Annotated in this window: 96 protein-coding genes, 2 tRNA genes and 6 pseudogenes (2 of these 104 cut by a window edge); 69 read left to right on the top strand and 35 right to left on the bottom strand. The window is 50.3% G+C overall.

Annotation, left to right across the window (positions count from 1 at the left end):
* The 4 genes from EL645_RS04850 to EL645_RS04835 form a co-directional block, all read right to left on the bottom strand.
* Positions 1–483: the start of a D-alanyl-D-alanine carboxypeptidase family protein gene (locus tag EL645_RS04850; protein WP_126548975.1), read on the bottom strand. Its footprint begins 492 nt before the window's first position; the window shows 483 of its 975 coding nt (coding positions 1–483); the start codon lies at positions 481–483; the stop codon falls past the left edge of the window.
* 102 nt (positions 484–585) lie between these two features.
* A complete protein-coding gene (gene gatA, locus EL645_RS04845) occupies positions 586–2,043 on the bottom strand; it encodes an Asp-tRNA(Asn)/Glu-tRNA(Gln) amidotransferase subunit GatA (protein ID WP_126548974.1) in 1,458 nt (485 codons plus the stop codon).
* A 5-nt stretch (positions 2,044–2,048) separates the two neighbouring features.
* A complete protein-coding gene (gene gatC, locus EL645_RS04840) occupies positions 2,049–2,339 on the bottom strand; it encodes an Asp-tRNA(Asn)/Glu-tRNA(Gln) amidotransferase subunit GatC (protein WP_126548973.1) in 291 nt (96 codons plus the stop codon).
* A 30-nt stretch (positions 2,340–2,369) separates the two neighbouring features.
* Positions 2,370–2,678 (bottom strand): acylphosphatase, encoded by a 309-nt coding sequence (locus EL645_RS04835; protein ID WP_246035280.1) that lies wholly within the window; start codon positions 2,676–2,678, stop codon positions 2,370–2,372.
* Between the two features lie 306 nt (positions 2,679–2,984).
* On the opposite strand from EL645_RS04835, the gene EL645_RS04830 reads away from it, so the two are divergent.
* From EL645_RS04830 to EL645_RS04780, 11 genes are all read left to right on the top strand, one after another.
* Complete coding sequence (locus EL645_RS04830; protein ID WP_126548972.1) at positions 2,985–3,956, top strand: AAA family ATPase; 972 nt, start codon at positions 2,985–2,987, stop codon at positions 3,954–3,956.
* Positions 3,957–3,958: 2 nt separating this feature from the next.
* On the top strand, positions 3,959–5,170 hold the full coding sequence (locus EL645_RS04825) for a DUF58 domain-containing protein (RefSeq protein ID WP_126548971.1): 1,212 nt from the start codon (positions 3,959–3,961) through the stop codon (positions 5,168–5,170).
* A gap of 5 nt (positions 5,171–5,175) precedes the next feature.
* On the top strand, positions 5,176–5,697 hold the full coding sequence (locus tag EL645_RS04820; protein ID WP_126548970.1) for a hypothetical protein: 522 nt from the start codon (positions 5,176–5,178) through the stop codon (positions 5,695–5,697).
* A complete protein-coding gene (locus EL645_RS04815) occupies positions 5,697–7,655 on the top strand; it encodes a DUF4129 domain-containing transglutaminase family protein (RefSeq protein WP_161977116.1) in 1,959 nt (652 codons plus the stop codon). Before EL645_RS04820 ends, EL645_RS04815 begins: the two co-directional genes overlap by 1 nt.
* A gap of 131 nt (positions 7,656–7,786) precedes the next feature.
* Positions 7,787–8,149, top strand: a complete 363-nt coding sequence (locus EL645_RS04810) for a hypothetical protein (protein ID WP_126548968.1) — start codon at positions 7,787–7,789, stop codon at positions 8,147–8,149.
* Between the two features lie 174 nt (positions 8,150–8,323).
* A complete protein-coding gene (locus EL645_RS04805; protein ID WP_126548967.1) occupies positions 8,324–8,518 on the top strand; it encodes a hypothetical protein in 195 nt (64 codons plus the stop codon).
* Positions 8,519–8,838: 320 nt separating this feature from the next.
* Entirely contained in the window at positions 8,839–9,774 is a 936-nt protein-coding gene (locus tag EL645_RS04800) for an ABC transporter ATP-binding protein (RefSeq protein ID WP_126554029.1), read from the top strand.
* A 14-nt stretch (positions 9,775–9,788) separates the two neighbouring features.
* Positions 9,789–10,553: an ABC transporter permease gene (locus EL645_RS04795; protein WP_218031737.1), complete on the top strand. Its 765-nt coding sequence runs from the start codon at positions 9,789–9,791 to the stop codon at positions 10,551–10,553.
* Between the two features lie 169 nt (positions 10,554–10,722).
* The gene (locus EL645_RS04790) at positions 10,723–11,709 is read left to right on the top strand and encodes a GNAT family N-acetyltransferase (protein ID WP_126548966.1); all 987 of its coding nucleotides are present in this window, start codon (positions 10,723–10,725) and stop codon (positions 11,707–11,709) included.
* Position 11,710: 1 nt separating this feature from the next.
* Positions 11,711–12,478 carry a GNAT family N-acetyltransferase gene (locus EL645_RS04785; RefSeq protein ID WP_126548965.1) on the top strand — a complete coding sequence of 256 codons (768 nt, stop codon included), beginning with the start codon at positions 11,711–11,713 and terminating at the stop codon, positions 12,476–12,478.
* A gap of 400 nt (positions 12,479–12,878) precedes the next feature.
* Entirely contained in the window at positions 12,879–14,159 is a 1,281-nt protein-coding gene (locus EL645_RS04780) for an MFS transporter (protein ID WP_126548964.1), read from the top strand.
* Between the two features lies 1 nt (position 14,160).
* Here EL645_RS04780 and EL645_RS04775 read toward each other — a convergent pair whose 3' ends face one another.
* Together EL645_RS04775 and smpB are read right to left on the bottom strand one after the other, a co-directional pair.
* Entirely contained in the window at positions 14,161–14,529 is a 369-nt protein-coding gene (locus EL645_RS04775) for a VOC family protein (RefSeq protein WP_126548963.1), read from the bottom strand.
* 7 nt (positions 14,530–14,536) lie between these two features.
* On the bottom strand, positions 14,537–15,034 hold the full coding sequence (gene smpB / locus EL645_RS04770; RefSeq protein ID WP_126548962.1) for an SsrA-binding protein SmpB: 498 nt from the start codon (positions 15,032–15,034) through the stop codon (positions 14,537–14,539).
* Between the two features lie 622 nt (positions 15,035–15,656).
* Here smpB and EL645_RS04765 point away from each other — a divergent pair.
* Positions 15,657–17,975, top strand: coding sequence for an MMPL family transporter (locus tag EL645_RS04765; RefSeq protein ID WP_161977115.1), 2,319 nt, complete (start codon positions 15,657–15,659; stop codon positions 17,973–17,975).
* On the top strand, positions 17,972–19,087 hold the full coding sequence (locus tag EL645_RS04760) for a lipocalin-like domain-containing protein (RefSeq protein WP_126548960.1): 1,116 nt from the start codon (positions 17,972–17,974) through the stop codon (positions 19,085–19,087). Before EL645_RS04765 ends, EL645_RS04760 begins: the two co-directional genes overlap by 4 nt.
* Positions 19,088–19,195: 108 nt before the next feature.
* Here the strand turns inward: EL645_RS04760 and EL645_RS04755 are convergent, their stop codons facing one another.
* Positions 19,196–20,884, bottom strand: a complete 1,689-nt coding sequence (locus EL645_RS04755; RefSeq protein ID WP_161977114.1) for an alkaline phosphatase D family protein — start codon at positions 20,882–20,884, stop codon at positions 19,196–19,198.
* A gap of 493 nt (positions 20,885–21,377) precedes the next feature.
* On the opposite strand from EL645_RS04755, the gene EL645_RS04750 reads away from it, so the two are divergent.
* The 11 genes from EL645_RS04750 (at position 21,378) to EL645_RS04700 (ending at position 36,101) form a co-directional block, all read left to right on the top strand.
* Positions 21,378–24,104, top strand: coding sequence for a sensor histidine kinase (locus EL645_RS04750; RefSeq protein ID WP_126548958.1), 2,727 nt, complete (start codon positions 21,378–21,380; stop codon positions 24,102–24,104).
* A gap of 65 nt (positions 24,105–24,169) precedes the next feature.
* Positions 24,170–24,901, top strand: coding sequence for a response regulator transcription factor (locus tag EL645_RS04745; RefSeq protein WP_126548957.1), 732 nt, complete (start codon positions 24,170–24,172; stop codon positions 24,899–24,901).
* Positions 24,902–25,864: 963 nt separating this feature from the next.
* Positions 25,865–26,875, top strand: coding sequence for a DUF4388 domain-containing protein (locus EL645_RS04740; protein ID WP_126548956.1), 1,011 nt, complete (start codon positions 25,865–25,867; stop codon positions 26,873–26,875).
* On the top strand, positions 26,830–27,267 hold the full coding sequence (locus EL645_RS04735) for a hypothetical protein (RefSeq protein ID WP_126548955.1): 438 nt from the start codon (positions 26,830–26,832) through the stop codon (positions 27,265–27,267). Before EL645_RS04740 ends, EL645_RS04735 begins: the two co-directional genes overlap by 46 nt.
* Entirely contained in the window at positions 27,267–27,698 is a 432-nt protein-coding gene (locus EL645_RS04730) for a response regulator (protein ID WP_126548954.1), read from the top strand. Before EL645_RS04735 ends, EL645_RS04730 begins: the two co-directional genes overlap by 1 nt.
* Before the next feature lie 106 nt (positions 27,699–27,804).
* Positions 27,805–28,143: a response regulator transcription factor gene (locus tag EL645_RS04725; RefSeq protein ID WP_218031736.1), complete on the top strand. Its 339-nt coding sequence runs from the start codon at positions 27,805–27,807 to the stop codon at positions 28,141–28,143.
* A 138-nt stretch (positions 28,144–28,281) separates the two neighbouring features.
* A complete protein-coding gene (locus EL645_RS04720) occupies positions 28,282–28,533 on the top strand; it encodes a hypothetical protein (RefSeq protein WP_126548953.1) in 252 nt (83 codons plus the stop codon).
* A 38-nt stretch (positions 28,534–28,571) separates the two neighbouring features.
* A complete protein-coding gene (locus tag EL645_RS04715) occupies positions 28,572–28,889 on the top strand; it encodes a chemotaxis protein CheW (RefSeq protein ID WP_126548952.1) in 318 nt (105 codons plus the stop codon).
* Between the two features lie 76 nt (positions 28,890–28,965).
* A complete protein-coding gene (locus EL645_RS04710) occupies positions 28,966–31,032 on the top strand; it encodes a methyl-accepting chemotaxis protein (protein WP_161977112.1) in 2,067 nt (688 codons plus the stop codon).
* Positions 31,033–31,187: 155 nt separating this feature from the next.
* The gene (locus EL645_RS04705) at positions 31,188–35,834 is read left to right on the top strand and encodes a hybrid sensor histidine kinase/response regulator (protein WP_126548950.1); all 4,647 of its coding nucleotides are present in this window, start codon (positions 31,188–31,190) and stop codon (positions 35,832–35,834) included.
* A 21-nt stretch (positions 35,835–35,855) separates the two neighbouring features.
* Positions 35,856–36,101, top strand: coding sequence for a hypothetical protein (locus EL645_RS04700; RefSeq protein ID WP_126548949.1), 246 nt, complete (start codon positions 35,856–35,858; stop codon positions 36,099–36,101).
* 31 nt (positions 36,102–36,132) lie between these two features.
* Here EL645_RS04700 and leuB read toward each other — a convergent pair whose 3' ends face one another.
* Positions 36,133–37,251 carry a 3-isopropylmalate dehydrogenase gene (leuB, locus tag EL645_RS04695; RefSeq protein ID WP_126548948.1) on the bottom strand — a complete coding sequence of 373 codons (1,119 nt, stop codon included), beginning with the start codon at positions 37,249–37,251 and terminating at the stop codon, positions 36,133–36,135.
* Positions 37,252–37,359: 108 nt separating this feature from the next.
* Complete coding sequence (locus tag EL645_RS04690) at positions 37,360–38,433, bottom strand: Gfo/Idh/MocA family protein (RefSeq protein WP_126548947.1); 1,074 nt, start codon at positions 38,431–38,433, stop codon at positions 37,360–37,362.
* Between the two features lie 481 nt (positions 38,434–38,914).
* Between EL645_RS04690 and EL645_RS04685 the strand changes: the two genes are divergently transcribed.
* From EL645_RS04685 to EL645_RS04640, 9 genes and pseudogenes are all read left to right on the top strand, one after another.
* Entirely contained in the window at positions 38,915–39,391 is a 477-nt protein-coding gene (locus EL645_RS04685; protein WP_161977722.1) for an NADH-quinone oxidoreductase subunit B, read from the top strand.
* A 58-nt stretch (positions 39,392–39,449) separates the two neighbouring features.
* Positions 39,450–40,190 (top strand): hypothetical protein, encoded by a 741-nt coding sequence (locus EL645_RS04680; protein WP_126548945.1) that lies wholly within the window; start codon positions 39,450–39,452, stop codon positions 40,188–40,190.
* 152 nt (positions 40,191–40,342) lie between these two features.
* Positions 40,343–41,508 (top strand): annotated as a pseudogene (locus EL645_RS04675) (NADH-ubiquinone oxidoreductase-F iron-sulfur binding region domain-containing protein).
* Between the two features lie 35 nt (positions 41,509–41,543).
* Complete coding sequence (locus EL645_RS04665; RefSeq protein ID WP_126548942.1) at positions 41,544–43,952, top strand: FAD-dependent oxidoreductase; 2,409 nt, start codon at positions 41,544–41,546, stop codon at positions 43,950–43,952.
* 177 nt (positions 43,953–44,129) lie between these two features.
* Positions 44,130–45,194, top strand: a complete 1,065-nt coding sequence (locus EL645_RS04660; RefSeq protein WP_126548941.1) for a DUF7452 domain-containing protein — start codon at positions 44,130–44,132, stop codon at positions 45,192–45,194.
* A 238-nt stretch (positions 45,195–45,432) separates the two neighbouring features.
* Positions 45,433–47,841 (top strand): FAD-dependent oxidoreductase, encoded by a 2,409-nt coding sequence (locus EL645_RS04655; protein WP_126548940.1) that lies wholly within the window; start codon positions 45,433–45,435, stop codon positions 47,839–47,841.
* A gap of 170 nt (positions 47,842–48,011) precedes the next feature.
* The gene (locus EL645_RS04650; protein ID WP_126548939.1) at positions 48,012–49,394 is read left to right on the top strand and encodes a glycoside hydrolase family 1 protein; all 1,383 of its coding nucleotides are present in this window, start codon (positions 48,012–48,014) and stop codon (positions 49,392–49,394) included.
* A 99-nt stretch (positions 49,395–49,493) separates the two neighbouring features.
* Positions 49,494–50,123 (top strand): DUF4126 domain-containing protein, encoded by a 630-nt coding sequence (locus tag EL645_RS04645; protein WP_126548938.1) that lies wholly within the window; start codon positions 49,494–49,496, stop codon positions 50,121–50,123.
* Between the two features lie 289 nt (positions 50,124–50,412).
* Entirely contained in the window at positions 50,413–51,411 is a 999-nt protein-coding gene (locus EL645_RS04640) for a BON domain-containing protein (protein WP_126548937.1), read from the top strand.
* A gap of 170 nt (positions 51,412–51,581) precedes the next feature.
* Here the strand turns inward: EL645_RS04640 and EL645_RS42385 are convergent.
* Together EL645_RS42385 and EL645_RS04630 are read right to left on the bottom strand one after the other, a co-directional pair.
* Positions 51,582–52,816 (bottom strand): annotated as a pseudogene (locus EL645_RS42385) (trans-sulfuration enzyme family protein).
* 131 nt (positions 52,817–52,947) lie between these two features.
* Positions 52,948–53,448, bottom strand: coding sequence for a redoxin domain-containing protein (locus EL645_RS04630; RefSeq protein ID WP_126548936.1), 501 nt, complete (start codon positions 53,446–53,448; stop codon positions 52,948–52,950).
* 301 nt (positions 53,449–53,749) lie between these two features.
* On the opposite strand from EL645_RS04630, the pseudogene EL645_RS04625 reads away from it, so the two are divergent.
* From EL645_RS04625 to EL645_RS04610, 3 genes and pseudogenes are all read left to right on the top strand, one after another.
* A pseudogene (locus EL645_RS04625) lies at positions 53,750–54,651 on the top strand (Mrp/NBP35 family ATP-binding protein).
* Positions 54,635–55,099, top strand: coding sequence for an NUDIX domain-containing protein (locus EL645_RS04615; protein WP_161977109.1), 465 nt, complete (start codon positions 54,635–54,637; stop codon positions 55,097–55,099). Before EL645_RS04625 ends, EL645_RS04615 begins: the two are co-directional and overlap by 17 nt.
* 108 nt (positions 55,100–55,207) lie before the next feature.
* On the top strand, positions 55,208–55,657 hold the full coding sequence (locus tag EL645_RS04610; protein WP_126548932.1) for a hypothetical protein: 450 nt from the start codon (positions 55,208–55,210) through the stop codon (positions 55,655–55,657).
* Between the two features lie 36 nt (positions 55,658–55,693).
* Here the strand turns inward: EL645_RS04610 and EL645_RS04605 are convergent, their stop codons facing one another.
* From EL645_RS04605 to EL645_RS04585, 5 genes are all read right to left on the bottom strand, one after another.
* On the bottom strand, positions 55,694–56,440 hold the full coding sequence (locus EL645_RS04605) for a ubiquinone/menaquinone biosynthesis methyltransferase (RefSeq protein ID WP_126548931.1): 747 nt from the start codon (positions 56,438–56,440) through the stop codon (positions 55,694–55,696).
* A gap of 16 nt (positions 56,441–56,456) precedes the next feature.
* Positions 56,457–57,446 carry a polyprenyl synthetase family protein gene (locus EL645_RS04600; protein WP_126548930.1) on the bottom strand — a complete coding sequence of 330 codons (990 nt, stop codon included), beginning with the start codon at positions 57,444–57,446 and terminating at the stop codon, positions 56,457–56,459.
* Between the two features lie 223 nt (positions 57,447–57,669).
* On the bottom strand, positions 57,670–58,614 hold the full coding sequence (locus EL645_RS04595; RefSeq protein ID WP_126554027.1) for a radical SAM protein: 945 nt from the start codon (positions 58,612–58,614) through the stop codon (positions 57,670–57,672).
* Between the two features lie 123 nt (positions 58,615–58,737).
* Entirely contained in the window at positions 58,738–59,172 is a 435-nt protein-coding gene (locus tag EL645_RS04590) for a hypothetical protein (RefSeq protein ID WP_126548929.1), read from the bottom strand.
* A gap of 50 nt (positions 59,173–59,222) precedes the next feature.
* Complete coding sequence (locus tag EL645_RS04585; protein WP_126548928.1) at positions 59,223–60,032, bottom strand: hypothetical protein; 810 nt, start codon at positions 60,030–60,032, stop codon at positions 59,223–59,225.
* A gap of 75 nt (positions 60,033–60,107) precedes the next feature.
* On the opposite strand from EL645_RS04585, the gene EL645_RS04580 reads away from it, so the two are divergent.
* Complete coding sequence (locus EL645_RS04580; RefSeq protein ID WP_126548927.1) at positions 60,108–60,533, top strand: hypothetical protein; 426 nt, start codon at positions 60,108–60,110, stop codon at positions 60,531–60,533.
* Positions 60,534–60,727: 194 nt separating this feature from the next.
* Here EL645_RS04580 and EL645_RS04575 read toward each other — a convergent pair whose 3' ends face one another.
* From EL645_RS04575 to uvrB, 7 genes and pseudogenes are all read right to left on the bottom strand, one after another.
* Positions 60,728–61,399: a hypothetical protein gene (locus EL645_RS04575; protein WP_126548926.1), complete on the bottom strand. Its 672-nt coding sequence runs from the start codon at positions 61,397–61,399 to the stop codon at positions 60,728–60,730.
* Positions 61,400–61,927: 528 nt separating this feature from the next.
* Positions 61,928–62,673: pseudogene (gene speB, locus EL645_RS04565) on the bottom strand (agmatinase).
* 458 nt (positions 62,674–63,131) lie between these two features.
* Positions 63,132–63,566, bottom strand: a complete 435-nt coding sequence (locus tag EL645_RS04560) for an S-adenosylmethionine decarboxylase family protein (RefSeq protein WP_126548923.1) — start codon at positions 63,564–63,566, stop codon at positions 63,132–63,134.
* 287 nt (positions 63,567–63,853) lie between these two features.
* Positions 63,854–64,963, bottom strand: coding sequence for a homospermidine biosynthesis protein (locus tag EL645_RS04555; protein ID WP_126548922.1), 1,110 nt, complete (start codon positions 64,961–64,963; stop codon positions 63,854–63,856).
* Between the two features lie 513 nt (positions 64,964–65,476).
* On the bottom strand, positions 65,477–65,758 hold the full coding sequence (locus tag EL645_RS40675) for an alpha/beta fold hydrolase (RefSeq protein WP_218031733.1): 282 nt from the start codon (positions 65,756–65,758) through the stop codon (positions 65,477–65,479).
* Positions 65,759–65,814: 56 nt separating this feature from the next.
* Positions 65,815–66,294: an alpha/beta fold hydrolase gene (locus EL645_RS40670; RefSeq protein ID WP_218031732.1), complete on the bottom strand. Its 480-nt coding sequence runs from the start codon at positions 66,292–66,294 to the stop codon at positions 65,815–65,817.
* 141 nt (positions 66,295–66,435) lie between these two features.
* Entirely contained in the window at positions 66,436–68,427 is a 1,992-nt protein-coding gene (uvrB, locus tag EL645_RS04545) for an excinuclease ABC subunit UvrB (RefSeq protein WP_126548921.1), read from the bottom strand.
* A 237-nt stretch (positions 68,428–68,664) separates the two neighbouring features.
* On the opposite strand from uvrB, the gene EL645_RS04540 reads away from it, so the two are divergent.
* The 4 genes from EL645_RS04540 to EL645_RS04525 all read left to right on the top strand — a co-directional run bounded on the left by EL645_RS04540 (position 68,665) and on the right by EL645_RS04525 (position 71,737).
* Entirely contained in the window at positions 68,665–69,639 is a 975-nt protein-coding gene (locus EL645_RS04540) for a protease pro-enzyme activation domain-containing protein (protein ID WP_161977107.1), read from the top strand.
* 3 nt (positions 69,640–69,642) lie between these two features.
* Positions 69,643–70,209, top strand: a complete 567-nt coding sequence (locus tag EL645_RS04535) for a S8/S53 family peptidase (protein ID WP_136625165.1) — start codon at positions 69,643–69,645, stop codon at positions 70,207–70,209.
* Positions 70,200–70,412, top strand: a complete 213-nt coding sequence (locus tag EL645_RS04530; protein WP_126548918.1) for a hypothetical protein — start codon at positions 70,200–70,202, stop codon at positions 70,410–70,412. The genes EL645_RS04535 and EL645_RS04530 overlap by 10 nt, the downstream gene beginning before the upstream one ends.
* Positions 70,413–70,549: 137 nt before the next feature.
* Positions 70,550–71,737 (top strand): zinc ribbon domain-containing protein, encoded by a 1,188-nt coding sequence (locus EL645_RS04525; RefSeq protein ID WP_126548917.1) that lies wholly within the window; start codon positions 70,550–70,552, stop codon positions 71,735–71,737.
* Positions 71,738–71,849: 112 nt separating this feature from the next.
* On the opposite strand, the gene EL645_RS04520 is transcribed toward EL645_RS04525, so the two are convergent.
* Both EL645_RS04520 and EL645_RS04515 read right to left on the bottom strand, forming a co-directional pair.
* The gene (locus tag EL645_RS04520) at positions 71,850–73,100 is read right to left on the bottom strand and encodes a PD40 domain-containing protein (RefSeq protein ID WP_126548916.1); all 1,251 of its coding nucleotides are present in this window, start codon (positions 73,098–73,100) and stop codon (positions 71,850–71,852) included.
* Positions 73,097–73,807, bottom strand: coding sequence for an RNA polymerase sigma factor (locus EL645_RS04515; RefSeq protein ID WP_126548915.1), 711 nt, complete (start codon positions 73,805–73,807; stop codon positions 73,097–73,099). The genes EL645_RS04520 and EL645_RS04515 overlap by 4 nt, the downstream gene beginning before the upstream one ends.
* Before the next feature lie 681 nt (positions 73,808–74,488).
* Here EL645_RS04515 and EL645_RS04510 point away from each other — a divergent pair.
* On the top strand, positions 74,489–75,193 hold the full coding sequence (locus tag EL645_RS04510; protein WP_126548914.1) for a DUF4397 domain-containing protein: 705 nt from the start codon (positions 74,489–74,491) through the stop codon (positions 75,191–75,193).
* A gap of 202 nt (positions 75,194–75,395) precedes the next feature.
* Here EL645_RS04510 and EL645_RS04505 read toward each other — a convergent pair whose 3' ends face one another.
* The gene (locus EL645_RS04505; RefSeq protein WP_126548913.1) at positions 75,396–75,914 is read right to left on the bottom strand and encodes a hypothetical protein; all 519 of its coding nucleotides are present in this window, start codon (positions 75,912–75,914) and stop codon (positions 75,396–75,398) included.
* Between the two features lie 405 nt (positions 75,915–76,319).
* On the opposite strand from EL645_RS04505, the gene EL645_RS04500 reads away from it, so the two are divergent.
* Positions 76,320–77,243, top strand: a complete 924-nt coding sequence (locus EL645_RS04500) for a class I fructose-bisphosphate aldolase (RefSeq protein WP_126548912.1) — start codon at positions 76,320–76,322, stop codon at positions 77,241–77,243.
* Positions 77,244–77,355: 112 nt separating this feature from the next.
* On the opposite strand, the gene trxB is transcribed toward EL645_RS04500, so the two are convergent.
* Positions 77,356–78,306: a thioredoxin-disulfide reductase gene (gene trxB, locus EL645_RS04495; RefSeq protein WP_126548911.1), complete on the bottom strand. Its 951-nt coding sequence runs from the start codon at positions 78,304–78,306 to the stop codon at positions 77,356–77,358.
* 679 nt (positions 78,307–78,985) lie between these two features.
* Here trxB and EL645_RS04490 point away from each other — a divergent pair.
* Positions 78,986–79,441, top strand: coding sequence for a hypothetical protein (locus EL645_RS04490; RefSeq protein WP_126548910.1), 456 nt, complete (start codon positions 78,986–78,988; stop codon positions 79,439–79,441).
* 57 nt (positions 79,442–79,498) lie between these two features.
* Here EL645_RS04490 and EL645_RS04485 read toward each other — a convergent pair whose 3' ends face one another.
* Positions 79,499–80,620, bottom strand: a complete 1,122-nt coding sequence (locus EL645_RS04485; protein WP_161977106.1) for a M20/M25/M40 family metallo-hydrolase — start codon at positions 80,618–80,620, stop codon at positions 79,499–79,501.
* Positions 80,621–80,886: 266 nt separating this feature from the next.
* Between EL645_RS04485 and EL645_RS04480 the strand changes: the two genes are divergently transcribed.
* The 4 genes from EL645_RS04480 (at position 80,887) to erpA (ending at position 83,225) form a co-directional block, all read left to right on the top strand.
* Positions 80,887–81,444 (top strand): hypothetical protein, encoded by a 558-nt coding sequence (locus tag EL645_RS04480; protein WP_126548908.1) that lies wholly within the window; start codon positions 80,887–80,889, stop codon positions 81,442–81,444.
* Positions 81,369–82,349 (top strand): S8 family serine peptidase, encoded by a 981-nt coding sequence (locus tag EL645_RS04475; RefSeq protein WP_126548907.1) that lies wholly within the window; start codon positions 81,369–81,371, stop codon positions 82,347–82,349. Before EL645_RS04480 ends, EL645_RS04475 begins: the two co-directional genes overlap by 76 nt.
* Before the next feature lie 23 nt (positions 82,350–82,372).
* On the top strand, positions 82,373–82,519 hold the full coding sequence (locus EL645_RS39070; protein WP_161977105.1) for a DUF2921 family protein: 147 nt from the start codon (positions 82,373–82,375) through the stop codon (positions 82,517–82,519).
* Between the two features lie 304 nt (positions 82,520–82,823).
* The gene (gene erpA / locus EL645_RS04470; RefSeq protein WP_126548906.1) at positions 82,824–83,225 is read left to right on the top strand and encodes an iron-sulfur cluster insertion protein ErpA; all 402 of its coding nucleotides are present in this window, start codon (positions 82,824–82,826) and stop codon (positions 83,223–83,225) included.
* 111 nt (positions 83,226–83,336) lie between these two features.
* Here the strand turns inward: erpA and EL645_RS04465 are convergent, their stop codons facing one another.
* Together EL645_RS04465 and EL645_RS04460 are read right to left on the bottom strand one after the other, a co-directional pair.
* Positions 83,337–83,753, bottom strand: a complete 417-nt coding sequence (locus EL645_RS04465) for a hypothetical protein (protein ID WP_126548905.1) — start codon at positions 83,751–83,753, stop codon at positions 83,337–83,339.
* 11 nt (positions 83,754–83,764) lie between these two features.
* The gene (locus tag EL645_RS04460) at positions 83,765–84,286 is read right to left on the bottom strand and encodes a hypothetical protein (RefSeq protein ID WP_126548904.1); all 522 of its coding nucleotides are present in this window, start codon (positions 84,284–84,286) and stop codon (positions 83,765–83,767) included.
* A gap of 396 nt (positions 84,287–84,682) precedes the next feature.
* Between EL645_RS04460 and EL645_RS04455 the strand changes: the two genes are divergently transcribed.
* Positions 84,683–85,648 carry an ROK family protein gene (locus EL645_RS04455; RefSeq protein ID WP_126548903.1) on the top strand — a complete coding sequence of 322 codons (966 nt, stop codon included), beginning with the start codon at positions 84,683–84,685 and terminating at the stop codon, positions 85,646–85,648.
* A 45-nt stretch (positions 85,649–85,693) separates the two neighbouring features.
* Positions 85,694–86,464: a transcriptional regulator gene (locus EL645_RS04450; RefSeq protein WP_126548902.1), complete on the top strand. Its 771-nt coding sequence runs from the start codon at positions 85,694–85,696 to the stop codon at positions 86,462–86,464.
* A gap of 14 nt (positions 86,465–86,478) precedes the next feature.
* Here EL645_RS04450 and EL645_RS04445 read toward each other — a convergent pair whose 3' ends face one another.
* Positions 86,479–88,500 carry a sensor histidine kinase gene (locus EL645_RS04445; protein WP_126548901.1) on the bottom strand — a complete coding sequence of 674 codons (2,022 nt, stop codon included), beginning with the start codon at positions 88,498–88,500 and terminating at the stop codon, positions 86,479–86,481.
* 195 nt (positions 88,501–88,695) lie between these two features.
* Between EL645_RS04445 and EL645_RS04440 the strand changes: the two genes are divergently transcribed.
* From EL645_RS04440 to EL645_RS04430, 3 genes are all read left to right on the top strand, one after another.
* Positions 88,696–89,082 carry an ArsR/SmtB family transcription factor gene (locus tag EL645_RS04440; RefSeq protein ID WP_126548900.1) on the top strand — a complete coding sequence of 129 codons (387 nt, stop codon included), beginning with the start codon at positions 88,696–88,698 and terminating at the stop codon, positions 89,080–89,082.
* Positions 89,083–89,230: 148 nt separating this feature from the next.
* Positions 89,231–90,103 carry a cation diffusion facilitator family transporter gene (locus tag EL645_RS04435; RefSeq protein WP_246035278.1) on the top strand — a complete coding sequence of 291 codons (873 nt, stop codon included), beginning with the start codon at positions 89,231–89,233 and terminating at the stop codon, positions 90,101–90,103.
* Between the two features lie 147 nt (positions 90,104–90,250).
* Positions 90,251–90,874 carry a TetR/AcrR family transcriptional regulator gene (locus EL645_RS04430; RefSeq protein WP_126548898.1) on the top strand — a complete coding sequence of 208 codons (624 nt, stop codon included), beginning with the start codon at positions 90,251–90,253 and terminating at the stop codon, positions 90,872–90,874.
* Positions 90,875–90,952: 78 nt separating this feature from the next.
* Here the strand turns inward: EL645_RS04430 and EL645_RS04425 are convergent, their stop codons facing one another.
* The gene (locus tag EL645_RS04425) at positions 90,953–93,061 is read right to left on the bottom strand and encodes a GAF domain-containing protein (protein WP_126548897.1); all 2,109 of its coding nucleotides are present in this window, start codon (positions 93,059–93,061) and stop codon (positions 90,953–90,955) included.
* Positions 93,062–93,809: 748 nt separating this feature from the next.
* Here EL645_RS04425 and EL645_RS04415 point away from each other — a divergent pair.
* A pseudogene (locus tag EL645_RS04415) lies at positions 93,810–95,080 on the top strand (cytosine permease).
* Between the two features lie 140 nt (positions 95,081–95,220).
* Positions 95,221–96,522, top strand: a complete 1,302-nt coding sequence (gene codA / locus EL645_RS04410; RefSeq protein WP_174845292.1) for a cytosine deaminase — start codon at positions 95,221–95,223, stop codon at positions 96,520–96,522.
* 21 nt (positions 96,523–96,543) lie between these two features.
* Here the strand turns inward: codA and EL645_RS04405 are convergent, their stop codons facing one another.
* A complete protein-coding gene (locus EL645_RS04405) occupies positions 96,544–97,227 on the bottom strand; it encodes a hypothetical protein (protein WP_126548894.1) in 684 nt (227 codons plus the stop codon).
* Between the two features lie 330 nt (positions 97,228–97,557).
* On the opposite strand from EL645_RS04405, the gene EL645_RS04400 reads away from it, so the two are divergent.
* Positions 97,558–100,074: a GAF domain-containing sensor histidine kinase gene (locus EL645_RS04400; protein ID WP_126548893.1), complete on the top strand. Its 2,517-nt coding sequence runs from the start codon at positions 97,558–97,560 to the stop codon at positions 100,072–100,074.
* The gene (locus tag EL645_RS04395; protein ID WP_126548892.1) at positions 100,046–101,443 is read left to right on the top strand and encodes a sigma-54-dependent transcriptional regulator; all 1,398 of its coding nucleotides are present in this window, start codon (positions 100,046–100,048) and stop codon (positions 101,441–101,443) included. Before EL645_RS04400 ends, EL645_RS04395 begins: the two co-directional genes overlap by 29 nt.
* A 5-nt stretch (positions 101,444–101,448) precedes the next feature.
* On the opposite strand, the gene EL645_RS04390 is transcribed toward EL645_RS04395, so the two are convergent.
* The gene (locus EL645_RS04390) at positions 101,449–102,450 is read right to left on the bottom strand and encodes a GAF domain-containing protein (RefSeq protein WP_126548891.1); all 1,002 of its coding nucleotides are present in this window, start codon (positions 102,448–102,450) and stop codon (positions 101,449–101,451) included.
* A 218-nt stretch (positions 102,451–102,668) separates the two neighbouring features.
* Here EL645_RS04390 and EL645_RS04385 point away from each other — a divergent pair, with 218 nt between their 5' ends.
* The 7 genes from EL645_RS04385 (at position 102,669) to EL645_RS04350 (ending at position 105,685) form a co-directional block, all read left to right on the top strand.
* A complete protein-coding gene (locus tag EL645_RS04385; protein WP_126548890.1) occupies positions 102,669–103,052 on the top strand; it encodes a response regulator transcription factor in 384 nt (127 codons plus the stop codon).
* Between the two features lie 112 nt (positions 103,053–103,164).
* Entirely contained in the window at positions 103,165–103,623 is a 459-nt protein-coding gene (locus EL645_RS04380) for a hypothetical protein (RefSeq protein ID WP_126548889.1), read from the top strand.
* A gap of 98 nt (positions 103,624–103,721) precedes the next feature.
* Positions 103,722–103,794, top strand: a tRNA-Pro gene (locus EL645_RS04375).
* Positions 103,795–103,798: 4 nt separating this feature from the next.
* Positions 103,799–103,871 (top strand) — tRNA-Gly (locus tag EL645_RS04370).
* 339 nt (positions 103,872–104,210) lie between these two features.
* Entirely contained in the window at positions 104,211–104,780 is a 570-nt protein-coding gene (locus EL645_RS04360; RefSeq protein ID WP_126548887.1) for a hypothetical protein, read from the top strand.
* Positions 104,741–105,397 carry an integrase catalytic domain-containing protein gene (locus EL645_RS04355; RefSeq protein ID WP_126548886.1) on the top strand — a complete coding sequence of 219 codons (657 nt, stop codon included), beginning with the start codon at positions 104,741–104,743 and terminating at the stop codon, positions 105,395–105,397. The genes EL645_RS04360 and EL645_RS04355 overlap by 40 nt, the downstream gene beginning before the upstream one ends.
* 105 nt (positions 105,398–105,502) lie before the next feature.
* Positions 105,503–105,685 carry a hypothetical protein gene (locus EL645_RS04350; protein WP_126548885.1) on the top strand — a complete coding sequence of 61 codons (183 nt, stop codon included), beginning with the start codon at positions 105,503–105,505 and terminating at the stop codon, positions 105,683–105,685.
* A gap of 433 nt (positions 105,686–106,118) precedes the next feature.
* Here the strand turns inward: EL645_RS04350 and EL645_RS45275 are convergent, their stop codons facing one another.
* A complete protein-coding gene (locus EL645_RS45275; protein ID WP_161977104.1) occupies positions 106,119–106,466 on the bottom strand; it encodes a hypothetical protein in 348 nt (115 codons plus the stop codon).
* 167 nt (positions 106,467–106,633) lie between these two features.
* On the opposite strand from EL645_RS45275, the gene EL645_RS45270 reads away from it, so the two are divergent.
* The 5 genes and pseudogenes from EL645_RS45270 to EL645_RS04320 all read left to right on the top strand — a co-directional run.
* Positions 106,634–107,116 (top strand): tyrosine-type recombinase/integrase, encoded by a 483-nt coding sequence (locus EL645_RS45270; protein ID WP_161977103.1) that lies wholly within the window; start codon positions 106,634–106,636, stop codon positions 107,114–107,116.
* A 395-nt stretch (positions 107,117–107,511) separates the two neighbouring features.
* A complete protein-coding gene (locus EL645_RS04340; protein WP_126548883.1) occupies positions 107,512–109,137 on the top strand; it encodes a DUF2397 domain-containing protein in 1,626 nt (541 codons plus the stop codon).
* 16 nt (positions 109,138–109,153) lie between these two features.
* Positions 109,154–110,430, top strand: a pseudogene (locus EL645_RS45265) (TIGR02678 family protein).
* A gap of 22 nt (positions 110,431–110,452) precedes the next feature.
* Positions 110,453–114,859 carry an SbcC/MukB-like Walker B domain-containing protein gene (locus tag EL645_RS04325; RefSeq protein ID WP_126548880.1) on the top strand — a complete coding sequence of 1,469 codons (4,407 nt, stop codon included), beginning with the start codon at positions 110,453–110,455 and terminating at the stop codon, positions 114,857–114,859.
* A protein-coding gene (locus tag EL645_RS04320; RefSeq protein WP_126548879.1) for a TIGR02679 family protein crosses the window boundary here: on the top strand, positions 114,860–115,343 show its start. 899 nt of this gene lie beyond the right edge of the window; 484 of the gene's 1,383 nt are visible here — the first part of the coding sequence; it begins with the start codon at positions 114,860–114,862; its stop codon lies beyond the right edge, outside the window.

The raw sequence follows: 115,343 nt of genomic DNA, 5'->3' as shown, positions 1-115,343 counted from the left end.
GCCGGAGGGCAGCATCAGTGCATAGAGCATCTCCTTGAGCGGCACCACATCTCCCACAACCAGGCCAGCACTACTGCCATCATCCAGGATAACTCGATCGATAGCATCCTGGTGGACATGGATGGGCTGCTCTAGATTTGCTGTCTGGATCGCGATCAAGGCCGTCATAATTTTGGTCGTGCTGGCCATTGCCAGGGGCTGCTCGCCATTCTTTTCATAGAGGATATTGCCGGTATCCGCGTCCAGTAACAGCTCAGCGGATGCATCGGAAGCGGGAGCTGTACCTCTAGCTGTCAGAACAGGTGGGAGCGTTGGGATGGGAGTTGGGGATGCAAGTGGGTGTGGCGTGGGCGTTGGTGGGGCCTCTACTCCAGATACAGACTTGAGTGAAGCGCCTAATGGCGTAAAGGCAAGCACAGACGTCAGGATAATCAGACTGAGGGCGATACATAATAGTGATAGTATAATCAGACGGCGTTTCATTATAAATCTTACCTATTCGTTTTTATAAAAAGAAAAGAAGCGCCCTGGTCCTTTCCGGAGGGGTATATATATGGGAAAGGCCAGGAGCGCTCGAATGGGTGATTATAAGTTGGGCCAGCGGCTATGATAATCGGTAACCTGCTCAAAGGCATCCGCGATACGCAGAATAGTATCTTCTTTAAAGACATTGCCGAGCAACTGCAGGCCGACTGGCAGATTATCGTTGAAACCGCCTGGAATGGAGACGCCACAGATACCGGCCAGGTTGGCAGGAATCGTGAAGACATCTTGCAGATACATCTGATAAGGATCAGAGATCTCACCAATTTTGAAGGCCACCGTTGGTGAGGCTGGACTGACCAGGGCGTCGAATTTCTCGAAGGCCTTATCAAAGTCCTGTTTAATCAGTGTGCGTATTTTTTCTGCCCGTTTGTAGTAAGCATCGTAGTAACCGGCAGAAAGGGCATAGGTGCCCAGCATGATACGACGCTTGACTTCAGGACCAAAGCCATATTCGCGAGTCTTCTCCATCGCTTCCCACATATCGCTGGTATCGCGGTACGAGTAGCCGTATTTAACCCCATCATAGCGTGAGAGGTTTGAACTGGCTTCAGCCGGAGCAATGATATAGTAGGCGGCGACACCATATTTAGTATGGGGCAGTGAGACCGGGCTGATCTCAGCACCCAGTTCGCGCAGGCGCTCAATATTCTCTTTGACCGCGCTGACCACACCAGGTTGTGTGCCTTCGACCCAATATTCTTCCGGAACGCCGATGCGCAGTCCCTTGATACTACCCGAAAGGGCCGCCTCATAATCCTGCACAGGTTCTGGCGAACTGGTACCATCACGGCGATCATGGCCAGCAATAGCTTGCAGCAGGATAGCCGCGTCGCGGGCATTGCGCGCAAAGGGACCAATCTGGTCCAGAGAAGAGGCAAAGGCGATCAAGCCAAAGCGCGAGACACGTCCATAAGTAGGTTTGAGTCCTACCAGGTTACAGAGTGAGCCGGGCTGGCGGATCGAGCCGCCGGTATCACTGCCGTACGAGCCCATAGCCATACCAGCGGCCACCGCTGCCGCAGAGCCACCGCTACTGCCACCGGGTGCACGCTCTAAATCCCAGGGATTGTGGGTAGGGAAGAAGGCCGAATGCTCGGTAGAAGAGCCCATGGCAAATTCGTCCATGTTGGTCTTACCGACCATGACAAAGCCGGTAGCATTTAAGCGCTCCATCACAGTGGCATCGAAAGGCGGCTTAAAGTTTTCAAGCATGCGCGAGCCAGCGGTGGTCGTGATATCTTTGGTGCAGATCACATCTTTAATGGCCAGCGGAATACCCGTCAGTGGATGAAGATTTTCGCCGCTAGCGAAGCGCTTATCAGCCTCACGGGCCTGCTGCAGGGCTAACTCGTCTGTAACCAGGGTAAAGGCCTTAACCTTAGGCTCTACCTCACGGATACGATCCAGATGGGCCTGGGTCAATTCGACCGCAGAAATTTTACGCTGGCGTAAGAGTGCGCCGGCTTCAGAAATGCTTAACTTATATAACTCTGTCATCTATCCTATCCCTCCTCCAGTACAGCATTGACCTTCAGGCAGTTCTCATCCTGATCGGGAGCGTTTGCCAGCAACACCTCTGGTGGATAGGATGGCTCAGGCACATCTTCACGCATAATATTAGTGAGGCGTGAGGCATGTGCCGTTGGGGAAACGCCGCTCACATCCGCCTCTTGTAAAATATGGATGTGGTCTAGAATAGCAGAAAGTTGATTGCCAAAGGTCTCAACCTCTTCCTCGCTCAGCCCCAATCTGGCGAGCTTGGCTACATTTTGTACCGTCTCGCGATCAATCATACTGTGTCCTCTTTGTATATCTATAACCTGCTACCATCTGACGTGGAAGCCGCTTACATGTTCCGTGGGTTCTCTCCAGGTTACGTGTACATCCTGTACCTGAGCTGCCGAGGGACCCCGTCGCAACAGGGCCAGGAGCTGTTCGAGAGCAGAGTGCGTCCCCTGAGCGACCACTTCAACGTCGCCATTGCTATCATTGCGGACGTACCCATTTAACCCCAGGGGGAGTGCTTTTTCAATAACGAAATAACGAAAGCCTACACCCTGCACAAGTCCGACAACCACTGCATAGAGTTCTTCTTTTTGGTTCGGATTGTTCTGGCTCATGCCTCCCATCATAGCATAGACTTGCCTTTGAGGATAGTCCTTTTTGTAGGGAGAATAAGTATACATTTGCTATACTTGAGATATGGGGAGTAGGATAGACGTATGATTATATGCAATGATGCAACAAAAACAGATAGCGCATCGTATTATTTAGAAACGTTTGTGCACGGTTTTCCAGGCAAGGAACTCAATGCTTTCATTGTGTCTTTGAATTGGTACGTGATACTATAGTATACACCACTTTCTGTCTATAGCATTTCAAAGAACCAGATAGCAGTCGATGCGTCAGTCTCGATAAAAACTCATGTGGAGTGATTAATGCAGTCAGTACAAGACCTCGCGACCGCTGTACAGCGTGTTATCGGCAATGTTGAGCGGGTGATCGTCGGTAAAGCCGAGCCCGTTGCCTTTAGTTTAATCGCGGTTATCTGCCATGGCCATATTTTGATTGAAGATGTGCCTGGTGTGGGTAAGACCGTGCTTACAAAAGCCATTGCTCGTTCGATTGGATGTTCTTTTAAGCGTATTCAATTTACACCTGATCTATTGCCCAGTGATGTAACCGGCGTGTCTATTTATAACCAGAAAACCGCCAATTTTGAGTTTCGCCCCGGCCCAATCATGTCACAGATCGTGCTGGCTGATGAGGTTAACCGTGCCACCCCAAAGACGCAATCAGCCTTATTGGAGGCTATGGAAGAGGCACAGGTTACCGTTGATGGTGTGACCTATCACTTGCCACAGCCTTTTATGGTCATGGCCACGCAGAATCCTATTGAATATGAGGGAACATTTCCCCTGCCGGAGGCCCAGTTAGACCGTTTCATGATGAGTATCAAGCTGGGTTATCCTCGGGCCGAAGACGAAATAAATATTCTGGATAGCCATCAACACCATCATCCGCTTGACGACCTGGCCCAGATCATGACTGCCGATGAACTGGTTTTAATCCAACAGCAGGTGCGCAGTATACATGTGGATCCATCAATTCGAGAATATATTGTCGCCATTGCCAATGCTACCCGCAATCACCAGAACATCTATCTTGGCGTCAGTCCTCGTGGATCACTGGCCCTGTTTCGTGCCGCCCAGGCCCTGGCAGCTATACGAGGGCGCGGCTATGTTATTCCTGATGACATCAAGTTGTTAGTCAAGCCAACATTAGCCCATCGCATCATTGTCACCCCGGCCGCGCGCGTACGTTCAATTACCTCGGCAAGTATCCTTGATGAGATATTACAATCGGTGCCGGTGCCAAACGCGTGGGTTGGTGGTGGAAGGGGGCGCTAGCTATGCGTCCCTGGCAAGTATTCTTATTAATACTCGTCCTGGCCTTCTTCGCAGTCAGTAGCGCATGGAAGGTTTTGTATGTGTTGACCTACGTCCTGCTGATCCTGTTCATCCTATCGTGGGTATGGACCCGTTTCAGCCTCCGTCAAATGGTCTTTCGCCGTACCTCTGTGGCGGCTCGTGTTCAGGTCGGCGAAGTTTTTGACGAACGTTTGACGCTTGACAATCTGGGCACCCTGCCAAAATTGTGGGTGCAGATTGCTGATGGTTCAACGTTGCCAGGACATTGGGCCGGCTATGTGGCCAGCATGGGAGGACGTAAGCGGGCCACATGGCGGGCACGAAGTGTGTGTCAGCAGCGTGGACGTTTTCAACTGGGTCCAGTGATGGCGATGAGCGGCGATCCCTTTGGCCTGTTTCGACGACGTGTGGTGCTGGCCCCGGCTCAGGAAGTGATGGTACTACCGCGCGTCTACCCATTGTCCAACTTTTCCTTGTTTACGGGCGGCTTACCAGGGCGTGGCAAGAGTTCTCGCCGAGCATTACAGACCACGACCACGCCGACGACGATCCGGGAATATGTGAGTGGGGATGCGCTGAGCCGCATCCATTGGCGCTCCAGCGCGCATTATAACAAACTGATGGTCAAAGAGTTTGACCTGGACCCGGCCGTTGATGCCTGGATCTTCTTAGATCTTCATGCTGCGGTGCAGACCGGTGAGGGTGACGAATCTACGGAAGAATATGGTGTAACCATTGCGGCTACCCTGGCGACTTATTTATTACAACAAGATTTTTCGCTGGGTATGATTGTCAATGCTGGACGGCGAGAGCTGCTTTCATTGGATCGGGGTGACCGGCAGATTGAACGGGTGCTGGAACTATTAGCCGTTATAACGGCTGGTGATGGCCCCGAACTTAAAGAGGCGCTGGCTATGGATGCCTTCCATTTTGGACGGAACGCGGTGGCTATCGTCATTACCCCCTCCAATTCTCGTGATTGGCATGAAAGTTTACGCCATCTGAAGTTGCGAGGCGTACAGACAGCGGTTATCGGCCTGGACGCGGCATCTTTTGATGAGCAGCCATCGGATGAAGATACACTGGCCCTGTTAGAAGGATCAGGGGTTCCAGTTATGCGTATAAAATGTGGTGAATCGATCCCTCAAATTTTAGAAACGAGTACCGATGTACGTGCAATAACACAGAGGTAAACGTAATGCGCAACGCGGCGATGGAACGCCTCTCTAAACTCATTACAGATCCACCCCAGCGATCACGCCGGGGTAGAGTTGGTGAGGCGGATTCTGATAGAAGTTTGTCGATCTATTTTGAAGATGGCTGGCTCTCCCTTTTCTTGCTGGCTTTGCTTGTGTACAGTGTCATCTGGAGTGTTCAAGCGGCTGATTGGGTTGATAATCTAAGTGTGTTGACCCTCTCTACTTTTATCGCCTTACTGTTGGGGCTCTGGTCAGCCAAGCAGCAGCGCTTTCCTTCAGCCTGGGTTTATATACTGGTAACGTTCCTGGGGTTTGCCTTTGCTTACTGGCAGATGACAACGCTCTTCTACAATGGCAGTTTAAGGGAAAGCGTACAAGGCTTACAACATTGGTATAGCCTGGTCTCGATCAGTAATTTTAATATTGATAATTCTGCCCCCTTTTTATTAATTGTCTTCTTATGTTTTGTACTTGCCTATTCCAGCGTCCTCTGCTTATATCGGTGGCGTCTCCCTGGTTAATGGTGGTGTTAAATGCCATCGTCCTCGTTTTCAATTTAAATAATGTTGATACGCCTTACATGATCCTGCTGGTAATATTTTTATTGGCAGCTTTAATCCTCTTATTGCGTTTTAATCTGCACCAGGCTATTCATGGCTGGCAACGCAAAGGCCTGCGTTACTCAGATGATCTTGGCTGGGATGTCATGCAGACTGGCATTTTTATTACAGTCACTATTTTAGTGCTCGCCTGGCTCCTTCCATCCTCCTATGAGGAGTCTCATCTGGCTCAGATCTGGACCACCAAAGGACCCCTGGGACAATTCGCCTCTGCCTTTAATTCTTTTAACACCAATGCTGATGCCGCAGCTGCTAATCATGGTAACTTTAAAGATACCCTGGTGCTGGGCGGCAATCCTAATTTGACCCGCGATGTCGTTTTTAATGTGAAGGTTGATAGTGTGCAGCCTCAATATTTGACCCTGGTTAACTATGACACTTATGATCAAGGCTGGTCGATAGTCAATACAGACCAGAAATATCATATTGCTGTTAATACCACCCTGGTGACCAGTACACAGAAAACGCATACCGTCAAACAAACTATCAATGTGGTTGCCGCGCCCGATGAGCAGCAGCCGTACCTGGTGGGCGTCTCTGATATTATTCAAATGTCGTTGCCCGCCAACGTTCTGGATGGTAGTGGAGGCATTATTGCCTGGTTAGGGGATGCCAACAGTAGCCTGAAGGCTGGTACCCGGTACACTGTGACCTCAACGGTCTCATCAGCTGATATTGGATCTTTGCGTGACATTCCGATGCCAGCGGACGCCCCTGCTTTTAATCCCAATCAGGCACCGGATGCTCAACCTCCGATAGAATACTTCAATCCCCAGACCGTGAAAGATTTTACGCAGGTGCCTGACTATCTACAGAAAGATAAACGCATTCAAGCCCTGGCACAGAAGATAGTTACGCAGGCGAATGCCAAAACTATGTATGATAAAGTGACGGCCCTGGAATCCTATTTGCGCCAGCATTATAGCTACAATACCGATATCCACCCACGGGCAGGGGTTGATCCCGTACTCTGGTTCCTCTTCGAAAACAAAAATCACGATGGCTATTGTAACTACTTTTCGACTGCCATGACCTTGATGGCCCGCTCCCTGGGCATTCCCGCCCGTGAGGTGGCGGGTTACGCGCCCGGCACATATGAAAGCGGGCAATATATTATTCGTGGGGTAGATGCTCATAGTTGGACTCAGATCTACTTTGCAGGCTATGGATGGATTAATTTTGAGCCCTCCGCCAGTTTTAAAACGTTTGATCGTCCACTGCCGGATCAATATACGCCCAGTCCTCCTCCTAATAGCGGTAATAGTGTTACCTTACCTTCAACTGGTATCAAGGCACACAAGGGACGCAATATTGATAATCCAGCTGATAGTAGCAGTGGTGGCTCTGCTGCTGATCAATCACAGCAATTGTTCCAGACCCAGTTACGTATCGCCTTGTGGAGTATACTCATAGTAATCCTGCTTGGAGTGATCATCTTTGTGTTCTGGTGGCGGCGCCTTTTCAGTCAATATAGTGTAGCGGCACAAATATATGGCCGCATTTGTACATTGGCTGAATGGGCCGGCGTCCAACGGCAATCCTCGCAGACCCCATATGAATACTTAGGGGACCTATCAGGTTCGGTGTTGACCTCAAAGGAAGATGCGCTGGTATTAGAGCGATTGGGTGATGTCTTTGTGCGTGAACGCTGGGCCGATCCCAGTAGTAATGAGCATCCGCGCCGCTCGGGTGAGAGCAATGAGTTGCCAGCCATGTGGAAACGCATACAACTGCGTTTATTCTTGTACGTTGCCAGCCATCCGGCATTCTTGCGTCGCGTGCCTGATGCTGTGCTTAAGCAGTACAACCGGCTGCAGAAGAGGCGACAAAGGCGTAAAAAATTGCGGCTAGAATTTTAGCATGGACCGCTTGACCTATAGTGTGCATTCCCGTACACTATAGGTTGCGGCCTCCTGTCATCTTAACTGTGGGCTGCACTTTTTGAAGCATGCCTTTTAAAATCGATGATTTATGTTTGGTAGGAGGATTCATGTCCGAGAGCGATGTTATAAATTCAGAGCAAATTTTAATTCCATTGGTGATTCCCGAGAAGCGCGAGCTAGATGTTCCTGGCGCTCCTCCTGTGCGTCTGCAGACCCTGGACCTGGCGCGCCATATTGCGATTGCGCCTGACCATAAACAATATGTTGTGGCCACCTTTGCCGATCGTAATCTGGGCCGCGAATACGTGACCACTGTTTATCCACAGCAGGGTGGTTATCACACACTGGTGCGTCTACCTGTCTGTGAGTATGTCTTTGATGATCCCGATGATGCGCTTGAGCGTCATGTTGAACTTGTGCAGGTAATTCAGCAAGGGAAGCTAAAGTCCTATCTGAAACAGCAGCAATAATTCGGCATCATTTACCCAATAAAAATTGTTGTGTTATTCCTCTTGACATAGCACAAGTACATTCCGTATACTTGGAAGCGTGGGGATTACATGTGTAATCCCCAATACCTCACTGATGTTGTGAGGCATTTTTCTCATAATTTTGGCTAATTTCAATGAAAGGAGATGGCGAGCATGTTGAATGATCGTGTACCGTTCACTACATTTTTGCGCACACGCGCTGCTATTTTTGGTCACGATACCCATGCTGTGCCCGATGCCACCACAGGCGTATACGCTGCTGGCGTTTCCGTCTTTGTGCTGCCCATTGGCGTGGCTCAAAGGACCAGTGTGCCCATCTCCTGGGGGAGACCACCTGACATAATGTAGGTGAGTCGAATGTAAGAGCAACCCTCCAACCGTGGACACTGGTGAAGCAAAAATCCAGTCCACGGTTTTTTATTGCGTTTTTTTCTGAGTACCTGAATTATAGTTCCGTTGACGATTGGAGGATGGAATGTCGTTTTGATGCCTGACAATGGGAATGTAATGGTTGAAGTATATTGCTCTTTTACTGTCTGGTCGTACAGATGCTTACCTGTTCGAAGGTTCGATGTATAGATGTCAGTGCTAATCTAAACTGGTGAAGATTCTAACAGGTTTTAATATCTCAAAGGAGAAAGCTCTTGGCTATCCCTGATCTAACTGCTATGCTTTTAAAAAATATTACCATCGATCCAACCAGTGATGCGGTTGTCATTGATGGTGTCTCAAAAATTTTCAAAAAATCACGTCCATTGTGGGGTCGTTTACGGAAGAAGTCGCAAGGAAAAGATCAGAAGAATGAAATACGTGCGGTAGATGATATCACTTTGACGGTCAAGCACCGTGAGATTGTTGGTATTCTCGGTGCTAACGGTTCGGGTAAATCTACTTTGATCCGTATACTCTCAACGTTGTTGATTCCTGATGAGGGTACAGTTAGCATCTTTGGCTACGATGTGGTCAAAGACGAGTCCACTGTACAGCGCCTGATTAATCGTGTGAGTGTGGAAGCCTCGTTCTTCAAAAAGCTCTCGCCGATGGAAAATCTACTCTATGCAGCCCGCCTCTACAACATGAATGGCAACGAAGCGCGCAAGCGTATCCGCGAGATCCTGACGCGGCTAGGTATTAAACCTGACCGTATCGACGCGCCGCTCGAAAACATGTCCCGTGGCATGCAACAGAAAGTCGCGATTGCGCGTGCCTTCCTGACTTCACCGATTCTTTTGTTGCTGGACGAGCCGACCACCGGACTCGATCCACGCTCAAAGATCGATGTGCAGAATTTTGTCAACGAGCTTCGGGATGTGCATGATGCGACCATCTTGATTACCACCCATGATATGGATGAGGCTGAGGCTCTTTGTGATCGCGTGGCCATTATCGATAAAGGGCGTATCGTCGCCTCAGGCCGAACAGAGGAACTGAAACGTGCTGTGGCCGCTCTTCACGGCAAGGCTGAACTGGTCTCGATGAATGAAGTATTCATGCATTACACTGCGACCCATCTGATTACTGAGGAAGATGTGGAGCGCTATGGCAGTTGGGAAAAGGCCTTCGAAGTGTACGAGGCCCAACGTGAAGAAGAAGAGAATAATTAAGGGGGAGTTTTTCAATGTCTTCGATGATCCATTCGGCACGTGCCAGTTATGCCTTTTTTGAGCGCAACTGGAACCTGACCAAGCGCTACTGGGCCTGGGAAGTGGTCTGGCTCTTTTATAACGTGGTGAATGCCCTGAGCATAACCTTTATTGCTCGGGCCACGCCCGACCTGAAACCAGCGCAGGTGAACTATATGATCCTGTACCTGCTTATTGGTACCTCGGTCTGGACCTATTTGAGCGTCACTTTTGATGGCGTGACAGATGTTATCAATATCGAGCGTTGGGAGGGAACCATTGAGCATACCTTTATGGCCCCGATCTCGCGCTTTACGCATATGGTCGGTAGCTGCTGGTATGCCATTGCCCATGGTTTACTGTTCACTGCCCTGCAACTGGTGGTGGTGGTCCTGTTCTTTCACCTGGATCTGAGCCATGCCAACTACCTGACTGTGGTCTTTATGCTGCTGCTGGGTAGCATCTCGTTTATTGGCTTTGGTATCGCCACTTCAGTATTGCCGCTGTTGTATACCGAAAAAGGTATGCAGATGTCTTTCATTGTGCGAGCCATTATTCTGCTCGTCTCGGGTGTTTACTATCCAGTAACCGTCCTGCCAGGCTGGATGCAGCCACTTTCCTGGCTCTCGCCAGCAACCTATGTATTGAATGGCTTGCGGCTAGGTCTGCTGTATGATAAGCCGCTCTGGTCGCTTGAGATCTGGGCCAATATCTGGCCCTACTCATCACTGGTGCTGTTAGCATTCCGGTGGGCATGCTGATCTTTCGGATGGCTGAGCGCTATGCTAAACGTACAGGTAGATTGAAGCGTAACGGCTAGCTGATAGCCATACGATAGCAGCAAGCGCCACGGCGTTTAAGGATGATATATCAGGTGGAAGTTGCCAGCTATTATGCCGGGACTTCCACCACCTAAAGGAATAGATATATATGTTGAGAAATACAATTCCTGACACCTTTAAGGTTCGTCAGTTGACGTTGGATGATGTTGAAAAAGCGTATCAGCTCATCGCCGCCAGCCAGCTACATTGGTTCGGGAAAATCGAAATTACATTGGAAGAGCTTCGTTTTCTCTTCGCTTCGCCCGATATTGATCTGGCCACTGCAGGCTGGCTGGTGTTGACGCCAGAAGATCAGGCTGTGGGCTACATGTTAATGGAGCATGTGCAGCATGCGCGCAATATTGTGCGCTGTACTGTGCATCCGCAGTACCTCGATTATGGTATTGGTGAATTATTGCTGGAAAAAGCGGAGCAGTGGGCACGCCAGCAGATTCCTCTGGCCGCACCTGACCTGCGTGTGAGCCTGCGTGCGTTTTGTAATAACCAGAATCTTGCCTGGCAACAATTATTGGAGCAGCATGATTTTCAGCCAATTCGCAACTTCTGGGTTATGGGGATTGAATTAGCTGTGGCCCCGGTAGCACCACAATGGCCTGAGAATATTCGGATTATCAACCCTACCCCAGACATATTACATGCTGTGTATGAGGCCGACGAAGATATCTTTCGGGATCACTGGGGTTTTATCAGCCAGACCTATGAGCAGTGGCAATACTGGACCACGAAGCGCCAAAGCTTTGATCCTGCACTCTGGTTCCTGGCCATGGATGGTAATGAGATCGCCGCTATTGCGCTCTGCGCCGATGAGGGTGAGGACGGTGGCTGGGTCCATGTGCTTGGTGTGCGCCGCCAGTGGCGCCGTCAGGGACTGGCCCTGGCGCTTTTACAGCATACCTTTAATGAATTTTTCCGTCGCGATATACATTCTATCTATCTGTCAGTAGATGCGCAAAGCCTGACAGGCGCGACGCGCTTATATGAACGTGCCGGGATGCACGTTGTCAAAAGATCGACCCAATATGAGAGGGAGCTACGGGGTGGTAAGGAGCTGGGTACATTGACGCTTGAAGAGTAGCGTGTATTCATATATTCTTGCCTGCCTTTGTCTCCATCCAACCAGCTCGATCGCTGATGATGAATGGAGCACTGTTGTGATTATTCGTTTACATCAATTATCTGCACGTGCCCCGCGCCTGCAGGACATTTCCGAGGTCGCCAGTCTGTTGAGTTTATACGAGGGCGATGCGCTCACATCGGAGAAGCAGGGTGAGGCTGAGCTCAGGAACATCTGGCAAGATAGTAGTTTTCAATTAATGCATGATGCCTGGGTAATTGTGACCCGGCAAGGTCAGGTGGTTGGCTATGCTGATGTGCAGCAGAAGTGTAGTGAGCCATTAGAGGTGATCTATACATTAGCTGTAGCCATTCATCCTGATTACCAGGGCCGTGGTATTGAAACACTTTTGATCCGTCTGGGTGAAGATCGCATTCGCCAGTTGACGCGTGAGCATGCAGTCCGGTGCCAGGTCAGCATCCAGATTGCCGTGAGTAGTTCAAACGAATTGTTGAGCGAGATTGTGCAGCATGAGGGATATGGGTTGCAGCAACAGTTCTTACGCATGCACCTGGCACTTGAACATGTTGCAGCTCCCTCGCTCTCAGCTAATGATGGTCTGCTAACGCTGCAGGTCGTGCTCAATGCGGATGAGCAGAGCTTGACCGCTAGGAAGTCACGGATACAAGATACATACAAGGCGCTAAAGTATAGCGTCTATGCCAAAAAATTTGGGAGGATACGCCAGCCAGAAGTGACAGCAGTGTTGCTACCTTGTGTCGCTGGATAGTAAAGATGGATAAAGTTACCATAAGTACACGCCAGAGCAGCGCTACTGGCGTGTTTTTTTTATAAAAGTTCTGTTTATTCTGCAAAGTTGTTACCTTTTCTTGCTCCGTATAGTCCTAGTACATAGTTCATCATTGGTTGGAACAGCGAACTCAGATCCAATGAGGGGGAAACAAAAAGATTTATATGCTAGTTTTATCTATAATTACAGCTGCGGCTTACATTGACACCGCAAATGTTGAAAATATGCGTATTCTACTTTTCGTATTATTAATTATCGCAATTTGCTTAATTCTGGCTGGAGCTATTATTGCTCTATTAACGTTGTATAGCTCTCGGAAGGCCCACTCGACCAATCCAGACCGTCTGCCTGGCGAGTAGCAAATTAGGAGATAGGTTATATGGCTCGCCGCCAAACGGTCACACCTTTATTGACTGGAACCTTCATTCTGCGTGCTAACTCGGGTGCTGGAACAATCGTGCTTGGACTTCTGCTGGCCCATATGGTGACCATCTCGTCCCAGAGGATTACTAGCGTTCAGGTAGGCTTGCTGCCGGTTGCCTTTTATATTTCTGAGCTCACCCTGGCCCCTTTTATGGGGGGATTAAGTGATCGCTGGGGGCGACACAAATTCTTATTGCTCGGTCCCGTCTTTGGCCTGATACAGGCTGGCCTGTTATTTTTTACCCCCATTCGGCAGCCGCTCCCCTATTTATTGTGTCTGCAAGTCATTGCCGGTATTTCTGGTGCCGTTACCGTTCCAGCTGTGCTCGGATATCTGGCTGACATTACCGTGCATGATCAGAGCCGGCGTGTGCGCGTTATGAGCTTGTATGAGCTAGTGACCAGTGGCGGAATTGCGGTTGGCACAGTACTGGGAGGCCTGCTCTGGGATTGGTTTGGGCGCTTATCCTTTGTCTTGCTTGCTGTCAGTTATCTGCTGGTCATCTGGTGCATGTGGTTATCTCCCATTGCCCATCAAATTGTAAGCCGTGAAAAAGTAGCTGAGACCGCGCAACGCTATTTGATTATATTGCGCACACCGCGTTTACTGGCCTTCTTACCCGCCTGGCTCTGTATCAGCGCCCTGGTAGGGATCTGGCTAAGCTCACAGTTAACCTTTATCTTATCAACTCCAGTGCGCTATTCACATCAATTGTTAATGGGTAGTATGAGTGGGCCCGGTGGTGGAAGATTATTGAGCCTGGTATTGGGTGGGATTGTGCTTTTCTTTAGTCTATGTCTTTTGTTCTGGGCCTTTTTCTTGCAGAAGATTCCGCGCCTGCGCTTGATGTTTACCTCAATTATTGGCGTTTACCTGGCCTGTATAGCTCTTTTTGGCCTCAACCATCGTAGTCCAGACAATCCTACCATGATCTATGTCTGGTTACCATTGCTACTGATCGGTATTTTCGCCGAAACCAGCTTTGCGCCGGCGGCCCTGGCATATCTGGCCGATATCTCTGAGGGAGCCGCTAAGGACCGTGGTATGGTAATGGGGCTCTACTCTATCTTCCTGGGCCTGGGTCAGATTCTAGGGAATGGCCTGGGAGGTATGTTTGCCCACCGCTTTGGTTTCGATGGGCTGATCTATCTTACAGCACTACTGGCTCTGGTTGCCTTGCTCTCTCTGCTCTGGCTGTTTGGAAAAGAAAAGAAATATGTTGAGGCCGTAGATTGAGTTATGCCAGAGGTTGAATAAACTCCAGGCGATTACCAAAGGGATCGCGCGTCTCAAAGCGCTCATAGCCCGGAATCGGCACCCCATCCAGAATTTGAAAGCCGTGCTCCTGAAGTCGTTGGCGCCATGCCATGATATCGGTTACATGATAAGCCAGGTGAGCTTTTGTGCTGCTACGCTCCACCCCATCTTCAGTTCCAACATGGACCTGGCGATCGCCTACCTGTAGCCAGAAGCCCCCACGGCCCTTGAGTGACTCAGGTTTTTCAATCTCGGGTAGGCCGAGCAGGTGGCAATAATATTGCCGACCTTGCTCTTCGGCTCCCCGCGGAATCGTAATTTGTGCATGATGGACGCCTGTAATTGCCATAACGCGCTTACCTTCCACGAACTATGCGTTCCATATCACGCTGTGCATCGCGTTTAGCGATTGCATCGCGTTTATCATAAAGTTTCTTACCACGGCATAAACCCAGTTCTATTTTGGCTCGACCGCCTTTGAGATAGAGCTTCAAAGGGACCAGTGTTAAGCCTTTAGTGGCGACCCGGGTTAGTAGCTGATCGATCTCGCGCCTATGCAGCAAGAGTTTGCGTGTCCGAATCGGATCGTGATTGTAGCGATTACCATGCTCATAGATCGCGATATTTGCGTTTTCCAGCCAGATCTCATCTTTGCGCGCCATTGCGTAGGAACCGCGCAATTGAACTTTCCCCTCTCGAATTGACTTAATCTCGGTGCCAACGAGTGAGATACCAACTTCCAGGGTGCGTTCCACTTCATAATCGTGATATGCCTGGCGATTGACTGAAATGACCTTAATCGGCACATGATTATTCTGTACCGTTTCTTTTTTTGCAGAGGCTGTTTTTGCCATACTTGAAACTCCTTTTCAATAAAGGACGTCTATCTGCCGCACTATTGATACTATACATACAGCTTTGTGGGGCAGGAACACTGCAATGCAGGTTCTTCAACTTATACCTGGCTGAATAGAAATTGCCCGTCAGAAAACTCAAGCCAGGCAAAGTGATGGGTTTATACATGATTGGCGGATGATGCCACCATTATACAACAACCGCCCCATACAGTCGACCTTAAACTTTCATATAGCATCTTCCACTCTCATAAGGGCAACTAAAGCGGAAGGTGCAGGAGGGCGGCGAGCCCTCCTGCTGGGGTTTGGGGTATCCCCAACAAAACACCCCACCGCAGCGGAAGGTGCAGGAGGGCGGCGAGCCCTCCTGCTGGGGTTTGGGGTATCCCCAACAAAACATCCTATCGCATGCCGCCAGCGGCGGCATGCGATAGGATGTTTTGTTGGGGACTTGTTTACCTGCTTTAAGATATTTATGGATATAAAAAGTTGGATGGGCGGGACGGCTGGAATGCGGAGTTTTCTGCACAAGATAATTACCCCTCCAGGTGCAGAGTGTCGTCATACAACAGAACGAGAAGAGTTTGTTGCCCACAACATTACGCTAGAGAAAGGCCATAATATGTTTTACCGTTTAGGCAAATTTGCCACCCGCCATCGCTGGTTGATTGTTGGGTTATGGATACTTGCCGCGGTGATTGCACTTCCCTTCGCTCCCCAGGCGAATCAAGTATTGCAATCTGGTGGATTTGAAAGCCCTGACTCAGAGTCCCAAAGGGCGATTGATACACTGGTTCAAAAGCTGCACGTAAATGAAACGATCGTACAGGTCATCTTTACCAGTCAGCGTTATACAGTTGAAGATCCACAATTTATTCAGCAATCTGAGCAGGCGGTGACCCATATCCGCACCTGGTCTGAGGTCGCCCAGGTAACCACTTATTTAGATAATCCGCGCCAGGTCTCACAGGATCGCCATGCGGCCTATGTCAATATCCAGATGAAATCGGACGCCAATGCAGCCGCCAAGCTATTGCCCGATCTGGAGCAGCGCCTGCAGAAGGTACCAGACTTAAAAGCTAGCATTGGCGGCGGACCCGTTTTTTATGAAGATATTCAGTCAGTTAGTGAAAATGACCTGCGACGTGCCGAGTTGCTGGCCTTCCCATTCGCTATTATTGCCTTATTACTTGTCTTTCGATCTGTAGTCGCTGCGGTCCTGCCAGCGCTGGTGGGAGGCTTTGCCGTAGTAGTTTCCCTGGCCATGATTTTTGGTCTTGGTCATATCACCCCCCTCTCTATCTTTGTGCTCAATATCACCACCTTGTTCGGGTTGGGCCTGGGGGTTGATTATTCACTCTTCATGGTGAGTCGCTTCCGGGAAGAACTGATCCATGGACGCTCGATTGAGGAAGCGATCGGTGTAACCGTAGCCACAGCTGGACGAGCTGTGACCTTCTCAGGTCTGACCGTCTCTATTGGTTTATTTGGCCTGACATTTTTCCATATCAATATGCTGCACTCAGTGGGCCTGGGTGGTATTCTGGTCGTAGCTCTGGCCGTCCTGGCGGCCGTGACCCTGTTACCGGCCCTGCTTTCGATCCTGGGATTGAGGGTGAACGCCCTGCCGGTACGCCTGCCACGCTTTGGAAGGCGCCCTGTCGTTGCGGAGACTACCCTGGACCCACATCACGGTTTCTGGTATCGATTATCCCAGTTCGTGATGCGCTATCCACTGCGTGTCTTCTTCCCAGTCCTGTTACTCCTGCTTAGCTTTGGCGCGCCCTTCCTGGGTGTGCGTTTCTCGGCTCCCGATGCCTCGATCTTACCATCGTATGTGCCTTCGCGCGCCGCCTACGATTTGCTGGTCCAGCGTTTTAATCAGCGCGAGACCACGCCCATCTTAATGGCGGTACATACCAGAGGCAATGCCCTGACACCCGATAACATCAAGAATCTCTATTATTATGTCAAGCGTATTGAGGCCGACCCACGTGTTGACCGTGTGGATAGTATTGTCAGTGCCGACCCGCGTTTTACCCTGGAGCAATACCAACTACTTTACTCCCATCCACAGTTGATTGCCGATCCCTATCTTGGAGCCTTCTTAAAAGCATCGGTGTCAGGCGATACCCTGTTGGTTGAGGTGGTGAGCAAATACGGTATGGTTGATGCCAACTCACAGGCCTTAGTGCAGACGATCCGCAATACCGATCCTGGTAATGGCATCTCTGTGCTGGTAGATGGTGGCACGGCCGGCAATATCGACTATGTGCAGTCCTTGTATACCGATTTCCCGGTTGCTGTCCTCATCATCTCGATTACAACCTATATTGTTTTGCTTTTCCTCTTCCGCTCGCTCTTGTTGCCTTTAAAAGCGATCGTGATGAATACGCTATCTATCCTGGCCAGCTATGGGGCTCTGGTCTTAATTTTTCAGGATGGTTTTCTGCACCAGATACTAGGGTTTACTCCACTGGGATTTGTAGAGGCGTCCAGTCCGATCCTGCTCTTCTGCTCAATTTTTGGTCTTTCCATGGACTACGAGGTCTTCTTGCTATCGCGTATTCAAGAGGCTTTCTGGCAAACAGGCGATAACAAGCAGGCGGTGGCACTGGGATTACAACGTAGTGGTGGCATCATTACCAGTGCAGCCGTAATTGTGATTGTTGTGAGCGCCTGTTTTGCGACGGCTGACATGATTCTGGTTAAAGCTCTGGGGTTGGGGATGGCCCTGGCCGTAGTGATCGACGCCACCCTCGTAAGAGGCCTGCTGGTTCCGGCTACCATGCGTCTGTTGGGAAATTGGAACTGGTGGCTCCCCTTTGCCGGCGTCCAACGCCATCCGCCAGCGCTGGCTGAATACCTGGCACCAGTGGATGCCGCCAGAGAGTACACAGATTCCAACGAAACGAATATACATGTAGGAGGCAAACGATGAGACAGCAGTTCCGTTACAGATCAGCCTGGTTGCTGGGAATGAGTTTATTATGTACACTGCTGCTCTCATCCTGTGCTTTTCCCGGATTGGCCACGACTTCGGCGACCTTACCCCAGGTTAGTCAGCAGCCAACAAAAACTGAGCTGCCCCCAATTCATTTTCCGCAGGATGAGGGCGCTCATAACAACTTGACCGAGTGGTGGTACTACACAGGCCATATGCAGGCGACCGATACAAAGGGCAAGCAACATACTTATGGCTTTGAACTGGTCTTTTTCCAGGCTCTACGCAGCAATCTGCCAGCGGTTTATCCCGCCCATTTTGCTATCAGCGATATTACGCGCGGTGAGTTCCATTATGATCAGCGGCGTGTAACACAATTTGCAGGTCCCGCTCCGAATGGACAATCCACACAGGGCATCAATGCGCATGTTGGCAACTGGTCTATCCAGGGATTGAATGGCCAGGACCACCTGGTCGCCTCCATGCAAGACTACGCGATTGATCTCAGTCTGACCGGACTCAAGCCAGCGACCCTGCATAACGGCAATGGCCTGATCACTTACGGGCTGGGTGGTTTCTCCTACTACTATTCGCGGACGCGTATGGAGGTGGCTGGCACCCTGCTTGATCATAACCAGCCTTTAAAGGTTACTGGCACTGCCTGGATGGATCATCAATGGGGAAACTTCCTCACCCTTGGTGGGGGAGGCTGGGACTGGTATAGCATCCAATTAAACAACAAGACAGAGATAATGCTTTACTTTATTCGGGATGCCACTGGCAAAACCATTTCCACCTATATCGGCTATACCGATGCCGATGGCAAGGCTTTTGTCTTGCCAGAACAATCATTGCACGCAACGGTACTGGCTAAATGGACCAGCCCAACGACAGGCATTACTTATCCGTCAGGCTGGCGCATCGATATCCAGGACCCTCATCTGCAGGCTAGCCTGACCATTGATCCACTGTTGAAGAATCAAGAGCTGGTGGTACAAAATTCAACAGGCAATGTCTATTGGGAAGGTGCCGTGAAGATCGCAGGGCAAAGCAATGGACATCCGATTGCTGGTGAAGGATATGTAGAATTGACCGGCTATACAAAATAGTTAAACAGCCATCATTAGCATGCTTAAGAAGGTACAGGAGTTGTTCTGTACCTTCTGTTATCTAGCGATCTCACTCTATGCTACGCGTCGTTCACCTATCTTTGTTGTTTATGGTTGGGCTGGTGGCAGGATGGTTGTTGCCAGCTTCTGCAGATGGCCATTGATAGAGCCCAGGTAGTCTTGTTGTGGCGTATAGCGACCCTGGGTATCTGCTTGCAGGGTCACCATGGCCAGTGTATTCTCGAACAATAGATTATGGTCAATGTGTGCTGTCTTATCGCTAGCTGCCAGCGGTAAGATGCGCTGTTTTAAGCCACCGTAGCGCCATTGGGAGAGGTGTGCCTGCAATTTTATTTTGCTCTGATCTGAGGCGCTAAGCTCATTTTGCAGTGGAGTAGAAACGAACTGGTAGAGATATGTATCCGTGGCTACTCGGGAGGTTAATTGGGCTGCCAGTGCATAGGAAAAATGCACATCGCCCGAAAGGATCAAGGTGTCTTTGGGCTGCTGAAAGATCTGCAGTAGATCTTGCCAGGATACAGGATAGAGTGGCCAATGATCAAAGCCAATCCGCATAGCAATCCGCTGCTGCAAGCGAGCCAGTTGTAATCCTGCCCCGTGTAGCCAATTTTTTTTAGCCATCCAGGGGCGTTGTCCCATCAGATATTCGAGCCAGCCAATGGCGGGAGGCAGGAGTACTGGTACGGATGAGACCAGGATGGCCAGGGTACTTGGATTCTTTGAGAACCAGTTCTGTAGATCATTAGCCTGGCTGTGGCTAATAATGCGGGTCGGTGCAAAGATATCCTCATCACTATCTGTAAAAATAGCGGTTCGCTCAGTACGGGCATTGGCCACAAAAATGGGAGGAGTCGATGGTATCTCATAATGCCAGTGTAACAAAACCCTGCCATAGAGATCTTCACGAATACAGTCACGTAGCCGCTCAAGGGCGTCCTCCCCACTCTCAGCCGCCTGGCGCATAATAGCCAATAACGGGTGTTGAGCTGTGTGTTGTGCCAGATTGCCCCAGCCTTGATAGATCCAGTAAGCCACTACACCATCGATCAGTACCTGTTCCCGGCCAGATTGCGTAACTTTGGCGCGCCAGGTTGGCATAGAGTTCCAATTATTGGTAATCTCATGGTCATCGAAGATCATATAACTGGGAAGGGAGGCTAATACCTGACGTACACCACTATCAGTCGACCAGGCATGTTGATAAAAGAGGCAAAAGTCTTCATAGCTACTCGCCTCTGGGCCCAGGTGCGGTGACGCTTGCTGAAGGCTGGCTGAGGGTTCATCCGCGTAAATCTGATCTCCTATTAACAAAAGTAGATGTGGCCACGCCGACTCGCGTTGCTCGAAATGTTCGTGCAGCCAGTGCCCAAAGACGCTGAGGACATCTGACTGGTTGACCTCAGCCTTGCGACAGGAGCCATAGGCAATGCGCAATGGAAAATGTACAAGCTCTTCCGTCGCTTGTGGCTGTGTTGCCAGGGTACGAAAGCATTGCGGCATAGGCAACGCGGGCGTTTGTACAAGCTCTTTTCCAGGGATTGTACCAAACAATTGATAGTTATACCAGGTCGCTGGTTGTAAGTGCTGTAATTCTAACGCAACGTAATGGTGTCCACCAACCAGAGTTGACTTCTGACTGACCGTTTGCGGCTCATCCCTGGTCCCGTTTGCCTGGACAAGCAATGTAACTGTCTCGGCCGCCGTCAATTCAGCCCAGATAACGATACTGGTTGGGCTGACCGCCCGTACGATGGGACCAACGCGAAGCTCAGGCATAGCATCCTCTCTCCATTCCAAGTTGACCATATTTCTTATTCTTTAGCAGATTCAGATCAATTATACGTTAATTAAATAGAAAGGAAAGGTAGGGGAAAGCAGCGATCTATTTGCGAACAATACAGGTGCCAGGCCTTCCAGGTGTTATCAGGCTTATCAGTATTTTAAGAAATTTTAATAAATGGCCTGCTTATCTCGCCCCAGGCATTGACCCATACTGGCATAGATGTGGTATACTTTGTGACAATGGCAAACAGGCATTTTGCAGGTAGATAGGGATTTGTGGCATATTTAGGTTGTAATTGTTTGTTGTGGGTAAGAAATGTAATGGTTGTTGTTGATGCACAACGATAGCGTAATTTGTGTATTGCATGTTACGCCTAACAAAAAAAGTATTCAGTACACCTGATATTTCTCTCTCCTTACTCTATAGGGAAGGGATCTCATCTTCTTAAGCGTTGATGAGGATGTCAGCAAAACCTGGCAGGAAGCAATGGAAGCGAGAACACATACCTCTGCTCTTGAAGAGTCTGCGATTATTGAGCGCGTGGCCCGCATTGTCTTTAGTGTGCGTGGTGCCAAGCCCGACTACACTGTCTTAGCGGCAGAGCTGGAATCGGCTGTGCCCTTTGATGTGTTTGGCGTAGTTTTGTTGCGCCATGATCGCCAGGCTGTGCGTGTGACCGTGTGTCAGCGCGAAGAGGGAGGGGCATGGAAAGCACGTCTCCACCAGCATCCACTGACAGACTCTATGCTAGAACAGGTATTGCAACAGCCAGAGCTACAGGTTCGTGATTATCCTGAGGGCCTGGATGGCGCGCCTTCCTCCAGTGGAGATGCTCTGAGTTCCTATCATCAGCTACGGTCAACACTGATTGCACCGTTAACGGTTGAAAATCGCGTGCTGGGAACACTGGAACTGGGTAGTACCACGCTCCATACCTATGCTGACCAGCATTTGCAGCGTTTGGTAGATGCTGTAGTTAGAATGCTGGCGGCAGCCATTGAGAGCGTTCAATTGGGAGGCAATGCCGCGATCCAGGATCGGCAGCGCCAGGCTTTAAAAGATGTGAGCCGGGCCCTTACCTCAAAAATGGAGCTCTCAACTGTTCTCCAGCAAATCGTCATCGGTGTATCTAAGGCTCTTAGCGTCTCTTCGTTTATTGTGCTCCTGAATCGCCATACCAATACACTCTACCTGGAAGCTCAAGCTGGCGTAGCTCCAGAGCTGCTGAACCATATTTTGCAGCAACAGGGGAGCATGAGTGAGAAGAACATCTTCTGGCAAACACTCAAGCGGCGTCAACCATTGACCTCGCAAGATATTGCCACTGACGAGCATTATCCTGACAGCCAACTGCTGGCTATCGAGCTAGGATTGCACTCCCTCTATTGTTATCCTCTGATAACCGGCTCTGCCGTCTATGGTATGCTGGTACTTTGCTCAACAGAAGCAGGCGGCTTCACCCCCCTTAAAAGCGATATCCTGGCACTCTTTGCCAATCAAGCTACTGTAGCTATCCATAATGGTATGCTTTTTACGTCCTTCAATCAACGCAAACGCTTCCAGGCTGCCATTGAACAATTTGACCGCTCTCAGCAAGAGCGTGATTCTCGCACCGCTGATGAGCAGCTCTATGAGGAGCTCAAACTCTTCAAAGAAATTCGTGCCGAGGCCCAACACACCTTTGGCTTAAATTTCAGCCATATGATGCGATGGATGAGCGAGCAACTCTTAACCCAGAACGAACGTAGTCTGCAGGCCATGCGCTCTGCGATCGAGAACGAGCATACCTTTGATCCCTTTACAACCTCATTGGAAAACGAACAATTGCTACCTTCAGCACTTTTCCTTGAGGAGTCATCGTTGCAGCCCGATGTGGCCAATGCTGAAACGCAGGCTTTACTGGCGCAGACCGCGGAATCGGCCCTGACCCGAGCGGCCATGATCGGAGAGTTAAGTCGTTTGATCACCCATCTGAAACAATCTACCAATTGGGTACGTGACCCCTGGTTTGTTGTAGATTTGGATGGCTATTGCCTGTATATGAATCCAGCGGCCCGCCAATGGTGTGAATGGAGCCTGGAAACTATCTCCACCGATTATTATTTGCAGATGCAGATGTTTGTCTCATCGGTAGTTCAGGGTCAGGCAATGGGTCCATCGATTGAAGAAGTATTTTCTCGTCTCTTGCCACGCATACGTGCTACTGATGAGGCACGCAATTATTTGCAGGATTTCACACAAGATAGTATTTATCGCCAGGAGTTTCGCTGCGTGCTGGCTGACGAACCACTTGAGACAGCGACGCAGTCGCAAGCAGAAATGGAGGGAAGCGCTGCACGAAAAGATACTGCCGCCAGTGATCACCACTATCAATTCACACGTTATCCTCTTTATACGCAGTCTGGGCAGCTAGAAGCAATAGCCTTGCAGGTGCAAGATATTACCGAACAGGTGCGCGAAGAGAAAAATCGTTCTGCATTGTTGTCTGCATTCTCGCATGACCTGCGAACGCCCTTAACTACGATCAAGGCCGCCGTCACCGGGCTATTGCAGGCTGATCTGGTATGGAACGAAGAGGACCGCAATGAAATGCTGGTTGATATCGATAGTGAAGCTGATCACCTGACCATGCTGGTAAATGCCCTGATTGAACTTTCTCGTATCGAAATGGGAGCCATGGAACTCAAACTGGAATGGTGTGATGTCACAGAGATCCTCTACACGTCCATCACAAAACTACAACGAGCCCTGGGACATCGTCAGCTGCAGCCTCAACTGCAGCATTCTCTACCACTTGTCTACGCCGACCACGCCCGCCTGGGGCAAGTATTTTATAATCTCGTAGAGAATGCTACGCGCCATAGTCCAGACGGCACAACTATTTCACTTTTTATCGATATTTTACAGAATGAGCGAGAAGAATTACGTGTGCGTATAATTGATCAGGGTGTAAAGATACCTGAACATGAATGTGAGCGAGTTTTCACATCATTTCAGAGTCAGGCTACATCTTATGGCAATAGCCTGGCCCTGGCTACCTGTAAAGGCATCATAGAAGCCCTTGGTGGGCATATCTGGGCGGAGGCGGCAGATGGTGGTGGCTCTTGCTTTACCTTTCTTTTGCCGATCCATCCACAGACTGTTGTATATATGGAAGAGAAACTGCTAGCTGAACTCGATGAGGACGATACGAAGTCGCGCACACGCAGCTAGCCGGGAGGGGGAGTGTGGTGGAAATGCATTGGGGCAGGTCAGGATACCTGCGCGGAGGAACCACAATGAGAGTGAAAGGGAAACGTATTCTGGTTGTCGACGATGAGCCGCCAATTCAGCGCATCCTTCGTCGCAATCTGACGGTGGGTGGTTACGAAGTACTGGTTGCTGAGAGTGGAAAACAGGCGGTTGAGATGGTGAAGCTTCATCAGCCTGACCTGGTTTTGCTGGATATTTGTTTACCCGGGGGCATGGATGGAGTGGATGTATGTGTGCAGGTACGCCAGTTTACCCAGACGCCAATCATAGTACTGTCAGCAGTAGCCGAAGAGAAGCAAAAGATCAAAGCATTAGATTATGGAGCCGATGACTATCTAACCAAACCATTCAGCAACGATGAACTGCAGGCACGTGTACGGGCATGTTTGAGACGGGCCAGTACTAAAGAGGCAACTAACGAACGGGAGCCAGAGGTACTGACCAGCGAGGATGGTTATTTGTATATGGATGTGGTGCGGCGGCAAGTGCGTGCAGGTTCACAAGAGGTTCGTCTGACACCAACCGAGTTTGAACTACTGCGTCAACTCATGCTATATGCTGGCAAAGTATTAACCCATCGTACCCTCCTGCGTGCAGTATGGGGACCCGAATATGGAGAGGAAGCAGACTATTTACGTGTCTATGTCAGGCAACTTAGACTGAAAGTTGAGTCCGAGCCCTCACGCCCAAAATATATTGTTACTGAGCCCGGGATCGGCTACGTTTTCAGATCTCAGGGGGAATCGCAGAATCCTTAATAAAATTTTAATGTCATCTTGTGTTTTTTTTATAGCGACCTAACTACTTTGGCAGTAAACTCTTAGTAAGAGGACTTTTTAGCCCGCATTTATATTCTTGACCAATACTTGAGCATACTCATACAAAAAATATTGCTGGCTAAAAAGATTGGGGTGGTAAAGGCATTCCTTTTTGTGTTACTGTATGCCATAATAAGTTCTGGTATTGTACTGCAAGTCGATGGATGACAAAGCAGACAAAGACGGTAAGTGGGGGTGGTGGAAAAGCGGGATTTCTAGTATGCTATGGTCGGTAATGCATTGGCCATGGAGTGCCAATGCCAGAAATGCCGGTACTGGCAACTATACCTGTGATATAGCGTATGAACCTGGGATGACAGATTGATAAAACGTGTGGGGGCGAGGACGACCTTTTACCTGCGGCGCTAAAAGGGGAAAATTTCTTCACATTAATCAAACAAAAGGGTCTCCCTTGGTATCATACAGAAAATAAAAATAGATATATGTTTGTGGTAGAAGAACGTAGCTGTTGCTCATATTGTATGTGATTGTTCTGTCAGGGAGTGCGGTTGAAAGGTAGCAGTGTTTGTACGCTGGGGAGGAGTTGGAGCAATGATTAGAATGACATCCATACTGCGTCGTAACGAATCTATTTATGATAGAGATGAATGGGACTCTCGTGATGCGCTCGCTGTTTACTGGATCGTTGTGCATAGTAACCATCTTTGCGATTGCTAAAAGAATGATGCCAACGTACCTGGATGTCCTCTAAGCCACTTATATGTCACATAAAGCAGAGCAGATGGCCTGTGCATCTGGATAGCAGGCGTTTGTCTTCTGTTTGCGAACAGGCATTGTGGAGCCATGGATGGATATCTGCAAAGAACCTGTGACAAGACCGCTTGCACAATCAATATCTTACATATATCTGCAAGCTAGTCTGGTAAAGGAACTGGAAGAAGAATGGAGCAGCAAGACCGCATCATGGATGGAGATTTACAGACCTTAGGTCTCCAATCCATTTTAAAAATGCTTGCCCTGAGTGGAAAAACTGGAAAGTTATTTGTGACTTCGGGACCAGAGACGCTTTCAATCAGCCTGCGCAAAGGGCAAATTGTGGGATTACATGAAGATGCAGTGCCTCAGCCCGATGTATTGGGAATGCTCTGCTTGCTAAATAAATTGGACCCACCACGTGCACAGTATATTCGAGAGCTGGCTCGCGGAGATATGCCGATGTCCCTGGCGCTCCTGGTTGAGCGCGGCTGGATGACCGCAAACGAGATGCAGCGCCGCCTTGAATTTCTGGTAACGCAATCAATCAGTCATGCTTTACGCTGGGTGAATGGTCGTTTTGCCTTCCACCGCCAGGTTATCCCGATGGAGAGCAAGATGCAGCCACTTGATGTGGATTCAGTTTTGCTCGAGGCGTTACGCCAGGCGGACGAATGGGAAGAAATCATGGGCGAGGGTGTGACTCACCTCACACGGACCACCGTTGCCCGCTGGCAACCCGAGGTCAGCAATGATGTGCGTAACCTTGGCCTCAATCAAGAGGGCATCGAGGTGCTCTGCCTGGCCAATGGAGAGTTAACGCTACAGGCGGTCGCGCTTGCGCTGATGTCGCCTGAAGCGCGTGTGGCCCGTATTATGGCCCGTCTGCTAGAATTAAACCTGATCGAAGTAGTTGATACTGCCTTAGAGACGGAACTACAGAGCGATCTCTCAAATATTATTATCAAGTGCCAGTACTTATTGGCGCAGCAGCGTCAATCTTCGCATCCAGAACAACATCTCCTGGGTTTAATTACCACCCTATCAGAGTGCATCAATGGCCTCCTTATGCACCATGGCTTATATGCGCGTAGTCTGCGTGGACGTGGCAAGATACCCTCTATGGAAATTGCCCGCTACTGGAACGTCGATTCGTGCCCCAACTGCAGGCGTTATCGCAGCAGCAATTTCCGATTCTAGAAACAGCCACCTTCCACTATGGACAGCTCGACTGTAATGATATACTGACGCTCAACAAAGTTGTCAAAGGTGAGCAACTTGAAGAATTTTATTGGGAAGCGGTGCAGGGTCTGGTAGCCTTTTTACGAATGGTTTTTACAGAGCTATTGCGCGACGAGGTTGGAAACTCACATATCGGGCGGCAGCTAAATGTGGCCTGGAGAATCTTCCTCTCGGAGATTGATCACGAGGTCCAACAGTACCAGATTTACCGAGCCCATCGAAATACGCAGCACTCACGAGGTCGGGATAACATCCAGCCCTCTTCTCTTGGAATTGTACAAAATTGGCAGAACCCCGCCGACAACAATGGGGAAATGTGGTCGCCTGATACGCGAAGGAGGTCAATTTAATGGCTGAGCCAACGGTGCTTGTTGTAGACGATAGTCCTACTGTACGTAAAATTGTACAGATGACTTTGCAGCGAGAGCATATTAAGGTGGTGACCGTCGGGGATGGGTTGAGCGCGTTGACTTCGGTTGCCGATGAGATGCCTGCCCTTATTTTGCTCGATATACAACTTCCGCGGATGGATGGGTACCAAATTTGCCAGATAATACGCAAACACTTGCAGTTTCGGCAAATTCCCATTATTATGCTGAGTGGGAAGGATGGCTTGTTTGACAAGATGCGAGGCCGCTTAGCCGGATCTACCGAGTATCTTACCAAACCATTTGACTCGGCTGAACTTGTACAAACAGTCAAAAAACACCTTGCGAACTGGCAAGAACGTGTACCTGTCCAACAAGAAGGGACACGCCCTCGCTTACGCTATCGCGGCTAATCTCCAGAACAAGACCTACGATGCTCGGCATCTTTGGTAGGGAGGGTTGGAGGGTAAGCTGCAGTTCCCATCACTTGGTTGGCTCGTTAGGAAAGGTTAGAATCGGATGCCTGGGCAGAAAATACTTGTTGTGGACGATAGTTGGACAGAACTGACAATGATTGTCACGCCATTGCGCAATAGCGGTTTTGATGTTGTAACCGCGGTAGATGGCGACGAGGCTGTCGAAAAAGTATTTAAAGAACGTCCGCAGTGTATCGTACTGGATGTTGTATTACCAAAGCAAAATGGTTTTCAAGTATGTCGCAAATTAAAAAGTTCGGAAATGAGTCGGCATATTCCAATCATTTTGTTGACGTCTAAGAACACCCCATTGGATAAAGCATGGGGATGCGGCAAGGGGCTGATCTCTATATTACCAAGCCCTTTAACGGTGATGAGTTAGTAGCTAGTGTACGACGCCTCATTTGAGGAGTCGTACTGGCAGGGTTTAGTGTCTGTGGGATCTCCGCTCTCTTTTCCCTGTTACAGATGTCGCATAGGATGCCTCTCGCTTCTTGTGCCCTATATGGAGTAAGTTTTTGTGTCCAGTGAAGATCAGAAAAAACGTGATGCCTTTGCTGCAATCCAGCAATTAATCTCGCAGTCGCCATCCGTGGCGGCACTGCAGTTGCAGCTTGCGCAGGGGCAATTTGGTGTAAACGGTTCTCCTAATGGAGAAACCCCACTCCCGGCAGCTATTGGAGAGCAATATCTCGTATTCTCTTTAGCTGATCGTGAGCTGGCTGTCAAGGCTGAGCTGGTGCAAGGTGTCGAGCGGCTGGTTGAGAGTTAACGCCGGTTCCCAATGTTGTTTCCTGGGTCAGAGGGGTGATGAACCTGCGGGGTTCTATTGTCTCAGTGGTAGACTCGCGAATGTTTTTAGATCTGGAGCAGGTGCCCTATACTCCGCGAACGCGTTTGCTCTCGCTACAGAGTAATGAAATGGTCATCTGTTTGGCGGTGGATAGTGTTAGTGAAATGTTGCCGATTCCCGCTACTGCTATCAATGGAAATGTGCGCCAGGCTACTATTCCATCCTGGGCTGCTCCTTATGCTATGGGGAGTGCATCACTGTCTAATCGCGTGATTATCGTCCTGGATGTAGCTCGTCTTCTTTTCTCAGAAAAAATGCAGCGCTATAAGGCCTAATGATAATAGTGCGGCGGCCTATCGTAGGTCACCTAAATTGAGATAGATATATTTTTTATCAATGGAGGTCTGGCGAATGAATCCTGATCAAAATAAAAGTGGTTCGGCGCTCAGTGGCCCCTTTACGCTAGGGTTACTTGGTTCCGTGCTTGTGCCTGTGTTACTGTTAATTTTTATTGCTTTCATGTCTTTTGGTTCTAATTCAACAGTTGGTATCATTGCTATTGTTGGTGCCGTTGTTGTCGCTATTATTGGTGCTATTTCCAATCTCTATGTACAGCGTAATGTAAAGAACCGTTTGTTAGGCCTGGCTGAGGTTTGCCGTGATTTTGTGAGTGGTGATCGCTCGGTGCGAGCTGCGGTCAATGGCGATGGCGAGTTGGCTCAGTTGGCCAGTTCGTTAAATGCTATCCTGGATAACCAGGGCTCCTCCCCAAGTGTTTCAATGGGACCCGCTGGCAATGATGCGGCCGCCCTGCAGGCACAGATTGAGAAGCTGCTGCAAGAGGTAAGCGCGGTCGGTGATGGTGATCTGCGCGTACAGGCTGAGGTGACTCCGGACACACTGGGTGTGCTTGCTGACTCCTTCAACTATATGATTGAAGAGTTGGCGAAAGTTGTGGGTCGTGTACAATCAACTGCTGTACAGGTTACCAATGCGACTCGTCGTATTCTGGATCGTTCGGCTGAACTGGCTCAGGCTTCTGAGACACAGGTAAAACAGATCGCGCAAACCACCGAGGCTGTAGAAGCCCTGGCCGTCTTTATTCAAAACGTGGCCCGCAATGCTCAATTGAGTGTGGATGTAGCGCAAGAAGCGTTGCGTAGTGCGACTAATGGTCAACAGGCTGTGCGTCAGTCGATTGAGGGTATGATGCTCATTCGAGAGAACGTGCAAGAGACCGCGAAGAAAATTAAACGCCTGGGTGAGCGCTCAAACGAAATTGGTGAAATTGTCCGCATTATTGAAGATATCGCCGACCAGACGAACTTGCTGGCTTTGAACGCCGCTATTCAGTCCGCGATGGCGGGTGAGCACGGTCGTGGATTTGCCGTGGTTGCTGACGAAATCCGCCTCCTGGCAGAACGTTCAACCGAATCCACCAAGCGTATCGCAACCCTGGTAAAAAGTATTCAGGGCGATACATATGAAGCTGTTGTGGCTATGGAAGATAGCACACAAGAGGTGGTTAAAGGATCTCAGCTGGCTGATGATGCGGGTCGCTCACTGAACTCTATTTATAGCGCAGTAGAACGACAAGCTCAAATGATTGAAAATATCGCTCGCGCCGCTAATGAACAGACTTCGGTCTCTGAAGCTGTTGCGGTCGCCATGGGTCGTATCTCAGAAATTACGCGTCAGACCGATGCTGGTACACAGGAAGCCGCAGTTAGTGTAAGTTATCTGGCTGAACTTTCTGAGCAGTTGCGTGCTTCAGTATCAACCTTCCGCCTGCCTGATCGTACAAATGATATGCTTGGTTCGTTCTCTAATATGACAGCTGTGAATGAAGTGCAGGATAAAGGCGAGCAGCCCTTTGGATCTATGCTGGGTGCTGGATCTGATAGCGGCTGGGGTCAGAACTTCTCGGGCAACTTCCCGCCTTTGCCTGAGCCTGGCAATAGTGGTTCACTGGTTTCATTGGGAACTCGTTCTGGACAGTTTGGTGCCAATGGGCAGCCAGATTTTGGTAACCCGGCAGCGTTTTCCCCATCAGGGATGCCACCCCAGGCCCCAATTCCTGGCGGTTTTGGTGGAAACAACAACCAGCAGTTTTTTGGCAATCAGATGGACTTTGGTAATATGGGTGATTTTGATAGCCAGCAGCAGGGAATGGATAACGGCTTTGGGATGCCACCATTTGGCAATCAGGGCTTCAACAATCCTAATCAGCCATTCTTCCAGGGCTCTAATCCTGATCAGTCATTCTTCCAGGGCTCTAATCCTGATCAGTCATTCTTCCAGGGCTCTAATCCTGATCAGTCATTCTTCCAGGGTTCCAATCCTGGCTTTGGACAGCAGCCACCGACTTCTGGATTGCTTCCGCCACCTTACCAGCAGCAACTGCCTCAGCAGCAGCCTGGGCAGAACGGCAATTCACGTCCTCGCTGGCAGAGTGGAATCCACGAACAGAATCAGTAATTGTTCTTATGGGCTCGCTATCGTTGTAAGCGAAAAATAAATAGCGAGCCCATAGAAGTGAGGTGTTACCTCTCTCATATAGTCCCTGCCTGGCTGCGATCAGGTGAAGGGATTGAGAGGGGTAACACCAGAATAGTTAAGTGAGTACGCGCAACATGTCGAACACATTTGATAAACTATCCGTCCTCGACTCGTTTATCGAAGAGGTGAATAGCTATTTGCCAGAAATCGAGACGAACCTCGGGCGCCTGGCACAGTCACCTGGCGACATGGATGCCCTCGAAGAGACTTACCGCCGCACTCACACCATTGGCGGTTCCGCTTCCATGATGGACTTTCCGGGCCTGGCTCATGTGGCGCATGGCATGGAAGACATCCTGGCTGACGCATTGGATGGCTTAATTACGCTGGATGACCCCTCACGGGTCTTATTGGAGCGTTCATTAGGCCGTTTACGTCAACTCCTGGAGGGTATCCGCGGTGGCATTGATGAAGAAGCAGTGATTGCGGAGGATGATGCCGACTACGCTCGCTATCGTGCTCAGGTAGATGCTGCTGCAGCGACTCCCACCGCCGGTGGTGCAGAGATAAATCCAATTTATTCTGCTCCAGTATCAACTTCGTCAGCTTCCCTTTCGCCAGCGCCAGCTTTTGAGATGCCTTCGCCTCAGACTTCATTATCTTCTTCGATGCCATCATTTGATGAGGTGTTGGCCTCTTTCCGTACGCAGTCGGTTCCTTCTGGTGAGGATATCGGTTGGCCGGAGGAACCAGAGCTGGTGTCGCGTTTTGATAACACGTCGTCTATGTCATCGGTTCCGGCAACTCCTCGTCAGCCTGAGTCGATCTATGCACCTGTGCCAGTACAGCCAGAATTTAATATTCTTCAGGACCCGACGCCAACCAGTGCTTTTGAGGCCTTGATGGCCTCCACCCGGCGTTCTCCAACTCCTCCTGAGCCCACGCCAGTTGCTCCACCACCGGCGACGCCCAGCAGCCCATTGTGGAATGAGCAGACATTTGCTAATCCGCCGGCGGCGCCTACCAGCCCGCTCTGGGATGAGCAAACATTTACTAATCCGCCTGCAGCGCCTGCCAGCCCACTGTGGAATGAGCAAACATTTACTAATCCGCCTGCAGCGCCTACCAGTCCACTGTGGAATGAGCAAATGTTTGCGCCATCTGTGCCCGATGTACCGCAGTATAGTGTGCCTGACAGGATTGAGTCCCAGGCTGTTGTACCTGCAAATGTGAGCGACCAGGGCCAGGAACAAGGACTGATAATGCCGTCCGCATATGAAGATATGCAGCGCGATGCGCAGTCTCTGGAGACCCAGGCCGCCTCCTTGAAGAATGTTGTAGCTCAGTTGCGTGAGGCTATGGGTGTCATAGATGCGCAGCGCAGCGAATTTAAGGGTTTCTTAAATGGTTCAAAAGATGCTCTCGATCGCATGGAGGAGTGGGCTGGTAAAGCCATGGGCTTAAACCTGCGCAATAGCCCGGAGCAGGTTCGCCGTTATTTGCCTCTTTCCGTGATGTGGGTATCTAACTCTAAACTGAAAAAGGTGCTGGATCTCATCCAGAAAATTACCGGTGGGGTTGAGTTGACCGATGAGCAGTTGACGTCTGCCCTGCAACAATTGCATGTTTCGATTCAATCCTGTGGTGAGGCCTTTGAGCAGTTAAATGTGCAAGGAGCCCCCGCATTAAGGCAAGAAGGTGGTTGGAGCCCCTGGGACGTCAGGGTCGACCAGGATAGAAATGCCTTACGTGAGCGTGTTACGTTTGAGCGTCAGGGAGACCCTGCCGCCTTGCGTGCGGAGATCGAGGCTCAGTTGCGCGAGGAATACGAGGCTAAAGCCTCTGCTGCCGCGCGTGAACGAGCTGAATTAGAACAGCAAATCCGCAATGAAGTACGTCAGGAATATGCAGAGATGCAGCGCCTGCAAGAGCGTGTAGGCGGTTCACCTGGCTCGACTAATGAAACGGTTAAAGACATTGAAGACCGTTTGCGTAGTGAGATTGAAATTCAAGTACGTCAGGAGTTCCTGAACCAGATTATGAGTGGTGGTGGTGAGGATGCCTCCTCACCGTTAGCTCGACTCTCTGGAAAGCCTGCCGCTCCTGAGAACGATACGCATGGGTTGGTAACCACCATTCCACCATCCAATGTGACGCCGGCTGGCCCGGATTCACTGCCGTTGCCTAAATCTCCTGCTGTATCCATGCCTGTGACTGAAGCGACTGGGAAATCTACTGCCGCTAGCTCATTTAGCACCAATGACTTTGGTGAAGAGGCGGCAGAGATCTTCCGTCTGGAGGCGGAAGAGCATCTGCAGTCTATCGGTATGCATGTGGCCGCGCTAGAGAAGAATCCTACTAACCGGGATCTTATCCAGGGTATCAGGCGTGCTACTCACACACTCAAGGGCGCCGCGGGCATGATGGGCTTTAAGACAATCGCTGATCTGAGTCACGTCTCGGAAGATCTACTGGAACTGATCATGGAAGGCACAATGGCGATCTCGCCAACGGTTGTCAGCTTGATCCTGGATACAGCTGAAGCATTGGAGTTGCTGATTACCGGCAACGACTCTGCTATTGCGGATATCAAAGTTCGTGAACTGCATAAACGTTATGTGGAATTGCTGGGTGAGCGTAGTTCCTCGAATCAGATGATTGAGGAAGATCTGGATGATGATGATCATAGCAGCGATGTACAGCCGGTCGCCAACGTTGTAGCAGGCGAGCAGGTTTCTGATGGCCCGACGCCGCGTGCACATGGTGATCTGAGCGTTCGTGTTCGGTTGCAAAAGCTCGACGAACTGGTAAATCTCTTTGGTGAGATGCTGGTCAACCGTAGTGTGTTGGAGGAACGTATCCAACGCCTGGTTCGCCTGGTATCGGATGTTGCTGTAAGTAGTAATCGTCTGGGAGATGTGGGTCAGAAACTGGATAGCCGCTTTGAAGCGGCCACCTTGCCTAGCGGTCGCTCGGTGCAGGTAATGCCTGGTGAAGGTGATCAGAGCATTGCTCGTGGTACGCAGAATGGCTTGATTGGATCCAATACTGCCGTTGGTTTGCCCGCACCGAAAAGCCAGAATGGGCAGGGAGGGCGCAATCCTTCAGTACCGGCTCACCTATCTGAATTTGATGAACTGGAATTAGACCGCTATACAGAGTTCCACCAGTTGGCTCGTGGATTGAGTGAAGGTATCTCGGACATGGCGACGCTGAGCACCGAGATGGATACAATTATCCGCGAATGTGAGGGTGTCTTCTCGCGCGAGAATCGCCTGAATACTACGTTCCAGGATCGCTTGATGAAGGTACGCCTGGTACCACTGTCAACGATGGCCCCTCGTTTGTATCGTGCCGCTCGTGCGGTAGCGCTCAAACAGGGTAAGGAGATTGACTTTGTACTGGAAGGCGAGACTACTGAGGTTGATCGTACCGTATATGAAGAGATCGCGGGTCCATTGCTGCACCTGGTGCGTAACGCGGTGAACCACGCGATTGAGCGACCAGATGTACGTATCCAGCGTGGCAAGTCGCCAACCGGACAGATCAAGCTGTCGGCATCGTACGAAGGTAATCAGATTATGATTACGGTCCGCGACGATGGTAATGGTATTGATCGTAATCAGGTGCGGCAGACGGCGATCTCACGTGGCCTGATCCGAGCTGATCAGCAGATTGGCGAAGATGATGTGGTCGCCTTGATCTTCCGTCCTGGCTTCTCCACCGCCGAATTCCTGAGTGAAGAGAGTGGACGTGGTGTCGGCCTGGACGTTGTACGCGATAGTGTGTCACGCTTACGTGGTACCCTGGTCGTTGAGACTGCGCCTGGTCTGGGTACTGCCTTTACGATGACCTTCCCAACCAGCCTGGCGATCCAAAGCGCCATGATGGTTCGCGTGGCGGGCCAGCAATTTGCTATCCCCACAGTTCACGTCGAATCAATTGGACGCCTGGATAACTTTAAGCGTACCAATTCTGGTGGTCAGCCAGCAGTACTGGTGCGCAATGACCTCTATCCGCTGCATATGTTGGCGCAATACTTATCTTTGTCCACCTCTGTGACGATAGAAGATAAGGCCCAGTTGTTGCTGGTGAACGCAGGTGGTCATCGTGTGGCCCTGGTCGTTGATGAGATTCGTGGCAAGTTTGATATTGTGATGAAGAACCTGGGACCGCACCTGCGTGAAGTTCATGGTATCGCCGGTGGTACAGTGCTTGGTAATGGTCACGTTGTCCTGGTCCTGGAGTTGAATACGCTCCTCTCCTCAAAGATCAATACAGCGCTGACAAGGCGTGATGCGGCTGCCCCGGTGGGACAGGTGAAACAACGCGTGGATGTGTCGAATAAGCAGCAAGACTTACCGTTGCGGCCCGCAGCAGCAGCGGCGGCTACGCCAGAGCGTGGCAAGCATATTCTGGTGGTGGATGATAGCCCGAGCGTGCGCCGTGTCGTTAGTAACATGCTCAAGCAGCATGGATGGACGGTACAGATGGCCCGTGATGGCGTCGAAGCGCTGGAAATGATCTCGCTTGAAACGCCTGCCGCAGTGTTGCTTGATATCGAGATGCCGCGTATGGATGGATATGAGCTGATCTCAACGGTCCGTGCACAAGAGCAGTATCGAACATTGCCGCTGGTTGTTCTCACTTCTCGTGCGGCTGCCAAGCACCAGCAACGTGCTATGTCACTGGGTGCGAGCGCGTATGTGGTCAAGCCATACCAGGATGAAGAATTGCTCAACACAATTAATTCACTGGTTTACGGTGCGATTGTACGTTAATCAGATAGAATGCAGGTGCATATGGGAGTTGAACGTGCGGTAACCCGCTGGTATATCCAGCGTCAAATGATTTTGTATGAGTTGGCCCAATTAGAAGCTCGCCTGGAGCAGCTGAGCCAGCTAGATACGGAAGGTGAAGTCTCAACGTCTCAAAGCTTGCCAGCAGAGGGGGAGCCGATCTCCGAAGAGGAGCTCCTCCAAAAAGTGGCAATGACCCGGGAGAAGTTAAAAGCCCTGGGTCATTGTCCTAAACCTATGATGGGTTAGTTTGTCTCACGCAGTTGTTCTGGTCCTGAATTTATTGGGCCAGAGCAGATGCGATTTTTTGTCCCATTTCCTGCGTATTGATAATCTTTGTCTCGGCTTCACGTAGATCCTCGGTGCGATAACCAGCTTGAATCACCTGTTCAACCGCCGTTTCAATCGCCGCAGCCTCATCTTTTAATCCCAATGAATACTGCAGCAACATAGCAGCGGAGAGGATGGCTGCGATAGGATTAGCTTTGCCCTGCCCTGCAATATCTGGCGCGGAACCATGGATTGGCTCGTACAGTCCCAGGCGGCCATTGGCGGTTTTGCGTGTACCCAGGCTGGCGGAGGGTAGCATACCCATGGAGCCAGCCAGCATGGAGGCCTCGTCTGTAAGGATGTCGCCGAAAAGATTCTCAGTGACGATGACATCGAAGCTGCTAGGCTTACGGATCAGGTGCATGGCGCAGGCATCGACCAGCAGATGTTCAAATGTGATATCGGGATAGTCAGCAGCGACCCTATCAGCTACCTGGCGCCAGAGGACCGATGAGCTAAGTACATTGGCTTTATCTACAGAGGTCACTTTTTTCTTGCGGTCACGGGCTGCCTCAAAGGCAACGCGTAAGATGCGCTCGATCTCTGCCTCGGTATACAAAAGCGTATCGATTGCCTCGGTACCGTGGCCTGTCTTGCGGATCTCGCTCGGTTTGCCTGGCACAGGAGGCTCCAGGTGTCCATAGTAGAGGCCGCCAGTTAATTCGCGTACCACCAATAGATCGGTACCACGTAATACTTCGGGCTTGATTGGTGAGGCACTGAGCAGGCTATTGAGGGGCTTCACAGGACGCAGGTTGGCGAAGAATTGTAGTCCTTTGCGCAGTTTAAAAAGGGCCTGTTCTGGTTTTACTTTATAGCGGCCATCATAATTGGGTAAACCACCCACCGCACCAAATAGGATGGCATCACTGTGCAGACATACTTCCAGGGATTCATCCGAGATAGCATCCCCTTCAGCCTCGATCGCGGCTACGCCGACCAGGCGTTTATGATAGGTGAAAGTGTGGCCGAAGCGACCAGCCACTGCGTTCAATACATTGATCGCCTGATCGGTGACCTCGGGTCCGATCCCATCTCCAGGTAAAACCGTAATTGTGTAGTTTCCCATGCAGACTCGCCTTTCTTAATAGTTGATATCGGTAATGGCGATCCCTGCCAGCAAGATTTCAGGCCTTTCTGGCAGGGAGATAAGAATGTTATATGCTTTATATTTTGTTTAGCGCGCCCAATCCATTGGCTCTGGCTGTTTAAAGCTAGATGTCAATGTAACGGGTTTTCCTTCACGGAAGGATTCCTGGATGCCGCATAGGATATCCACGACGTGGGCCGCCTGGGCGCCGGTAATGCGCTGGGGGCGTTGCTCGTGAATAGCTTCGGCCAGGTCCAGTACACCTCGGCTCCATTCAGTCCCCTGATATGGCTCTTTCACGTAAGGTACTGGCTCATAGTGTCCACCAAATTCTGAGAATTCTACGCTACCGTGGAAATTTTGCCAATCACTTAAGTATAGCGAACCTTTGTCACCATGGAATTCGATGCCACGCTGTTTGCTATGATGGCCGACGTAGAAGTTGGTCGTCAGGCGAGCTACCGCCCCATTTTCAAATTCGACGGCGGCCACTGCGAAATCAGGCGTGGAAATATGGAATGGCACTCCTTCTTTTGTGACACGATCTGGATAGAGCACCTTGCCAAAGGCTGTAATATGGCGTGCCGGTCCAAAGATGGACGTAAGAATGGTTAACGGATAAACCCCCACATCGAACAGTGGTCCTACTTCATAGAAAGGACCTGGTGCGGGATGCCAGGATTCGATGCGGCCCCAGTTGACTTCGGCGTAGGCCAGCCGCACTGTGCCCAGACGTCCGTCGCGAATAGCTTTCCAGGCTGTCTGCTGAGCTTCGCCCAGAATCGTAATCGGGGCTCCACTCAGGCGGCGGCCTTTTTCCTCAGCCAGGCGTACCAATCGCTGTGCATCTTCAGATGTCAGTGCAAGTGGTTTTTCACTATAAACATCCTTGCCAGCATTGAGACATTTCGTGATTACTTCGGCGTGCGCGTGATGAATAGTCAGATTAATTACCAGGTCTACCGCGTCATCTTCCAGGATAGCTTCGAGCGAAGGATAGACTTTACCACCATAGGCGGCGACATACGCCTCGGCCCGTGCCAGATCAATATCGGTAGCACCCAATAATTTAATCTGTGGATATGGCTGGAGTGTTTTGGCATAGGCCCCGGCAATGTTACCGCAACCGACAATCGCGACATTCAGAGAAGTGAGATCCATCTTAACTATCTCTTTCTACTACATTGATTGTAAGGCAGATACTGATAGAGTGTTTTGAAGCGGCCCAATATTCAGGGAGTATCCATATCAGGGAGGCCATACGTCTTATAAGAGTGACGAGTCTCTGCGATTGGATCAAACAACGCTTCAAAATAAGTCATACTCCACAGTGTACCAAAGCGTTCAGTTGTCTGACAAGAGGAAAGCAGGTGGCTCAGGTCGCTAAATGCAGTGCGCAAAAAGGACGCCAGATGAGGCTGACCCTGCAAGGGTGTTTATAGCGTGGCTGGGCGAAACGTGCTATAATAGGTCGCAGATGGAGTGTATAAGCATCGCCCCCCGTCTTTATAAAGAACCCTAAAACAATCCAAACCAAGCAATAGGTGCTGCTGAACCATTGCCTAGGAGTAAATTTTATATGAGCAGCGAAATAAATGAAAATGGAAACGCGATAGGTCGTCGCAAGCCAATCCCAATCGCGATGGCATCTGGGCCCCAGGAATACGTTCCGGGAGACCAGGAACTGCCAGTTCAGCTCACAAGTGTAGCTGATATGTTGCTATGGGCACAAAACTGGGCACGGTCGAAATCGGTATGGCCATTGGGTTATGGTTTAGCCTGCTGCGCCATTGAAATGATGGCAGCGGCCCAGGCTCACTATGATCTGTCCCGTTTTGGTTCTGAGGTGTTCCGTTCTAGCCCACGCCAGGCAGACTTGATGATTGTGGCCGGAACTGTTTCGGTGAAGATGGGTCCGCGCCTTCGTCTTCTCTGGGAGCAGATGCCAGATCCAAAGTGGGTTATTAGCATGGGTCAGTGCGCAAACTCTGGTGGCGAATTCTACGATAGCTATTATACCGTTCAGGGTGTCGACACCATTGTTCCTGTCGATGTGTATGTGCCAGGATGCCCACCCCGACCCGAAGCTTTGATCGAGGGTATTTCTGAAGTTACGTGAGAAGATTGCCAAACAAGGTCTGAAAGTGCGCGGCGAGAAGGAAATCGAGGTATAGTGTATGCGTGGTATTCTGGAAGGTATGGGTCTAACCTTTAGCCATATGTTTCGGCCAAAGGTTACCCGGCTCTATCCTTATGAGAAGCCCAAACTGCCACCGCGCAGCCGTGGTTTGATTCAATTGATCGCACAGGAAGGTCTGAAGACCGAGTTCAATCTGAAATGTGAAGCCTGCCTCCTTTGTGAGAAAGCCTGCCCTCCTCGTGCTATCACGATTGAATATGAGCCTCTCCATGAGTGGAAAGACCGCCCCTGGTTTAAGTCATATGTTCGTGAAGGTGCTGAGAAGTTTACCCCACGTAAACTGGCTCCGGCTACTGGTTCATCACGTGCAGGATTCTACAAGACGCGTATCTCTGAGTATGCGGTGGATTACTTTAACAAACCAGTGACTCCCTGTGTGGCCATGCCGGTCAAAGATTACCTGGAGCCAGAGATTGATCTGAGCAAGGTTGATACCCTGCTGGCAACCTGGTCGCAAGAAGCCGGTGCACTTCCTGGCCTGCTAGATGCAGTGATGGATATCTATGGGTACTTCCCATTGCAAGCAGCCAAGCGTATTGTCCAGGCTCGTGGCGTCGATCTGAGCGATATCTTTGGTATCGCAACTATGAGTCCGAAATTTAAACCCGCACCCGCTGTCAAGGGCATTACTCGTGATGACCAACCGGAGCGTGGACTGGCTTCGAGCAAGCGTGGTGTCTGGGGAAATATTAATCATGTGAGGCAGCCAGATGCCTAATTTTGAACAATCTTATCGTCTCTTGCAGCACGCCACCGGCGCTGACGTACGCTCATTAAGCGCGTATCGCAATAGCGGCGGATATGCTGCTTTGGAAAAAGCTCTTCGTGGACTGTCCCCGAGCAGGTGAATCAGCAGGTCATTGACGCAAAATTGCGTGGCCGTGGGGGGCCGGTCGCTTAACCGGTGAAAAATGGCGTATTACGCGGCAGTCAGAAGATGAACAGAAGTACGTTATTTGTAATGCTTACGATGCCGATAGCCGCTCCCTGGCGGCTCGAACCTTGCTGGAGCAAAATCCTCATCAGGTTATCGAAGGCATTCTCCTGGCCGCCTATGCAGTAGGTGCGACAGAGGCATATCTTTTCACACGCAGTACCGCAGCAGCTGCCAATGCCGCTATTCAGCAGGCTGTGCAAGAGGCTGTCGAGGCCAATCTCGTCGGGCGAGATATTCTCAGCACTGATTTTTCTTGTAATATTACTGTGCTCGGCGCGGAAATGGGTTTCATGGGCGGTGAAGAGACCGTACAGATGGCACTGATCAAGGGTCGTCGTGGTATGCCTGAGCAGCGTCCTCCATTCCCTGCACAGTATGGTCTATGGGACAAGCCAACAGCGATTAACTCAATTGAGACATTGGTCAATGTACCGTACATCGTTCGCGAGGGCGCGGCCGCATTTGCCAGTGTTGGTTCTGCTACAACCGGTGGCACAAAAGTTTTGACCATCTATGCATCGCCCAGCAGCGAGCCAAAGCTGGTTGAAGTTCCATTTGGTGCCACATTGCGTGAGATTCTGGCCCATGCCGGACTGACTCCCACTGAAAGTGATGCGAGTGCTATTGTTGTCGGTGGAGCTGAAGGTGGCGCCTTGCCCCTGGCTTCGCTGGATACAGCCTACGACTTTGATCCGCTGGAAGAGGCGGGTGTCATCGTTGGCTCTGGCATCATCGAACTGCTGCCCTCCGATACCTGCATGGTGTCCTGGGCAATGGATCGTAGCGCCTATCTCACCAAAGAGTCTTGTGGTAAATGTGTTCCCTGTCGTTTAGGGTCAAGCGTATTACGGGTATCCTCGAAGGGATTGTGAGCGATCTCGGTGTTAATGGGGATCTCGATGTGCTGGATGAATTTGCAGATTATGTGCCTAATGGCTCATTATGTGGCTTTGGCGTGCAGGCAACCAATCCTTTGAAAACTGCCAAACGCTATTGGCCCGAGCATTTTACAATGCATATTCAGGAACTGCGTTGCCCCACCGGCACATGCATTCCAGTTCGTGCCCACCGTTTTGTGACGAAGCACGTTCTGCCGTAGTTAGATCCTAGGAGCTTCGGAAGAGGAAGTAGTACATGGCTATATCAATCCGAGATAATTTCTCATTAGCAACTCAGGCTGCGCAGCCTCCAATGGTGCGTAATGAGGTGGGGCATCCCAGTTTTACGTTGACCATTGATGGTAAGACAATGCAAGCTTACCAGGGCCAGACCATCCTGAGTGTGGCGGTTGATAATGGGATTTTGGATATCCCAAATTTGTGTAATGACGAAAAGCTGGAGCCAACCTCTGCTTGTCGTATGTGCGTGGTACACGTCGAAGGTGCCGAGCGCCCTCTGCCTTCCTGTAACACACCTGCTGAGCCAGGAATGGTGGTTTCGACGAATTCTGATGAGCTGTTCCATCTACGCCGGACCAATCTGGAGATGATGCTCTCAGACCACAATGCCTATTGTCAGCCTCCCTGCCAGGTCGATTGTCCAACCCATATTGATATCCCGGGCTATTTGGAGCTGATCGCTAAAGGCTCGATGAAGGAAGCAGCTCGCCTGGTTAAAGAGGTCTTACCGTTTCCTTTCACACTGGGTTTGACCTGTCCTGCCCCCTGTCAGAAGGCTTGTCGCCGTACATTGGTGGACGAAGAGATCGCCATCTGTCGTATGCATGGGCATGCCGCTGAAACCTGTCTGTTAGATCCACCTTTGCCGTATGTGCAGGACCCACCAACCGGTAAGAAAGTAGCGGTTGTCGGTGGTGGACCCTCGGGTTTGACTGCTGCTTATTATCTGTCCTTGCGTGGACATTATTGTAAGGTATTCGATATGCAGCCGCAGGCTGGTGGTATGCTGCGCTATGGCATTCCTGAGTATCGCTTGCCAAAGGATATGATGGACCGCGAGTTCCAGCAGCTGTGGGATATGGGTATCGATTTCCAGGCGAATGTAAAACTGGGTCGCGACTTCACGATCGATGAGCTGTTTAAGCAGGGCTTCGACGCTGTCTACCTGGCCATTGGTTGTTGGACCAGTAACGACCTACGTGTACCTGGTGAAGATGCTGAGGGCGTGGTTAACGCCATCCGCTATCTGGGTGACAAGGTTGAAGGTAAGCCGGTACCGGTGAAAGATGGTGACGAGGTTATCGTCATCGGTGGTGGTTTCACCGCTTTCGACTGTACTCGTACCTCGCTGCGCCTGGGTGCTAAAGTGCATACCATGTATCGCCGTGGTCGTACTGAGATGGGTGCCACAACTGAAGAGGTTGAGGACGGTGAGGCTGAGGGTACGCACTTGCAGCTTTACGTCAGTCAGACTCGTGTCATCTCTGAAAATGGTCATGTCACTGGTGTTGAGTTCCAGCGTAATAAGCTAGGTGAGCCTGATGCCAGCGGTCGCCGTCGTCCGGTTCCGGTTCCTGGTTCTGAATTCGTTCTGCCTTGTGATACCGTGATCCCGGCCATTGGTCAGGCTGTTGATACCAAAGTCCTCGACGAGGCCTCTGGTATTAAATGGACCAAGTGGAAGACCATCCAGACCAATCCCCACAACTTCATGACCGATCGCGAAGGTGTCTTCGCCGGTGGTGACTGTCAGATGGGTGCTAAGACGATTATTGAAGGTGTAGCCCAGGGCAAACTGAATGCTCGTTCGATCCACTCCTATCTGATGGGTGAGGATATGAATGAGGTTGCTCGCCGCCTGGAGTTAGAGGAGCGCCGTCCTGACCTGTTCGATATTGTGCCGTATAAGCCGGTTGAGCCCAAGGTCAAGATGCCGATGCTGCCCTATGACAAGCGTGAGAAGAGCTTCGCCTTGATTGAGATGGGTTACCTGCAGGAGCAGGCCCAGCGTGAGGCGGCTCGCTGTCTACAGTGTGCCTGCCCGGCCGCGGGACAGTGTGATCTGCAGAAGTATAGCATCGAGCATGGTCTGGCCGACAATCGTTTCCACGATGGGGAGCCCAGCGACTACCATGACTACGAGACCGATCTCTCGCACAGCTTCATCCTGCGCGATCCCAACAAGTGCATCAACTGTACGCAGTGTGTACGCGTCTGTCACGATGTGATTGGACCGGACTGCTATGGCATGTTCGGCAAGGGCTTTGATACCATTGTCTCGACGCCTTTCAATGTCAGCCTGCATGACACGGACTGTGTCTCCTGTGGCGCCTGCGTCCAGGTCTGTCCGACCGGCTCGCTGATGATGGCGGAGCGCTACCTGGCTCGCTACTCCTTCGCACTGGACCGCTGTATCTTCTGCGGTGACTGTGTGGAAGTATGCCCTCACGGTGCGCTGGGAGAGACGCCGAACTTCGAGCTCTCCTTCTTCAATCGCTTTGGAGAGGACGTGACGTTGGAGAAGAACGATCTGGCCAATGCACCAAACTACCTGGTGCGTCAGCGCCTGCCACGTGGCAAGAAGGACCTGCCGGTCATGAGCCCGTTGGTACGCCCCTTGCCTGCTCGCTCGATCCGCGACTAATTGCTTAACAGATCGAAATACAGGAAACCGGACCTTGCAAAAGGTCCGGTTTTTTTATGACATATGTGGATATGCTCTTATCACGAAAAAAGTGATGATAAGTATAGAAAGCTACTTAGATACGCCATTTCCTTTCTTTTTTATAATAAAGATAAAATGATCCGAAAGGAAATGGTCATGTACGATATTGCATCTCAAAAAGATGATCTGGAGCGAGCAAAGAGATTGCGCCAGGAGCGCAATGCATTCGGCAGCTCTACCATCGCTCTATGTAGCGTGAGCCTTCTCTTATTGGTGAGCATGTGGTTGGTGGCTCTTACTCCGGTTAGCGCAGCGCCAGTAGCTCCAGGTAAGGCTACCGTAGCAAAAACGCTCATTTATACGCATACGGCAACGGCTGCCAATAGCACAGGCGACTGGACTACTCTGGATAATGTTGTGACCAACGACAATCCTAACGCCATCGTCTTCGCAACTCCCAACTGGAACCCCGCTGGGACAAGTGGCGTCTATGATAACCATGCTATTGGCGTCTGGTATACAGGCTCCCGCTGGGCCATCTTTAATCAGGATCTTACCGCTATCCCTAACGGGGCTTCCTTTAATGTGTATGCATTCTCCAGTTCAAAAGATCCTCACATCTTTGTGCATAAGGCAACAACCTCTAATAGCACAGGCGATTGGACGGCGCTAAATAATAGCCTCGCCAATAACAGTCCCAATGCCATCGTCCTCGCAACTCCTAATTGGAATCCTGGTGGCGTAGGTGGTGTCTATGATAACCATGCCATCGGTGTCTGGTATACCGGCTCTAAATGGGCCATCTTTAATCAGGATCTTACCGCTATCCCTAATGGGGCATCCTTCAACGTGCTTGTTTTTAAGAACAGTTCCGACGGGGACTTTGTGCATAAGGCGACAACTGCCAATAGTGTGGGTGATTGGACTAATATAACCAACGGTAATACTGATGGCAATCCAGACGCGCTTGTCTTCGCAACTCCCAACTGGAATCCCGGTGGGACAGGTGGTGTCTACAACAAACATAACATTGGTGTCTGGTATACCGGCTCTAAATGGGCAGTCTTTAATCAGGATATAACCGCCATTCCCAATGGCTTCCTTCAGTATCGTCACCTTCTTCTAAAACATACATACAGAAGCGTGGCTCGATCAGCGACCAATGGCCTGACGGATAAAATACAGGAAACAGGACCTGCACAAGGTCCTGTTTTTTTATAGTGTCATTAAAAGCAATGTTGTGTTGTTTCACGCAACGTGGGCATATGCGCTCGTGCTAGTGATCCATTTTTTTGAGCGCTGGATTAACCAGTAGCATATTTGCGAATAGTTAAAAAGTCATTTGGCTCTTGGATGTTTTAATGATCTTGAGGTAGTATAAACATAGATATGTTGCATGACATATTTTGATGAGAAGTTATTCCTGCTGTTTTAGGAACTACGAAAAAGAGGCAGTATTATGACGATCGTGACACGCGATGCGTTCTCTCTCGCGCCTCCAGAACCAGTTGACTTGATAACGCGAAATGAACTGGGGCATCCCAGTTTTGCAGTTAACATCGATGGTAAGATGTTGATGGCGTATGAGGGTCAAACGATTTTGAGCGTGGCCATTGACAATGGGATCACGGATATCCCTAATTTGTGCAATGATGAGAAGCTGGAGCCAACCTCTGCTTGTCGTATGTGCTTGGTGCATATCGAAGGTATTGAGCGACCCCTGCCCTCTTGTAACACCCCTGTTTCTCCTGGAATGGTTGTAACGACCACCTCTGATGAGCTGTTCCATCTACGCCGGACCAATCTGGAGATGATGCTCTCAGACCACAATGCCTATTGTCAGCCTCCTTGCCAGGTCGATTGTCCAACCCATATTGATATCCCGGGCTATTTGGAGCTGATCACTAAAGGCTCGATGAAGGAAGCAGCTCGCCTGGTTAAAGAGGTCTTACCGTTTCCTTTCACACTGGGTTTGACCTGTCCTGCCCCCTGTCAGAAGGCCTGTCGCCGTACATTGGTGGACGAAGAGATCGCCATCTGTCGTATGCATGGGCATGCCGCTGAAACCTGTCTGTTAGATCCACCTTTGCCGTATGTGCAGGATCCACCAACCGGTAAGAAAGTAGCGGTTGTCGGTGGTGGACCTTCGGGTTTGACTGCTGCTTATTATCTGTCCTTGCGTGGACATTATTGTAAAGTATTCGATATGCAGCCGCAGGCTGGTGGTATGCTGCGTTATGGCATTCCTGAGTATCGCTTGCCAAAGGATATGATGGACCGCGAGTTCCAGCAACTGTGGGATATGGGTATCGATTTCCAGGCGAACGTCAAACTGGGTCGAGATTTTGAGGTTGACGATCTCTTTAAGGCTGGCTTTGATGCCGTGTATATCGCTATCGGATGCTGGACCAGTAAGTCGATGCGCGTGCCTGGTGAGGATGCTGAGGGCGTGGTTAACGCCATCAAATTTCTCTATGATAAGGTTGAGGGTAAGCCGGTCCCGGTGAGAGAAGGGGACGAGGTGGTAGTGATTGGAGGTGGTTTCACGACCTTTGACTGCACCCGTACCTCGTTACGTCTGGGCGCTAAAGTACATACAACTTATTATCGAACCCGTGCCGACATGACTGCTACGGTTGAAGAGATTGAGGATGGTATCGCTGAAGGCACCCATCTCCAGGTGCGCTCGGCCCAGCAGCGTATTCTGGCTGAGAATGGCAAGGTGGTTGGTATTGAATATCAGCGCACCAGGCAGGGTGAGCCTGATGCCAGCGGTCGCCGTCGCCCGGTCCCTATCCCAGGTTCTGAGTTTACCATTGCCTGTAACACCGTCATTCCAGCGGTAGGGCAGGCTGTTGATACCAAAGTCATCAATGAAGCCTCTGGCATCAAATGGAGTAAGTGGCAAACGGTACAGACCAATCCCCATAACTTCATGACGGATCGTCAGGGGGTCTTCGCTGGTGGTGATTGCCAACTGGGGGCCAGCACGATTATCGAGTGCGTAGCCCAGGGCAAACTAGGAGCTCGTTCGATCCACTCCTATCTGATGGGTGAGGATATGAATGAGGTTGCTCGCCGCCTGGAGTTAGAGGAGCGCCGTCCTGACCTGTTCGATATTGTGCCGTATAAGCCGGTCGAGCCCAAGGTCAAGATGCCGATGTTGCCCTATGACAAGCGTGAGAAGAGCTTCGCCTTGATCGAGATGGGTTACCTGCAGGAGCAGGCCCAGCGTGAGGCGGCTCGCTGTCTGCAGTGTGCCTGCCCGGCCGCGGGACAGTGTGACCTGCAGAAGTATAGCATCGAGCATGGTCTGGCCGACAATCGTTTCCACGATGGGGAGCCCAGCGACTACCATGACTACGAGACCGATCTCTCGCACAGCTTCATCCTGCGCGATCCCAACAAGTGCATCAACTGTACGCAGTGTGTACGCGTCTGCCACGATGTGATTGGACCGGACTGCTATGGTATGTTCGGCAAGGGCTTTGATACTATTGTCTCGACGCCTTTCAATGTCAGCCTGCACGACACGGACTGTGTCTCCTGTGGCGCCTGCGTCCAGGTCTGTCCGACCGGCTCGCTGATGATGGCGGAGCGCTACCTGGCTCGCTACTCCTTCGCACTGGACCGCTGTATCTTCTGCGGCGATTGTGTGGAAGTATGCCCTCACGGTGCGCTGGGAGAGACGCCGAACTTCGAGCTCTCCTTCTTCAATCGCTTTGGAGAGGACGTGACGTTGGAGAAGAACGATCTGGCCAATGCACCAAACTACCTGGTGCGTCAGCGCCTGCCACGTGGCAAGAAGGACCTGCCGGTCATGAGCCCGTTGGTACGCCCCTTGCCTGCTCGCTCGATCCGCGACTAATTTTTTCTCTGCTTCCTGGCAGTGAAGGGCAGCTATGCAGGTCATCATGTGACGACGCATAGCTGCCCTTCTCATCTGTGGGGCTGGTTGAGTTTCTCATCCTGATATTTCTACCGTTCGTGTTACAATTGGGGTATTATTCGATATCGGTTATGTAACGGAGAATTAGAATGAGTCAACAGCGCGCCTTACGTTTCCCACGTGATTTTTTGTGGGGTACAGCCTCAGCCGCCTATCAGTGTGAGGGAGGAAATACCAATAATCAATGGTATCGCTGGGAGCAAGAAGGGCATATTCTCAGTGGTGATAGCTGCGGGTTAGCGGCGGATTGGTGGGAGCATGCAGAGCAAGATTTTTTGTTGGCTGAGCAGATGGAGAATAATGCGTTACGGCTCAGCCTGGAGTGGAGCCGTATCGAGCCCGCGGAGGGACAGTGGGATGCGGCGGCGTTAGAGCGTTATCGTGCCATGTTGTTGGAGCTGCGACGGTTGCATTTGACCCCCGTTGTGACCTTGCATCATTTTACCGATCCCCTCTGGTTTACTGAACGGGGCGGTTTTGCGAATGAAGAGAATCTACGTTTCTTTATTCGCTATATCAAACATGTGGTGGCCGCATTGCAGGATGTGTGTGCTTTCTGGATTACCTTTAATGAGCCCAATGTCTATGCGTTTCAGGGCTACCTGATGGGTGTCTTCCCACCTGGGGAAAAGGATCTGGTGCGTACATTTCTGGTCTTGCGCAATTTGATGCAGGCCCATGTTGAAGCCTTTTATGCCATGCGTGACATTCAGCCGCAAGCGCAGATTGGCTACTGTCTGCACTATCGGCTATTTGATCCTGCCAGCCCTATATCGCTACTTGATCGCAGTGCCGCCTCGATTCAAGAGAATATGTTTACCTGGTCAGCCCTACAGGCGGCGGAGAGCGGGCGTTTTACCTTTCCAACTGGCCGGGTGGTGGCACCTCTGGTTCATGCTGCGGGCACCAGAGATTATCATGGAGTGAATTATTATACCCGTGAGATGGTCCGTTTTGATCCTCGTAGACCAGCCGAAGCCTTTGGACGTCGCTTTGTACGTCCCCGTGCTGTACGCAATGATGATGGAATGTCGGATAGTTTTGGCGAGATTTATCCATGGGGACTCTACCGGGTTTTAAAATCGATCTATCAGCGCACGCGTGGTAATAAGCCATTGTATATTACCGAGAATGGTTTTAGCGATCGGCAGGATGATCGGCGGCCAGCTGCATTGCTGGCTCACCTGGCAGTCCTGCATCGAGCGATCCAGGATGGCATACCGGTACGTGGCTATTTTCACTGGACCCTGGTCGATAATTTTGAATGGAACGATGGCTGGTATGTGCGTTTTGGCTTAATCGAGCTTGACCCTATAACTCAGAGGCGGACCCCACGCCGTAGTGCCAGTATGTTTGGTGAGATCTGTCAGGCCAACGCGATCACCGAAACTATTGTAGAACGCTATGCCCCTGAGCTGAGCGATGCTATCTTTGGCGCTCCCGATGCTCGTGGACGCCAGATTCCCGTCTAGCTATATCCTATTATGTATCTTTGGATTTCAATCTAGCGGATACGTTTATCTTCTATGACATCATCAATGTTTTTCTGATTGAAACGAGGAATATAATTTATGGATATAGGGACATCTTATGGTCTCGCCTTTGCTTCTGGCATCAATGCTTATCTGCCGCTATTATCATTAGCGGTGGCTGCACGCGTCTGGCCAGTGCAATTTCACGTTAATTCACACTTTGCTTTTATCACTCAACCCTGGTTTATGATTGTCATGGCCATCTTGACCCTGGCTGATGTGTTTGCTGATAAAATCCCGGTTGTTGATCACATCTGGGATGCCATCCATACGGTTATTCGACCTGTGGCCGGTGCCATCGTGGCCGCGGCTGCTGGCAATCAAAATATGGATAGCGCATGGTGGATGCCATTGACGCTGGCCCTGGGTGCCGGTGTGGCTGGCGTTACCCATACCACCAAGGCGACTACGCGTGTGGCCTCTACCGCCACCACGGCAGGCTGTTTGAATATTGGCCTCAGTATTGGCGAAGATATTGTCATGGTCTTAAGTGTCTTGATCTCGTTTGCCGCGCCATATGTCATGCTGGTAGTCGTGGCACTCTTTGTCCTGGCCTTCCTGATTATGGTGCCAAAGATCGTCAAACGTTTGCGCCGCAGGCGTCAGCCGTCGATGGTTTCACCTGCCACCATGTATCCTCTACAGCAAGGTTCAACGAGACGCAACTAGACAGATATTGCTATAAACGGGCTACCTCAAAATAGGGAGTAGTCAAAATAAATAGAGGCCATGAGGGATGCTGGCTTAATCCTTGTGATAAGCTGGCATCCCTCACTTTGTCTTTCTTCTTTTTGTGCGGTACGTACTACATTTAGGGCCGATACCCTCATAGAAGCCATTCTATTATGAGGTATCTTGTCATTTACGAGTAGAAAGTGCTACACTTCTCGTTAGTATAACGACATAGCTTGACTTCTGGCCGGGTCGTTTGAGTATGCAAGATGAGGTTAGACGATAGATGGACAAATCAGCTCCCATTTCAGAAATGGAGAAGTTCCACTTTGGAGGCAAAGTATTTTGCTCCGATGGCGAAGATGGAACTCTCTCCCAGCTGGGTGTAGACCCCAGTAGCCGCAAGATCGTTTCACTTGGTGTGAAAATTGGTCGTTTCTTTGGCAAAACAGTCTATGTGCCGTTTTCAGCAGTGACAGATGCTTCTGGCAATGGTATTACACTTTCTATTTCACGCGATGAGCTCAACGCCGCCACTAGCCAGGCCACTGGTGCTTTGCTGGATGCGCGCAGTAGTGTGCAGGAAGCTAATTCGAACGCGCGTGGTACATTGAAGCTTGTCGCGGCACATCCCCAGACCGGCGAACTGGCATATATCGTAGTGCGTTCACTGCGCGCCGGACAGGATGTCTTGATTCGTCAGGATTATATTGCAAAGATTGATACTGGCGTTATCTCGATCAATGTGCCAGAGCCAATCTTTCAGACCCTGCCTGCTTATCGCACCGATGAAGAATTACAGCGCGAAGTTGAAAATGTTATCTTTGATATGACCCCTATTCATATCGATTTTCCTGGTATGAAAAATCGTGTACTGGATAGCGTGCTCTACCTGGATGGCAATATCTCTAGCTCCCTCCGTGGTGAGATGGTTGAGGACCAGGCTTCTGGCGTACCAGGTTTATTAGAAATTAAGAATCGCCTCTTTGGTGATGATACACTGGCGGCTGACCTGGCTATGGCTCTCGGCCGGGACGCGCGCACACGTGACCTGCCTATTGGTGTCTATCCACGTCTGGGCGCGGTACGTTTAAGTGGTTCCGTGCGCACACCTGAGCAGAAAGCTGCCGCCGAACAGATCGCACGCAGTTTTCCTGGTGTACGCTCAGTAGAGAACGGGTTGATCGTCAATCCTAAATCTGATCTACTCAATGTCATGGCTTCCTCAGCAGGTGGCGATGGAGAAGATCTGATCCCTGGTAGATATACACGCCACACAAAATAAACTAAGCCGCAACACAGATCGACGTTCAGGCATTTTTACTGGTCATCATTTAATTCTAGTATCATCGGGCGGACGTCTGGTCAGGTTAATGGCTGATGAAGAAAAAGAAGCAGGCAACAATATAATCGCCTGCTTCTTTTCGTGTTGCATAATGTATTACACATTACCCATTACGCGTTGAGCGCCTGCTCCAGATCTTTGATGATATCGTCAGCATGCTCAATACCGACAGATAAACGGATGCACCCCTCGCTGATGCCCATATCCTGTAACTCTTTGGCATTCAATGTACGGTGGGATGAGATGGGCGGATAGCTTACCAGTGTAAAGACATCGCCCAGCGAGGTGGCTGAGATGCAGAGTTGGAGATTATTGATAAAGTCAAATACAGCTGCGCGAGACTGATCCTTGAGCTCAAATGAGAGCAGGCCGCCAAATTGTTCATGGTCCATTAACTTGCTGGCCAGTTCGTGTGAGGGATGGTTGGTGAGGCCTGGATAGTGCACATGGGCGACCGCCGGATGGCGTTGTAGAAATTGGGCAACCTGTAAAGCATTATCGCACTGGCGCTCAACACGCAGGGAGAGCGTGCGCAAGCCGCGCAGCATCAGATGTGACTCAAAGGGACTTAACATAGCCCGAGCAGATTGCTATAATCGCGTAACTGATTGAGCAAAGTATTTTTGGCACTGATTACAATACCACCGGTGCTATCGCCGTGGCCGCTGATATATTTGGTAGCGCTATGAACCACCAGGTCAAAACCATGCTCGATTGGTCGGGTCAGATACGGAGTGCTGAACGTGCTATCGACGATCGTGACGGCACCGATCTCCCTGGCGACTGTACTGATCGCATCCAGGTCCACAATCCTGGTCAATGGATTAGAGATAGTCTCAACATAAATAACATCGGGCTCCTCGTCGCGCAACAGATCGTAAACCGCGGGCTGGCAAAAATCGGCCAACACTAACTGGGTGCCGACCGTAGTGAATAGTTTGCGTAAGAGCGTAATGGTTGGCCCATAGAGGTCCCTGGAGGCAACAATTTTAGTTCCGGTTGTCAACCCCGCAGCCAGTAACGCGGCATGAATAGCGGCCATGCCAGAGCCAAAGGCAATCGCTCCTACTCCACCTTCAATCTGCGCCATCGCGCTCTCAAAGCCATAGGCATTAGGATTTCCCTGACGAGCATAGACATATGCCTGTTCGCCATCTGGCGTTTTGCCGCTAAAGGCCTGATCCAGAGCTTCAATATTTTCATGTGTATAGGTTGTACTGGCAAAAATTGGTCGTACAGTTGGATGCCCACCAGTAGTAGATCCCGGGACTTTATTGCGGCCACCATGGACGAGGCGTGTTTCCAGATTCCAATCAGATGGTTGTGGTGTATTTTGCTGCGTCATAGATTATCCTTTCATATTTTAGGAGCTAGATATCACCTGGTTTTGGCTTGCTGTTACACAAAAATAGCTGGAACAGGCAGGCGGCCCCAGATCGGCATGAGCGAGTACATGAAAATAACAAACGGCATCCTTTATGGAGTACAGAGCTTATTAAGATATTGCAGGTTATCCAGCAAATCTTGTATCAGTGGTAAGTCTGCGATGCTGTTCGCGATCCAGCGTTGGTAGAGTGCGCTATAGCGATCGGCCAGCACAATACTGGGCGCAAGCGCATGTGTGTCCGCATCCCATTGTGTGTAGCGTGCAATGACTTTCCCCTGCGCATCTGAGAGCAATGCAAAAGGCAGGCGCAAATCTTTCTGTGCCTGTAGATTGCTAAAGACGGGGTCGGGTGTGATTGCCAGCAGCGCGCACTGCTCCTCGCGGAACTCTGCATAGTGCTGTGCATAGGTGCGCAGTAGATCGCGTACCTCATTGCTCTTACTACCGGGCATAAAGAGCAGCAACAAATGATCGCGTTGTTTATAATCCCATGGGCCGTGTGGCATCCCATCGGCACCAGGCAGCGTAAAGGCTGGTATAATCTGGCCCGTTTCCAGAACGGGACAATGAGGTTGTTCTGTGTTTGACATTGTCTCCCCTTAAAAAAGTGCTGATCAGGTTGGGTAGAGTTTGTCGATCCTTTTTTCTTATTATATAGTATATGCTGACCTCTTCATATAGTTAGTTGATCTACATTCAGCCACGTTTTCACCACGTCCAACTTCAACACCCTACCTGAGCAGCATTTCTCGTCTGTGATGATTATATAGTATATAGCCTGGCTGGCACGCGGGTGGCTGTTTTATTCGTTGCGAACGCTTGTCAAATGCATAAATTACTCTTATACTAACATTTGAATAGGCAAGGTTTTCATATTTTTGGGGAGGGACGATGCGTCAACAGTCACGACGTGAACACTTAGAGCATATTGGCGCTGTTCTAGTTGTGGGCAGCGGTAAGGGTGGGGTTGGCAAGTCGACCGTGAGTGTGAATCTCGCTGTATCTCTCGCCAGGGCGGGAGCACGAGTTGGTCTGCTGGATGGGGATGCCTATGGGCCGAGCATTCCGATGATGGTCGGAGTGCGTAAACGGGCGGATGCTAAGAGCGAGGCTATTTTGCCGTTAGCTGAACGGAAGGACCTGTCTGATGAGAAAAAGATTCAGCCATTGTTGCGTTATGGGATCAAGATCATGTCGGTGGGCTTCTTTATCGGAGAAGACCAGGCGGTAGCTCCTATGCCAGATGCTCTTGGTATGCTCATTCGCCAGTTGCTTTTTTCCGTTAATTGGGGGGAACTAGATTACCTGATTATCGACCTTCCACCCGGTACCAGTGAGCCGCAGGCGACCCTTTGTCGTGAAATTGAATTGACCGGAGCAATCCTGGTGACGACTCCCCAGGATATAGCGCGTATTGATACGGCTAAAGCTGTCACCATGTTCCAGCGCATGTCTGTGCCGATTCTGGGGTCGTACAAAATATGTCAGGCCTGGTCTGTCCTCATTGTGGACAGATGGTCGAGATCTTTCCCGAAAGCCATGAACGCCGTGCCCTGCTGGATGATCTGCCCCTGCTCGGCCGTATCCCTTTAGATCCAGTGGCCGTAACCAATGGTGATAAGGGCTACCCAATTGTTGTAAGTCTGGTGGATTCTCCTGTGGCTAAGGTTTTTTTAGAGGTCGCTACGCAAATTATGCAGCGCGTTGCCTTGTTACATGCTCAAGCTACTGAGGGCAAGGCGGAGCAAGCGCCAGATGATAAAGAAGAGGATACGCATGAAAGAGAAGCTTAAAGGTTTACTGGCTGGTATTATTTTTCGGCTGATTGCTCTTCTGACGCTAGGACAGATTTCGCCTATCCTCAGTGCCTGCGTCATCATCGAAAAAGATGGGGATGTTTTGCTGGTGGACCGTAGCGATGGAATGGGATATACCATTCCAGGTGGTATTGTGCGCTATAAAGAGACACTGGAAGAATGCGTACGGCGTGAGGCCAGTGAAGAGACGGGTTACGACGTAGCCATTACGGGCATTGTTGGTGTTTACTCATCTGTGGATCGCGATCCTCGTTTCCGCGCCGTCTCAATTGCTTATCGCGGCTATATCCAGGGAGGAAGCGAACATAACTCTGGTGAGGGGAAGGCCTGCTGGCGTCAACCTGAGGCTGTTCTGGGCCATATGGCCTTTGACTGTGAGTCTATGCTTAAGGACTATCTGAGCGGCCGCCAATGTCTCTCTTAAACGTATCTGGCATGCTTCTCTCCTGCTGTGCACACGCGATTGCAAGGTCATATGATATAGTTAGAAGGACTTAGCAAGCAATTTGGGATGAGCAAGGAGAGAGCAGCGATGCCAATTTGTCCAATTTGTGATGATAGTGGTTTATTGAGCTCAGATGAGGAGCAACCACGTTTTTGTTATTGCGCGGCAGGAAAGCGGGCGCGACGGCAGTGGGAGACCAGCCACGGGCCGGGGCAGGGATCGATTCCCAGGCCGGCGGGTTTTATCGATGTTTCTGAGTTGGAGCAAGTTAACGCCAATGTTGATGCGATGCGTGCTTCGCTCCTGGGCGCACCGACCGGCGAGGCAGCGGCTACCAGACACGCGGCCGTCCAATTACTTTATCGGGTGGCTCGAGCGGGACACGAAGTCTCGATGGTGGAAGCGGCCCAGCTTCATGACCTGGCCAAATCACTGGAAGGTTTTTTGGGGATATGGTGTCGATTGGACGCAAGCGGGGTTAAGCAAGCAATAAATCGAATGGAGAGGATAGATGGGAGATATCCAGTCTGGATATAACAAGAATGCTAGCAATCTCCATTCGATCTAACGTATTTATTCAGCTTTGGTACCCACATGAATGGCAACAATGCCACCGTTAAGGTAATAATAGCGAACATCACTCCAACCTACTTCTTCCATAATGTCCTGTAAAGCAGGGGCTTTGGGGAAGGTGGTAAGAGAATTTGGCAGATAATTATATTCCTCAAATGCTTTACCAATAATGGTTCCAAAGAGAGGAGCCAGTTTGTAGAAGTAGAGGTAGAAAAGGGTGCCAAAGAACTTACCAGGAGGATGGCTGATCTCCAGGCAGACGACGCGACCACCAGGGCGGACGACGCGTAACATCTCACGGAAACCCTGGCGAATATCGGCCAGATTGCGCACCATAAACGCGGAACAGCAGCCATCGACGCTATTGTCAGGAAGATCGATATGCTCCGCATCTCCGACCCGCAAATCAATGCGATCTTGCAATCCCATGCGCACCAGTTTACGGCGACCCTCATCCAGCATTTCAGGTGTAATATCCATCCCGATCATTCTAGTGCCAGAACCAGAATGTTTGATGACCGAGATCGATAGATCGGCCGTACCTGCCCCCAGGTCCAGCCCGGTCTCACCAGTAGCCAGTGCCAGATAGCGAGCGGCCCGGCGGCGCCAGTAACCATCTAACCCCAGGCTCATAAGCCTATTCATCAGATCATAGATGCCGGCAATACGTCCAAACAGGCGTTGTACATAAGGACGTTTGCCCCCGACTTCACGAAATTTTTCTTCTAAGACGAAATTTGTTTTCATACTTTTAATAATTCCACTAACGTCTGCGACTGATCACAAAGTCGATCAGTTCGTCCAGCACATCGCGATCGGACGAGGCTGGAAAATGATAGAGGGCCTCGCGGGCCTTATTGGCATAATTATGCGCTTCTTGCAGGGATAGATCAACACCATAGCCATGGGTAACCCAATCCACTACTTCTAGAATATCTTTTTCATTATGCTCGTCACTATTGAGCAGGGCCTGCACCTGTTGCTGATGCCCATTCTGAGAAGCTTCCTGGAGGGCAAAGATCAGTGGTAAGGTCACCATGCCCTGGCGCAGATCGTTACCGGCTGGCTTCCCAATGGTGGATTGATCTTCGGTATAGTCAAGAATATCATCAATGATTTGAAAGGCAATGCCCAGATTTAAGCCATAGGAATGCAGAAACTCAACCTGCTCATCAGTGGCGTCACTCAGGATAGCTCCACCCTTAGAACAAGCTGCAATCAGGCACGCGGTCTTATTCTTAATCTTTTCAAAGTATGTTTCGACCGTCAGATCGGCACGACCAGAGGTCATCATCTCCATAATAGTACCTTCACACACTGTCGCGACCGTATCTGCGAACAGATGATCAATACGTGGATTCTCGATCTCTGCAATCAGGCCTGAAGTTTTGGCCAGATAATAATCGCCCAGGAGGATGGCAATTTTATCTCCCCATAATGCATTGACCGTTGGATTGCCGCGTCGAGTAGCGGCTTCATCAATGATATCATCGTGGATCAGCGTTGCCAGATGAACCATTTCAAAGGCGACACTTAACTGCAATAGCTTTCCAAAGTCATAATGATTAAGTTTTCCCGCAAGCAAAGTCAACGCTGTTCGCAGGCGTTTGCCGGGAGAAGCAAGCGCGTGCATCGAAGCAGAATTGAGGATCGCCAGTCCAGACGTTGCTCTTTCTTGAAAGAGGGCATCCACTTGATCAAGTTCGGGCTGGATGCCTGCGAATATTCGGCTCAACGTGGCCGTAGTGTTCATAAAGGTTCTCCATTTTGCATGTCTTCTGGCACGTCACTAGGTGTCATCCAACAAGTTAAGTAGAAAATATACGTAATTTGCCGGATCCTTACTAATTTTAACCACTTTTCTCAGCTTGAGATATGTAGTTTTCCCTACAGATTATAACGTGCCTGGTCCATTGTGGGATAGGGCAATTCTGGATTATCAATTGATGGTCATCCAGAATTGTCCCTTCTCATTATTACGTATCAGAAGTCATATCTACCTCAACCAGATCCTCCTGGACAAAGCCTGCAGTCAGGTTGAATTCATCAAGCGCATCCAGGGCTGTTTTGTATTCCGCCCAGGACAAACGGCGATTGAGAACAGGATCATTAACCGCCTTCCAGGCTGGAAAATATTGATCCATCAGGCTGATTGGGGTATCAGGTCCCAGTTCTTCTGCGATCCAGCGCAGAACGTCGCGAGTCCCTGAGACATCTTCAGGCATGACAAGGTGTCGAATCAGCAGACCTCGTCTTGCGATGCCCTCATCGTCTACTTGAAGAGGACCCACCTGGCGATACATCTCTCTCAGGGCTACCTGATTATGGTCTACATAACGAGGCATCTTAGAGGTCCGCAACGCATTTTTATTATCGGAATATTTGGCATCTGGCAGATAGATATCTACCACGCCATCCAACAATTTCAGCGTTTCCAGGTTTTCATAACCTGCGCAGTTATAGACAAGGGGTAGACGTAACCCCTTCTCGCAGGCAATTACCAGGGCCGCCAGAATCTGGGGCACAAAATGAGTTGGCGTGACCAGGTCCAGATTGTGGCAGCGCTTCTTCTGCAAGTAGAGCATCATATCGGCCAGGCGCGCGGGGCCGACACGATGACCCAGGCCACCCTGGCTGAGTGAAAAATTCTGGCAATAGGTGCAGCGTGCCTGACAATAGCCGAAAAAGATTGTACCGGCTCCGCGTGTACCACTGATTGGAGGCTCTTCACGGCGATGGACATTCCAGGAAGCCACAATCGCTTCCGTTCCCGAATGACAGACTCCTGTTTTTCCGGCAGTGCGGTCGCAATGGCAGTTCTGAGGGCAGATCGTGCAATTGCGCAAGACCTCCCAGGCTGCCGCGGCCCGTTCTGCTAATTCACCTGTCTCATAGAGATTGAGATAGCTTGGATAAGACATGCTAGCTACTCCGGTACCTTCTAGTTTGGTACTCATCGCTGCTGTTGTGCTAAAACGACTGTTCACAAAATGTGCCCAGTGCTTAGACTGGACACATCCTTGAATTTAAAAGATCGCCAATGGTTACTCTTGTTGTGATGGCCACTTAAAGCCCTTTTGTGAAGGCTTGGGGCCACTGGAGCTGGGGGCCGACTTCTGTCCTTTTCTGCCACGTGGTGTGGCTGGACGGCGTGGTCCTCGGTTGGCGGATGTCGATCTGCTGGCTCTGGAAGGCGACTCTTCTGAGGAGATATCTTCTTCCACAGTGATCTGTTCAACCAGCTTATCTGCATTTTCGTCGATCTCGGTCCAGAACTGGGCATTTTTGCGCTGTTCTGGTCGTGAACCCTTCAAAACACGTCCATTGGGAAGCCGGGTAACGTGCTTTTCTTCGGGTTGCTCATAGCGAGCTCGAGGATTGCGAGGTGCGCGCTTTCTTGGCTCTTCGACCTGCGGCGCTTCGACCTGTGGCGCTTCACCCTGATCGAACTGCTCGTAATCGCCCTCAAATTGCTCCATATATTCTTTTTGGCGCTGCTCATCGCGGGCCTGCCGTACTTCAGGGCGGCTTAGCCAGCGAGGATTGGGTGGACGCTTGACTTCATCACGTGGGCGAAAATCACGGCGCGGGGGGCGCCCGCGGAAATCACGTTCTGGCCGCTCATGGCGTGCACTCCCACGTGTACCCGGAGCAAAGGTTCCTTTTTCCCCACGGGATGCGTTGCCACGATCTTGTGGCGGTCTACTCCCCTGGCGACTGCGTGGATTGGGGGCGTCGCCAGTGCCGCGGCGATTGCCATAGCCTGGTCGCTCAGGGCCGGCATCATTATAGCTACGGCGATTACCACCACCATAACCTGGCCTCTCAGATCCGGCGTCATTGTAGCTACGGCGATTGCCGCCATAACCTGGCCTCTCAGACCCGGCATCATTGTAGCTACGGCGATTGCCGCCATAACCTGGTCGCTCAGATCCGGCGTCATCGTAGCGATTATTGGAATTGAAGGACCGGGAGCGCGGGCCCTGTTGATTTCCATATGGGCGCTCAGAGCGCTGTGAATTCCCATGCTCGTAGTTGCCCTGGCGCTGCTGGCCATAGGGTCTGCGGTTGCCCTGTGTCTGTTGGGAGGAATTGTCGCTAGAGCGATTATTGTTGCGCCAGTTATTGCGGGGGACTGTGAAGAGCCATTAGAACTGCGTGGATGGTAATCCGCGTGTGTCCGTGTGGCACCATTCTCCCAGGCGCGATCTACCATTTCTCGGTTGAGGCGAGGCCGAGCTGGACGTGAAGATCGCTCGTCACTATATCGGCTGGAGGATGAATCACGAAATGGCGGACGTGAGCCATCTCGTCTCTGCTTATTGAATTCTCTGGTCATGTTTCCTTTCAAAGTCAGGCTTTGTTAAAAGCAATCAGAAATGCCGCATGTGCGGCGAGCCAGGCACCTTGCTACGTGTTGTTAGATGAGCTCTATAGAAGATGCATTGCATCCTTCTTTACCATCGTCAGCGCCCTTGCTCATCTGATTAATGTCATGCTATTAGAAGCAATCGTCAATGCCGCTCAAATGTGGTTAGCCCTGCTGCTCCTTCGCAGTTACTGCAGCGGATCTAACTCTGGCAGACCTGTCAGCCACCCAGGCGACTTCGCTCAGACGATTGAATGGCATGCCATATTGGGGATGTACTTAACTATAAGTAGTGGACAGATCAGTAAGATCTTGTTGGAATCTTCCTCCCATCGGTCGTTCCGCACCTACTCTGATATCTTTGACGCGTTGCGCTCCGCTATGCCAGGTTTTATGGGATGCGTCCCTGTTAGTATACCACAACTTCTGTTCTGTCCACCACTCTGTCCAGGCTCACTTCTCGTGCTGTGAAGGGCTATGACAGCAAAAATGGGAGCTTTTTTTCAGGTCAGGCGCTCGCACTGAGCGTGTCTGAAACGCATGTGGTTTGTGCCTGCGGCCCCTGACGGTTCGCGCCTTTTGCGCTCAAAAATTTGTATGTGTGGTGGCAGAAAATGCGCGGCCGCGCATTTTCTGCCACCACACATACAAAAAGATTGGGACGTCTATGCTGGAACAGCGGGCAAGGGCGCCGCATGTAGCGGAACGCTTTTATAATTGCTCTGTGCGCTCCCAAAGATTGCTAGTTTATGGCTATCAATTTCATCTGGTAGCAGCGGTCTGAGACGAACTTCATAATAATGATTATGCTCTATAAAAGTAGCCTTGCTCTGTTGTCCCAGTTCTTTCTGCAAGCCTTGCCATTGGGCCTTCTTTAATATGATGGCCTGTTTCGGAATGGTATATTTTAAACAGGCGGACTCTTTATTGGGGTCAATATCTTCGGGAGGGGAGCCACATTCAAACTGTGCCGCCTGGGCCAGTGTAAAGGTCGTATCTTTCCAGGCCATGCTGGTTTGTACGCGATCATAAGAGGGGGCTCTGCGCACCAATAAGGCTGCTGCCGAGGCATGATAGGCTTGCGATGGTCCTGTGAGCGTATTCACGATCTGTGTAATTGCCAGCCCTACTTGCTGGTATGCTGACATATCCTCGGGCGATTGTGGATGATTCCCAAAGGTTCCATAGGCTATTTCATGAACCTGGCCATTGACCGTCAAATCCAGCAACGTCACATTTTGATCGGGCAGATCTGAGAATGACTGACGTTTCAATGCCAGCAATCCATACGTATTAATAAGCGCGTTTAAGAGATGCTGGAGCTGATCGTCATCCAACTTCCCTGCCGCTCAACCCCTATTATATATGTCCCATCGCCATAGATGCTAAGCTGGGGACTAAAAGACAGCGAACCATATAAGCCACCACCATAAAATGTACGTATAATCACGTCATGGGATTAGTGCTATACGTGATAGTCTGGGAGGAGGCACTCTCAAGCGTTTGCTGATGAGTAGCTGTGGAAGTGCTGCATCCCATCACTAGCAGGCTGGCAACAAGGAGATAGCAGAAGAGGAGAGAGAAAAAAATGATCCTCTGTTTTGTGGGGTATATAATCTTGTTCAAACTATGCACTATTATGCTCCCAGGCATGGCTATGCAACTATCATAGAGCAACATGAGCGACTGTATTTTTGGGATCTCTTAATTGCAGTTTCATTATAAGAGAGCTATCAAACCACACATATGGTAGTGTTTTTTTCTTGTATACGTGCGTTGGCGCGCCTGAGCAGTTATATATGTAATACGGGATACGCGCCTCGAGGCGCGTATCCCGTATTACATATATAACCAATATATAGTGCTTAATTTTTAAACAGGCGGTAGCCAATCATTTTGTAGGCCAGCTTGGCAGCCAGAAAATCAGCGCGCGTCTGGCCTTCCATTGGGCAGAGCTCGACCACGTCCATGCCGACAATCGTGGTACGCCGACAGATCTCCTGGAAGAGGTCGAGGATCTGATACCAGCTTAATCCTCCGGGTTCTGGTGTGCCTACGGCAGGCATTTCGCTGGGTCGATTGCATCCAGGTCGATCGTCACATAGGTATGCTTGCCCAGGTGCTCCCATGGAATACGGGCCAGACCCTTTGCAATCTGATAGGCCCAGACTACTTCCACATTGGGTTTCGTCTTCATGAATGCCGCCTCTTCAGGACTGAAGCTGCGTATACCAATCTCTAGCAGTGGAATGCCCATATCTACTACGCGGCGCTCAATGGATGCATGCGACAAAGGGGTGCCCTCATATTCGTCGCGCAGATCGCCGTGCGCATCGATATGTACTACCGTGAGATCTGGATATTGCTCATGCACCGCCGCAATCACCGGGGCTGACAGAGAATGTTCTCCACCCAGGGTAAGAGGTATCTGGCCGTGTGCCAGTGCTTGCCGCACCGCGTCTCCCGTTACCTGCAATGCCGTGGCATGATCCATATCAGTATAATCAAGAACTGGATATGTATACACGCCCGCCTCGATTGGACAGCAATCAAGCTCCTCATCATAGAGCTCCATCTGGCTAGAAGCATTCAAAATCGCCTGTGGGCCCATGCGTGTCCCCTCCATATAGCAAACGCTATATTCTAGCGGAGCCGGAATAATCGCGATACGTGCCGTCTCAGGATCACAATGAGGAGCATCGGGTGCCCCAAACTGACTGATCAACCCATCTTCCATTGAAAACAGTTCCTTATTAATTATTATTATCTCTAGATTTTATTGAGTGTGTATGTATTCTCATTGGGTGTTGCGAGATGTGCGCGCCGCGCACATCTCGCAACACCCAATGAATTTTTGAGCGCCGCAGGCGCGAACCGTCAGGGCTACAGGCACGAAACGCCTGGTTTTCAAACCCACTCAGTGGACGATATATGCATTGTAGCATTCTCAGCCACAAAAGAAAACAAAAAAAAGTGAGGTGCCTTCCTCTTTTTGAATGGCAGGCACCTCACCCTCCGGCGTCGGGAGATAGGAACGCGAAGTTACACTTCGCTTTTCTCTTATTGCCCTTAGCGCACCCCCAGTTTCGCTAAGCGGCGTGCTTCCATCGCCTGCTCATAGCGCACTGGATCTGGCTCTTCAGGACGTAGTGAGCGGGTAGCTCGAACAACGAAATGAGCCTCAACATCGTCTGTCTGGAAAATCTCTTTAGCAAAGGCGATTGCATCTTCCTGACTGAACTCTTTGCAGGAACAGATGTCGATATCAACTTCCCCATACTCAGGCCATGCATGGAGGCTAACGTGACTCTGGGCAATAACAACAAAACCAGACATGCCAGCGTCAAGAGGGTTTGAGGTTTCAATATCATACAGATGGACAGGGCTAACTTTTTCCATCGCAACACGCTCTGGCAATTCACTGAGTGTGCGACGCAGCAAAGCCTCATCACTCAGGATATTCCGGTCAATATTGTAGAGTTCCAGCATCAAGTGGACCAGCATCGCATTTTCCTCCTAATATGTTCCAATTGTGCAGGTTTATGGCTACCATCGTAAGGGCTATGCCTGCAATTTAACTGTGCGCTACATTTTCTGCACACTGGTTGATATTATACATTAGGTTGTCAAGCTAATGCTCAGGAAATTGCGAAATTTTTACCTAATTAGCAATGGTTTTCTACCTAATGGCCAGTAAGCAATCAACCTAAATGGCATTTAGCTGTCAACCTAAATACCATTTAGTGCTCCACCTAAACAAGAGCTCTGCTATGCATTAGATGGAAGTTAGCTTATGGCCGGGTTTTTTTACCTGTTTCATAGGCTTCTTTTAATTCAGTAAGCATCTCATGTCGTTTTGCGAACAGTTCCCGACGTGGTCGTGGCTGCGCCTTGCTCACCGCGTAGGCGGTAAGCAGTGGTAGAGCAATAGTAGAATCTCCATAAACCACCACCGTATCGTTGAGCTGATCGGGTTTGATTTTACCCCATGAAACGGCCTCTGAAGGCGTTGCACCAGAGAGTCCACCCCAGTGAGGCGCATCAGCGGTAATTTGAATGAAGTAATCATGACCGCCTTTTTGGATGCCCAGTACTTCCCATAATTGGGGTTGTGTTTGCAGGTAGAAATTCTTTGGACTGCCGCCACCAAGGATAATCACACCATTCCGTGTGGCATGATGGACGATTGCGGTTGTCTCATTTACGTCTGCCAGCGGATCGAGCGTGAGTTGACTACCATCAAGTGCATTGCGGGCCACGTTCATGCCAATGGAAGAATCGCCCGGGGAAGAAGTATAAATCGGCACATTCCAGGCTGCCGCCTGGGCCAGTACAGAGTATTCAGGCTTGACCCCTGCTTTAAGCAATTGTTGCCCCAGGTGATAGTGTAGTTCTGAGGTTGAGATTGGGTGATTAGGCAGGCTGCGCAGGCTCTCGCGCACGAAGGCATCTGTATCCAGCAAGACCTGGTCATTGAAGAGGATATCATAAATACGAATCACCCCTTCTTCCTGCAATTTAACATCGTCCAGCCGGAAATCGCCACGATGTAAGGACATCGCCAGCGCATGATGCATATCGTGGTAAAGATTGGCACCTGTACTGACGATGAAATCTACAAAGCCATACTCCATCAATGTCAATACGCAGCCGCCCAGGCCAGCGGGCGTCAGGGCTCCGGCCATGGTAAGACCAATAGTTACATCCTGCTCAGGGTCCAGCATACGTTCTGCGTAGACGCGGGCCGCCTCATTCAGGCGAGCTCCATTATAGGCTTGAAATTGCTCATCGATCAGCTCCGCTACCGTCATATTCGGGCGGACACGGCGGGGTAGGATCTGGGCGCCACTCAATAATGCGCTGTTATGTTCTTCTTTAGAAGCGTCATGGTGATGAGTCATTCTATTTTTACGGTCCTTTCTATAATCGTGTTCAGCAAACACACTATACTATACCCGATTTTTGCCGGTTGCGCACAACGTTTGTATGAATAAAGGGAGGATCAGGAGGTATCTTTTTTATGTTTTTTACACAGACCGTATTTATCTAATGTCGAATTGTTTCTGTGGGGCGGTATTCTAGTAATAGTGTTGTAATGAGGCCTTTTATATGAAGGTAAAATTTGATTTAAAATGCGATCAAAAGCACCTAATGTTTAGTTGCTCTATAGGTATACAGCTTCTGAAATATGTTCACATTTCTTTTTAGCATAAATTGTTATTTTGAGCGTTAAGGGGAAAGTTAGCCAATGAAATATGTAGAAGGGAGTTATATATGTATTAGGGCAAGCCTTGTCTTTTCGCGGGAATCTGTAGAGTGGAGTCAGTGTGATATTTATGCTAACATCTGGTGGGGAGAGGGTAGACCGGAACCCTCACCAGATGGTTTCTAATAGCATCCTATGCAGTCAGATATTATTGGTTCGGCGTTTGCTTTTTTGCCAGGAATGGAGTGAGGACGGGTAGCAGAAGATCGGGACGGAAAACAATATTGTAATGGGTAGTGCCAGGCAAGATGGCGAGTTGGGACGAAATGAGATTTTCACCATTCCAGCCAGCATCCTGCAAACCACCGCCAAGGAGAGTGAAAAACTCTACTGCATGGGTGGGAGGAAGAGCGTCAGAGTCGCCGGTGACAATTAACGTAGGAGGTTTCAAGGCTACGACCTGCTCTGTCCAATCATAATCCTGGCTCATGCCATGCTTCATTTTGGCCACAAGGGTAGTAAAATCATCTGGTCTTGGCGCAACGCTTATATAGGCTTCATGTACAGGAGTGCCAATGAAGAACTCAGGGCTATGGAGGACATGCCTGTCTGCGTTTCAGAATGCCAGCCTGTATGTTTGAAAGGAGCAGAGATGAGCACGAGCTTGTTGACGCGTTCTGGATGGCGAATGGCGGTCTGGAGAGCCACCGCTCCACCAAGAGAGTAGCCCAGGACATCGGCTTTCTCGAGTCCGAGATGTTGGATGAGGCTTGCAATATCGTCACCCATCTGCTCAAAGTCGATGGCGCGGTCCGTGATGGCTGTGCGTCCATGCCCATAAAGATCGACACCTATGACTTGATGATCGCGCATAAGTGCGGGAGAGAGTGCCGCGAACATATCAAAGGTGCCAAAGCCGCCGTGCAGCATGATTAATGGTTCACCTGTGCCATGGATTTCGTAGTAAAGGTTGATGCCGTTTACTGCGGCGTAGTTTCCTGCTGGATTGTTTGTGTTGTTGGTCATTGTAAATACTCCTCTGGTTTTAGGTAATGCTCGCTTTTATAGTATTCTATTTGGATAGAGGGGAAGTGGAAGAAAAAAGCAGTTTTAGGGGCGCGAAAAAGAGGAGCCTGAATGCGGCTCCTCTTTTTTGTGTCGGGTTGGTTATTCGACCAGCGAGCGGCGCAGTTCAATGATCTGGTCACGGAGCTGGCCGGCTTTCTCAAACTCCAATTGTTTGGCAGCGGCACGCATCTGGGATTCCAGATCTTTGATCAAGCGCACTGCTTCATCCTTTGGTATACCAGCCAGCGCAACGGCAGGACTCTTGCCGTCATTCTCATTGTTGGCACCACTCATAGCTTTGATGCGCTCTGAAAGCGTCTTAACCTCTTTATGGATGCCTCTAGGCGTAATGTTGTGCTCTTCATTGTAGGTGAGCTGTAATTTTCGACGACGATTGGTCTCATCGATGGCTCGTTGCATTGAGCCAGTGGTGCGGTCGGCGTACATAATGACGCTGCCCTCTACGTGACGGGCGGCACGGCCAATCATCTGAATCAACGAACCCTCGGAACGTAAGAAGCCTTCCTTATCAGCATCCAGAATCGCTACCAGGGACACCTCGGGCAGATCAAGTCCTTCGCGCAAGAGATTGATACCGACCACCACATCATAGACACCCAGGCGCAGGTCGCGCAGAATCTCGATACGCTCAATGGTGTCGATTTCTGAGTGGAGATAATGTACTTTGATATTGAGCTCTTGCATATAGTCAGCAAGATCTTCGGCCATCTTCTTGGTCAGTGTTGTCACCAGGACGCGCTGTCCCTTGCTAACCCGGAGGCGGATCTCATCTAGCAGATCATCGATCTGTCCTTTTGTAGGCCGCACACTGATTTCTGGATCTATCAAGCCCGTTGGTCGAATCAACTGTTCGACGATTGCCTGGCTATGTTCATATTCATAAGGTCCAGGTGTCGCTGATACAAACAGGGCCTGGTTTAACTGGCCTTCAAACTCATTGAAGGTCAACGGACGATTGTCCATTGCTGATGGTAGGCGGAAGCCGTAGTCTACCAGCACCTGTTTGCGTGATCGGTCACCGGCAAACATGCCACGCACCTGAGGCAGGGCAACGTGCGACTCATCCACGACCAGCAGATAGTCATCGGGGAGATAGTCCAGCAGCGTCCATGGCTGTTCTCCAGGACCACGGCCGGCCAGGTGGCGCGAATAGTTCTCAACACCAGAACAGAAACCTGTCTCGCGTAGCATCTCCATATCAAAGTTCGTACGCTGTTTTAAGCGGGCCGCCTCCAGCAGTTTACCTTCGGCCTCTAACACTTTCAGGCGCTCTTCCAACTCAGCTTCGATCAATTCGATGGACTTAAACAGCCGTTCACGTGTGGTTACCCAGTGTTTGGCGGGATAAATGTCCAGCCGCATGCGCTGATTGAGAATCTCACCGGTCAGAGGATCGATATCCGTCATGCGCTCAATTTCATCGCCGAAGAACTCGATACGTACCGCGACATCTTCATAGGCGGGAAAGATCTCCAAAACATCACCGCGTACGCGGAAGCGACCACGAATAAAGTTTGCATCATTGCGCTCATACTGGATCTCTGTCAGGTGGCGCAAAATCTTATCGCGACGACGCTCCTCACCCACTTTGAGCGTCATTACTACCTCGCCATATTCATCTGGACTACCCAGACCATAAATACAGGATACCGAGGCCACAATCAAAACATCACGGCGCTCAAACAGGCTCCGTGTTGCCGACAGACGTAATTTCTCAATTTCCTCATTGAGCATACTCTCTTTTTCCACATAGGTATCGGTACGTGCGATGTATGCTTCTGGCTGATAATAATCATAGTATGAAACAAAGTATTCGACCGCATTATTGGGGAAAAACTCTTTATATTCGCTATAGAGCTGTGCGGCCAGGGTCTTATTTGGCGCCAGTACCAGGGTAGGTTTCTGTACCTGTTCTACAATTTTTGCTACCGTATATGTTTTACCACTACCAGTCACACCGAGTAATGTTTGATATTTCTGCCCCTCCTGAATACCTTCAGTGAGCCGGGCAATTGCATCTGGCTGATCACCAGTTGGTTCAAATGGTGCTTCCACTTTAAATGCTGGCATGCGTTCTCTTCCTATTTATCCTCTACTGGCATAGAATATTTTTTCCAATTACCTCTTTATTATATCACTTTGCAAGGTAAATTGCCCTTTTCTGAAGGGGAAAAATCAGCATACTGAACTGTTTTACGGTCCTGGGCCGTGATACAAAAAGATATTCTGAACACTTTTTTGCATAGATCGACGATGACTGTGTATTCATACCGCTATTCTTTAAATTACTTTTGGGGGTATATGTTTATGCGCTGGCTTTTGGGCAAACATGTTATGCGCCCCGGTCAACTAGTGGCCGCCCTGATCGGGCTTTGCCTGGTTATGATGCCGCTGGCAAGTTGTGGAACAACTCCAACGACCGATGTATTGAAACTGGCACCACTGGATCTGGGTATTCCCGCTGATGCCATGAACTCTAAAGTTACGGGTCCCTTAGCGGGCTCAACGGTGCTTCATGTACGGGTCACATTTAAAATAGACCCTAACATGATGAAAAAAATGCAGGATCAAAAGGTTGAGCCTGGTAAGCCCTCACATCTGGAAGATTTTGCCAAGCAGTTCGGCATTGACGATGGGACCTACCAGAAATTCAAAGATTTTTTTAGTCCGCAGGGCATTTCGCTTAAACTGAGTAAGATGCGCACCCACATGTCTATCGACGCCAAAGCCAGTAGCTTTGCGAAATTATTGCAAACGAGCTTTGTAAATCATAGCTATCATGGCCGTACCTTTTATGCTCCCGATGCTAAAAAGCCTCCCATGGTGCCGCAATTCTTATTGAATTATATCGATGCGGTAACCGGGTTGGATAATTATAGTGTGCAACCTACGCACCAGGCATCTTTTCAAGCGGCAACGCCCGCTAAAGCGCACCAGCCAGCGGCGGATTGTTCTCCACAGGATCAGACCCTGCTACCCAGGGATATTGCCCACGCTTACGGCTTTGATCAATTGTGGAATCAAGGCTTGCACGGCGAAAATATGACAATCAACCTGGTAGAGATCGATGGCTCTTTAAAAAGCGATATTCAGAATTACCTCTCTTGTATTAGTTTTAAAGGGAATGTGACGCCGGTCAATGTAGATGGACATCCACAGGATACACTGGGCGAATCGACCCTGGATATTCAGATGGTTGCGGGCCTGGCACGTTCGGCGAATATCAAAGTCTATCAGACCGATGGTACGAGCAATAATGTGAATAACGAAGCAATAATGTGAATCTTGGTCAATGATATGCAGCAGATTCTAGACGACAATGTCAATAATGCCAATTCCGGCGGCACGGTCAGCATCAGCCTTGGCGCGGCTGAGAGTGAAATGTCTCAGCAAGATATGCGTGCAATTGATCAAAGTATTCGCCAACTGACCCAGGTCGAGCACATGAATGTGTTTGTGGCCAGTGGTGACTGTGGTGCCTTTACCAGTCAGAACTATGGAGATCTCTCAGTCAGCTTCCCGGCTAGCGATCCTTCATCGGTTGCTGTGGGAGGAACCGTCCTACAAATAGATCAGGGGCAAAATCGCGCCAGTGAGACGGCCTGGTCGGATGGCTCTAATCAGGGTAGTTGTAAGAATCGCTGGGGAACCGGTGGTGGCTTGAGCCGTGTCTTTAGTGAGCCTTCGTGGCAGAACCAGGCAGGTGTCAAGAATAATCTTTCCAATGGTAAGCGCCAGATCCCTGATGTCTCGGCCGTGGCTTATGGATTGGCTGTATATTATCAGGGACAATGGGGAGCTGTTGGGGCACCAGCGCGGCATCACCCATCTGGGCAGCTGGAATGGCCTTAGTTCATCAAGGTATGCTCAAGCAGGGTAAGTCGTTTAATGCTTCACCGCAGATATTCTATGATGTCGCGAAGCAGAACGGTCGATCCTACTATGATGTTACTCAGGGGGATAATCTCTACTATCGCGCGGCACGAGGTTGGGATTACACAACGGGATTGGGAACTCCCAACCTGGCCGACTTTTATCGAACCATCACTCAGTAATCAAGAGCTTTCTGGCCGGTTGATTTAATAGTCAACCGGCCAGACCATATAACTATGCTGTTTCTGCCTGATAGCGCGTGTTGTACAATATGAGAAGCAAGAGCAAGCAATGATTTCAGCAAGGAGCAGTTATAGCTATGGCACAGGCATCGCCCCGATATTGTCCACGTTGCGGAGCTGAGACGGACCTCAGGCAGCGTTTTTGCGCCCGTTGTGGTTTGTCTATTAAATCGCCTGCGGAGCGTGCGCAACAAATTTATTCTCCACGGCCGCAACCAGCCGTCGATGACGCTGATATGTTTTCTCCCCAATACCAGGCAGCACCAGCTTTTCAAGAGCGTTTCCCTGCTCAACCCCTGGATAACAGGCCTATACAGGATGAAGATGATTTTGCACCATCTCAGCCCAGGTACTCAGCTCGTTCACGCAGACGCCGTCCCGGATGGGTTGGTCTGTTACTACTGGCGCTGGCATTACTACTCATCCTTGGGGTTGCTCTCTATTTTATATTGCCTTTGCTCGGTATTGGTAAGGCTACGCAGGCCAGCATCTCTACCAGTGATTTGCAGACCACCATCAACTATGCTGGGACTGACATACTGCTCCAGAATGTCCAACAGGCCAATAACTTTTTGGATGATCCCGCTACCCGTTCAGATGGCATGGTACGGTTACATGTGCAGGCTACCAATAAAGGAAAGAACAGTACCACTTTGATCTACCCGAATATTGCGCATGTTTTACTGCCGGGTGGGAAGGAGGTACCTGTGCTCTATGCTTCTAGCAATCCAACACTGGCTGCTGGAGAAACGCAGGTGAGCAACCTGGATTTTGCGGTTCCTGCCAGCATAAAGGCCGACCAGCTTGTTTTTCGACTGGGGGCAAGCACTGAAGCACGCATGGACATTCCCTTAAAGATGCATGCTGATGTCGGCCAATACGCACCAAAAAGCATTGACCTCAACAAAGACGCAGGCTACTTGAGTCTGGATTATCAGTTGACACAGGCGAGCACTCAATGGAGCCTGGATGGCCAGCAAGCTCCCAAAGGTATGCGCTATCTAACCCTGACTTTTAAAGTCAACAATCCACTCACCCAGTCGGTAATTGCAGGCTCACCGTTTGATTATATGCAAGTCAAAGCTGGTGCAATGACCACACAACCTCAGCAGGCCGATATGCCAGTTACGCTTGCCGCTCATGTGCAGAATCAAGCTGGCACGGCAGTATTTCTCGTGCCTCAGGATGCTAATGCGATGACCTTACTGCTGGGTACAAAAGATGGCGACGGTTTTGATCCAGGAACCGTAGACTTCACATTCTAAACCGCCTGTTGGGGCAGTCCCGAGCTATGAAGTAGAAAGCAAACATGGCATTCAAGATCACAAAAATAATGTTCTGGTCGGTTCGGCCCTTATGTCCGAACCGACCAGAACATTATTTTTGTGGTGTCAGCAGGGTCAAATTACCTTTGCCATTAGTAATCTGCATGCAGAGAATCTGACCATTCTTCAGCCAGAAAGGCGAGGTTAACTGTTGTTGCGTCTGAGGAAAAACAATCGGAGTACCATGGAAGACATAGGCGGTCAGTTTACCACCATCGCTGTATACCAGTGCCCGACTGTCGCTTGACCAGCTCCAACCGGCCAGCTGATGTTGAGGTGTAATGCTAGTCTGTTCATCCGGTTGGCTCATATTGATAGTTTGCAATATGACTTTTTTATTGGCAGCGATCTGTTCATATGTTAGCTTGTTGCCATCAGGAGACCAGGCTACATTCCCGATGGTGAATGAACCGGGAGTAACCAATCTAGTCAGTTTATTGTTCTGGAGATCCATCACATAAATAGCTCGCTCTGGCTCATTCAAGCTTTCCCGGGTTACGGCCCCGCTTTGAGAGACAACGAGAGCCAGATTGTGGCCATTGGGGGACCAGATCATATGCTGAACCAGTAACGGCTCCGACATCGAAACCTGCAATGTCGCTGGTGCCCCAGATGTGTTGGTGGACCACAATTGTGTCTTTCCATTCTGTTGTTGTGCGAACATGATCTCATTGGCATTCGTTGGTGACCAATTAGCTGCCAATGCATTATTGTGGCCGAGTAAATGCATATATTGGCCCTTGGGTACCAGAGCCAGCAAGGGATGAACCGTATTCGTAGGGGTAACAGTCGCTACCAGTGCAGACCCATCAGGAGCCCAGGCCATATCTCTAGCATAACGCATAGCCAGCTCGTTGCTTTGAACCGGGTCATCCAGGTCCGCTGTATAGAGTACACCGACCTGATTGGCTGGTTGATAGACAATATGTTGCTCTGTTGGATCTAGTGAAAGTAATAAACCGCCATCAGCTAATTCAGGTGCTACCGAGATCTCCTTGCCCAATGTATAGTGAATTCCCGCCTGAGTAGCTGGATGGAGCGCGAAATATGTCAGACTACTTAAAGCCAGGATTAAGGCGGCGGCAGAGGCAAGCACTGCAAAAGTTATATGGTTACGACGCAACGGACGCCTGGAGGGTACCTTTTGTAAGATACTATTACGTAGCTCGGGCGTAAAGTGTATCTTTTCAGCTTCTTTATGCAAGAAGCGCGAAATGCGTGCGTCCAGAGCATTGTCCGTGGTCACATTTGCATGCCGTTCTTGATAGGATGGCTCATGGTCGTCCCTGCCATGTTCGTTCATTGTGTTTCTCCCCTGTATTTAATGGGTGCTGGTAGGTATTCCGCTGACTGCATAGACAACTGTGAATACGACGCTTCTGATTGCAGGACCCGACGCAACTTTTCGTGGGCGGACTGGAGACGTTTGCGTAAGGTATTCTCGGCAACCCCTAATGTCTCAGCAATCTCAGGCATAGTCATTTTATGATAATAGAAAAGGACCAGGACGCTACGCTGATTGAGGGGGAGTTTGCTGATAGCCTGCGCCATATCGAGAGCCTCATCGATATTGGTGCTTGGGGCCTCAGCCACCTCAACAGATTGGTCTGTCGTATATTGTACAAATTGTTCTTTGAAAAGTGCTGTACGCCTGGCCACTTGCCTTTTAAAGCTTGTCGCCTGGTTAACTACAATCTTAAGCAGCCAGGCCCGTAAATATATGCGTTCCCGCAATTTATAGACATTTTTCCAGGCAAGAATAAATGAATCCTGAACAATGTCTCTGGCTGTTTCTTCATCGTGGACTAATAAATAAGCTGTGCGTAAAAGTAAAGAACCATAACGATCGACGATCTGGGTAAATGCATACTCGTCACCAGCGAGAAAGCGGGTCACCATTTCCGCCTGCCAGGCGCCATCCTCTGATACCTGTGCATCGAATGTCGCGGGTGTCTCTATATCTTCTCGGGCAGATGGCGTTGATTGTGTTTCTGATCTTTGTTGTCTCACAATTTTTTCGTGCCAGCACTATACCAGTCAAAAAGACCAGGAGCTGCATGCACGCCTCCTGTACTCCTAATAGTGTTCATGAGCGTCGGCCCTTCATCTTCATGACCAAAGAATGTTCCGCTCCAGTTCAGGCTTAAGAGAAGAGGGACGGCTGATTGTTCCCACCGTGACCACCATGTGAGAATAGGTACTACTCCTTTCCTCATCGTGTCAGAAGATAGACAGTGGCATAGATAAGAATGCCAGAACATATACTCTTTGTTTTTCTCCTAAAGAAACGACGTGAGGAACACCCAAATAGGGTATCAAACAGTATCTATTTGAACAGGTTACATGTTTTATCTCTTCAACGCTTCATTTCATGACTTTTTTGCCAGCAAAACCTGAAGTAGGAGCTTACTGTTCAATCTCGACTAGAGTCTGGCTGAGCCAGATGAAAAAATCAAAAAGTTATGAATTTGTAATACTTTTTAGCAGTTCAAGACGTCACTAGACTGTAGCACTTTAAGCAGGAAGTTTGGTTCTTCTGCTATAAAGTCAGCTGTTTTGCGTTAGAGATGTGTATTGTAGTGGGGGAAAACTTTCCTTCATCGCGCTGCCTCGTGATCATTTTTAATGAACTCTCATGAAAAAGGGCATAAAGAAAGGTTGCAGGCAGTAACTTAAGAGGTGAGAGTGGTAATGAAACAAAAATCGTTTGTAGATCTTTTGCGAATCCGTGTACCTTTGCTGTTAGGTGTGCTGATTTTATGTCTGTTTATGTCGGCTAATGCATTCGCAGTACCCGTTGCTAATGCCTCGGTACGTGCTGCCCATGCAGCCCCAGGAGCGGGCAATGTAGATGTGTTCGTGGATGGCAATAAAGCACTCACGAATTTTGCTTATGGCACTGTTTCTGATTATGTATCCGTGCCAGCTGGTACGCATACCTTGAAAGTAGCGCCTACTGGAAAAGGTGTCGGAGCCGCTGTGATTACGCAATCAGTAAATGTAACAGCTGGTGATTTCTATACCATCGCAGCCGTAGGCACAAAAGCCACGGGATTTGGGCTGCAGGCTTTCACAGATGATAATAGTTTGGGGGGAGCGGCCGCCAAAGTACGTGTCTACCACTTGTCTCCCAATGCAGGCCCTGTTAATGTTTCAGTTGGAGGAAAGCAGGTCATTACAAATTTAAATTACAAGAATGCCAGTGGCTACCTACCTGTGCCAGCTGGAACCTCTACCTTCAACGTAACTGCTGTCCAGGCCAAAGCTACTGTTCCCGTGCAAGCCACACTCAAAGCTGGTACGGTGAACAGCGTGTTTGCGATCGGTTTATACAAACAGACTCCAGCTCTACAATTTGTTGTGAAGACGGTTGCAGGTGCAAAACAGCCTGCCTGATATCAGGCAATCGAATTGTATGAGCAAGCTGCCTGACAGGTGAAGCAGTTTCTTGCAACTGATCCATTCGAGTGGCTGAGCCAGTGGCAGCAGAGCTAGCCGCGTCCGGGCGGCGTTGACGATTGCTTTTTATAAGATGGAGTGAATTTCATTTGGCGGGAGGAAGATAAGGCTACCTTTCTCCTGCCAATTTTTTCGCGGCTTATTCGAGTAGAAAACTGCCCATCAGCTCACGGCGCAGATGCGCTTTTTGCTCTTCTGAAGGCTGGGATGATTGCTTTTCAGGCGCTGGCAAGGCTGCATGAGGAGAGGTCAGTGCTGAAGCAAATTCGTCTAGCATAATCTCTTCTAAAAATGTGGGCTGCTCGGTCTCTTTTTTCTCAGCCTGTTGTAATGGAGAGGTTGACCCGGGTTGCTGAGCAACGGGTTGAGCCACTTCCTCTTCTACTGATTCCTGTGATTCCTGTTCCTGTGGCTCCATGCTGACCGTAGAGGCTTGTGGTGCCTGGGTTACTGTCATATGTTCTGGTGAACTGGATGACACCGCCTGTAACGTGTCTAAAGCTATGCGCGTACCATTGATTTCAAGGAAGACTCCGTAACCTGCGCGCAGGTCGGTAAGTTGCTCACGCAGCCTACGATTTTCCGCCTCCAACTCTTCCATAATATTTCGTTGTTTTAATAATTCTTGTGCGATAAGATCGAAGCTGCTACCGCCCATACTATCTATCTCCTTTTATAATACATAATGTTTTATAATTCATTAGGCAAGGGGAGATAAAAATCCCTTTCCCTGGTGTCATGATATACAAACGTATCAATATAGAGAGGGTAACAACCGTCATGGAGGCAGGCTATCCCCAAGGATATGAATGTGATGAGCATCAGGGTATTTTCAACGTATCTTTGGACATAATTATGTATATAGCTCATGCTTGTGAGCGTCTATCCTCTGTGTTACACTAGATCGCGCGAGGTTCCGGCTAAATTGCCGGGTGCTGACAAACGATGGATAACGTGTAGAAGTGCATACGGGTTCCACATTCATCGTGATACAATATGGAATATATGCTACCACAGAGATTGTGGTAGGTTCCCGAAGGAAAGTACGTTAAGGAATAGAAAAATGAAAGACCGTATCAAAGAAATTTTAAGCTGGTATGACAGCGAAAATCCTGGCGTTCGCACAAATCTGGCTCGCATGCTCAATCATGGTCGTCTGGGTGGAACCGGTAAAATGGTTATTCTGCCAGTAGACCAGGGCTTTGAGCACGGTCCAGCACGTAGCTTTGCGCCTAATCCTGCTGGTTATGATCCTCGCTACCACTTCCAGCTGGCGATTGAAGCTGGCTGTAACGCCTATGCCGCTCCTCTAGGTTTTCTGGAGGCTGGCGTTTCTGAGTTTGCCGGCGATATTCCCCTGATTTTAAAATGCAATAACCACGATGTGCTTAATGACGAGAAAGATCCGATCTCTGCCGTCACATCGGGTGTAGAGGATGCGCTACGTCTGGGTTGTGTGGCCGTTGGCTTTACTATTTATCCTGGATCTTCTGAGCGCACTCATATGTATGAGCAGCTGCGTGAACTGACCCTGGAAGCCAAGTCTGCTGGCCTGGCTACAGTTGTCTGGTCCTATCCTCGTGGTAGCTCTTTAAGTAAAGAGGGCGAGACCGCGATTGACGTAGTCACTTATGCGGCTCAGATCGCTGCCCAGCTGGGTGCTGACATCATCAAAGTGAAATTGCCATCCGCTAAAGTTGAGCTGGCCGAAGCACAGAAAGTCTATCAGAAGTACGAAGTTCCTGTCTCCACACTGGCCGAGCGTGTCCATCACGTGGTTCAGAGCTCGTTCAATGGTCGCCGTATCGTCATCTTCTCCGGTGGCGCGACAGCTGGCGATGACCAGGTCTTCAATGAGGCTCGTGCCATTCGCGATGGTGGTGGTTTTGGCTCCATTATTGGACGCAATTCCTTCCAGCGTAGCCACGATGACGCCGTCAAATTCCTGGGCAATATCATGGGCATCTACGAGGGTTCAGTACAATAGTTTTTTCAGCAGTGTCTGCTGCGAAGGCTTGGGCCGCCAGTGCGAGCCCGTAATAAATAGAGTGAGGGGAGATGCGGCCGTGGCTGCATCTCCCCTCACTCTATTTAGAGTATTAATTCCAGTTTTCGACGCCTACATCTTCACCCTGCTCGGCCAGCCAGCGTTCCAGATCGATGGCGGCTCGACAGCCGTCTCCGGCAGCTGTAATGGCCTGGCGGTAGCGATGGTCAGTGACATCACCGGCGGCAAAGACACCGGGTATATTGGTCATCGTATACTCGGATGGGATAATATAGCCAGCCTCATCCAGATCGATGATCCCTTTGAATAATGCAGTATTGGGCTGGTGTCCGATCGCCAGGAAAACGCCCTGAGTGTCAAACTTGCTCTCTTCACCGGTTTTAGTATTGCGGATGCGCACACCCGTGACTGCATCCTCGCCTAACACCTCAATAACTTCACTATCCATCATGAAACTGATCTTTGGATTCTTGGTGGCCCGATCTTGCATGATCTTACTGGCCCGGAAGCTATCCCTGCGATGTACGATCGTGACATGGCTGGCGTAGCGGGTCAAGAAGGTTGCTTCTTCCATGGCGGTATCGCCACCACCGATAACAATCACATCGCGATTCTTGAAGAAGAAACCATCACAGGTCGCACAGGCGGTAACGCCACGTCCCTGCAGCAATTTCTCGCTTGGCAGACCCAGCCATTTAGCGCTGGCACCCGTAGCAATGACTATTGAACGTGCCTGGTATTCACCCATATCAGTTGTAACTGTGAAGGGACGTTTGCTAAAATCTACCGCGGTTACGTCTTCAGGCAGCATCTCAGCCCCAAAGCGACGGGCTTGCCCTTCAAATTTCTCCATGATCTCAGGACCCAGGATACCGGCTTCAAAGCCAGGGAAGTTCTCGACTTCGCTGGTCAGCATCAACTGACCACCAGCTGCGTAGCCCTGTAACATCAGTACAGATAAATTGGAACGTGCCGCATAGATAGCAGCTGTATAGCCTGCCGGTCCTGAACCGATGATAATTACGCCATATATTTTTGCCATTGATGTATTTCCTCACTTATGTGCTTATCTTCTGCTGATAATAACAAACAGAAGTGTTAATTTATGCCTGTGGCACAATCCACTGTGCAAGCAGCTATCCTTCAGCATGTATCCACTTATGATAACACTGGCCTATTCCCAATCTTCATGCTTATCCGCGCATGGGTATGGTAGACCACCTTTACAGTACCCATCTGGTAGCGGGTAATTTCATATAGCGATAGTAAGATACAAAAGATAAGAGCGGTCTCTAGTATATCATAGTGCCTGTACTGCGAATACTCTTCGGCTAAGTAAGCAGAGCCTTTTCATATTCCTCTTTGGCGCCTGCGGCGCCGGTTTGGGAGTGTGGAGTGTATGTGGTGGGCGGCCGCGGCCGCCCACCACATACACTCCACACATGAAATCATGTACCTCTTATCGCTTGTTCGTGATCTCCTAGCGATCTCTGGACGAACAGTAAAAAGCCCTGCTAAGTAAGTCTGCCAATTAAGGATAGCGCTTATTGGATATATAGCGTATCTGCACGTTATATAAAAAAGTATGAAAAGCCGGGCTTATAAGCAGGCTGTTTTTATCTGATTGTATCCTGATTATGGTATTGTATGAGTAGTAAGAGTATTTCTAGCGTCTAAACAGAGTAATTCAACAACTCTTGTCTATAAGGAGAAGGGATTGCATGATGCAACAAGTTCCAGGTGAAGAACCAGAACATCAGTGGCAGCAAGGCTATAGAACATATAGCACTGATAGTTCCTATGCAGGCAGGACAGCCGACCAGAAGCTCTCTGATGAGAGTGATGAGCAATTTGCGGACCTGTTAGTGCGTAAAATTAAAGATCAGCTAAAAGACGAGCTGCGGAGTAATCATGATAAGACATTAGGCTATCGCCTGGCTCTGGCTATTGTTTCTATCTGTATATTGGTGCCGATCTTTATTGCATTTGTTGTTGCATTAGTGTTAGGCCTGAGTGGTGGTGCCACGATTGGTTTGACCTGGAGCTTGATTGCGATATGTATAGCAATTTCAGTGGTTAACGCTAATTTCAATCGCATCGCTTCTGGCAGAAGTTATGAGGGAACAAGCTGGAACAGTGGTCAGCGCCCGAAAGATAAGACTGATAAGCCAGCCTGATGGGGAACAGGTCCCCGGAGGAATGAACGTGCCGGGCACCTGTTCAAGATGTTACTATTATCGTTCTGCTTGTAATTGAACGTTCTGGGTAGTCTGGGTACGCCATAAATGGAGCACCTGTAGCGTATCCATGACTATTTGTTCAAGCGGAGATAGCGCGACGTGTTCCTCGAAGGTATGCTCTTTAACCACACCAGTAGAAACGGTGAAGGCACGAATGCCAGGTCGCAAGCCGCCCGTATCACTGCCAATAAAGGTAGGCTTCATGGTAAGATTAGAGCCACGTTGTGAAAGAGCGATCTGGTACATTGTCAGCAGTAGCTCATCAGTATTGATACTGTAACCTTCGCGAGACTTAAAAGTAATCTCTACCCGGCCACCCAGCCGTTGTGCGGCCTCTTCAAACGCTTCCTGGATCTGTAGCCGATAGTGCTGGCGTATTTCAGGTGCTTCAAAGCTGCGTATCTCTCCTTCAATCCTGACACTGTCAGGGATAGCATTGCGTGCGTGGCCCCCACTGATCTTGCCGATATTGATCCTTGTCTGGTCCAGTGCTAGCGAACCAAGCGGGAAATTTGCCTGGTGGAAGATCTCAATGGCGCTCACTGTACCGGTTAAATCCTGGCCCGGATGACCCGCTTTGCCAGTAATCGTAATATCGAACGTTTCATACGCCGCCCCCTTGGATACCACCACCCCGGCTTCAAAGGCATTATCAAATACCATCCCATCGGCCACATTCCATTGCGCGGCATCGAAACCGTTGGCTCCACAGAGTCCACTCTCCTCTTGAACCGTAAAGAGCAGTACCAATGGTGGTAGTTGCAATTGCTGTTCGATGGCGCGGCGGACCACTTCCAGAATAATAACAATGCCAGCCGCATCGTCGGCGCCGAGATTTGTTTTGCCATCACTATAAAGCACGCCATCATTTAAAATAGGAGTATGGCCCAGGCCGGGTGCGACACGATCCATATGCGCATTGAGTAGTACAGGCGTCCCCTCGCCTTCCAGGGTCGCGATGAGATTGCCCATATCATCTACCTGGGTTTTCAAGCCCAGGGACATTAAATGTTGTTCGAGATAGTCCCGTATATATTCTTCGTGACCTGAAGTACTAGGAATACGTACGAGTTCTACCAGTGTGCGGTAAAGCTGATCTGCATATATGTACATCATATTGGTTTCCTCCATATCAACCTAATGTTACAACGAAATGGCGAATCCTTTCGATGACAAATAGATGAGATGGGTGGAGTACCCGCTGTCATAGGTGTAACATTTTTGGTGTCACTTTTCTCACATCTGGCCTATCTGGTTGTCTCTCTACGCGCCTTAGGCTATAATGGGACTATTCTTCGCTTCAGCTTGTACTGCCCTCTTAGAGGCAAGTACTACCACGCTTTATTTTCAGAAATCATAGCATGTGGAAGGGGATTCCCCTCATGTCTCGTAGTGCAACAGAATTCATGGGAACGCCTGCCGGGTTATTCCATTGGATTCCTGGAGAAATGATTGTCATTGCTCGTCTAACGCGCAATCCGTTGGATAATGCTCTGGATGCGGTGACCGAGCAAATTCGTGTTCAATTGAATACTTTTCTGGCCCGCTACCAGCTGGCTTTAGATCTCTATGGGACAGCTGGGCGTTGGGATGAGTACCCGGCTATGCCGCCAGTGCGGCGGCGAGCTTTTGTCTTTGGATTACATAGTCAGCAGCCACTGATTGCGCTCTTTTTTCATACGCGTTATCTCGATACACGTGAGGGCGATCCACTGCCCTCTGCACTTTCCTATATACATGCTCATATCGCATACTTCGCGCAGTTGGGATTGCATATAGTTTCAGCCATGCCGAACTGGCTGGTGACAGCGGCGCCTTTACTGTATAGTGATGGGGGCCGAGCGCACCCCCACGTCCTGCCCCTATGTTGGATATCCAGACTCCTCCTAATGGTTTACCGGGCTGGCATCTGCAATTCTCGCAGCAGGGCCTGGCATTAGATGCGCGCAATGCTGAAGATGTGACCGTGGTTGTGTTAGATACAGCTCAGCATCCCGATCGGATCAGGAGTGCTGCCACGCGCCCAGAACTGCGGCGCAACTGGCTGCTGCAACGCGTAGTTGAGGATATGCGTATGGAGGATGGCTCATTTGGTGTGGAGTACGATCGCTATCCGGTCACCAACGATGTACGTACCGGTCATGATGCAGCGCAGAACAATCGCTATTATCTGATGCCTGATCATGGACTTTTTATAGCTGGTATTATTCGCGATCTGGCGCCGCGTGCGCGCATTCGCCTGGTGCGAGCACTTAATGACTTTGGGGGGAGCGATCTCTATAACCTCTTTGCCATTCTGACCGATTTAGAACATGAACTGGTCTCAGGTACGATTAGGCGTCTGGTGATTAACTTGAGTATGACTATCATGCCCGATATTCTACGCCTGCCATATTTGTGGTTCCAAGATCGCCAATGGCCGACCGCGCAATTGTTGGGAGCTCAAAATGTTTTGTCGTCGCTTGAAGAGGGCCTGCGCCTCCTTTTTGCCAGCCTGGCTGCCCATGGTGCTTTAATCGTTGCCGCCGCTGGCAATGATTCTTATCAGGCTTTTCAAAAAGCCTTGCCACCACGTCCACCGCGTGCCCCTGCGCGCTATCCATCGACATTGAGCGTTACATCGGTAAATGGCAATTTCCTCCCCTCACAATTCGCCAATGCCGCCAATCTTCCTGCTGAATCTTCAGGCGTGGCAACTTTTGGGGAGATCGCGCTGGAGTGCTGGATAAGCAGGGGCTACCAGATGCTGTGCGTGGCCTGTTTATATCGCCCACCTTTCCTGGTGGAGAGTCTAACCTGTCCGGCTGGGCGGACTGGTCGGGCAGCTCATTCTCGACCGCAATGATTAGTGCTCTAGGTGCTCATCTGTTGGCCCAGGGCTGGTCTGCCTCAAATAGCATTACACGCCTCTCAATGGGGCAGGGGCAGCAAAGTGAGATTGCCTTTGGCACGCCACCAGATGTCGCTAGCTTGCTTGCCAATGTCGTTTATATACAGCAACGCTTTGGCCTGTAAAGCATGGTCTATAAAAATATCAGAAAATCTGGAATAAAAGAGCCATTAGAGCGGTTCTAGTTTATGGATTATATTGCAAATTCCAAACCTGTGTCGCTCTTAAGCAACAATCAGGAAAAACACTTTGTGGTATAATACATGAAATATGATGTGTACTTTTTGTATTGTCTGGCTTGTAGAACACTCTATAATTCCTGGCAAAAAAAGTGTACAATACACACAGGTGTACTTGTAAACACATCAATCGTTCTATCTGGATAGTAAAAGGGTTGCCCTCGCATCCCTTTCGGAGAGGTGAATTTATATGATTGAGCAGAACCAGCAGTCGGCGATCCAGACAAGCGTTCTGAGCATGACTCCCGCCGCAGCAGATAAAGTTCGCGAACTGCTCAAGCAGGAAAACGACCCAACTTTGGGCCTGCGCGTTTTTGTCGCCGGTGGTGGTTGCTCGGGTCTCCAATATGGTATGACCCTTGACGAAGAGCAGGAAGGCGATACCGTCGTCTCTCTGGGCGATATCAACATTTTCGTTGACGACATGAGCCTGGGTTACATCACAGGTAGTGAAGTCGACTATGTCGATAGCCTGATGGGCGCGGGCTTCACCGTGAACAATCCAAACGCCGTTTCGAGCTGTGGCTGTGGTCACTCCTTCAAAACTGCCGATGGCGGTGGCGAGTCCCGTAGCTGCGGTTGCGGTCACTAAGCTTCCAAATTGGAGTGAGGGGTAAGTAATATTCCCACTGCTCCTGCTAAAACAGGGGTTCCTTTGCTAGCAAAGGAACCCCTGCGTTGTGTCTGATCTATTTATTGAGGGTTAATCGAATTCGCTATCCTCTTCATCTTCAACAGCGTTAGATACTCCTTGTTTCGTGACTGTGTCGCGCAGCCGGTTGATCAGGCCAGGCATGTCGGTGGAGAATTTGGAGTTGGCAACAACCTTGTGGGCGCCCGCCTTGAGCGCGCGGGTCCGTGCCTCTAGATCCATGTGTGAACCAAAGGCCAGCACTGGAAGCTGCCGGGCTCGTGCCGCGCGAATTGCCGCTTCCCAATCGACACCAATGGTCGCGATATCTACAATGGCCAGTGTGGGTGCTGGCGTGGCGTTCAACCCCTGCTCAAAGGCCGCCAGGGTCCGTGCAATCGTTGCCTCCATCGCATGATGGCGCAGGGTATCGCGAATCTTCACGGAAAAAAACAGATCTTTTTCCAGGGCAATAATTGAAGTGGTCACAATTGTCTTTCCTAGTCTTCGGTGCTTTCATAGACGGGACGGCGGAAGCGATCACCCAGTTCTTGATTAATGACGGTGAGATCATTATAGAGCTCTGGCGTCAGTATATGATGGGTGCCGTTACAGTAGGGCTTATCGCACTTTTTCGCATGGCTGGTCTCAAGTACCAGGTTGCCGTCTTCTACCGTGGCCCAGATGTGGCGGCGTGAATAGCCATCACCCCATTTAAAAATGAGACCGCTTTTATACTCATCAAAGCGTCCTTGCCCATAGAGGAAATCGCGATTAAACATCTCCAGAATAGGGCGGATGCGGCTGGCCTCAATCACCTTTGCGGTCGGGGGCGACATCGTCGTGGTTGCTTCGGCCGCCAGATCTTCCTGTGGAATAAACAACTCGCGGCTGGGATGTTGCTCTTCGCGAATCATTTGCTTAATCATTTCCCCTTCGACATCACTCAGATTATGACCCTGCCCCAGAATTGGCGCTTTGCCAGATCGTGGCGGTTGTTCGGGTGTATTTTTGCCAGGCACAGTACAACTCCTTGCTATTCTAAAAGCCATCAGATGTCGCACTTGGCGTAGCACATCTGATTTGTCTGACAGTCTAATCAATGTAATCTGCACATAGCTTACAACGTCAGGCAAATCCCGACAAGTTTTAATATCCCAGCTTCTTCCATACTTGACTTGTCTTTTCTTCACGCAGCGCTAGCGACAAAATAATATAGAGTGAATAATCTTAATGTACCATGCAATAACCCAAGTACAGATATTCAAAACATCTGTACTTGACATATGTTCTATTGCTGATTATACTTCTGTTATATAAAGTGTAGATTGTTCTCATCTCTATTGCTTGAATCGTAGTGTAACAAGAACAAGAGTTCTAGTCTATTAGTAGAATAGAGACATGCAGGACATGTGCTCATGAGCGTAGCAAAGGGCGTTGCGGTTGGGATGGAAATTGGAGGTGGGCAGACTACGGTCGCTCTGATTGATCAGAATGGCTGTGTGCAAGAACGATATGTAGCCAGGACATTGCGTGGCCGTCCAGCAGTCGCAACCTTCGATCCATACTTACGCGCAATTGATATGATGCTGCAGCATGCCAGGGAACACGAAATGGAGGTCCTTGGTATTGGTGTAAGCGTCCCCGGATCAGTGGATAGCTTAACCCGTCGTCCACTGCAGGTTCCTATTCTCCCTTCGCTCAATAATTTCCCCATTGGTGATTTACTGGAGAGCCGCTATCAACTACCCATCCATGTACATGCGGATGTCGATGCGGCGGTACTGGGTGAGCATCGCTTTGGGGCGGGCAAAACCCATCAACGTCTGCTCTTCTTGACCGTGAATGCTGTTGTCGGAGCGTCTTTAGTCGTAGATGGGCAGTTAGAGCGTTCGGGTCGTCAGTATGTCGGGCATGTCTGTCATGTACCAATTGCCTCGACGGGACCGCGTTGTAGCTGTGGAAAATGTGGCTGCATTAACACGTTGATCTCGATTGAAGCGGTAAAAAAAATGGTGCAGCGGGCATTACGCCGGGGTGAAGAAACAACACTGACACAGCGCTTCTTAAATCATGAAGTTTTTAGTCATCAGTTATTGGCGGAAGAGGCGGTGCGTGGGGATAATCTGGCGCTGCGTATCTACCGAGAACTGGCTCGCTGGTTAGTGGAGGCTATTACGCGTTATATAGGATTGTTTGAGCCGAATATCTTTATTTTAGGCGGTGGTGTCCTCTATGGAGGAGATCTACTCCTGGCGCAGATACGAACGCTGATCGGGGATCGACCTCCTTCACCACTCTGGCAGATGATCGAAGTGGTACCCGCATGTCTGGGCGGAGATGTCGCGTTGATTGGCTCCGTTGCCCCATTTGCGCTGCTATAAAATTACTTCTGGACAATACTTGAGTTTGGATCATATACTACTATTATGAAGAATACGCAGATTCCTGTCATTGTAATTGACGATACACCGGTTAAGCGTCGTGGGGTGTGTGAGTTTGTTGAGGAGACCTCTTTCCTTGAACTAGGAGGACAGTGTGGGGATGCTCAAGGCGCTGTAACGCTGGTTGAAACCTTGTGTCAGGAGCATCAGGAGAATACCACTCTAGCCGGTTGGCTGGTATTGTCAGATTTGCGCCTGGGTTCAAGTAATGGGGTCGAATTAGGGCGCACGTTGCTGGACATTGCTCCGGGCCTACGGGTGGTAATCTATACCCAGGACCCCAGTTGGACGCTGGCAGCCGAGGTCTTCCGGCATGAATATACGCGCCGTGGAACTCCGCGCAATCGCCGTTCCGGTAAGTCCTCCGGGCTTCATGGCTATGCCCTCTTCAATAATATGGAGCCCGCCTATTTAGAATATATTGCCTCATCGGTCGTATTTCGCAAAGAGACCTATATTGATCCTGAAGTGCTGAACTATTTACTAAAACGTCTGCGCGGACAGCGTTTGACTCCACGACAGGAAGAATGCGCCTCTCTAATCGCCCGCGGCCTGAGCAATGATGATATCGCCCTGCGTATGGGGTTCTTAAATACAAAAGGTGGTCCCAACATCGGACCAGTGGAAAATCTGGTGAGCGAGCTGTATACCTTCTTCTCCATTGAAGGGGCTCCCAGTGATCCTGGACGACGTGTCTTGTTAGCGCATGCTTACGAAGCCTATGCCGGTTTGCGCCAGGACCCACCCTTGCTTTAGGTGCGCGATAGAACTTAAGTGTACTGCTGCTCTTTATGATCCTGTATCTGCTTCGGGGTAGCTATCTGCGCTCCAGGTGGTAGCGGTATCTCTAAGCGGATTATAGTACCATGATGTGGATTGGGTCGTGGCGTTGATTCAAGGTGTAAGGTACCATGGGCGGCGCGTACTTTCAGGTCGGCCTTAAAGATGCTTGTTTTTTCTGGTGGAATGGCTGTTACATCAAAGCCATGCCCATCATCAGCTATTTCAACGCTCAAGATGTTATCACGGCAGACTGTACGCACTGTAGCATAGCTGGCTCCGGCGTGGTTATAGATGTTAAGCAAGGCCTGGGTAACGGTATAAGAGATGGCCTCCGCGATCTTTTCTCCCTCTTCGCTCTGCTCCAGTTCAGGATTAAGCGCATCCAGTGCCCACAGATCGGGCTGGATTTCGAGCAGGGATTCTGTATGTAATAAAGGCAGATCTTCTCTGATCAACTTTTCCAGGTGTAGTTTCAGACCCAGGCTACGACGCTGATAAGCATCCTCGACCAGTAATTGGAGTCCGCGTAAATCTCGTTCTAATTCCTCACTGATCTTGCGCACCTTGCTCAATGCTTCGATGATAGGTGGGGCGACCACCTTACCGTCAGCATTGCGCTCCATCTCAAGGCGCAGTTTATGCTGCCAGTAGCCGAGCAGAGACCGAATACGTAGCGCTTGCTGTTTCGGTTGATCGTGAATGCGTTGCGATAGTAGGGAGCGCAGATGTGCATCTGCATGCAACAAGAGACTGGTGGCTTGTTGCAATTCCTCATTGGTTTTCTGTAATACCTGTGCGGTCTTCTGCTGTTCCTGCAGTGCCGCCTCGCGCTGATCCAGGGTGACATGTAGCCGCGCAATCAGGCGTAGGGAGCGAATGGCATAGAGAAGAATTAGCGGATAGACCGCGGCCAGAATATAGAAGAGCGAGAGCGGCAAGAGCGTTTGCCCGGTCAGCAGAATAGGTAGCACACCGAAGCAAAAGCCCAGGCCGATGCCTCCGATCCAGAGGGTCAATAAATCTCCTAGATGATGGCGGATGCGTCGTGGAATGGTGATTGAGATGCGGCCTTCTGATGTTCTTTTATGTAGTGGCCATATTCCTAATATCTGAAGGATAGACGCGATGCCGATACCCAGGCTGACCACGCCGCCAAAGACTGCATAGCCCAGGCTCAGCTCTATATTGGTACGGATAGGGACATATCCGCTGGACAATAGGGAGATCCAATCATAGGCCATAAGCAGCAATAGAGGAGCATATGGTAATCCATCAACCAGCCAGCTGGGACGACGTCCTGTGGTCATCGCGATGGGACGATAAGTCAGGCTCAGATGGATAAAGGCAGCTCCCAGTAATGCGAAAGAGGGTATCCAGATCATTTGGACCACGAAATCAGGCGTGGTAGCGGTCTGGATATTTCCCCAGTGACTGTATAGGAGTAGCAGCATGGCAGGCGGGAGTAGCGTAAGCCCCTCTACCGCGCCTGTCCACTCCGAGGCGGTTGCCAGCAGTACGATGCCCACGATGAGCCAGCTTAGTCCAGCCAGGAATGTCAGGCCAAATGTTTGCCACCACAGGTTCCAGGTAAAAAGATAGGCCGGACGTGTGATCGTCATCGGGACTGTCTTATTGCCTTGAGCGGTATATATAATGATATCTTGCGGATGAGCATGTTGATAGGCCTGCTGGATACCAGCCACCCCTGACACATGGTTGACTGCCGAAATATGGGTATTGCTGGTCAATGAACTGACCGGGATCGCAAAAGGAGGTAATTGGTCTGGGGTTGAGATAATGACTATGGGTTCGTTGGGACTGGCGGCATCGATGGTCCAGGTAAAGCCCCCGAATACTTTTCCTATTTCGTTGAATAGACGCAGATGTCCGGCGCCACTGATCAGTAATAAGACCAATGCGACTGCCAGATATAATATGGTGAGCCTGGGACGTATACGCTGCCACCAGGCATGAGTTGTATGCTGTTCAGCGAAAAATACAGTAGACACACTTAAGTGTAACATTTTCAATTCTATAGATGCAAGTCAGTGGGTGGGATTGCTTGAGAATCTATCCTTTCTATGCTATACTTGGCTTATAGATACCTGCATGCATGTACAGGTATGCGAAGAAAGGATAATGCTTATGGCCGCTAGATCAGTTGTTTCTCCTGCCTCCATCAACGTTCCTGCACGGGATGAGGTATGTCAGGAGCGTGTGATTCATGTGGAACATGTTGCCGAGATTCGGCGCCACGTGTTGCCCGGGTGGATGCCTCCCAGATCGCGACCCTCTTTTCGATGCTAAGTGATCCTACACGTTTGCAGGTGTTGCATGCACTATTATACGCACCTACGGGTGAACTATGTGTGTGTGACCTGGCTGCTGGCCTGGGCCGTGATGACACCACCATCTCACATCAGTTGCGCGTTCTACGGCAACATAAAGTGGTGGCCATGCGCAAAGTTGGACGTGTGGTTTATTATCGCCTGGTTGATGAGCATATCCGCCAATTGTTATGTATGGGGCAGGATCATATTCAGGAGGAGCACGTTTCAGGAGGGACATTGGATCGCGAGGTGCTGCAATGAGTTTAGGACATACTCATACACATGCTCATGGGCATAGCCATGATCATACTCATGGTATGGCTACGAAGAGCTTGCGCACAGCCTTTTTCCTGACGATGATTATACTGCTGGCGGCCTGCTGGGTGGTATCTTCTCGCACTCCCTGGCTTTGCTCTCAGATGCAGGACATACCCTGACAGATATTTTTGCCCTGGGTCTGGCCTGGTTTGCCGCTGGACAGGCTGAGCGACCTTCGGATGACCGTAAAACGTATGGTTATCATCGTGTGGGGATCCTGGTTGCGCTCTTGAATGCCATTTCACTGATCCTGATCGCGATCTTTATTGGCTGGGAAGCGATCCAACGCTTTCAGCATCCCGAACCTGTGCAGCCATTGATTATGTTTGTCTCAGCCGCTATTGGCATTGTGATCAACCTTTATATCGGTTTTGGACTGAGCAAAGAAGGAGATAATCTCAACATGCGTGCCGCTGCACTCCACGTCTTCGGCGATGTAGGCGCAGCTGTAGCCGTTATCCTGGCTGGTGGCATTATCCTTTTGACCGGCTGGACCTTTGTTGACCCATTGCTCTCAGTCGGCATCGCTCTCTTTATCGCCTTTGGGGCCTGGGGTATCATACGTGAAACCACTGATATCTTGCTAGAATCGGTGCCTAAGGATATCTCAGTAAAGCAACTGGCCGAGGATATTAAGACTATTGATGGTGTGAACGACGTTCATGATTTGCACGTCTGGTGTATTGCCAGTGGTATGTCCTCCCTTTCCTGTCACGTCTCCATTTGCAATTTGGAGCCAGAAGAAAACGCACGTGTGCTGACAAATATCCAAACTATGTTACAAAGCACATATAATATCTCCCATGCAACCATTCAATGTGAATGTAGGGAGCATGCATCGGCCTGTTGCGAGAATGAAAGCCTCTATTGTCGCCTGGGCTCGAACAGTGTAGAAGAAGCCTGCTGCGATCATGAGCATCAGCCCATCAGCATTACTACTAATAACAGCCATAAGCATAGTTAAAGATAAAGCCAGGCTGATCCTGAAATCCCTTTCATGGTCAGCCTGGCCTTCTTGCTTGACAATATATATCCGTCCATGCTATTTTTGTGTGGCCAATCCGGGGATACAAAAGGCGCATCCTAGAATAATCGTTTAAAAGGAACATTCATGCAAACATCACAAGCGCATCGATCCCTCAAAGAGAAACAACGCCAGGAGCGTGAAGCACTGATTCTACAGGTTGCGGAAGAGGTCTTTCTGGAACGTGGCTATCATGAAACCTCGATGGATGAAATTGCCAGCCGTGTTGGTATTGCCAAGGGAACGGTCTATCTACATTTTCCGGGCAAGGAAGATTTGATTATCGCCATCTTCGCACGCGACATGCAGGAAATTTTGCGTCAGATGGATGCCAGCATGGACTGCCAGTCATCTCCTCAGGCCAAATTAGAGGCTCTCCTGCATTTTATGTATGCGGGCCTGTTCAGCAAACGTACCCAATTGCTCTCCTCCATTTACCATAGTGCCGATATGCAGCGCCTGTTCGCAGAGAAGGGCAATTGTCTGAAAGTGCTATGGGATCGTGTGGCGCAATGTGTCGCCCAGTTGTTGGATGAGGGAAAGGCGCGCGGCTATTTTGATGCGTCCATCCCCACCAGTATTATGACCAACACCTTTTTGAGTTTGCTCTCGCCGAAAAGCTATGAGCGCTTGCTGGCGGAGGGGCAATTTATGCCTGAGGATATTGTGCTCAACGCCGGAAAAATTTTCTTCCGCGGCATCCAGGCCTGACCGCAGATTTACATAATGTAGATAATAAGGAAACAATCTAGTTTCCTTAAATTATTTCCTTATTATCTTGAAAAAAAGCTATTCGCCGCTGCTACGTAGTTTATAGACCTTGATGGCTACCTGTAAGGTAAGCCAGTTGCTGCGCTCCTGTAAGTCAATGTCACACAGCGATTGCAGGCGTTCCAGACGCTGTATCAGTGTATTGCGGTGCACAAAGAGCTTCTCAGAGGTTTTAGTCAGGTTCCCAGCGCACTCGAGGTAGGTTTCAAGGGTATCAAGCAAGTCGGTGTTTTTACGGCGGTCATAATTGTCGATATGGGCGATCTGATCCTGATAGACATCGCGCAAATCATCCATATGAGCAATCTTATAGAGGTAGCGATAGACGCCCAGATCATTGAAATGCGTCACGATTGGAGGTCGTTTGCCTTCAGTGGTGCGTGGTTCCTGGAGATTCTGTCCCATCTGCAAGGCTTCATTAGCTTCAGCAAAGCCACGCCGATAATCACTGATATACTGGCAAGTATTGCCAATACCAATAGACAGAAAGACATCATACTCATTGCGCATCTGGACTGCCAGATCTTTAAGCCACGTTTTCAGCCTGGTCCCGCTGGGATCTTTGGTGAGCGGTAAGATACAGGTGATCAGATTTTCATGCTCATAAAAAACTGATCCCGAGTAGTTATCCTGAATGCGGCGCCGTACAATTCCCCCCATACGTTTATAGGCAGCTTGTAGAGAAACACCCTGCGTATAGCTGGCGTTATCCGTGTTGTTGTTGTTGTTGGAGAGCTGACCCGTGCGTACGCGTTCTGGCTTAGCTTGCTTTTGCGCGGCCGTCGTTTCATCCCAGCGTGCATCTACATGGGTGATCTCCACCATCACCGCCGCATGAGGTCGCGTCAGATCACAGCCCAGAAAATGGGCCCGCTGGCGCAACGAATCTTCCGAATCGTTTGTGCCCTGCATCAAATCATCAAAGAAGCCTTTGACCAGATTCTTTTGTGCCAGTTGATTAACCAGGTAGCTATTCTTAATCGCGATCGCTGTCTGGTTGGCAATCGTTGTGAGCAAAGTTTGATCTTCTGGTGAATAGCGACGTGTTTTATTGGAGTAGCAGTTAATCAAACCAAGCTGTTCAGTGCCAGCGATTAGGGGCGCGGAAATCAAGGCACGATACTGGTTATCTTTTAACGGGTTAAGGCGTTCAAGGGTATGGTCGTTCTCGTGCTCTAGATCTATGGCAGCATAGCTGCTATCCCTTGCCAGGTTAGCCTCATTGAGTTCGCGCAACCGTTCCAGCGTCGTGCGATCGATATCAATGGCATGAAATTGTGCACGATCATTGAGATTAGGGGAGGCTGCACGCACCGTCAGGCGCCTGGCCTGGCGCGAGGATTCCAGATCACGTTCGCGGGCCTGATCCATCAACATAATGACGCAGAGATCGACCTCCATTAATTGTACCGTCAGGGTCGCGAGCGAACGGAGCATATCATCAAGGTAGAGGCCAGAGCTGATAGTCTGGCTGAGCACAGACAGCGTGGTAAGCGTACTTAATTTGCGCTGGGTATTTTCATAGAGCTGAGCGTTTTCAATGGCACTGGCAACCAGGGAGGCAGTATTACTAATAAATAAACGATGTTGTTCGGTGAACTCATGAGGAGCGATTGCCTGTACCGTAATCACACCAATCAGGTGTCGCGTCTTGGTAATGATCGGAACCGTCATAATCGACTGAAATTTTTCTTCCTCTAACTCAGGGAAGTAACAAAAGCGCGGATCTTCGAGTGCCTCATCTGTGAGAAAAACTGCCTTCCGATGCAGCGCAACCCAACCGGCGATACCTTCTCCCACCCCCATGGTGATTTTTCCTACCAGATGGCGATACTGTTCGTTCGTACTTGCCAGGACAAGCCGTTCTTTATCTTTATCATAAAGATAGATAAATGCAATCTGGCAGGAAGTAGCGCGGACGACTGTGTCCACAAGGTGACGTAACACTTCATCAAGCCTCAGCGTTGAGCCGACGGTGGAAATTACCTCATTCAGTAAAGAGTTCTCCTGTGTCCGCATCTCGAGCTCGTTATGCAGTTCGATGTTTTCTATGCGTAGTTGTTCGAGTGTCTGCTCCGAGTCGGTGGGGGAGGGAAGCTGATGATTTGTACTTGCCTTGAAAGACATGCAACCTCCTGATTTGACAAATGATAGCACAGGTGTGCGTCTGTCACCACCGCTGCAATCGTTGGAACCGTGGCTGTTGTGTAAGCTTCTTTGCCTATGTACGGTACGAATATACCCTGATGTGCTGATAGGCGACCAAACGGTGTGTCTGGGAGCGCTACACCATTGGTCGCCCTTTACTGGTTAATGTTATATGGATACTCCGTCCATAACTATATATGAGCCATTGTACCCATTTTCTTTCGCCACGTCTAGAGTTTAACCTGCTCTTAAACATTTTCGTTTGAAAATCGACGAAAAAGTATTCAGCCATATCTATCTCAGCATGGACTTTTCTGTCAAATTGTGTGTTTTTTTTACTGATTGTGTATAATGGCGGGTTTTTCTGGCAGCAGGAAAGGTTTACGGCTATAATTGTGCACTGTATCTATTAGATGAGAGTCTTTGTATGTGTACTTCTTCACAGGTTCAGAATTTGAATTTTAATAGTTAGTTGACAATATATAATCTGAGCCTGTTATAATTGTTGTGTAGTTCCCGATATTTTTTGTACATCGCCGTACAGTTTCTGTATGGCTTTTTTGGCATTCAGTAGCGTTTGTTTTTTTATCTACATACAAAGGAGTCTTTATCCTTGGCTACAGATACTATTGAAACCCCGGTTGTTGAAAAAGGTATTGAGACACACGGTATTGAGCGTGTATCTCCCAAGGCTAGAACGCATGTGCGCATCATCGACAACTTTACGATGTGGCTATCCGCGAACCTGGTGCTCTCAACTGTGGCATTAGGTGCTCTGGCTATCCCTTTATTCAAACTTGGTTTCTGGCAGAGTGCAGCGATCATCGTTATATTTAACATCTTAGGCGTGCTTCCGGTTGCGTTTTTCTCTACCCTGGGCCCAAACTGGGCCTGCGCCAGATGACGATTACCCGTTTCTCTTTTGGCTGGTGGGGAACCGTCATTATGGCTTTTTTTAACATTGCTGCCTGTATCGGTTGGTCTGCGGTCAATGTCATCGTGGGTGGTCAGTTAGTGAACGCCTTGAGTCATGGCGCGATTCCTCCCTGGGTTGGTATTTTACTTATCGCGATCCTAACTACTTTTGTTAGTATCTACGGATACAAATACGTGCATCGTTACGAGCGCTACGCCTGGATCCCCATGGCGATTATTTTTGCGCTATTGATCGTGCTGGCTGGTCCTCATTTCGTGGCTGTTCCAGCGCCCGCTTTTAATCTGGCTACGCTGGCCGGTCTGATCTCATTCGGTGGCGCCATCTATGGTTTCGCGACCGGTTGGAGCTCATACGCAGCCGACTACAACGTCAATCAGCCGGAAGAGACCTCAGCCAGCCGTGTATTCTGGTTGACCTTCCTGGGCGTCACCATTCCATGTATCCTCCTGGAGATCTTTGGCCTGGGATTAACCACCGTTGCCGCTTATAGCGCTCCCAGCACTGGTGAAACGCTGGCCCTGGTCTTAAAACCCCTGGGTGGCCTGGGGACCTTCATCCTGGTCTTGCTGGCCCTGAGTGTGGTGGCCAACAATATTCCAAATGATTATAGCCTCGGCCTGACGATCCAGGTATTGGGACGTTCTTTCCAGCGAGTCAATCGTGCGGTCTGGACCCTGATTGGTGCGGTCATCTATGTTCTGATTGCCATCCCTTCAGCCGCAAACTTCAGCGAGACCCTGAATAATTTCCTGCTGCTGATTGCTTACTGGCTTGGACCCTGGGCGATCATCTTGATCCTGGAGCATTTTGTGTTCCGCAAAGGGACCTATAACCTTGACGACTGGAATACCCGTAGCAAGTTACCAGTTGGCTGGGCTGCTATTGTATCCATGTTCCTGGGACTGGTTGGTGTCTGGTTGGGTGCGTCACAGTATCTGTTTACTGGCCCCATCTCGAATGCTCTGGATGGCATGGATGTCGGTTTTGAGTTAGGTGTTGTCATAGCTGCTGTGGCTTACTTAATTCTGCGCCGCATTGAGCTGAGACAGACTGGTCGCTAGAAGACATTTCTGCCTGCAATTTGCGTATCCATGCTTTTTGCAGATACTATAAGAGGTATCTCTCGTTCGAGAGATGCCTCTTTTTTGCCAGTTTCAGATTGGCCGAGCCAGCAAACCTGCTGGATTTGGAAAGGAAGTTTATGCCATACGATGTGTTGATTCGCCGTGCGCGCCTGCAGCGCCGGAGCGAACTGGTCGATATTGCGATACAGGATGGGGTGTTCGCGCGTATCGGGTCTGATCTTTCGTCTAACACGGCGCGTCAGGAGATCGACGCTGATGGACGCCTGCTGTCACCGCCTTTTATTGATGCGCATGTACACCTGGATGCTGTTTTGACGGTAGGGCAGCCGCGCTACAATAGCTCCGGCACATTGCTGGAAGGTATCCAGATCTGGAGTGAGCGCAAGCCGAGTTTGACGCATGAGGATGTGAAGCGACGGGCCCTGGAAGAGATACAATGGGAAGTCGCTCAGGGAACGCTGCATATTCGCAGCCATGTGGATGTATGTGATCCAAAGTTAACGGCTTTACGTGCTCTGTTAGAGGTACGTGAAGAGGTACGCGATATCTGTGATCTGCAGTTGGTAGCCTTTCCACAGGATGGCATTCTCTCTTTCCCCAACGGACGCGACTTGATGCGCCAGGCAATGGAGTTGGGTTGTGATGTGGTGGGTGGGATTCCCCACTATGAATGGACGCGCGACATGGGTGTAGAGGATGTGCACTATGCCTTTGAACTGGCCAAAGAGTTCAATCGCGATATTGATTGCCATTGTGATGAAACAGATGATCCACTCTCTCGTTTCACTGAAGTAATGGCGGCTGACACTATCCAGCGGGGCTGGCAGGGTCGTGTCACGGCCAGTCACTGTACCGCGATGCACTCATATGATAACGCCTATGCCTTTAAACTGATTGGCCTGCTGGCCCGTGCGCAGATGAATGTAGTGGCGAATCCTTTTGACAACGTCGTATTACAGGGTCGTTTCGACACCTATCCGAAGCGACGTGGTATTACCCGCGTCAAAGAGCTCCTGGCCGGCGGCGTCAATGTTGCCCTTGGTCATGATTCTATCATGGATCCATGGTTCCCCATGGGGCGTGGTGATATGCTGGCGGCGGCCCAACTGGCGCTCTTCCTCTGCCATATGAGTGGCTATGATGAGATTGATGCTGTACTCGATCTGATTACCACCAACGCCGCGCGAGCCCTGCGTATCCAGGATCGCTATGGTATTGAAGAGGGCAAGCCCGCTGATTTTCTCCTACTGGATGCGCCAACGGCCTTTGAAGCTCTACGACTACTACCCGTGCGTTTATATGTCTTCAAACAGGGTCGCCAGGTTGCCAACACCACGCCGGCGCAAAGTCTGTTGCAGCGCGGGGGAACAGCCCGGCAGGCTGGGCAGATCGTAACCTTCCGTCCCCGACCGGCATAAAAATATGCCGGACAGTTCAGGCTAAACGATATTGATGGCACGCCCGATCAAGACGGTCAAAATGACCATAGCGATCAAGGCTTCGACCATCATTAATGCCTTGGCGCGATGACTCAATGGGTAGGTATCCGCGGGACTGAGTGCCGTCGCGCCAGTGAAGCCTAAGAACAGGTAATCAAGGAAATGGGGGACCCAATTTTTGGTGTTTCCATCAGCTTGTTGGGGAAACAAAAAGTCGGTCGCTTGATGGCCTATTTCCGCGCGTCTATGCGGGCCATTACCATCGATTTCCCAGTACCAGAGTCCAAAGACCAGTACATTGGAGCTCCACAACAGAGCTGCCGTACGCAGCAAACTGATAGCATCCCTCCCTTGATGCCTGGCTGGCAAGGTCGTAATCAAGAGCACCACACTACTGATCAGAAAGATCGTGATGATCCCCAGCAGACAAAAAGCAATGAGGCGATTGGTGCGCACTGAAAAAGGATGTTGCAGCAGGTAAGCAATCGTACCTGGCAGGATAATCAAAAGCTCAAGCAGCAGCGGTAGCCAGCTGGGGCCTGGCGTAATATGTTCTGGCAAAATAGCATATAGCACACCAAAAATGAGTGTGGCAACCGTAGAAACCCAGAGCGGGGCCACTTGAGCTGGCTGCGTGACGCGGTGGTTAAATACTGTTGGTGATAGCTTTCTTATCTGTGGCATGGCTTGAATAACGATCCCCTTTACCCATAAAATCAGGATCTTATGCCGTCCAATCGTATGAGTGCAGTTGCCTGACAGGCGCACCCGTTTCCTGGAAACTGATCCATTCTCATAGCTGAGTCAGTGACAGCATGCTATGTATTCTAAAGCATAATGAACATACTGGCAACGTGTTTGCTGCATCAGAAATGTGTAAAGATAATCTGTTGCTAGAATATGACAATATATTCATAAATTCAGTGTGCAGGTGCAAAAATACCGCTATTCTGGTATAGTAAGGTATAATTCTCACTTAAGCGTTCCTCTACTGATGAAGGATGTGATAACGTATTGGATGAGGAAGAGGGGGCAGATGTGACGATGGATGTGGAGCAATGTTCCGACCAATTACACATACCAGTTATCATAAATACACTACTCAACAATTTTAGTGCGGTCACCGATTACCGCACCTTGCGTGATAGTTTACCGAGACGATTAGCGACCCTGCTACAGTGCCGGTGTGTACTCCTCTATCTACTGGTTGGCGAGACATTACAGCTTGCCTCTGGTTCATTTGATGATCTTCCAGGGTGGTCAGCGGCCTTACTGGCGGTGGCCCATGTAAACCCTATCAATGTGCAGGGTGACGAGCCTGAAGCCTGTGCGTGGCGCGAGCGGAAAGTTATCTTGCGTCCTGCGGAGTCGCCTAACTTGCTGGCTGTACCTCTGGTCTATCGGCAGCGTGCCATTGGTGTGATGGTTTTGTTGCGGGGAGCCGATGAAGATGAGGATGAAGCCTGCTACCCTGTTTTATGGCCTATGGATATGGATGAGGCTATTGAGGCCGTTGCCAGTGTGGTCGCGCTGCTGCTGGAGAATACACGCCTGTTGGAGCGTGATCGAGAGCGTATCCACGAGCTATCCCTGTTGAATAGCATTAGCAGCCAGATGAATGGCTCGCTGTTTGAAGTTGAGCGTCTGCGCAGCGCGGTACTACAGCGCACCCGTGAGGTGGCGCGTGTAGATCTGTGTGAACTACTAGAACCCGATACCAATATTGCTGAAACAAACTGGTTGACGCCGCGTTTGCGGAACTTGCTCTTTCAACGTTTCCGCGAGCAGCGCTCACTCATGCCACTGGTGATTGAGAGACCCGGAGATGGCAAGCATGCCTATGTGCTCGACTACTTTGAGGAGCTGCCCGCGCGCGTCAAAACCTTTTTTGCTTTTCCCTTGTTGCGGAGCCAGCCTCTGGAGCGTTCCATGGGAGAACAAAATCACAGAGATGGCACCGAGCCAGGCCAGTCCACCCATGTTTTTGGCTGTATCGTGGGTGGCTATTATCATCCCTGGAAGATGCGCCAATCCGAAATTGCCCTGCTGCAGGTTGTGTCAGGCCAGGCCAGTGCCGCATTGGAGAGCCGCTATCTGGTAGAAGAGGTCGTAGCCGCCAGAAACGAGGCACGTCGCCTGTTGCGCCAGGTGTTAGAAGATCAACGGTTACATGCATTGATTCTAGAAAGTGTGCCGAGCGGACTGATTGCGACCGACCAAACCGGCTGTATTCACACTTTTAATCGAGCGGCCGCCATCATTCTTGGCTATCATCCTTATGAAGTACTGGGCCAACCCTTGCAAAGAATTCTTAACCTGCGTGCCAATCATGGCGTTGCCACTACCGATGGTAGCAGCTATGCTATGCCTGAGCGGCAGCAGGAGGCCTTTCTGGTAGGTATGCATACGGGTGAGGCGCAGAGTGAGACCATCGTGACTGTGGACCGCTATGAGCGCGAGCTGGTGTTAGAAGTGGATATGCGCCCTCTATTGGATGACACTGGTACACAAATGGGACTCTTAACAACTTTTACCGATGTGACGACCATGCATCGGTTAGAGGAAGAGCGGCGACGTTTGGATCGCCTGGCCTCACTAGGGGAGATGGCGGCCAGTGTGGCCCATGAGGTACGTAATCCATTAGCTTCTATTAAAACCTCGATTCAAATGCTCCATAATGATTTACTGCTGGAGGAAAACGATCCTCTTGTTCAAACTTCATCCGTTGAACAGCGCGCCTGGATTCAGGAATCGACAGCAGTGGTGCTTAAAGAGGTTGAACGGCTGGATTGTATCGTCAGGGACTTATTGCTCTTTGCCAGACCCCGTCAGCTGCATCGCACACGCTGTGATATTGTTGATCTCTGTGAGCAAGTCCTTGCGGTGATCCAAAATCAATGTACAGAAGCCAATATTGAGATTCATCGCATCTTTGACGAACTTCCCCCGATCTGGATCGATACCGGGCAGGTTGAGCAGGCAATCTTAAATCTCTCGTTGAATGCTATTCAGGCTATGTCTGATGGAGGAGTATTGACCTTTGCGTGTCACAGCATCTCAACAGAACAGGCGATTTACGATACCGCAGGCTCCGATTGTCCGCCTACCCAGCGGCCTTCTGGTATTGCGGGTAATGCCTATGCCTGGTTGATTGACAAGCATGTGAGCCAGAAAGAATTCAGGGTCGATCAATGGCTGGAGATACTGATCAGGGATACTGGTGTAGGGATTGCCCCTGAGCAGTTGAAGCATATCTTTCAACCCTTCTATACTACCAAGGCTCATGGTATAGGACTGGGGCTGGCGATTACACGCAGGCTCATTGAAGACCATGGAGGGTATCTACGCATCGAGAGCCAGTACGGCTACGGAGCCACGATTGCGCTGCGCATGCCCTATGTCACGGGCGATGTGATCTCAGATCACCCCTATGCCCCGCCTTTCACTCCCAGGGGGGAAATGTTTAATTATCCATTTTTCCAGATACTGCAGAGGTGTATTCATGAGTTTAGCAATTCTCATTATCGATGATGAACCCTATCTGCCACACCAGTTTGCTCGTTTTTTTAAACGCCATGGCTACGAAGTTTTTACCGAGTCCGATGGCGAGGCAGGGCTGGCAGCACTACAAAGGCAAACCATCGATCTGGTATTGCTGGATTTGCGTTTACCCAGACTGAGCGGGCTGGAAGTATTGTCCCAGATTCGCAAGTTTGATGTAGACGTACCTGTGGTAATTTTGACCGCTTATGGGGATGTGCAGACCGCGGTTGCGGCAATGAAATTGGGAGCTGCTGACTATTTGCTGAAAGGGTTCGATCTGGATGAATTATTATTGGTGGCCCAACGAGCATTAGAGACCAGTGCGATGTCACGAGAACTGCGTCAGTTGCGCCAGGAGCGTAGCGATAACTATCATTTTAGCCATGTCGTTGGGCATAGTGAACGCATGAAGGAGGTGTTTGATCTGGTTGCCCGTGTAGCGCGCAGCGATGCCTCTGTTTTGATTATTGGGGAGAGTGGGACAGGCAAAGAGGTTGTGGCGCATGCTATTCATGAGCAAAGTGCTCGTAGCGTTGGCCCCTTCCATGCGCTCAATTGTGCTGCTATTGCCAGCCATTTATTGGAAAGCGAACTTTTTGGTTATGAGCCCTACGCCTTTACAGATGCAAAAAAACAGAAGCGCGGCCTGCTTGAATTAGCCGAAGGAGGGACCCTTTTTCTGGATGAAGTGGGTGAGATGCCACTCGACATGCAGGCCAAGTTGTTGCGCGTTTTAGAGACGCACTCTTTCTTTCGTCTGGGAGGTAGTAAAGAGGTCAAACTTAATGTACGGGTGTTAGCGGCGACCAATCGAGATCTAGAACAGGCCAGAGCCGATGGTTCGTTTCGCTCTGATCTCTACTTTCGCTTTGCCGTACTGACTATCCCTTTACCCCCCTTGCGAGAACGCCCGGGTGACATTCTGCTATTTGCTACCCGTTTTATTGATGATTTTAACAAAACGATGGGACGTAATGTACACCGCATCTCTCCCGAAGCGCAACGCCTCCTGTTAGCCTATCGCTGGCCCGGAAACATCCGAGAGCTGAAAAACGTGATTGAAAGGGCGATGATTTTGAGTAGTAGTGATGAATTATTGCCACTGCATCTGCCCCAGGAGATCGTTGGCCAGGCTGACCCTGCGAATATTGCGTTGAATGATCCCTGGGAACAGTGGCTGAATGCGCGACCAGTTGGCGCGGTCTCATTAGAAGATATCAATGCTCGTTTTGAGAAGCACCTGGTACGCTGGGCGCTGGAAACAGCAAAACATAATCGCACTCAGGCAACTGAACTACTTGGCCTGGCCAAGGTAGATCAGTTACGTTACTTGATGAAAAAGCACAGTATTGATTAGATTTTTTATTGAGGCTTATGCATCTCAGTGTGTATGGTATGATATGCCAGCAACTCGGTCTCTAATTCTCTCCAGGCATTCAGCTCGATCTCGGCATTGCTAAAATGTTGTTGCTGTTGCATGGCCTGCTGAAACTTATTTGTAACGCGCTGGCGGAAATTGGCAAGAATCGGTTTCTGGATGTCTGGTTTGGGCATCACTCGTAACTCAATCATATGTGAGGGATAGAAATCTTCCTTCTCAAACGCCAATGAAATGAGATCACTAAGTGTTGCCAGGAGGGTCAGGCGTTGTTGTGAAAAATAGCTAGCCTGGGTGCTGGATGCCAGTAGACAGCCCGCGATGCGGCCTTCAAAACGAATGGGATGGGCGGCCGCGCTCACCTCAAAGGAGTCCTGGACCGCGGGGAATGTTTTACTCTGGCGTAAATCATCGTCGCTAACGATGTGGCGTACTTCTACTGAATAGCCTGAAAGCGACTCCAGGCCCAGGAAGAGCACATCGTGTTCCAGGTCTGCGGTCCATGGCGGAGTCCCTTTGCCAGCGCGCTCACGGAGACTGCGGATCTTTCCATCCGGTCCTGGAGGCATACACTGCACAAGTTTGACTGCCATACCTAGCCGATTGGGATCCAACTGCGCCAGAGCTTGCTTCAGGACTAGCTCGCTAATGCGCCAGAAGCGTAAACTTTCTGTAGTGGTAGTGCGTATATTTAATACCTGAGCAAAAAATTCTGAGGGAATATGTTCAGAACTATCTTCGGTCAGCCAGGATTGAATATCGGGATATTGTTGTTCGAGTGCTTCAAGCAACTCGGGCCGCTGGCTTGTATTCACAACTTGGAGTAAATGGATTAAATGTTGCTTTTGAGGTTTGGATTCACCACTGGCCCAGCGTGACAGCGTCATACTTGTCACACCTAGCGCTGATGATAAACGCTGGCGTTCGCCGGATGATTTGATGATCCCCTGCAAGACACTTGACCATGAAGGAGGAGGGGTGACCATGTCTTTCCACCTCTTTTGCTACTACTAAATAGATTGATGTCAGATCCTGGTGCATATGATAACAGAGGCCGTGCCGTCAGTCAACTCTTCATCTGTTATTGCATGAAAAAAATGTACTTCAGTAACGTATTGGTGAGTACGAGTTGTACTTCTCTCGGGAAATCTGTATCATAATAATAAGAGCGACGGCAAAAAGGTGAGGAAGTCAGGTGGAGTATATGTCGAAGAGAGTAATTGTGGTAGATGACGATAAAGAGATCCGTGAGATCATCACATTTGTGCTGGCTCGCCATGGTTATCAGGTAGAGGCAGTCGCCAATGGGCAGCGGCTTCAAGCTTTGTTGGCTGCTCAACTACCCGATTTGATAATTTTAGATGTCATGATGCCAGGAGAGGATGGTTATCATATCTGTAGGAGTCTACGAACCAATCCCAACACGCACGCTATTCCAGTAATGATGATTACTGCGCATGATGAGGATATTTACCAGCGTATCAGTACCGACCTGGGAGTGGTTCAACACATGACCAAGCCTTTTCATCCGCTTGCATTAGCGGAGAAAGTGCAGAGTATTTTAGAAGTAGAATCATACAGTCGTTGAGTTCATCTTCTCACTGCTAAAAATGATAGCATAAAGTACTTGTCTCTACGCTGAAAAGTTGGTATCATTACAAGCAAGAGCGTCCTGACGAGTTCAAGGAAGCAGAGCGGCTATGCCAAATAGATATGAACGTGAGATCGAAGAAATCCTACGTAACCTGGAGCAGACTGACCCCAAAACAGGGAAATCCCAGAAATTTGGAGAAAGATTTCGGCGCCGGCCAGGGCCAGGTCCTAACCTGCGGGCACCGCAACCACGGCCCATTTCCTGGAATCTTTCTACTTCTGAACGCCTGTTAATAGGAACCATTATCTGCGCAATGCTGGCTGGAGCATATGCATATCTGGCCGGACAAAATGTTATCACTTTGATTTTAGCCCTGGCAGGGTTTGTTGGCGTGGTCGTGGTTGCTTTATCGAATTTTACTGTGCAGTCGCGTCGTCCACGTTCTGTGCGTTATGGCAATACCACCATAACACCTTTACGACGTGGTCCCTGGGACACTATAAAGACGCAGTGGAACCTTCTGCTCCTCAAAATGCGCTATCGGCGCAAAGACAAAGATGAGTAATCGAGTGAGCGAGAAAAACCAATTTTTCCACTATTTCGAAATTTCAAAAAAAAGTGCTTGACAAAGCTCTAGAGGGGTGTTATAGTACACAGTGTCGACGGGGTGTGGCGCAGTTGGTAGCGCGCCTGGTTTGGGACCAGGAGGTCCGCAGTTCGAGTCTGCGCACCCCGACTTCGCGGGAGTAACTCAGTTGGTAGAGTCCCTGCCTTCCAAGCAGGTTGTCGCGAGTTCGAGTCTCGTCTCCCGCTTTTTTCATGTCTATCGTCCCCTTGCAGGCCGATGAGAGGCCGCTTCGTAAGAAGCGTTCGCCATCAGGTCAGCAAGGGGACGATTGTGTTTTTGGAGCAAACCTGTTCAACGACAGCCTGCCATCTCTCTGTGCATTGCCTCACCAAAATCTTCCTCCCCAGTTTTTCTATCGCTCTTTTGTTATTCTGGATTGTGGCCAGGCCGCAAGGGCATCGACAGCCCTGGCCAGACTGAAAACCAGCCAGTATACTCAAGGGCAATAGGAAGATTTTGATGAGGCAAGCGAAGCCGCACTTGTCGTAGAGATATACTGGAATGGAAAGATAAAGGGGGATGGGGTGGCAGAAAAGGCGCCGATGCACGTCAGACGGGCTTTCCTCCAGCAGGTTGCGCCTCGGTATCAGCAGGCTTTTGCTTCACAAAAATGCACCATCCTGGATGGGTTTGTCTGCACCACCGGGTATGCGCGCAAATATGCTCGCTGGCTGCTCAATCATGCTGAGGAGGTGTTGCAGACCACGGCTGCTTCTCGCCACCGCTATGGGCCAGAAGTGCACCAGGCATTAGTGTTGGCCTGGAAGACACTGAACCAGATTTGTACAAAGCGGCTGATCCCGTTTCTGCCCAGTATCATCGAATCGCTTGAGCAGTATGGACATGTACAGCTCAGCGAGGAACACCGTCACCAACTGCTCTCCATCAGCGCCGCGACGGCTGATCGTATCTTAGGCGCCTATCGTCAGTCACGCCCACGCGGTGTGTCCACGACACAGTCTGGCCCACTCCTCAAACAACAGATCCCCATTCGCACGTTTGCGCAGTGGGATGAGACGCTGCCGGGCTTCTTAGAAGCGGATCTGGTCGCGCATTGTGGGGGCGTCTGCAGGGAGGGTGCCTGTATACGCTGACGCTGACCGATGTCGCGACGGGATGGACTGAGTGTCTGCCTCTGCTGAACCGTGGGCAAGAAGAGGTGGTGACTGCTTTGCAGCGCGGGTGTTTGTTCTTCCCTTTTCCCATTCTCGGGATTGATACAGACAATGGTGGCGAGTTTATCAACGAAGCGGTGGCCTCTTATTGCGAGCGGGAGCAGATCACCTTCACGCGAGGGCACCCCTACGAGAAACGGGATCAGTGCTTTGTTGAGCAGAAGAATGGAGCTATCGTCCGCCAGGTGGTTGGATACGGTGCTTTAAGCGGTATTCATGCGTGTCAGCAACTGGCTGAGCTATACCGTGCCCTGCATGTGTACGTGAACTGCTTTCAACCGTCAATGAAGCTGGTCGCGAAACACAGAGAGGGAAGAACGCTGCGCCGTGTGTATGATGCTGCCAGGACACCCCTGCAACGGCTGCTGCTCTCTGGCCTTCTTCCTGATTCGCGACAGCAAGAACTGAGAGCGATGGCCAAGGGGCTTGACCCTCTGCGCCTCTTCGACCAGGTGACACAGTTGCAGCAGGCCGTCTTTCAGTGTGAGATGGACCGATGCCCTGCTGGCTCACCGATGTCGGCACCTACTCTGTAGAGGTTTACGCTTTATGGCGAGCCTGCACAACTTTCAGTCTCTGATGGGCGAGAACAGCAAGAAGGACCATCACTTGATGATGAGGGCCAGAAACCACGGAATGCCATGCCCAGAGACGACTGGCGGCACACGAGCAACGATCCATTTGCTGAGCAGTGGGAGCAGATCCTTGCCTGGATCCAGGCGAATCCATCCCGCAGTAGTGGAGACATCTTTTGTGAGTGTCAGCGCCGACGCAAATGTGAGCCGATCCTGGCGCGTTTTGACTCAATGACCCAGGGAGTGTAGCAGGCTTCTCACCTGGTATAAAGGCCGCTGCGCTTTACCTTGACACCAGGTGAGAAGCCTGCTCAGATAAATGAGAAGCCATTGAAACGAAAAAAATAATCATTTCTTTCTTTGTTCAAAAAAGCACGCATTTGAGCTCGACACCGGCTCACATTTGCGTCGGCGCTAATATGAGCTTCAGTCTCTCTTTCCTGGGCGCTATCAGCCGGTGCATCTTCACACCCTCCAACGTGGCGTGCGCAAAATCCGGACCTATCTGCTTGCAATGCGTGAGGCAAACAGCAGGGATGCGGCAATCCAGGGAAGTCCGTTTTCGACTGGTGGCGTCTGCCAGGTAACGACAGGATTAGAAGGGGTGGCTCCCTCTATCGCGTGTTCGGTTGTTTCTGCTGTGGCTCCCTCTGGAGATGAACTGGGTCAGGCGAGTCAGGCCCTACACACCCAGGTGCCTCTTCCTCGCCCGAATTCCAAGAGGAGCGCAAAGACGAATGCTCAGCGCCTGACCATCGAACACGCCATCCACGCGTATCTCCAGACCCACCACAAGGCAGGCCATTGTCCAAAAACGCTGGAATGGCATCAGACGGCACTGCGCCAGTTTCAACAGTATCTCCTTGCCGAATGTCATCTCCTCTATGTCAGTCAGATCACACCAGCAAACGTCCATGATTGGATTGCATTTTTGTGTCAGGCGCCCACAACCCGCGGCTCGCCGCGCACGGTGAGTACTATCGAAACGTATGCACGCTCGGTGCGTGCTTTTTGCGCCTGGCTCGTGCATCGAGGCGATCTCCGTTGTTCTCCCATGAGCGAGGAGGTGTTTCCACGAGCGAGTGTGCCACTTCCGCCTTTTGTGCAGCCAGAAGCATTTGTGCAGTTGATGGAGCGAGGTTTTGCTCTAGCCACTAGGGACCCAGGGAGCGGAGGATTGCTACACGCAATCAAGCCGTGCTCTGGATCCTCTTTGAAACCGGGATTACGGTTTCTGAACTCTGTGCGTTGCGTGTGGGGGATGTGGACCGAAAGATGGGCATCCTTCGCGTCCGGGGAAAAGGAGGGAAAGAGCGCAGGATGGCTCTGGGATCGGTATGTCTGGGGTCTCTCCTCTCCTATCTGGATCAGTTGCATGAGAAAGGGCGAGGAAACCGTGATGATCCGCTTTTTCATTCCGAAAATGGTTGTTCGTTGACCAAAAATAGTCTCACCCTTGTATTCGCTTGGCTGCGCAAGCGAGCAGGAGCCAGTGACACATCAATCACTCCTCAGATCTTGCGTCACAGTTTTGCCTTTCGCTACTTGCAGACAGGAGGAAATCCCCATGGTTTGCAATTACTGCTGGGGTATGAGGGAATGGCCCCAGTCAGGCAGTATCTGCGGTGGTATGATCAGTTGGTTCGCGATCGCCTGGAGAAAAAGGCTGAACCAACCTGATCAACACGCGGCTGGAATGGCGCTTGTGATCTGTGCAAATGATGACGGTGGCTGAGACCAGGAAGAGCAGCCGTGGATGAGATTACATTTTATGCCTCTTGCGTGAATTGGGGGCTACAGTTTGAAAGATTGGACAAAACTGGTAAACTAAGAATTCGATGGAAGAGGAGATGAGAGCTTCCGCAAGTCGGGGAAGGCCTGGAAAGTAAATGGAGTTGAAAGGCTGCCACAAGTCTACAAGCTCCTTGCAGACTTGTGCTATGATTGTCTTTTTGAAGCATACCAGCATCTTCTCTCTATCTAGAGCATATTGGAATGGAAGTAGTTTGTAGTATTTCAAGCTATCGTTTGTATGTTGCATGATTACGCATGATATCCGTTTGTAAGCATACGCCATGGGATTGGATAGTATGGAGCATCGTGAACAACCTATCGAGGCGAACACTGTCTTTAATTTAACTGATCGCCTGACGATTTTTAGCTATCTTGTATCTTCGAATCGTGTACGGTGGTATCGTGTGATTATGCGCACGTTCTGGCATTATCACCGTGAACTGTATCGCTATCAGTTAACCGCCCACGAAGTGCGAGATGCTCTTCGTGAGCAGTTGGATCCTGAATACTCATTGGAGCAGTGTCAGAATGATCTGGCGGCATTGAAAGAATGGGGATGTCTGACGACGATCTATGATTCGAGTCGGGCGACGTCGATCGCCAGTTTTCTCTCACCAGCTCTGTTGTATCAGGCAACGCCAGAGGCAATGGCGATTGAGACGTTTCTGGCAGAACAGACCCGGGCTACCGCCAGTAGTGGTGCCCTGCGTCAGGGTGATCTCTCGCGCTTGTGGGATATGCTCCTGCGTATTGATGAGATATTACAACAGGATCTGGCCGCATTCAGTACATCTCAGTGTCAGGAACTTGCTGATGAGTGGCAACGTGCATTTGAAATATGGAATACCATGGCTCGCGAGGCGGCGCAGTATCTCGCGAATATGATCAGCGCTTCACAGTCCAGTAAACCTGACTTGGAGGCATATCAGCACTATAAGTCTGCGGTTGTCGCGTATGTGCACGGTTTCGCCCAGGCGTTGACCCTTTATGGGCCTCGTATCCGTGAGCAGATTGCGCAGTGGAGTGAACGCAGTACATTGGAGGCATTTGTGTCCTTGCTGGCACAGTATCTGAGTCCGCCTACCCCGATGCTGGAACAGGTGCGGACGGAAGATGAATTACGGCTGGACGCGCAGAAACAGGTTGATGCGCTGGCCGCCTGGTTCGCACCTGGAAAGAACGCGGATGCCTTCAGGCGTAATGCGCTGGCGGAAGTAGATAAAGTTGTGCGTCGCGCGGCTTCGCTCGCCTCAGCATCCCGCCCCAATGCGAACTATGCACAACAATTGCATCTGCTGGCCCATATATTATTACAAGCTCGCGATGGTGAGACTGCGCAACAACTTTTCTCGGTCGCCTTTGCTCATCCCTTACCGATCCATCTTTCCGAGGGTTTGGCAGGGACTCCCAGTGATCTCTACATGCCTGATCAAGCGACAGCCTGGCAGGAGGAACCTGTTAGTACATTATATTTGCGTCCTGTGAGTCGCGCGAATCGTGGCGAGCATGCCCGAGAAGATCCGATTATTGATAATCGCCTGCTGACACAGAGTCTTATTGAGCAGCATGAGGCGCGTTTACAGGAGCAGTTGCGACGTTTGAACCATCTGTTTGCGCAGGAGCGTCTGGATATTGGGACGTTGAAGAAAGTGACTGCGCAGGAACGTACGATTTTACTGGATATTATCGATAGCTGCCTGAGTCAACCATCCCACCAGTGTCGTGCGCTTGATGATTCCATTGTGGTGCTTCTTAATCCAGAAGAGGCTGAGTATACATTGCTCAAAGCCTCTGATGGCGTGCTTTTGTTGCCACGATATTGTTTGGAACGACAGATGATGCCTGCTCTGGCGGCTGTTTCCGCGCGCGATAGTCAGGAGATGGAGGGGGAAGACGTTGATAGATGAGCAGTTTGTGCCTGGAATGCTGAAGGGGGTATCTGATCAAACCCTGCCAGCCGATCTGATCAAAGCTCATGTTGTTCTCCTGGAGCGAGAGTTGATACAGGCGAACCAGGGTGATCTCTTTCGCCTGGTGCAGCATCATTATTATCGACTGCAGAACTGGCATGATCAACATACCAGGTGGCGCATCCAACGGAGTAGTAAGGTGATTCGCCTGGAGCGCCGTCTGAGTGCCACAACACCTGGCTATCTTTATGATCGTTTGCGCGAGCCGCGTGATTTTGCTTGTCTGACGTGGATTCTGTGGTATGCGGAGAATCGCCAATTGAGTGGACGTGGGAATGACCAGCAGTTTTTGTTATCCCAACTCGCGGAACAAATTCAGGAGCAATCCGCTCAAGAGCAAGATGGAGGAGGCGAGGACGCCTTCGATTTTCGTCGCCCTGGCGATCGCTATAGTATTCAACGTGCTTTGAATTACCTGGAAGGCCTGGGGGATTACAGCTCGTTGATGGGCAGACCCGTGAATGGGTGGCACAGGCGGTCGATGCTGATGCTCTCTACGAGTTTACCGAGGTCAGTCGTTCGCTGATCGCCTCTTTGCGTATTGACCAGGTCCTACAACTTGCTGATGTGCTTGCTGATGCCGAAGCAATATTGGAGCCGTCTCGCATGTTGATGATTAGCGGTGTGCCCGATCTCACACGGGCATGGCGTGCGTTACTGTTGGGGCCTGCGCTCTTTAAATTTGATGATCCCGCCGCATTTATGGCTGTGCAGCAACATGCTGACCAACTGGCGAACGAATTGTTAGCGACATTTGGCTGGCTGCTAGATGTACGGCATGACTATGCCTGTATTGTGCGCGCGAGCGGAAGTAGTAGTGGCCCGGTCAGCGTGCTCACACCATATGGAGCGAATGATCATATGGCCTTGCTGCTTTGTACTGCCATACGTGAGCAGGTTCATCATGGACTTTGGAGTGGCCCCGATGCCAATGGATGTCTTCTGGTGACCATTGAAGATATGGCTGCTCTTTTCTATAGTGTGCGTGAACGCTATGGTGATAACTGGGGAAATGAGGCACGAAGCCGTAGTTCCCAGAGCCTGTTAAATGATGTCTATCGTAAGATGCGGCAGATGGGGGTCATTCGTGGTCCGGGTGATTCTGGCCATGTGCTTGTGCTTCCAACGGCGGCTCGGTATCGCGCGACTTATGACACGCCTTCTGCGGAAACGGCAAAGGCGACGACTCTGATACGTAATCGCGGGAAAAATAATCGCAAACGACAATAGTGCTGGAGAGAGATGAGGATGTATGCAACGCACTTTTGATTCTATGGCTGAATACCTTCCTGATGGCGCGCATGCAAGGACATGCAATAGTCAGATCACAAACTTTGTAGAGATGTTGCAAGCCTTGGACGGAGGTCCAACAGGCTATCGTTTGCGGCGTATCATACTTACGAATTTCTGGCTCTACGGACAGCAGGAATTCGAGATTCCACATGGCCGACTCTTTCTGGCTGGTGAGAATGCCAGTGGTAAATCTACTGTTTTGACGGCCGCTTTACCACTGGCGCTGGATGGTGATCTGCGTCCCAATCGCCTGGATACATTTGGTGGACGCGAACGCCGTATCGAGTATTATGTGCTGGGTGGTGCTGATTCCGCGACCCCATTTAGTCATGAGCGCCGTACCGCGTATATTGCGCTGGAATTTGAGTGGTGTGATCCTGATCATCCCCCCATTGCTCCTGAGATCAGCCAGCGTTGGGAAAATGGTGAACGTGAGAAGACCCGTTTCCTGACGATCGGTGTAAGTATCGCTGGCAATGCCAACACGACCGAGCGAATACGTCCGTTACGTTTCCTGATTACAGATGGCTCTCGCCTGGGCTATGAACTGGATACCCTCTATGAGACTGGTTCCAGGCATGAAAAACGCGCGTATGATCATCAGCGTTTTAAACAAATACTGGAAGGTCATGGGATCGTGTGCGATTCGCAGGCTGACTATGAACGGCAGGTGGCGCGTTACCTGTTTGGCTATCAGGAAGTGAAGGATTTTGGAGCCCTGATTAACCTCTTGCTGATCCTGAGACGTCCTAATCTAAGTACTGAGCTCAACTTTTCTCGGGTCCATGAGTATCTCAAAATGTCGTTGCGCAAGATTCCCGCGGAAACCACAGGACACGTGATTGGGACGATTGAGCGGATCGATGGTATCCAGCACGAGATTGAGCAAATTCAGGAAGCATATAATGCAGCTCAACGGCTGCACCTGGCCCGCCAGCAATTGGCATTGGCGCAATCACAATTGGCGGCGTGCGACTACCTGAGCGCCTATCTGGCTGAAAATACCGTTGAGGCTCGATCGACTCGACAGCGCCGAGATTTAACGGTTGCCGAACGTGATCAGGCCACCATTGAAGCCAGCATCGAGGCGCTTCAGACCGAAGCATACCAGGTGGATGGACAGATATCGGCTCTACAGGTCAACGAAGGATTACAGATCGCGACCCAGCTTGGCGCTGTCCGTGAGCGTTTACAGGAGGTCGAGGCCCAGCTACGGTTACAGGAACAGAGCTTGCGTTCTGCTCTCCAGACCGTGGAGACCAGCACTGAGAGCCTGCAGCGTCAATCTCAGAGATTCGGAGCGGTACAGACTGCTAGTGTGACGCAGTTGCGGGGATTAGTCACGATCGCGCGCACCGAGGCGTTCTGGGAGATGGCGGCCTTCCAGCTTGAAGAGGCTTTGAGCCAGGTAGACGCTCTCACCGTGGATGTAGGGGCATTGCCTGAGACTCCTCTGGCGTTCTTTACGTTATTGGGTGAACCTGCTCAGGAACGCGTCAATCAGCTCAAGCAAATTGAGTCCTTGCATCAGCAGTGTGAAAAGCTGGATGCCCAGATACAGTATATGCGTAATCTGGAGGCAGCGCGTTTTCAAGAGCTTGATGAAGCGCGGCAACAATTCCAATCCGCCCAGGATCGGATAGATGACGCGTTATATATGCTGGCCCAGACGTTAGATCCGCTGGCGACGCGAACCGGATTGTCCTCGCTGTTGGGTGATGCTCAGTCCACGTCAGATGATTCCAGCGATGAGTTGTCGCCTTCGATGATTGTGGATCAGGTGGCGACTGCCCTGCAGTCGTACCGGCAGTTGATTGAGCAGTTGGAGCAGAGCTTTGTGCAGCAAGCAAAGATGGCTCAGGATGCATTGCACGATCTGCAGATAAGCGTCGGCGGCAAGGGTCAGGAGATCAAAGAGATATCCACCCTCTATGAACAAAAGCTGGCTGAGCCAGAGTATGTTCCTGCTCGCACTGAGCGACGGATTGCAGCTCGTGCCCAACTGTCCGCGCAGGGTATTGTTTCTCTTCCGCTCTATGAATTGCTGGACTTCGCGCCCGATCTTGAGGCAGGGCAAACTGGACGTATTGAGCAGATGCTGACAGATTCCGGTTTGTTGGATGCTCTGGTTGTGCCTGCTAGGCAATGTGAGCAAGCAGATCTTATCCTTGCTCAGTCCGATCTCAGTGACTGTCGTTTGCAATTGGGGGCGTTGGCCCCAGAAGGAGCCGCCAGCACTTCTCCTTCTCTCTTGCGCCACCTGCGCTTTGATGAAGCATTGCGTGAACGTCAGGATACGCTCGCAGATTTCGCGACATGGCAGGAGACCGCAAGGGATGTGCTTGTGGCGCTCGCCCGCTCTGGTAATGATGCGGCTTTTCCCTATCAGATGCAGGAGCAGGGGCTTTGGAATCACGGGCTATTGACAGGGCATGCTGGATCTGGCCAGGCACACTACATTGGGAAGGCGACGCGCTTGCGTGCCCGAGACGAAGCATTGCGGCTATTGTCAGAGCAGAAAAATCGGCTGGAGCAAGAATTAGCTGCATTGACCAGCCAACTGGACCATCAAGAGCATCTCCTGGCTGATGTGCGGGAGCAGCAGATGAACGTACGGTTGGTGCTCCCACAAAGCGGCCTGGCAGATAGCTTTGTGTCATTATCGCAAAGTCGGACCGTGCTGGAGAAAAATCGCGATAAATATCAGAAGGCCCGTCAACAAACCCAGGAGCTGAGGCAGCAGTACAATATGCAGCGTGCTCAGTTAGAGCGGCTTGTTGAAGGTCATGATGGGTTGGGGCGTGGAGGAGAGCAGATTCAACAGACATTGCTGGCCATGGTCCAACTCCAAAATCAAGCTCGGACCTTGCAAAGTCAGTTTGTTCAACTGCAGCAGATCTGGGAAGAGTGTGGCCGGATCCGGGCCGCTGCCATGCGTGCTCATGAAAATGAGCAGAATGTAGCCGGGCTGTATGATCGCATCCAGATGCAAGCGGTACAGATACGCGCTGAGTTCACGGAGCTTCAGCATGTTGCGGAATCCTCGAATGTTGAAGAACTGACGACTCGTTTGTATCACCTTCGCGAGCGTAATGGAGTACTGACCAAAGAGTTGGAGACGCAGAGACTGACGCATGCACGCCTTGACGAGCGTATCCAGAACTTGAGGACGTTACTGACAGAAACAGAGGAACAGCTTGGCGTCGTGCAACAGGAGCGAATGCGGCGGCAGCATGACTTTGCGACGTTGCTGGCAGCCTACCCGGTTGAGCAGTTGCAAGAGGCCTATCTCGCGGCTCAGCAAGAGAATTATCTGCGCGCTGGCCAATTGTTGCTGGGGGAAATGACGCGTGAGAGCGATATGGTTGCACGCCGTGAGTTGCTGGAGCATGTGTATCGAGAAGCGTATAACGCACTTGTCCGTGCGTTCAACCATGAGCAACCGTTCCTGCTTGAGTATGGGCCCGATCTGGATGACCAGGGGCAGATCAGCTTTTTAAATGAGAATCGGAGCCGACCGGTTGAGCTCTTAGAACTGCTCGGTGAGCGTATCGAAATACATCGGACCTTGCTTGGTGCGGAAGAGCGTCAGCTGTTTGAGGACTTTTTGCTGCAGGAGATTGCTGAGGCTATTCGGACACAGATTCTTGAAGCGGAAGAATGGGTGCAGGAAATTAATCATGTGCTGAGTCGTTTACCGATGATTGGTGAACATTATTCTCTGCAATGGAAGCCCCCGGCTGAATATGATATGACGAAACTGGGTAGTCATCTCGCGCAGCACTATCGCCTGTTGCGCAAGCCCGCACAGGCATTGACCTCAGAAGAGACAGAAACCCTGATGAGCGCGTTTCGCCGTGAGATCGAGGCTGTGCGTCTGCGCCAGCAAGACAGTCCCGATATGAATTTTATTGAGGCGCTGGAACAGGTTTTTGATTATCGTGAGTGGTTCCATTTTGATGTCTGGGTGACGCAGGTTGGAGGTCAGCGTCAGCGGCTCACCGACCGTATCGCGGGCACACGCAGTGGTGCGGAGCAACTTTTCGCGTTATATGTCCCGCTCTTTGCGGCGCTGGGTGCGCTCTATCGGAACGCCGCGCATGGCGCGCCACGCCTGTTAGCGCTTGACGAAGCTTTTGATAAGGTGAGCGCGGCGAACACGCAGCGTATTATGGAATTTTTGATTTCGCAGGACTTTCAATGGATTATGACTGGACCACAGGTGAGTGGTTCTGGCAGTAAAATGGCTGCCAGTGGGCGCTATCTCATGATTCATGAGAAGGGGTCCCCTGTGGCTACTGCCTCAGCATCTTTCTGGTCTGATCAGCAGACGGTGACGTCGATGTTGCATCCTGGAGGAAAATAGGTGGCGGACATTGACCAGAGTGACCATCATGCAGATTCATTTGAACCATATGTTGATGACGCACAATCTGTCCGACAGATGGTGACCTTTTTTCAGCGACCAGCTTTTCAACGACTCTTACAAATGTTACGGCAAAAGTATGTTGAGCGTGGCGCGATCGAGGGACAGGTGGTGCTTACAGCGAGCTTGCCAGAAGAACGGCGCGAGATCGCCAGTTTTTTGGGGAAGCCTTTGTACGCTACGGATACCATGCGGATTAAACTGCGTGATGTAGAAGCTGCATTACGTCAAAGTCGTTTTCAGTGTTCCCTGGTGGACGTGTTACAGGCGATGTTTCCTGAACAACCACTCATTACTCGCCCGCAGCAGCGCCTGAAACGGTCGCATCGGCAAGAGCAATTCCGGCAACAACTTCAGGCTTTGCTGGCTTCGCAGGCTGAGTGGCAACAGGGATATCGCTGGTTGCTGCAGGGTAACCATGGTC

Source organism: Dictyobacter kobayashii, from assembly GCF_003967555.1.
Taxonomy (GTDB): Bacteria; Chloroflexota; Ktedonobacteria; order Ktedonobacterales; family Ktedonobacteraceae; genus Dictyobacter; species Dictyobacter kobayashii.
The sequence above is the reverse complement of the archived record's forward strand: the minus strand, read 5'-3'. Positions and strand labels throughout refer to the sequence as shown.

Bases quoted from the DNA above. Each gene is read 5' to 3' on its own strand.
- EL645_RS04650 (WP_126548939.1), top strand. From the start codon at position 48,012: ATGAGTCAACAGCGCGCCTTACGTTTCCCACGTGATTTTTTGTGGGGT.
- EL645_RS40675 (WP_218031733.1), bottom strand. From the start codon at position 65,758: ATGAGCCAGGATTATGATTGGACAGAGCAGGTCGTAGCCTTGAAACCT.
- EL645_RS04755 (WP_161977114.1), bottom strand. From the start codon at position 20,884: ATGCCTGAGCTTCGCGTTGGTCCCATCGTACGGGCGGTCAGCCCAACC.
- EL645_RS04740 (WP_126548956.1), top strand. From the start codon at position 25,865: ATGGAGCAGCAAGACCGCATCATGGATGGAGATTTACAGACCTTAGGT.
- EL645_RS04590 (WP_126548929.1), bottom strand. From the start codon at position 59,172: ATGGAGCAATTTGAGGGCGATTACGAGCAGTTCGATCAGGGTGAAGCG.
- EL645_RS04715 (WP_126548952.1), top strand. From the start codon at position 28,572: ATGAACCTGCGGGGTTCTATTGTCTCAGTGGTAGACTCGCGAATGTTT.
- EL645_RS04425 (WP_126548897.1), bottom strand. From the start codon at position 93,061: ATGTCTTTCAAGGCAAGTACAAATCATCAGCTTCCCTCCCCCACCGAC.
- gatA (WP_126548974.1), bottom strand. From the start codon at position 2,043: ATGACAGAGTTATATAAGTTAAGCATTTCTGAAGCCGGCGCACTCTTA.
- EL645_RS04395 (WP_126548892.1), top strand. From the start codon at position 100,046: ATGAGTTTAGCAATTCTCATTATCGATGATGAACCCTATCTGCCACAC.
- EL645_RS04640 (WP_126548937.1), top strand. From the start codon at position 50,413: ATGGACAAATCAGCTCCCATTTCAGAAATGGAGAAGTTCCACTTTGGA.
- EL645_RS04560 (WP_126548923.1), bottom strand. From the start codon at position 63,566: ATGCTGGTCCACTTGATGCTGGAACTCTACAATATTGACCGGAATATC.
- EL645_RS04830 (WP_126548972.1), top strand. From the start codon at position 2,985: ATGCAGTCAGTACAAGACCTCGCGACCGCTGTACAGCGTGTTATCGGC.
- EL645_RS04665 (WP_126548942.1), top strand. From the start codon at position 41,544: ATGGCTATATCAATCCGAGATAATTTCTCATTAGCAACTCAGGCTGCG.
- EL645_RS04730 (WP_126548954.1), top strand. From the start codon at position 27,267: ATGGCTGAGCCAACGGTGCTTGTTGTAGACGATAGTCCTACTGTACGT.
- EL645_RS04690 (WP_126548947.1), bottom strand. From the start codon at position 38,433: ATGGATCTCACTTCTCTGAATGTCGCGATTGTCGGTTGCGGTAACATT.
- smpB (WP_126548962.1), bottom strand. From the start codon at position 15,034: ATGGCAAAAACAGCCTCTGCAAAAAAAGAAACGGTACAGAATAATCAT.
- EL645_RS04685 (WP_161977722.1), top strand. From the start codon at position 38,915: ATGGCATCTGGGCCCCAGGAATACGTTCCGGGAGACCAGGAACTGCCA.
- EL645_RS04750 (WP_126548958.1), top strand. From the start codon at position 21,378: ATGGAAGCGAGAACACATACCTCTGCTCTTGAAGAGTCTGCGATTATT.
- uvrB (WP_126548921.1), bottom strand. From the start codon at position 68,427: ATGCCAGCATTTAAAGTGGAAGCACCATTTGAACCAACTGGTGATCAG.
- EL645_RS04430 (WP_126548898.1), top strand. From the start codon at position 90,251: ATGCAAACATCACAAGCGCATCGATCCCTCAAAGAGAAACAACGCCAG.
- EL645_RS04820 (WP_126548970.1), top strand. From the start codon at position 5,176: ATGCGCAACGCGGCGATGGAACGCCTCTCTAAACTCATTACAGATCCA.
- EL645_RS04600 (WP_126548930.1), bottom strand. From the start codon at position 57,446: ATGAACACTACGGCCACGTTGAGCCGAATATTCGCAGGCATCCAGCCC.
- EL645_RS04595 (WP_126554027.1), bottom strand. From the start codon at position 58,614: ATGTCTTATCCAAGCTATCTCAATCTCTATGAGACAGGTGAATTAGCA.
- erpA (WP_126548906.1), top strand. From the start codon at position 82,824: ATGATTGAGCAGAACCAGCAGTCGGCGATCCAGACAAGCGTTCTGAGC.
- leuB (WP_126548948.1), bottom strand. From the start codon at position 37,251: ATGGGAAACTACACAATTACGGTTTTACCTGGAGATGGGATCGGACCC.
- EL645_RS04615 (WP_161977109.1), top strand. From the start codon at position 54,635: ATGAAAGAGAAGCTTAAAGGTTTACTGGCTGGTATTATTTTTCGGCTG.
- EL645_RS04795 (WP_218031737.1), top strand. From the start codon at position 9,789: ATGTCTTCGATGATCCATTCGGCACGTGCCAGTTATGCCTTTTTTGAG.
- EL645_RS04655 (WP_126548940.1), top strand. From the start codon at position 45,433: ATGACGATCGTGACACGCGATGCGTTCTCTCTCGCGCCTCCAGAACCA.
- EL645_RS04660 (WP_126548941.1), top strand. From the start codon at position 44,130: ATGTACGATATTGCATCTCAAAAAGATGATCTGGAGCGAGCAAAGAGA.
- EL645_RS45275 (WP_161977104.1), bottom strand. From the start codon at position 106,466: ATGCACGAGCCAGGCGCAAAAAGCACGCACCGAGCGTGCATACGTTTC.
- EL645_RS04745 (WP_126548957.1), top strand. From the start codon at position 24,170: ATGAGAGTGAAAGGGAAACGTATTCTGGTTGTCGACGATGAGCCGCCA.
- EL645_RS04700 (WP_126548949.1), top strand. From the start codon at position 35,856: ATGGGAGTTGAACGTGCGGTAACCCGCTGGTATATCCAGCGTCAAATG.
- EL645_RS40670 (WP_218031732.1), bottom strand. From the start codon at position 66,294: ATGACCAACAACACAAACAATCCAGCAGGAAACTACGCCGCAGTAAAC.
- EL645_RS04705 (WP_126548950.1), top strand. From the start codon at position 31,188: ATGTCGAACACATTTGATAAACTATCCGTCCTCGACTCGTTTATCGAA.
- EL645_RS04810 (WP_126548968.1), top strand. From the start codon at position 7,787: ATGTCCGAGAGCGATGTTATAAATTCAGAGCAAATTTTAATTCCATTG.
- EL645_RS04390 (WP_126548891.1), bottom strand. From the start codon at position 102,450: ATGGTCACCCCTCCTCCTTCATGGTCAAGTGTCTTGCAGGGGATCATC.
- EL645_RS04610 (WP_126548932.1), top strand. From the start codon at position 55,208: ATGCCAATTTGTCCAATTTGTGATGATAGTGGTTTATTGAGCTCAGAT.
- EL645_RS04490 (WP_126548910.1), top strand. From the start codon at position 78,986: ATGATGCAACAAGTTCCAGGTGAAGAACCAGAACATCAGTGGCAGCAA.
- EL645_RS04775 (WP_126548963.1), bottom strand. From the start codon at position 14,529: ATGGCAATTACAGGCGTCCATCATGCACAAATTACGATTCCGCGGGGA.
- EL645_RS04680 (WP_126548945.1), top strand. From the start codon at position 39,450: ATGCGTGGTATTCTGGAAGGTATGGGTCTAACCTTTAGCCATATGTTT.
- EL645_RS04455 (WP_126548903.1), top strand. From the start codon at position 84,683: ATGAGCGTAGCAAAGGGCGTTGCGGTTGGGATGGAAATTGGAGGTGGG.
- EL645_RS04480 (WP_126548908.1), top strand. From the start codon at position 80,887: ATGTCTCGTAGTGCAACAGAATTCATGGGAACGCCTGCCGGGTTATTC.
- EL645_RS04815 (WP_161977116.1), top strand. From the start codon at position 5,697: ATGGTGGTGTTAAATGCCATCGTCCTCGTTTTCAATTTAAATAATGTT.
- EL645_RS04790 (WP_126548966.1), top strand. From the start codon at position 10,723: ATGTTGAGAAATACAATTCCTGACACCTTTAAGGTTCGTCAGTTGACG.
- EL645_RS04325 (WP_126548880.1), top strand. From the start codon at position 110,453: ATGCAACGCACTTTTGATTCTATGGCTGAATACCTTCCTGATGGCGCG.
- EL645_RS04805 (WP_126548967.1), top strand. From the start codon at position 8,324: ATGTTGAATGATCGTGTACCGTTCACTACATTTTTGCGCACACGCGCT.
- EL645_RS04725 (WP_218031736.1), top strand. From the start codon at position 27,805: ATGCCTGGGCAGAAAATACTTGTTGTGGACGATAGTTGGACAGAACTG.
- EL645_RS04340 (WP_126548883.1), top strand. From the start codon at position 107,512: ATGGGATTGGATAGTATGGAGCATCGTGAACAACCTATCGAGGCGAAC.
- EL645_RS04440 (WP_126548900.1), top strand. From the start codon at position 88,696: ATGTCAGGAGCGTGTGATTCATGTGGAACATGTTGCCGAGATTCGGCG.
- EL645_RS04585 (WP_126548928.1), bottom strand. From the start codon at position 60,032: ATGACCAGAGAATTCAATAAGCAGAGACGAGATGGCTCACGTCCGCCA.
- codA (WP_174845292.1), top strand. From the start codon at position 95,221: ATGCCATACGATGTGTTGATTCGCCGTGCGCGCCTGCAGCGCCGGAGC.
- EL645_RS04630 (WP_126548936.1), bottom strand. From the start codon at position 53,448: ATGTCAAACACAGAACAACCTCATTGTCCCGTTCTGGAAACGGGCCAG.
- EL645_RS04500 (WP_126548912.1), top strand. From the start codon at position 76,320: ATGAAAGACCGTATCAAAGAAATTTTAAGCTGGTATGACAGCGAAAAT.
- EL645_RS04835 (WP_246035280.1), bottom strand. From the start codon at position 2,678: ATGATGGGAGGCATGAGCCAGAACAATCCGAACCAAAAAGAAGAACTC.
- EL645_RS04800 (WP_126554029.1), top strand. From the start codon at position 8,839: ATGCTTTTAAAAAATATTACCATCGATCCAACCAGTGATGCGGTTGTC.
- EL645_RS04510 (WP_126548914.1), top strand. From the start codon at position 74,489: ATGAAACAAAAATCGTTTGTAGATCTTTTGCGAATCCGTGTACCTTTG.
- EL645_RS04555 (WP_126548922.1), bottom strand. From the start codon at position 64,963: ATGACTCATCACCATGACGCTTCTAAAGAAGAACATAACAGCGCATTA.
- EL645_RS04780 (WP_126548964.1), top strand. From the start codon at position 12,879: ATGGCTCGCCGCCAAACGGTCACACCTTTATTGACTGGAACCTTCATT.
- EL645_RS04385 (WP_126548890.1), top strand. From the start codon at position 102,669: ATGTCGAAGAGAGTAATTGTGGTAGATGACGATAAAGAGATCCGTGAG.
- EL645_RS04710 (WP_161977112.1), top strand. From the start codon at position 28,966: ATGAATCCTGATCAAAATAAAAGTGGTTCGGCGCTCAGTGGCCCCTTT.
- EL645_RS04765 (WP_161977115.1), top strand. From the start codon at position 15,657: ATGTTTTACCGTTTAGGCAAATTTGCCACCCGCCATCGCTGGTTGATT.
- EL645_RS04645 (WP_126548938.1), top strand. From the start codon at position 49,494: ATGGATATAGGGACATCTTATGGTCTCGCCTTTGCTTCTGGCATCAAT.
- EL645_RS04825 (WP_126548971.1), top strand. From the start codon at position 3,959: ATGCGTCCCTGGCAAGTATTCTTATTAATACTCGTCCTGGCCTTCTTC.
- EL645_RS04605 (WP_126548931.1), bottom strand. From the start codon at position 56,440: ATGAAAACAAATTTCGTCTTAGAAGAAAAATTTCGTGAAGTCGGGGGC.
- EL645_RS04405 (WP_126548894.1), bottom strand. From the start codon at position 97,227: ATGCCACAGATAAGAAAGCTATCACCAACAGTATTTAACCACCGCGTC.
- EL645_RS04760 (WP_126548960.1), top strand. From the start codon at position 17,972: ATGAGACAGCAGTTCCGTTACAGATCAGCCTGGTTGCTGGGAATGAGT.
- gatC (WP_126548973.1), bottom strand. From the start codon at position 2,339: ATGATTGATCGCGAGACGGTACAAAATGTAGCCAAGCTCGCCAGATTG.
- EL645_RS04350 (WP_126548885.1), top strand. From the start codon at position 105,503: ATGCCCAGAGACGACTGGCGGCACACGAGCAACGATCCATTTGCTGAG.
- EL645_RS04475 (WP_126548907.1), top strand. From the start codon at position 81,369: ATGTTGGATATCCAGACTCCTCCTAATGGTTTACCGGGCTGGCATCTG.
- EL645_RS04530 (WP_126548918.1), top strand. From the start codon at position 70,200: ATGGCCTTAGTTCATCAAGGTATGCTCAAGCAGGGTAAGTCGTTTAAT.
- EL645_RS04540 (WP_161977107.1), top strand. From the start codon at position 68,665: ATGCGCTGGCTTTTGGGCAAACATGTTATGCGCCCCGGTCAACTAGTG.
- trxB (WP_126548911.1), bottom strand. From the start codon at position 78,306: ATGGCAAAAATATATGGCGTAATTATCATCGGTTCAGGACCGGCAGGC.
- EL645_RS04525 (WP_126548917.1), top strand. From the start codon at position 70,550: ATGGCACAGGCATCGCCCCGATATTGTCCACGTTGCGGAGCTGAGACG.
- EL645_RS04505 (WP_126548913.1), bottom strand. From the start codon at position 75,914: ATGGGCGGTAGCAGCTTCGATCTTATCGCACAAGAATTATTAAAACAA.
- EL645_RS04485 (WP_161977106.1), bottom strand. From the start codon at position 80,620: ATGATGTACATATATGCAGATCAGCTTTACCGCACACTGGTAGAACTC.
- EL645_RS04450 (WP_126548902.1), top strand. From the start codon at position 85,694: ATGAAGAATACGCAGATTCCTGTCATTGTAATTGACGATACACCGGTT.
- EL645_RS04520 (WP_126548916.1), bottom strand. From the start codon at position 73,100: ATGAACGAACATGGCAGGGACGACCATGAGCCATCCTATCAAGAACGG.
- EL645_RS04380 (WP_126548889.1), top strand. From the start codon at position 103,165: ATGCCAAATAGATATGAACGTGAGATCGAAGAAATCCTACGTAACCTG.